Source organism: Brevibacillus migulae, from assembly GCF_004521915.1.
Classification (GTDB): domain Bacteria; phylum Bacillota; class Bacilli; order Brevibacillales; family Brevibacillaceae; genus Brevibacillus_F; species Brevibacillus_F migulae.
This window is the reverse complement of record NZ_SDKD01000010.1, coordinates 1-115,343: the sequence shown is the minus strand read 5'-3', so window position 1 is coordinate 115,343 and position 115,343 is coordinate 1. Positions and strand designations below refer to the sequence as shown.

The following is a 115,343-nucleotide window of genomic DNA, read 5'->3' as shown; positions in this document are numbered from 1 at the left end:
CATTGGATGAATTGTTTGCCGCAGCGGATCTCGCTATTGCGGAAGGCTACAGCTTGTTGATCCTGTCCGATCGTGACATGAGCGGACAGCAGGCAGCCATCCCAGCCTTGCTTGCCGTAAGCGGTCTCCATCATCATCTGGTGCGTGAGGGTACACGGACAAAAGCTAGTTTGCTGCTGGAATCGGGAGAACCGCGCGATGTGCACCAGTTCGCCATGCTGATTGGGTACGGAGCAGATGCTGTCAATCCGTATTTGGCGCTAGATACGATTCAAGCGTTAATCGAAGCGGAGCAAATCAAGGATACATCGCTGGAGGCTGCGACAGGAATCTACCTGCAAACAGCTGTGGAAGGTGTCGTCAAGGTCATGTCCAAAATGGGCATTTCGACCATCCAAAGCTACCGCGGCGCACAAATCTTCGAAGCGGTGGGCATTGATCAGTCTGTGATCGATCGTTACTTTACCCGTACCTCTTCGCAAATTGGCGGGATTACCCTCCAGGTCATTGCGGAGGAAACACTGATGCGCCATCAGAAAGCATTTGCAGCAGATCAGCAAGAGGAGAAGTTGGAGCCTGGAAGCGACTTCCAATTCAGAAGAGACGGCGAGTACCACCTGTTCAACCCGAAAACCGTTCATGCGCTGCAAAAAGCTGTCCGTGAAGGGGATTATGAACAATATAAGCAATATTCTCAGCTGGTGAATGAAGAGAAGTTCGTCTTCTTGCGTCACTTGCTCGATTTCAAATCTGACCGCAAACCGATCCCGTTGAGTGAGGTAGAATCGGTTGACTCGATCGTACACCGTTTTAAAACCGGTGCGATGTCATACGGTTCACTCAGTAAAGAAGCGCACGAGACACTGGCAATCGCGATGAATCGTCTGGGTGCGAAGAGCAACAGCGGTGAAGGCGGAGAAGATCCGCAGCGCTACCAGATAGATGAAAATGGCGATTCACGCCGCAGCGCGATCAAACAAGTCGCTTCTGGAAGATTCGGCGTATCCAGTCACTACTTGGTGAACGCGACAGAAATCCAAATCAAAATGGCGCAAGGCGCAAAACCGGGCGAAGGCGGACAGCTGCCAGGAAACAAAGTATATCCTTGGGTTGCCGAGGTTCGCGGTTCGACCCCTGGGGTAGGGCTGATTTCCCCTCCGCCGCATCATGACATTTACTCGATTGAAGATTTAGCTCAGTTGATCTTTGACTTGAAAAACGCCAATCCAAAGGCACGCATCAGCGTGAAGTTGGTATCGAAAGCCGGTGTTGGCACGATTGCAGCCGGAGTGGCGAAGGGCCTAGCCGATGTCATCGTCATCAGCGGACATGATGGCGGTACAGGGGCATCGCCAAAATCGAGCATCAAGCATGCCGGCATGCCTTGGGAGCTGGGGCTGGCTGAAACCCATCAGACATTGCTGTTGAATCAGCTGCGCGACCGCGTAGTTGTAGAAACAGACGGAAAAATGCTGACCGGGCGTGATGTAGTCGTGGCAGCTCTGCTGGGAGCAGAAGAGTTCGGGTTTGCTACCGCACCGTTGGTCTCCATCGGTTGTGTGATGGCTCGCGTATGTCACCTGGATACTTGCCCGGTCGGGGTTGCGACACAAAATCCGGATCTGCGCAAAAAGTTCAAAGGGGATCCGCAGCATACCGTGAATTTCATGCGCTTCGTAGCCCGGGAAGTTCGCGAGATCATGGCGGAGCTCGGTTTCCATACGATCGAGGAAATGATCGGTCAAAGCCAGGTGTTGACCATGAATCAAAAGGCGAAGGAGCATTGGAAAGCGAAGCATCTGGATCTTTCCGCACTCCTGTATCAACCAAAAGTGGCAGAGGATGTGGGGACATTCTATCAGCATCCGCAAGACCACAAGCTGGATGAGACGCTGGATCGGACCACCCTGTTGAAGCTTTGCAAACCGGCGATCGAGAAACAGATACCTGTAGAGGTTTCCCTGCCGATCAGCAATATTCATCGTGTAACAGGGACCATTCTGGGAAGCGAAGTGACCAAGCGCTACGGACAGCATGGACTTCCTGAAGATACGATTCGTCTGCAGCTGGCAGGATCTGCTGGCCAAAGCTTGGGGGCATTCGTACCGAGAGGAATCACGATTCAATTGAACGGCGACGCCAACGATTATGTCGGCAAAGGTTTGTCCGGCGGAAAAATCATCGTATCTCCAAAAGAAAATGCCACGTTTGCACCAGAGGACAACATTATTATTGGGAACGTTGCATTCTATGGAGCGACAGCAGGCGAAGCCTATATCAATGGGGTCGCAGGAGAGCGCTTCTGCGTACGCAACAGTGGTGTAACCGCTGTAGTGGAAGGTGTTGGCAACCACGGCTGTGAATACATGACTGGCGGACGTGTCGTGATCCTCGGTTCCGTTGGCAAAAACTTCGCGGCAGGGATGTCCGGCGGTACAGCGTATGTGCTGGTAGAGGATGAATCCCAATTTGAAAAACTGTGCAACAAAGAAATGGTGCTGATCGAGAAGTTGACGGAACAGCGCGACATCGCAGAGGTAAAAGCCCTGCTGCAAAACCACGTCGCTTATACCGGCAGTCCAAAAGCGCAAAGATTGCTTGAGCAATGGGAGCAGACGGTAAGCAAGTTCGTCAAAGTGATTCCAAAAGATTACAAGCAAATCGTATTGACGATCGAAGAACTGGAAAAATCGGGGATGAGACGTCAGGAAGCCATCTTGCTCGCCTTCGAACAAAGCCAGAAAAAAGGCAGTAAGAAGGAAGCGGTGAAGAAGACAGAACAAGAAAAAGTCACAGCCGCAAAGTAAACAGTGAGCAAAGGTGAAAAGAGGCCGTGCCATTCGCGAGCAATGCGGATTGGGCGGTCTCTTTTTGCAGAGAGCGACTGGATCATAGGTCTATTGCATGCTCGGAATTGACAAAATCTGTACAAGAAAATAAAATGAAAGCAAATAAAAATTAAATTGTGCACAATTTAAATGCAGGAACAAAGGAGAATATTCAGATGTCTATCTATGATTACACCGTCAAAACGATCCATAATGAAGAAAAGTCAATGGCAGACTACAAAGGAAAAACACTCGTCATTGTCAATACGGCCAGTAAATGCGGACTGACACCGCAATACAAAGGATTGCAGCATCTTTACGAGACATTCAAAGACGCGGGGGTAGAGGTGCTTGGTTTCCCTTGCAATCAGTTCATGAACCAGGAGCCGGGAACCAATGAAGAGATCCAGAGCTTTTGCGACTTGAATTACCAGGTGACTTTTCCGCTGTTTGCCAAAATCGATGTAAAAGGCGAGCATGCTCATCCGCTGTATACGTATTTGGTGAATCATGTGGCAGAACCGTACCGTACAGGTGAAATCGAGTGGAATTTCGTAAAATTCCTCGTCGATGGGAATGGCAACGTGCTGAAGCAATATCCTGCACGTACGGAGCCGGAGGTAATCGCAGAGGATTTGCACAAACTGTTGGCAGGTCAGTCCATTTCCTAGCCAGATTGGCCCCTAACCCTTTACTCCATACCAAGCCCCAAAAACCGTTTCTCGCTTGCTGTTGCAGCGAAAACGGTTTTTTGCATACAGGAGGGCATGCTGTCAAATAGTAGGTATATGGAAACGGAGGGAGAAACATGTGGAAGCAGGCAAAAAGCAAATGGATACTCATTGGATGCGGCTTCTTCGTGCTTGCAGGTGGCATTTTCGCCGGATTGTATCGATCAGGCTTTGAATACGTGTATACGCCTGCGAAAGCGAAATACGTGAACCCGCCCATGGCGGATGCGAGGATAGCATCACAAACGAGCGGAGTGACAGTAACGCAAGAGATGCTTGCACTCGGGGAAGAAACGTATATCGAGAAGACGTTCGGGAATGAACGCTTTTTTACAGATATCATGGGTGCCTTTGACGGTCCCTTGTCGATTCCGAATATCTTGAAAGCCGTTGCGAAGCTGAAAGGGCGTGGCACCACGAATTTGCAAGTGGAAGCAGCCAAGACGGCAACCATCGGAGGAAAAACCATTCATAAGGGGCAGATCATCGATACCGGCATTGATGTGCCCAAAGGAGTATATGCCCCACTCGGATTCAAAATAAAGTGGGAAGAAGGGCGGTTGAAGGCCGGTATATCCTGTATGGCTTGCCATGCTACCGTGGATCCGAGAAGCGGCAAGATCTTGCAAGGCCTGCCCAACCGGGATTTCAACATGGGTTACCTGCTGGCGCTAAGCACCAATACGACGTCCTATTTCACTCATACCAATATCACTTCCCTAAAAAAGTACATAACGGAACTCAGTGTGCCTGTGACGACTTCGGATGGCAGGCAAGCGCTGCTCCCTGACCCGCAAAAACTGGAAGATGAAGTCGACAGGCAGGTCATGTTTTGGCCAAAGGGAAGTGTGGATGTTACGCTGGATTCCGAAAATAATCCGGTACAAATACCGGATGCTTTGACGAAGGGGGACCATCCCTTTGGCTGGAACGGACAAGGCATGGTGGGACCGTTTAAAGGTGCAAGCGCGGGCATCAACAACGTTCATTCCCAAAATATGGACACCCTTTCGCAAACAGTCGTCAGTAAGCCGATGCTCGGTATCGACAAGGAAGTGTATCTCGGGACGGTATTGCAGCGAGCGGCCAACCCGAAGTATCGCTACAAAGGGGGAAAAGGGAAGGAAAGACCGACGGCATTCTTTGCCAAGGTGGATCCGACCCCAGGTGTAGCAGGCATCAATGAGCTGTATGTCACATCTACCTATCCCAAAGCCAATTATATATCCAGTGTCGGGCTGACCTATGGGACGCCTGGATATCATGCGTTAGAAGAAATTAATGCAATGTCTGCATGGATGGAAACATTAAAAGCACCAGCTTCTCCCTTTCAAACGGATGCCGTTACCTCCAGAAAGGGAAGACAAGTATTCGAACGGGCAGGGTGTATCCGGTGTCATGCGGGCGATTATTTGACAAGCAATGCCGTCATACCGATCGAACAAGTAAAAACGGAACCTTCCCGGGCAAAAGGATTCCATAAGGTGCAGCGAATTTTGGGACCTCCCCTCATGTACACGGAGGACACGCCGCTCCCGATCCCTCCCGATGCGAAAAAAGTGAAAATACCAATCACAGAACATCAGCGCCAGCAGTTGAAGATAGCCTGGGCCCAATCAGGCTCTCGCGGCGGTTATAAGACGATGAGCTTGCTCGGGTTAGCCTGGAGTGCTCCTTATCTCCATGATGGCGGAGTGGCAGTCGGGAAAGACCGTTCCCATGTTGGATTGCCGCAAACCGAGATGAAAGAATTGACGCCGGACCCGTACAACAGCTTGCTTGCCCTTGTTGACAAGGACTTGCGAGAGAAAGTGATTGCCTCTAATCGATCGGCAGCCTATCTCCGGGAAGCGCATGTCTCTGGGGAGGGACATGCTTTTTGGGTAGATCGTACAACCGGATTTACGAAAGAAGATCAAGATGCGTTAGTTCGATATTTGCTCAGCTTGCCTTAGTGGGTAGATGGATGGGAGGCCATGAAGAGCAATGAAAGCAGTGACGTTCCAAGGATTCCGCAGTGTGGAAGTGAGAGAGATTCCCGATGCACGCATCGAAAAAGAGGAAGACGCCGTTGTCAGGATAAGCCGCAGCTCCATTTGCGGATCGGATTTGCATTTATTCCACGGATTGATCCCAAGCTTGGAGAAAGGGTATGTCATCGGGCATGAGGCCGTAGGGATTGTAGAGGACGTCGGTCGTGGTGTTCATAAGCTGAAAAAAGGGGATCGGGTGGTCGTACCGTTCAATGTCGCGTGTGGAACCTGCTATTTCTGCCAGCACGAGCTGGAAAGCCAATGTGACCGGGCGAATGAGCATGGGGAAGCGGGAGCCTACTTTGGCTGCTCCCGACTCTTTGGGGATTTCTACGGGACGCAAGCAGAGGCTGTACGTGTGCCTTATGCGAACTTTACTTCGTTTGTCATTCCTGCTGAATGTGAGCTTCCCGACGATGTGCTTGTTTTCCTATCCGATGCTTTGCCCACGGCTTTTTGGGGGATCAACCATGCAGGTGTGAAACCGGGAGATACCGTCATCGTGCTGGGCTCAGGACCGATCGGCTTGCTTGTGCAGCGTCTTGCCTGGCTGAAAGGTGCAAATCGAGTGATCACGGTCGATTATGTCTCGCACCGCCTGGAGCACGCTCGTAAATACAACCAAGCAGAAGCATTCGATCTGTCGAAAGTAGAGGACTTGGGAAAGCATTTGAAGGAAATCACAAAAGGAGGAGCAGATGTCGTCATCGATTGCGTCGGAATGGGCGGGAAAATGAGCTTCCTGGAAAAAGTGGAGACGGCTCTGCGACTCCAAGGGGGAACGATGGCTGCCGTCGAAATGGCCAGTCAGGTCGTGCGAAAAGGCGGTACGATCCAGCTGGTCGGAGTCTATGGAACACGGTATAATGGGTTTCCGTTGGGCGATCTGTTTGCCCGCAATATCCAGTTGAAAATGGGGCAAGCACCTGTCATCCACTTGATCCCGCCAATGTATCGGATGCTGCAGGAGGGAAAATTGACTGTGACGGATCTGATCAGCCATACGTATTCATTATCGGATGCACCACAGGCGTACACAACCTTTGAGCAGAAAGAGGATAACTGCTTGAAAATCATGCTGCAGCCGTGATTTCCCTGCGATTGCTAGGACAAGAGAAGAGTATTGTGAAACAGCAAGGAGCTTTACACGACCATGATGATGATACAGAAAATCATGGTCTTTTTTGTCACTAATAGGAGGGGGACCCTATTGAAAGGAACGTTTGTTACCAGAAACGTAAATCAGCGCTGTCTTCTCATTTACCTTCCACCCGGTTACCCTCAGGACGGGTACCATTATCCGGTCGTTTACGTGCAGGATACAGGGGATGTATTTGATCCCGATCAGAGCGATTCCATCTTTCACGTGGAAGAGATGTTCGCTCACGGGGAGCTATCCCCTCTCATCCTAGTAGGTATTGAACCGTTCAATCGCCTCGATGAATACACCCCATGGCCAGCGCCGGCGCTCGACAATCGGTTCGCGGATTTCGGCGGGCAAGGAGCTGCGTATTTGGAGTTTGTCGTGGAGGTATGTAAACCGTTTATTGACAAACATTTTCAAACCGATCCAAGAGCGGAAATGACGGCAATCATCGGAAAATCATTAGGGGGTCTGATCTCCCTGTATGCGCTGTATCTCTATCCACATGTTTTTCGCAAAATTGCGTCGATCTCCGGCTCTTTCTGGTACCCGGGAGTTATCGAATATATGAAGGAGCAGCCCATTGACGGCCGGATGCATCGTTTGTATTTGGACGTGGGAAGTATGGAGGGCTGGGGGAAAGAAAACATCCAAAAAGAAATGGTGGCGCGGACCAAGGAAGCGTATGCGCTATTGGAAGAGAGCGGCAACTTCCAGCGAGGGCTGCATTTCACAGTGGAGGAAGGAGCCGAACACCAGCTTCCTTTTTTTGCAAAGCGTTTTCCGCACGCACTCAAATGGTTATATAGCGTTGAGAGAAAATGAATGGGGGAAGGGACTCCGCATGCAGCAAACAGAACTCCACGAGGATAGGCAAACGGTGCTGATTCAATATGGACAAGCATGTGCCTGGGGAATCGTTTATTGTTTCTTATATGCAATCAGCCTCTTGCTTGTTGGACCATTCATTGGCCTGTACACAGAAAAGATGGAACAGAGCGAATGGGGCGATGTCAGCCTGTGGATGGGACATCTGACGTATTTGTCGATCATGTGCCTGGCTTTCTTTTTTTCCGGTCAATGGCTGTCCAAACAAATCGCGAAAAAGTGGCCCATGCAAGCGATCGCTTCTTTTTCCGTTTCATTGGCAGCAGCGTTAATCTGGTTATTGACGTTTGATAGTACGGCAGGGGCAACTTCAGATTTGGACAGCCTCACATGGCTTCCGTTTCGACTTTTCCTATATTGGGCCGAGCCTGTTTTTGAAAGCTTGCCTCATTATGTGTCGGACAGTACAACGGTCAAGTATATTGCGCTGTTCACAGCGTTCATTCCCGGATGTGCGATCATGGCAGGGATGAAGCGTGGTACGCATGCGCCGATCATCAATGCCGAAAAAGCCGGAAAAGCGAGAAGAGCCGTATTCTTGCTACCTTGCAGCTGCTTGCTTTGCTTCATCGTCACTCTTCTGATTCCACGATCCTACCCTTTTTCACTCGAGACTTATCCGAAAGTGGATGGAGCTACGGCAGCGATTCCTTTCGGTGAAATCCTCGTGAACCGTTTAACGGGAGTAAGCAAACACAGCGCCGCATCATTCACTCATTTCAATACGACACATGAGGCCTATGTTAATCTGATAACCAAAAAAGCGGATATCATTTTTGTAGCGGGCCCTTCTGATGAAGAAGAAAAGCTTGCGGCCGATCATGGCGTCAGCCTGCAGCTCACTCCGATTGGAAAAGACGCGTTCGTATTTCTTGTTCACCAGGATAATCCGGTTCAACAACTTTCCGTTGCTCACGTGCAGGATATTTATTCAGGGAAAATCACCAATTGGGCAGAGGTTGGCGGAGCCGATAACCGGATCGTTGCCTTTCAACGGGAAGAAAACTCGGGGAGCCAGACGTTTATGGTGAAAAAGGTCATGAAGGGGATTCCGTTGGCCGACCCGCCCACTGTGAAAAAGGCAGGAGGCATGGGCGGACTGATCGATGCCGTGGCTGAATATCAAAATGCCGAAAATGCCATCGGATATTCCTTTTTTTACTATGCCAACGAAATGCATCAGCGCGAAGAGGTAAAGTTTCTCGCGATTGATGGATTTGAGCCGAGCAAAGACAGCATCATTAGCGACACCTATCCGTTTACGGCAGTGCTTTACGCGGTGACCCGAAAAGGAGAACCGGTGGACAGCCCCGCCAATCGATTGCTTGCCTGGATTCAAAGTGAAGAGGGAGCGAAAGCGATCGAAGAGGGGGGATATATTCCGATTGAAGCAAAAAAAGCTCAGAGCCCGTAGCAACGGGCTGTGAGCTTTTTTCTTCATTACGAATGCAGCTGCGCAGGTGCGCTTTCCTTTTGCAGCGCTGTTTTTCGGTGGTGCAAGAAATAATAGAGTACGGAAGTGAACGCTACGATTACACCCGAGATCAGATACATGTTGTGGTAGCTTGTTGATGCGGCGACAATACCGAGAATGTATGATCCCAGCCCATAGCCGGAATCAAACAGGACAAAATACGTGCTGGTCGCCAGTCCTCTGCGGTGGCTCGGGGAAGATTGGATCGCAATCGTTTGAAAGCTTGGCAAGAGCGCACCGTAGCCCAGCCCGATAATTCCGCCTGCGAGCAAAAAGATCAACGGAGTCGTGGCTTGGCTTAAGCTGATCAAACCGAACGTAAAGAGCACAATGCCGGAATAGACCAAAAGATTCGGGCCTTTCCGGTCGAATAATTTTCCCGTAAATGGACGGGGAAGGACGATAAAGGCCGCGAAAACGATGAAGAAGTAACTCGCAAAGCTAGTCAGTCCAATTTCTTTTGCGTATACGGATATAAATGTCGTGATCGCCCCGTAAGAAAAGGCCGCCAAGCTTGCAGCAATCGCAATCGGAATGGCTTTTGGCTCGATCAGGCCATTCCAGCTGAATTTGTTACTGCGAGGCGCTGTGGTTTGTGGACGCTCCGGTATCCGAATCGTCATACCTAAAAGGAGCGATAAAACGGATAAGATGCCGCAAATCGAAAACAAGAGTGTCGAGCTTGCATGTTCAATGATTGTCAGACCGACGAATGGTCCCAATACCATGGCTAAGCTCATAAAGAGCGTATAATAACCGATCCCTTCCCCTTTGCGATTTTCCGGGATCAGGTCAATGACAATCGCTCCTGTCGCTGTAGTCGCCATCCCAAAACCGATCCCGTTGAAAAAGCGCAGCGCAAACAATACGGCCATGCTTTCCACAGCCAAGTGGAGAGTGGTGCAGACAGCATAGATGATAAGGGAAATGAACAGCAGCTTTCGGCGATTCACCTCATCCAGCCATTTTCCGGTCAGTGGTCTGAATATAACGGCAGAAATAATGAATAAGGTCATGACCAAACCGATTTGGGTCTTCGCTCCGTGCAATTCGTCTGTTACAAAGACAGGCAGTGTGGTTGCCAACGCATAAAAGGGCAGAAAAAGAAAAAAGCTGCTAAAACAGATAGCAACAAAGTCGCGATTCCATAATTTTTGTTCCTTCAAGGGTTATCTCTCCGTTCCATCCAATACTTATCTGTCTAATGATTCAATCAAGCTGCTCGCTTTCTGTTCGATGCGTGTCAGCAAGGTTTTTACATGCCGCACATCCTCGTCAGACAGGTCAGCCAAAACTTGTCTGATCACCTCTTGTTCAATCGGGACCAGTACGTCATCCAAAGCTCGCCCTTCATCCGTCACGTAGGCAAGAAAGGAACGTCTGTCCTCTTGATTGGGCATACGCTTGGCCAATCCTTTCCGTTCCAATTGATCAAGAATCCGCGTGATATTGGTCTGATCTTTCCCGACGCGTTTTGCCAGTTCTTTCTGGCTGATCCCGTCCTGCTCGTTTAAACGGCGAAGGAGGGAAAACTGTTCGGTGGTGATTTCATGCGGCTGCAGATGCAAGTTCAGCAGCTGGGTTATTCTTCGCCCCGAATTATTGAGAATAAAGCCAAAAGAATCTTCGAGATTCAATCGCCTGAGCCTCCTTTGCAAATTATTTGCTATAGCAATTATATAAGTAGCAAACAAATTTGTCAAAAGGGTGAACACAAAAGAGGGGCAAATGCATTTGCTGTGTCCTCCTTAAATGGACACTTGTCTTTTTAATCAAACTCATTTAACCTATATTCAGATCATTTCAACAGAGTAAAGCAGTCACTGGAGGAGTCGGAGATGAAAGTAGCCAAGTTTGGGGGCACTTCCCTTGCAAGTGCGGAGCAGATAAAAAAAGTGTGTGCGATTATTCAAGCGGATGAATCTCGACGTGTGATCGTCGTTTCCGCTCCTGGGAAACGGTTCAAGGATGATACAAAAGTTACAGATCTATTGATCGCATATGCGCAGCTCGTTTTGGCTGGCAAAGATGCGGATGAAGCGAAGCAGCGGGTCGTTCAGCGGTTCACCGATATCGCAGAGGGTCTGTCACTCGATCAAGCCATTGCCGGACATATCACAGCTGAGCTGATCGTGATGCTCGACAGGAAACACATCAAGGATCCCGCCCGTTTTCTCGATCAAGTCAAGGCTGCTGGCGAGGATACATGCGCGAAGCTGGTCGCCCATTATTTGCGGAGTCTTGGCGTCAAGGCATCGTATGTCAATCCATTTGAAGCAGGACTGCTGGTTTCAGATGAAGCGGGGAATGCACAGGTACTGCCGGAAGCCTACGAAAAACTGCGCTCCTTGCGCGATAGACACGAAATCGTCATTTTCCCCGGCTTCTTCGGTTACAGTACCGATGGGGTGCTCGTCACTTTTTCGCGCGGCGGCTCGGATATCACGGGCTCCATCTTGGCTGCTGCTGTCCAGGCAGAGCTGTACGAAAACTTTACGGATGTGGATTCTGTCTATGCGGTCAATCCAACGCTGGTGGAGAATCCAAAGGAAATCCATGAAATCACGTATCGGGAAATGCGCGAGCTTTCATACTCAGGGTTTTCCGTGTTTCACGAAGAGGCGCTTTATCCCGCTTATCAGGCAGGCATCCCTGTATGCATCAAAAATACGAATAACCCCGCAGCTCCCGGCACAATGATCGTCTCACAGCGAGCGACAACCGAGACGCATGTGTCTGGCATCGCGAGCGATAAGGGCTTTTGCAGCATCTACGTCAGCAAGTATTTGATGAACAGAGAGGTCGGATTTGGCCGAAAATTATTGAAGATCCTGGAAGATGAGGGACTGTCCTATGAGCATACCCCCTCCGGCATTGACAACATTTCCGTGATTCTGCGAAAGAAGGATTTTACAGCGGACATCCAAAAACGAGTCGTCCAGCGGATTCAACAAGAGCTGCAGGCGGAAGATATCGTCGTGGAACAAGATCTAGCGCTGGTCATGATTGTCGGGGAAGGCATGAGACGCTCGGTCGGTACATCGGCAAGAGCTACATCTGCTCTTGCCCGCGCAAGCGTCAATCTGGAAATGATCAACCAAGGCTCTTCAGAGGTCAGCATGATGTTCGGCGTGAAGGAAGTCGATGCGGACCGTGCAGTGGTTGCTCTTTATGATGAATTTTTTGGCAATGAATAGGATTCAGGAAAAAGGTATCCGCGGGGGATGCCTTTTTCTTTTGGGGAACTTATTTTTTATCGAAAATGATCTTGATTGGTTTAGCGCTTTCCTTTATTGTTTGTTCATGACTGTTTTGAGCAAAAGAGAGAAGAGTGGAGGGGCAAAACATGAGTCACCCAGAGGTGGAAAAAAAGGAGCTTGGTGAGAAACTGACCTTGTTCTCATTGAGTTGGCCCATTCTGGTCGAATTTTTTCTGATGATGCTGATGGGGATGGCAGATACCTTTATGCTGGCCCATGTCTCGGATGATGCGGTGGCAGCGGTCGGGTTGTCCAATCAGATCATTTCGATGGCGATTGTCATGTTTAACTTTGTAGCGATTGGATCAGCGGTCGTGGTCGCTCAGTACCTTGGGGCAAAACGAGTGAATGAAGTCGGGCAAATTTCCGCTGCATCCATTACGTTGAATTTTCTCTGGGGATTGGTAATCAGTCTGGTCTTTATCCTATTTTCTACCCAATTGCTAAGCTTGATGGATGTTCCAACGCAGCTGTTGGGCGATGCCAGCCATTATTTAGCCATCGTAGGGTCGACCCTGTTTTTCCAAGCGATCCTCAGCACAGCTTCGGCGATCATCCGTGCGAATGGCTACACGCGGGACGCGATGCTCGTCTCGATTGGGATGAACGTGATCCACGTGGTCGGGAACTATTTGTTCATTTTCGGCGCATGGGGAGTACCGCAGCTAGGCGTCACAGGGGTGGCAATCTCCACCGTGATCAGTCGTGGTTTGGCAACGGTCGTCATGATGGTGCTGCTGTATCGGAGAGTTCCGGTGAAAATCGAATGGGTGGACTATATCAAATGGAAAGCCGCTCATCTTCGCAACATCCTGAAAATTGGCATCCCATCGGCGGGGGAGCATCTTTCCTACGAAAGCAGCCAAATCATGTGCACAGCTTTCATTGCCACATTGGGAGCGTCTGCATTAGCTACCAAAATCTACACGCAAAACATCATGTACTTTGTCTTGCTGTTCAGCCTGGCGATCGGACAGGGAACGGAAATTCTCGTCGGTCATTTGATCGGCGCCGGAAAGATCAAAGAAGCCTACAAGCAGCTGATCCGCAGCCTGCAAGTCAGCTTTACCGTGACGATCGTTGTCGTCTTGGCAGTCGCACTGCTCAGGGAGCCATTGATCGGGATCTTCACGGATAACTCGGCCATCATCCAGCTAGGCGGCATTTTGCTATTGAGCTGTATTGTTCTGGAGCCAGGCAGGACGTTTAATCTGGTCGTCATCAATTCGCTGCGTGCAGCCGGAGACGCACAGTTTCCGGTGGTGATGGGAATTCTCTCGATGTGGGGAATATCCGTGCCGGTGTCCTATCTGCTGGGGATTCACTTTGAGATGGGACTTTTGGGATTCTGGATCGCCTTTGCGATTGATGAGTGGGTGCGTGGCGTCATGATGTATATTCGCTGGAGGAGCAGAGCGTGGGAGAAAAAAGCGTTGGTGAAACCGGCGGTACATGTGGCCGATGTATAAAAAAGTTGGGAAAAGGCATGCCTGAATCGGCATGCTTTTTTTTGTTTATCAATGTCAGAATTTACTTATTATACAGTTAATTGCGTGTATAATGGAAGAAATGAGCCAAGGAGGAATGGTCATGGGTGGAATTCAGCGGGCACGCCGCCAGACTTTGGGCGATATCCTGGAGAAAAGCAGGGGACGATTTCCTGAAAAGCTGGCCTTGCGCTTTGAGGAGGAAAGTCTTACATACGAGCAATTGGACACCATCGTGAATCAGGCTGCACAGGCGATTGCAGCCAGAGGCTTGCAGAAAGGGGAGCGGGCAGCCGTGCTCTCGCGCAACTCCATGGACTTCGCCATTTTAACCTTTGCCCTGGCCAAGGCAGGACTGATCATGGTGCCGATCAATTACATGCTGAACGCGGAGGACATCGCCTACATTTTGCGGCATGCCGATGTAAGCGTTTGCTTTGTATCGCCGGAGTTTCTCTCCATTGCTGAGCAAGCAGTAGCTCTCTCCGGCGCACAGCCGCAATTGCGATCGATCATTTCCCATCCCTCGTTGCCTACGGGCGAATGGATGCCATTCCGGGAGTTGATCGCGACCTATCCCGCGACGGCACCGGATGTAGAGCTCGCGGACGATGATGTCGTGCAAATCCTGTATACGAGCGGAACGGAATCAAAGCCAAAAGGTGTCATGCTCACCCATAAAAATCTGATTTCCGAATATGTCAGTACGATCATTGCCGGGGATATGACCGAAGATGACGTAGCTGTCCATGCGCTGCCGCTCTTTCATTGCGCACAGCTGCATTGCTTCCTCGGCCCCTACATCTATCTTGGCGGCAGCGGGATTATTTTGGAGCAAGCAACTCCCACGCTCATGCTGGAGACTGTCGAGAAGTTCGGGGCAACGCAATTGTTTTGTCCTCCTACGGTCTGGATCGCCTTGCTTCGTTCCCCGGAATTTTCTGCCCGTGACCTGTCCTCGTTGAAAAAATGCTACTATGGCGCGGCCATTATGCCAGTCGAGATCTTGAAGGAAGTCAACAGCCGTCTCCCGCACGCCGATTTTTACAATTTTTACGGGCAAACCGAAGTCTCCCCGCTGGCAACCGTACTGAAGCCAAAAGACCAGCTGCGCAAGGCGGGATCGGCCGGAAAGCCTGCGCTCAATGTGGAGACCCGGATCGTGGATGATTATGGAAATGAAGTGCCGCGGGGGGAAGTAGGGGAAATCGTGCACCGGACGAGTCATGCCATGCTGGGCTACTTCCGTGATGAAGAGAAAACGGAGGCGGCTTTCGCGGATGGCTGGTTCCATAGCGGCGACTTGGGGGTGATGGATAAGGAAGGCTACATCACGATTGTGGATCGCAAAAAAGACATGATTAAATCCGGGGGAGAAAACGTCTCCAGCAGGGAAGTGGAAGAGACCATCTACGAGCACCCGAAAGTATCGGAGGTGGCCGTCATTGGAGTCCCCCATCCTTACTGGATCGAGGCGGTGACCGCCGTCGTCGTGCCAAAGGCCAATGAGCTCTTGACGCCGGATGAAATCCTTGCCTTTTGCAAAGATCGTCTGTCCTCCTACAAGGCACCGAAGCATGCGGTAGTCGTAGACCGTTTGCCCCGAAATCCGAGTGGCAAAATTCTCAAACGGGAGCTGCGGATTCAATATCAAGAGCTTAGCAAGCAGCCGGATTAACAGGTAAACGAAAAGGAGGCTGCAGCCAGTTTGGAAGCTTCGAAACAGATGAATCATATTCACCAGGAATATCTCTGGAGTAAAGAATTCAAGTCTTATAAACTGGGATGCCAGTCAACGAGGAGAGTCGAACAAACGGAGCTGCTACTTACCACCAATTTTCATGGAATGATATTTACACAAAGGATACCCCTGGTCGATTTGCTGAAAGTGGCCTATACTATGTCCAAATTGTTGCACATGGTGATCAGAAAGAAAAATATCCAATTAATATTCCGATTACTGTTGCGAATACTATTCTAAATGAAGAGTACGACATCCAGTACCTAATTGAACAATATAATAAAGAGATTCTTTCGAGTGACATTCGTAGAGTTCAAGAAGGCTTGACAGATATGGAATTTTACGAAGGACCAATTGATGGTAGGTACAATGAAGATTTTCTTCTGTCTGTAATTGCTTTTGAAGTAGTACTCAATCGAAGTGTTCATGTTGGCCTTAATACAAGCTGGAACGACACTGCGGAACCTCTTGGTGAAAAAGGAAAAATTACTCCTCAATTACTGCATTATGTAAATGTTAGTGTAGCGAATAACAGAGATAAGTAAGGTAAATTTGCAGCGTTTCTATTTAGAGGCGATGTAGTGATTTATGATAAAGCAACCGATAGAATAGCGCCTACTCGTATTTTCAAGAAAGGTGGTAAACTATTCAGGATAGCTGCGAAGACTTTGGATGACTTGTTTAATGATGATGATGAAACTCAAGTTGATCTTTATACTTTTGGAAACGCCTCGGGTCCAAGAGGAGCACGTCCTCTCCAAGACTCCAAAGTTCCTGATGTTGATAGTATTGTTGGGCCAGAGTTACCTCCCTTGCCTTTGGGGGCTTCTAATCTAGGTGATATCAGTAAATCATCTCTGACTGGACATTATTACATCCTTCCGAAAGGCACAGAGTTGCCCGACGGTTTAGCCGTGATAGCTGATGACTATGATGGTTTAAATCATTGGCCTGGAGATATGGAGGTAAAAAATGATAGAGGGAACATATGAGTTATTTTTGCGTGAAAAAGTTAACGAAATATCACCAAATGCATACAATAATATCTCAAACATTCGTAGTTTACCACTCAGTACAAGTTTAAAAATACTTACACTATTAGTGCAATTTGCGTGTGTAGGTCAAAATAGTGCACCTATCATGTTAGCAAGAAAACAGTTGAAAACAATCCCTTCTGATTGGTTAAACCAGCATCTCCCTTCTGTTACAGATAAGGCAATCACTCTTGAAGACGAATGGGAATACAGGCGCTTCCTTGAACTATTAGACGAGGCACAATTAACAAATTTACTAAATTTGTATATAAATGAGGGGATGAAATCGTCTAATGAAGAAGTTCGTGAAGCCGCAGAGGATTTCAGTAATATGAACTCTAATTGAGTAATATCTAATCAAATTGGTTGGTAACTAAGTTTCTTAAGGTTTCAGAAACATATACGTCGATAGGGGGATACTAAACTTCTACTAATTTAATTCACTTACGCACATCGTTATCTTAGTCAAACAGCGGCGATTCTAAGACTTTATTTTCAGGTCTTAGTTTCGCCGCTGTTTCAATTTATCTATATGAGATTTAACCAATGAGAATGCTAGTTCCTCACTCAATTGTGAGCTGTTAGATGGCGGTCTGACAGCTACCAAAAGTTACCTCTCAAGTGGGAGAGAAGACCAATTTCAGGGGGTACTGGTGAAACCCGTGCGAATTTGAGTCTCACCGCCCGCATTAATGGTCGGTTCCAACGGACAATGATGTAAGATGTGAAAGGGAACATTCGAAAGAGCGGTAGTCTAGGTCCTTTTAGTTCTCGTCCATGACTAACGCTTTTTTTATGACCGAACGCAAATTGACATCTCCATATATGAAGATGTCAACTGTAGATTCTATTTCTTCGCCTTGTCTATAGCTTTCATTAATTCAGTTTCAGTTATTTTTGGAATGGCGTCTGATTCGAGTACGTCCTTATACTCAGTGGAGTTGGATTGAGCTGAAAGGGATTTATTCGCATCTTCCACTTTAAATAGTTGGTTTGGTGTGTTCGGGCTTAGAATTTCTTTTTTGAGAGTTTCGGAGTACCCACCGTTTAGGAAAAACAGATAGTCTCCATTGTCAATCTTTTTAGCCTTATTACTAACGATCTTGGCTATGTCTTTCCCTGTATCATAGCCAATTAACCGATACATTTGAATTGTGTCGCCTTCTTTGATTTCTTTATCGAAATCATTGTTGTAAATCTTATTTACCTTAACATCGTAAACTTGATAAACAAGCTCTCCTACTTTTTCTTCTGAAAAGTCACTGGCTATCGTTCCATTTATGATTAACTTTGAATTTTCTACTGATTCGTCGATGGATTTGTAGGTCTTGGTTAAGGCATATCCATGAGAGTCTCGCTGGTTATATTCTTGATAGCCCCACGCGGTACCAATTCCAACAATTAATGCTGCTGTAATGATAAATCCATACTTTTTTTTCAATCCAATCCTCTCCTTTCAAAAGATTACTCATAAAGATCTTCCAGGTTATTCTCATCGTAACTGGTTGGACCATCAATGTCCCAATCAAAAACATCATCTTCATCCATAATTGAATCTGTCCTTGCTTTGGTTGTATGAGCAAGACCAAGAACATGTCCAAATTCGTGAGTGATGGCGTTGATTGTATCATCTTCATCAAGATCATCACACATATATCGCACAAGAATTACTTCTGCATGATCGTATGGGTCTTGGTCTAAATTCCCATCTTCATCATATGGTAGCCCCAGACCATACGTTCCGTTCCAGCCAAGTTGATTATCTGCGTCTCTTGAAAGATGCTTGACTTCAATTCGGACATCGTCGCCTGTGTCGGCAGGATAAATATTCATTTCGGAGGTAATACCATTCCATTTATCAACGGCTGTCCACAAAACATCTGAATACTTGCTGTCAAGATTCACATCCTCGTAATGAATAATTGAGTCATCCCATTTACCGTTAAGATATTCAGCATATGCATTAGTTGTTAAAAAGGAAAGAGTGGAAACTACTGAAAATAAACCGATTGCAAAAAATTTAGAGCGACTAAACATTCTAAATCCTCCTTTTCATAGTTTCAACATAATAATTGCATTAATGGGTAATATTGTAAATGAACTGAAAGTCATGGGAAATTTTGGTCATTAATATTTAGTATTACAGTTGCTGCATTAATAAAAGAATGGCTATGCAAATGATAGGGTTTATATGGCAAACAATGTGTTGATAAGGAGCAAAGTAAGCAGATGTTTGATCTTGGGAAACTGGAAAAGAAGGAAAACAGACCCTTCAACACGTGACCGAAACTGCAAATCGATTTAGCTAATACCACTCCAGGTTGTCATTTCGAATTAATGGACGTTGGGGTCCGCACAATTCATCGCGTCATTGAATATAACACAGCAATTCATCCGATGTTGGTTGAGGCACAACAGTTACCTGTCGAGCTAATCCAGAAGGTATGGGAGCAAGTAAGTGGGGAATTGAAGCGTGATCCCAAGCCGCAAATAAGTCGACATTGAAACCCTCAAAGGACCGTTTGGAAGGGGGAACCACCACACTTTGAAACTAATACGGGTACCTGGGATTCTGATACTACCACGATAATTATTATTCACGGTAAAGATTATCCTTCTAAACCCGAGGAAGCTTATGAATTCTACGTTAGATTTGCGAAGAAAGTAAACTTAAACAAATATGATGATACAAAAGCCTTCTTCTTGGTGAGTTACGATACCAAGATGACTGATGAAGCAGAGCGTAAGTTTGATTTATGGTATTATATAGCACCTGCACTCCCGTCAAACGCATTTACCAGTACAGGGATATTAAAGGATGCTCCCCTGATAGATGAAACATATGTATGGTATTCATCGTTGGATTCTAATCTATCGACGGCTTATTTTCCTGCAAATGGTCATACAGCAATGGGCCAAACAAGACCTCTAGAGCCGGTGCATGATGTTGAAGATATAGATGTAACAGAGTTGGTTGGACCTGTTCACAATGTAAAGGAAATCGGTAAAATGTACGGTATACGAATCAAGTGTGCGAGTTTTATATAGACTTGGAACCAGAGTGATCAATGGATCAGCCCACACGTCCTTTGCAGAGGATGTGTGGGTTCCTTTTTTGCCTGACTAAATTCATCGTGCTTATCCGCAAAATGGTATAAAATAGAGAAATCTGGAGGTGTCCCATGAAAATAACACTCAAGCAACCAGCACTGGATTACCTACATACTTTCATTTATCCCGAGGGACAAGCGATACGGATTGACGCTGTTCTATCAGGTGGATGCGGCTGTACATATGATGTCCGTCTGTCCCTGGATCGCATCAGCGAGACAGATCAGGTAATTGAACAAGACGGGATTCCATTCTGCATGAATGAACCGACGATCCTCTATATGGGGGATGAACTGACGTTGCAATATCAACCCGGCTCCGGTTTTACCTTGTATAGTCCAAGTGAAATATTGGGGACGAAGCTCTCACTCCAGCAATAACTGTGAACACATGTCCAGGTAACGAGGTGGTTGAATTGCAAGTAGGACTAGCGATTGCAGGCGGCGGTGTGCCGGGGTTTACGGCCATTGGCGTCATCGCAGCATTGGAAGAAGAAAATATCACAATCTCTCATATCGCCGGTACCAGTGCCGGCGGGATCGTGTCTACTTTGTACGCATACGGGTATCCCGTAGAAAAGCTGAAGCAGCTCGTCAAAAAAGTAGATTTCCGGATCCTGGATGTGGACTGGAAAGCCATTCTCGCCAAAGCGTTTTTTCTGCGGCCAACGATTGAGGGAGCGTTAAAAGGCGAAAAATTGCGGAAGATGATGGCGGAATTGACCAATGAGGATCCATTCGGCGCATTGAAAATACCGTGTGCCGTCGTCGCGAATGATCTGCGCCAAGGGGAAGCGATTGTTTTTTCCAACCGCCCATTGAACGCTTTCAAAACGGAAAGCGACATCTCCATCAGTGATGCGGTACGGGCGAGCAGCTCGGTTCCCGGATTATTTCGGCCAATCCGCTGGAAAGACTACGTCCTGGTAGACGGCGGGATCTTGATGAACTGCCCGGTTCGTGTGGCGAGGGACCTGGGAGCGGAGAAGGTGATTTCGATTGATCCCATTACAGTGCTCCGGCAAAATGGTGGCTCGTTTACTTCCGGCACTTCGATCATGTATGGGATCTTCAGTCTGATGATGAGAGAGCAAATGAAGCTCGAGCATCAGCATGCGGACCTCACTTTATTTCCGGAAATCGGTCCGATCGGTTCCTTTGATTTTAAAAAGATTGAGCATTGCATCCAAGTTGGTTATGAAGATACGAAAAATCGCATGGATGAAATCAAAAAGATGCTGGCCGGCACCGTTCAAGCCCATGCGTAATGGTTCAAGCAGCGGTGCCATAAGCTTGCATAGAAGATGGAAATGTGATGGGAAGGATGGATGAACCAATGTTGAAGCCGATGGAAGAAACGATGTTGGGAGCCTTGGGCATCGAAATAAAGGAATTGAGTGCGGAGCGTGCCATTGCAACGATGCCGGTTCACGCGGCAACTCACCAACCATTTGGGTTATTGCACGGAGGGGCATCGGTAGCGCTAGCTGAGACGGTCGCGAGCATTGGGACTTGGAATCTGATTGATCAAGAACATGAAATCTGTGTAGGGCTTGAGATCAATGCCAATCACTTGAAGTCGAAAAGCAGCGGGATGGTTACCGCGATTGGGACGCCCTTGCATAAAGGGCGCACGACGATGGTATGGGATATCAAAATCGTCGATGAGGAAGAGACATTGATCTGCATATCGCGTTGTACGGTAGCTATTTTACGAAAACAATGATTCTGGTAGTGAGGGTATGGTGGAGCAGTGAAACCGACGATTTATGATGTGGCCAGAGAAGCAGGAGTGTCCATTACGACGGTATCCAAGATTATAAATGGCAAGGGCCGGATCAGCATCGAAACGCAAAAGAAAGTGCTGCACATCATGGAGCAGCTCAATTATCAGCCCAGTCTCGTGGCGACGGCGCTCACCGGCAAAGGCACGCGGACGATCGGGCTGTTAATCCCCGATCTGGCCAACCCGTTTTTCGCGGAGCTGGCCAGAAGCGTAGAAGATCGTGGGCATGAGCACGGCTTCAGCGTGATTATCTGCAGCTCGGATAACAATGAAGAAAAAATGAAACGATACATCGCCATGTTGCAGCAAAAATGCGTAGACGGGATGATTATTGCCACAGGGATCGGGGAGCAGGTAGTCGAACAGCAGCTGCTCCCTTCGAACATGCCGATCGCTCTGATTGCCCGCGACATGCCAGGGATTTCGGCACAAACCGTATTGGTCGATGATTTCGCCGGCGGCTATCTGGCTGCAACCCATCTGATAGAACTCGGTCATACCCGTATCGGGATACTCACAGAACCGCTTCATCTCGTCAGCAGTCTGGAAAGGCTGCGTGGTTATCGGCAAGCATTGGCCGACCACCAGCTTTCTTTTTCGGCAGACTTTCACAAGCAAAGTGATTCACGGATTGAAAAAGGGAAAGAGAAGGCTTCCGAGTGGTTTCAACGGCCCGGATCTCCCACTGCTATTTTTGCCAGCAATGACTTGTTAGCTATCGGCGTGATGCAGGCAGCAAGAGATGCGGGCTTGCGCGTACCGGAAGATGTATCCGTGGTGGGCTTTGACAACACCATCCTTGCCGAAATCTCGGATCCGCCGCTCACCACGATAGCTCAGCCCATCGAGCACATGGGGCATCAAGTGATTGACTATCTGGTGCAAGTGATCGTGGAGGACGAGAAAGAGAAGCAGCGGGTCGTGATTCAACCGGAATTGGTTGTGCGAAAATCGACAGCAGCACCTTCAGGGAGAGAAGGATCGGGATGCATATGAGAATTGGCATTATTTCGGACACGCATCTGCCGAAAAAAGGGAAGCGACTGCCAGAAGCTGTGCTTCTGGGGTTAAAAGGTGCGGACTTGATCATACATGCAGGGGATTGGTCGAGTATGGAGGTCTTCGAAGAACTGTCCAGTCTCGCGCCGGTAAAAGGGGTTTACGGAAACATTGAGACTACCGCGATCCGGGAGTCCTTTCCGCAAAAGCTGCTCCTGGAGCTGGCGGGTTATCGGGTTGGGGTTGTCCACGGTGACAGCGGCAAAGGAAAGACCACGCCTGACCGCGCTATTTCCGCTTTTGCCGACGAGCAAGTCGACCTGATCATTTTTGGGCATTCGCACATCCCTTTTCATGAGACACGCAATGGTATCATTCTCTTTAATCCTGGCTCCCCTACGGATAAACGGAGGCAGCCGTTCTTTTCCTATGGCTGGCTGGAATTGGAGAAGGAGCTCTCGTTGCAGCATCATTTTTTTGCATGAAAAAAGCCAGGCAGACCATGCCGCCTAGCTCTTAAACGTAATATCGATCTGGATAATCTCAGAACGGCTCCCCAAGCGAAACGGTGGTCCCCACAGACCGAAACCGGAGGAAACAATCGCATGGAGCTGTTCTTTTTGTTTGTAGCCCCAGTCCAGTTCGAAAATGCGTCTGGTGATCAAATGATTGGGTGCCATTTGTCCGCGGTGGGTATGCCCGGAAAGCATCAGGTCAACGCCATGCTTGGCAGCGACATCGAGGTGATAGGGCTGATGATCCATCACGATCAACGGCAGGGAGGTGTCCACATCGTTCAACAGCTCTTCCAAGCTCATGCGTTCACGTGCGGCCCGGTCTTTGCGCCCGATTACGTAAAAGCTGTCAGCGATCTTGACGGTTTCATCCACGAGAACACGGATATCAATCGCTTCCATCTGCTTGAGGTACTCAGGGATTTTGCCACCGATGTATTCATGATTTCCGAGCACCGCGTAGACACCTAGGGGCGCTCGCAGATGCTTCATCACACTTCCCATGTTTTTACGGATAAACGGATCGATATCGTCGTCAATCACATCACCGGGCAGCAAGATGATATCCGGCTGGATGACATTCATCTCGGAAATGAGCCGATGCAAATGCGCATTGCCCACGATGCTGCCCAAATGAATATCGGAAGCCATGCCGATGCGCAGCTTCTCGTACGAACCCGCCCGCTTTGGAATCGTTATTTCATATTTGCGTACGATCGGATTCCACGCATTCCAATGTCCTCTCATGAAAATGCCAATGAAGAGGACAAGGACAACGAGACCTACCCAGAAAATCGAGGATTCCGCAGGGACTGCGAACAACCGCAATACCAAGACGGACAGATCGGCGATTGGGAACAAGATGGCAGCATACTGGACGATGGCAAACCAGTAAGAGCCGACTACTTTTAAAGGTGTCAACGTTACATGCAGTCTCCCAAGGATATACGAATAGCCGATCAGTGCGATCAGGATCGAATAGGGTACAACCTGATCAAGTTGGAAGACCGTAGACAGCCATACCCAGATATTCCAGCCAATAAAGAAAACAAGAAAACTATAGAACAGCAAAATGCCGCTTACAATCGCGAAAGCTCGTGGTTTCAAAGAAATGATGCCTCCTTACGTCGATATGGACAAGGTGTCGTTAGAAAAAGTGAACCAATTCACATTTTACACGAAATTCATGTTCGATGCGAAAGGGAAACATATAGAAATGTATTGAATTATGGTACAGTATTGGTAGAAAAATACGGATTAGGAGAGACAGCTCATGTATTGCACACAGTGCGGAGAGGTACAACAAACCGGAGCAAGCTACTGTCATGCATGCGGGAAGACACTGCATGATCCAACCGCCAATGCGGGGAACACTGCTGGGGTGCAAGAAATGGAGCATGCCGTGGAGTTAGGTGCGGAGGAAAAGCTCCGTTTGTTTGTCGGGAAAAATCATGAACATTATCTGAAAAAATGGAACAACGCGAAAGATCCTGCCAGACGTGCAGGGTGGAGCTGGGTCGGGTTCTTGTTCGGCTTTTTTTGGTTTGGTTATCGCAAAATGTACGCGTACGTAGCAGGGATGATCGGCGCTTTCTTTCTGATTGACATGATCGATATTCTGATTGGACGTGCAGATTCGAATTATATTACAACGGGGATCGCTGTGGTTTGCGGTCTTTATTGCAATGCGATGTATTATCAACATGCACAAAAGAAAATCGCAAAGCTCAGCCAACAGCACCACGATCCACAAGCACTGGCGCAAGCGTTGGTGAAAGAGGGAGGCGGAAGCTGGAAGGGTGTTGGCATTGCGTTTTTAGCCTTTATCGGGTATGCGTTTATCGCAGGGTTTCTTTTTTGGTAAAGAAAACACAAAAAGCCGGTCCAAACACAAAAAAGTGTTAAGATCGGCTTTTGTTTTTCCGTGGAATGTTCATTACGGCTTTACAACCAGGATGGCATCATCCCGCATAAAAATTCATCAGTGTATCAATATCTTCCTGTTTGATGGCTAAATCGCATTTTCGATTAGCCCTTTTATCTCGTGGCTCATGGTTTCCCCCGAATTTGTAGGAACTAGGATGGCCATTATCGCGATCCGGTTACTAACAGACAACGTTGTTGGTAATAAAAAAGACGCTTCGGCTAGGAGCGTCATCGTCGTCTTGGAACAAATGTTCGTTTTGTGAAACAATTGAATGAAACCTCTATATATTCGACCTTGATATTATTAGTATAAACGAATTGGAATTATAAGTCTATATCTTGACAGGATATTGTTCTATAGTTTATATACCCGGCCGGGAATCTTGTGGTGTTTGGAAAATGAGGAGAGAATAGATGCAAATTCGGTTATGGAATACCAACTTGAAAGTTCGGTTAATCGGTGAAGCGCTGTTTAACATGCTGTTTTGGATGTACTTTCCGTTTATCACCGTTTATTTTGGGGAGGCTTTGGGCAATCATATTGCCGGCATATTGATGACGGTTCCGCCCTTATTCAGCCTGGTTGGCAGTCTGCTGGGTGGAGCGCTAGCGGATCGGCTAGGCCGGCGTCCCGTGATGCTGCTGGGTGCTGTCATACAAGCGCTGATGTTTGCTTTGTTTGCCGTATCGCCATCACACTGGATCGATTATCTCGCTTTCATCGGTCTCGGGCTGGGGGGTGCCATCTATCGCCCTGCCAGCTCAGCGATGGTGGCGGATCTCGTTCCAGCAGAGCATCGACGCCAGATATTTGCCACGTTTATGACAGCGAACAACATAGGGGCCGTCCTTGGACCGGCACTTGGAGCGATTTTCTTCTTTCACTATCGGCAAGAGCTTTTATGGACCTGTGCCCTGATCTTGCTGCTTTATGTGATTGCGATCTTTATCCTGATTCATGAAACAAGACCACATGCAGCAAATGGCTCGGAAGGACCGACCTCGGTCGCGCAAATGTTCAAGGAGCAGTGGAAGGGGTATGGCATCATTTTTCGCGACAAGGTGTTCCTGATCTATACGTTGGCAGGCATCTTTGCACTTGTGCCGATCATGCAGCTGGATCTTTATTTGCCGGTATACGTGATCAATCATGTTCCCGCCCAGACGCTCTTCACATGGAAGGGCGAATCGCTGGTGCTGGGGGGTACGGAGATTTATGGATGGTTGGTAGGATTCAACGGTCTGTTGTTCGTCCTGTTTATCCTGCCTGTGACGAAATGGTTTCACAACTGGAAGGAGTGCAATGTGTTCATTTTGTCCTCGCTGTTGTCTGGAGTCGGGACTTTCCTCGTTGGAGTAAACAGCAACATATGGTTTTTGTTTGTGGTTACGATCCTTTTTACCTTTGGTGAAATGGTTCGCTCTCCGGTGACACAAAGCTTTATCAGCCGCTATGCCCCGGAGCATGCACGAGGACAATATATGGGTGCAGACAGCTTGCAAGCCACGATCGGAAGGTGTCTGGCGCCGCTGACCGTGTTCCTGTCCACCTGGATACCGCCAATGGGCATCTTCAGCATCATTTTGCTGTTTGCGTGCATCAGTATCGGGCTGTACATCCAGCTGTTTCGAATCTATGTCGAGCATCCTGAAGCGGGCGAATGATGGGACCATCCACACATTAGAAAAGGTTCGAGATCTCTCTCGAACCTTTTTCATCGCGATCAGTCGCTTTCGCGGATTGCTTTTTGCACTTCCTCATAAAATCTGCGCCAGACCTCGGGCAGCGCCGTGTTCCCGACAGCAGCGTCAGAGGTCTTGCCTGCGTTTTCTTGCTGCTCCGATTGTGTTTCTTCCAAGCTGCTTCACTTCCTATCCTTTTCCATCCAACCATTCGTGCCGGAGCATGAACAATTCATGCAGCTCGTTGGCGGACAATTCGGTAATCCAGTTTTCGCCCGTTCCGACAATCTTTTTGCTTAACAGATGCTTTCGTTCCATCATCTCGTCGATTCGCTCTTCAATCGTGCCAAGCGTGATGAACTTATATACATTGACATTGCGCTGCTGGCCGATGCGGTAGACGCGGTCGGTGGCTTGGCTTTCCACGGCGGGATTCCACCAGCGATCAATATGGAACACGTGGTTGGCCTCTGTCAGATTCAGACCGATGCCGCCTGCCCGCAGCGACAAGATAAAGATGCCTGCGCGCTCTTGCTCGGGGAGAGACGGGTCCTGAAAGCGCTGGATCATTTGATCGCGCATGTCCTTCGAAGTGCCGCCATGCAAGAAGAAAACAGGACCGTACCCCGCGGACTCCAGCACGCGCTGCATCAAATAGCCCATCTGCAAGTATTGCGTAAAGATGAGACAGCGTTCTCCTTTTTCGCGTATCTCTTCCACCAGCTCCAGCAGACGTTCCAGCTTTTGTGAGCGGGAAAGATCGATAGCGGCATTCCGCTCCCGATGGATCAGGGCAGGGTGGTCACATATTTGCTTCAGACGGGTGAGCGTGGTGAGAATGAGACCGCGCCGAGCCATCGCGGAAGCTCCTGAAAGCTTGTCGAACATATCCTGGATCGTCGATTCGTATAACGCCGCTTGTTCCGCTGTCAGCCGGACGTATTCCTTTTCCTCGATTTTCTCCGGCAGATCCAATTGAATCGCGGGGTCGGTTTTTTCACGCCGCAGCAAAAAGGGCTGAATCAATCGTTGAAGGCGGGAAATCAGCTCAGGCTTCTGCTCGCCCTCGATCGGCTCCACAAAGCTTCGGGAAAATTCATGCTGGCTCCCAAGATAGCCGGGATTGAGAAATTCAAAGATCGACCAGAGCTCCATCAGGCGGTTTTCGATGGGCGTGCCGGTTAACGCGATCCGGTAAGCTGCTTTCAGTCTGCGAATGGATTGAGCCTGCTTCGTATGCGCATTTTTGATGTGCTGGGCCTCATCCAGACAGATGGTATCCCATGTCAGAGAGGACAGCTCTTCTTCATCCAGATGGGAGAGGGCATAGGAAGTGATGACGAGATCCGCTTCCTGGATGGAAGAAAGGAATTCGTGTCCATGCTTGCGCGTGTTTCCATAATGAATATATACATGCAAGGAAGGGGCGAACCGTTCCAGCTCTTTTTGCCAGTTGCCGATGACGGAAGTAGGGCATATCAGCAAAGAGGGAGCTTGGCGATGTCGGTTTGCTCTTTCCTTTCCATGCAGCAGATACGTAATGAACTGGATGGTCTTTCCAAGGCCCATGTCATCTGCCAGACAGGCGCCGAGTCCGAGGCTGCGCAAAAACCACAGCCAAGAGCTGCCTTGGAGCTGGTAGCTACGCAGCGTTCCCTGAAAGCTTGCCGGCTGTTCGATTAAGGGAATGCTGGTGATTTCCTGCAGCTGTGAGATAAAATGCTGCAGGTGTTGATCCAGCTCGACCTCGACAGACAGTGACATCTCCTCATCCTGATCAAGATCTGCATGTTCTTCCTGCTCCATGGAAGGGAGCAAATACATATGCAATACATCCCGGAAAGACAGATGGCCGCTTCCTGCCGTTTGCTTTAACGTTTTTTGGATCTGGCTGACCAATTCCGGCGTGACTTGAATCCATTGTCCGTTGATTTGCATGAGTTTTTGCTGCTGGGATAGCAAAGAGCGAAATTCCTTTTCGCTTAGCTCCAATGTTCCAATCGCGAGCTTCCATTCGAAGTCCATGATGTGCAAGACATCGAAATAGGTGTGCGGGCTTCGGGTGTGCGAGCTCTTCATAACGGCTTTCAGCGTCGGTTTTGCTTTCCGGACCTGTTCCCACCATGCTGGTAAAAAGACATGGATGCCGGATTGCACCAGCCGTAAGCTGCCTTCTGTCAGAAAACGCCAAGCTTCCTCATTGCTCAACAGGGTGCGGATGTGGATACCGGCCGATCCATCCTCTGCGGCCAACCAGGGGATCAGCGAAACACACTTTTGCACATCCCGGTAGTAACGATCCTTGTATGAGCGCCAAGCAGACGGGAGAGGCAGCGAGTCCCAGGAATCTTGCGAGGTAATCTCCACTAACTGCTCGGGCTGCTGACGGTCTTGGAGAAAAATCTTCAAATGCCACTCCTGTGTATCATAGGTAGACTCTACGATCTGCAAGCATGTCCGGAAAGGAGTGGAATCAGGCAAGAGTCCAATGGATTGCAGCCAGTCCTGCTCATCAAGCAGAGGAGGGATTTCCTCCCCGATGGCATAGAGGGCCGGAAATTCTCTCTGTACATGGCTCCATGCCGAAGAGACTCCAAAATGAGTGGAGGTGAAGTGCTCCAGCACAGCAGTGAGCCAAAGATGCGCATTGGCAGGCAGCAAGTCCCCTTTTTCCCCTGTGAGTCGCCAGCCCGCCACGCCTTTTTTCCAAGCATCCAAATCGGGTAGGAATTGTCCAGATGCCAGTGCTTGCTTGATCGCAAACGCATGATTACGACAGGCTTCCATCTGTTCATCCAGCATGTACTCAATATGCGACAGGCTTTGCGGAGCCGTAAATAGACGGAAGGCTTCCATGGGAGTGAGCCGCAGTTCCTCATCTGTCATCTCCAAAAAGGAACCATAGAAAGATTCCTCATCCCAAGCGAAAAGCATACTGGCCAACTCATCCGGACGAATTGGGGAATCCCGTTCCGATGAGCGGCCGGTAAGGTGAAGGTGACCGTCCTCAAGCATTTGTCCTATAAGATGGATTTGTACGACAGCACTCATGAAAACAGGTTTCCTCTCCTTAGCTCTTCCTGGAAGGTGCGCAAACGTCTATGCTTTCCAGCAAGTTGCTCAATATACGCGTCCCAGCGTCTCTGCTGATCCAATTTCTGATAACAGCTGCGCACCTTTTTCAGCAGTTTCACCGCTTCCTGATAGCCAGTGCGTGAACGTGAAAGGATCAGTCGGTTGATTTCTCGTACGTACAGCGGAAGCAGCAAATGGGGATCGGTTTCTTCCAAGCGCTTGCTGTGCTCAGCCAATTCAAGATAAGGAGTTCCCATGGAGAAATGCACATCCAGCCATTGCTTCAACTGGTTATCCTCCAACAAATACGCGGCATATTCCGGAAAACTCCGCGGCAGCATTCCTTTGAGACAGGTAATCCAGTCCGCAGATCTGCCCGTCATATCCAAGGTATGGCGCCAAATCGCGGCTGCCAATCGATACTCTTGTCCATCCATTTGTTTGATGAACAGAGGGAGTCGGTCAAACCATAGAAACAAACGCTGCCATTCCTCTTGCCGGGCAATGACTTTCAAGTAAAACAGGAAAGAGAAGAGGGCGTGATGGTCCTGCTGCTCCCAGATGGATAACGCCAGCTCGTCTTTGCCCGCTCGAATGGCGAAGTGCGAATAGAGGAGCTCGAGCTTTGCCTTTTGCTGGGGGGAGAGACCAGCCTCAGCGAGCTTCTCCAGCAGATCCTTGGCGACTGCCGCTTCTTTTTCGGGGTCGTCCAGCAAATACCACCAAAGAACATGGGTGACTGCGACCCAATTCACCACGGAAGATTCGCTCCCGATTTCCGTACATAACTCCAGTGTATGATCGAGATCGGCGGAAGAAATGTTGGATTTCTCCAGATAAAACAGCGCCGTTTCCAGCTCTTCCATGAATCGATTCACGGTGCGCGTGAATTCTTGGGAAGCGGGTGAAGTCGGCACGATTTTCATTTGCTGTCCGTACTCATCCAACTTTTGCAGATGGTGCAGGATCGCATGAATACTGAACAGATGTGCCCGGTCTTTTGGCCACAGCCGGGAAGCCGACAATGCGCGCTCGTAATTGTTGCGCAGCTCCGTATACAGTCGGTGCTTTTCCATATCGGTGGACAGATTTCTCGTCCAGTTCCGTAAAAATTGCCACCAATCCTCGATAGTGCTCTGCTCCGTCAAGCTGCCGACAGAAGAGGGCAGGTGCTGATAGCGCGCCTGTGCGGGAGGTTTTCCCTGCGGATACAGGATGGAAGCAGAAAAGGCTTCCGTACGTGGCTGCTGTGCTTCCTGCAAAAAATGTTTCGGATTGGCGAACACGCTGTATATTTGAAAAAAAGTGGCCCCCATATGCTTGCAGTAAGATGGGTAGGGACATGTACAGGAGCTGTCGGGGAAAGATTCCATATGGATCTCCACCTGGTAGACCTGTGTCCCTTGCACCGCGCTGGTGATGATCCCGCCGGGTTTAACCTGTATATTGAATACCAAACCTTGGGAGAAATATTCATAACCTCGCTCGAGAACAGGACCCTCCATGGATCGAAGGATTTGTTCACCTAATTGCATGACTTGTTCTTGATTCAGCTCTTTCTGCAACATGGCGTCCGGTCCTCCACATGAAGTCTTATCCCTTCATTATAGCGAATTTCCCGCGAAGAAAGAAACGCATCCGTCATTTTTTCCTGTGGTATACTTATGATCATGCAAGAGAGAGAGTAGGAGTGAGCAATCCATATGGAAAAAGTGGTGATTATCGGAGCAGGTCCTTGTGGTCTGTCGGCAGCTGTGGAGCTAAAAAAGATGGGAATCGATCCGCTGATCATAGAAAAAGGGCCATTGGTTCATTCGATATACAAATACCCGACTTATATGATTTTTCATAGCACGCCTGAGCTTCTGGAGATCGGGGAGGTTCCGTTTACGACGCCGAATGAAAAACCGACTCGTCTGGAGGCCCTGCATTATTACCGCATGGTCGCTAATCGGCACGAGCTGCGCGTGCATAGCTACGAAACGGTGACGACCGTGGAACGACTGGCCGCCGGCTTCCGCATCCGGTCCATCGACCGATTTCAAGAGGAGCATACGTATGAAAGCGAGCGCATAGTCGTGGCGACCGGCTATTTCGATCAGCCCAACCGGTTGCGGATACCCGGAGAGGATTTGCCTAAGGTATCTTCGTTTTACCAGGAAGCACATCCGTACAGCGGGATGAAGGTGGCGATTATCGGTGGCAATAACTCCGCGGTGGATGCCGCGCTCGATTTGGAACGGGCAGGCGCCGAGGTGACGGTTGTCATCAGAGGAGCGGAGATTTCCAGCCGAGTCAAAGCGTGGACGAGGCCGATTTTTGAAAGCATGATGAATAAAGGGCGCATCCGTGTGCTGTTTTCCTCCGTCGTGACGGAAATCCATGAACGCTTTATCCGCGTGCAAACCCCTGATGACGTGATCGACTTTGAAAACGATTTTGTCCTGTCTTTGATCGGCTATCGGCCAGATCGGACGCTGCTGAACACGTTCGGTGTGACGACGGATCCCGAGACTGAGGTGCCTCATTATGATCCGGAAACCATGGAGACGGTTGTGCCGCATGTCTATATTGCAGGGGTCATTGCAGCAGGGAATCGCCATGCCAATTCGATTTTTATCGAAAACGGCCGGCACCATGGCAAATTGATTGCCAACCACATTGCACGAGAAGTACAAGAAGGCAGCGGAGAATGATGGATCGGATGAAACTGAGCGTACTGGATCTTTCCCCGATCTATGACGGGGTCAACGCGCAGGAAGCTCTCATGCAAACCGTCAGACTGGCACAGTCAGCAGAGCGCATGGGGTACACGCGTTTTTGGGTTGCGGAGCATCATGATATGCCGCATGTAGCGTCATCCTCTCCCGAAGTATTACTTGCCTATTTGGGAGCCCGGACGAAATCGATACGCATCGGTTCAGGGGCCGTACTGCTGCCATACTACAAGCCCTACAAGGTAGCAGAAGTGTTTCATCTATTGGCCACCATGTTTCCAGGGCGAATCGATCTCGGGATTGGCCGCGCTCCCGGCGGGTCCGCTCATGCTTCACTTGCGCTAAGCGGCGCGTATCTGGAAAAAGTGCGCCAGATGCCGGAATTGCTAAGTGAGTTGAACGCGCTGTTAGCCGATGATTATGAAGTGGAGGGCCAGCGTGTTAGCGCCCGGCCTGTACCGGATGAGCCGCCAGAGCTATGGCTTTTGGGAACCAATTTGAAAAGTGCGCAGTATGCAGCCCAGTTTGGCGCTGGATACGTTTTTGGCCATTTCATGAGCGATCAGGACGGGGAAGAAATTTTTGCGAGATATGTACAGGATTTTCAGCGTACTGTCCGATGTCCTGCTCCGAAAACAATCGCGGCGGTCGGTGTGATCTGCGCGGACACGTCAGAAGAAGCTGCCGAGCTTGCGGAAATGAGCATGCGATCGATTCATTTTTCCGATGAGGGGAAAGACGCGCTGAGCGATCAGAGAAAGAAAATGATTGTAGGCGACAGGAAACAGGTGAAAGAGCAGCTGCTGCAGCTTCAGCGGAAATACCGCATGGATGAATGCATGATCGTATCGAACATCCCGGACTATGAGAAAAGGCTGCACTCCTACGAATTGCTGGCTGATGCGATGCTCCTCAGCTGAAAAACAAATCAATGAGGTTTGTGAATGGGGATCCATTGCTTTTATAAAATTCCGTATATCCGCAGCGATCGCAGCTCACCGCAACAAAGCTATGGTTTTGCACATCCATCATGCGGGAAAGCAGACCGCCGGTGGTCGAGACGGCAGCAGTGGAAGCGGAGGTGCCTCCGCATTTAGGACAACCCTTTTGCCCGGAAGCATGCCGGACAGAATGAGATCGAGTGCAGCTGCATTTTAGCAGATGATCGAGTGTTTCCTTACAGATTGAGCAGGTTTGGTTCATTGTTTCACCTCTCAATGGATTCACGATAAATCGGAGAACAACAAATTTATGATATCCGAAAAAGAGACAATGTTGAAGGGGAAACGGTATCATCCAGCAGACAAAGAGTTATAAGAAGAAAGAGCACGTGCCAATATAGATAAGGAATTGCAAACGAAAGCGGCGATGATCAGTGAATGATTGGAAGTACGACATCATCGAGGAGTGGGACGAAGCACTCTGGGGGGAAGTGGAGAAGATCTATGAGGAAGCTTTTCCGCTAGAAGGAAAGAAAAGCCGCACGATTATACAGCGCATGTTTGAAAAACACATGTGCCAATTACATACCATCGCCAAAGGCTCAGAAATCATCGGAATGGCTTTGACCGGAATCGACAAGAAGGCAGGAGCCTTGATCATCGATTATCTGGCCGTGCGCAAAGAAGCACGCGGCAGCGGAAACGGCCGACGATTGCTGGATCATATCAAAGAATGGGCGCGTTTCCATACAGAATGCAAAGGGATCATCGTAGAAGTAGAAGCTGATCCTACAGAGGAAAATCGCAAGCGCATCCACTTTTGGGAAGCGAACGGCTTCCATCTCACCGACTATGTCCATTCATACATCTGGGTGCCCGAACCTTATCAAGCGATGTACTTTCATTTCGATGAACTGGATCCGTTGCCAGAAGAGGGGAAGATTTTGTTTCGCAGCATTACAAGATTTCATGAAAAGGCGTATCGGGGTACATAAACAATAAAAGCGACAGGGAATTAGCCCTTGTCGCTTTTTATCGTGTACTTCGAGATCACCTTTTTGGAGGCAAGTTCCTTCAACTGCTGCTTCAACTGATTGGGAGAAGGGTTCACGATCCCAAATTCTTTCTGTAAGAAGGCTAGTTCCTTTTCGTTGCTTTCTTCGTTGTTGCTGTTGTTGTTCATGCCCATCCACCTCAACTTGAACAATGACTAGGTCGCATTCATCACACTTCCTCATTCAGCCGGAGCTCTCAGTTTGGCCGAGGTCCATCTTCTTTACTATTCGCTTATTAGTTGCCATTTAATCCGGATTTGCCTAGTACCGTCCTTAATGTCGCCAGTTGGACAAAAAGTATGTGACCAATGTCACATTCGCGGTCCTTCGCTTCTGTTAAGCTGAACGACATAAGATAACATCAGCAAAACAGTGAATGGGGGATGGAACATGTTTTGTTACCAATGTGAACAAACGCCAACCGGTGGCTGCAAGGTTATCGGGGTATGCGGGAAAGATGAGACGATTGCAAGTCTGCAGGATACCATCATTTTTGCACTGAAGGGAATTGCCGCTTATGCGACCCACGCGAGACAGCTTGGCTACTCGGACCCTGAAGTAGACAAAATAACGCACGAAGCCCTTTATCTGACATTGACCAACTCCAATTTCAATCTCCAAGAGCACTTGGACATGGCGATGAAGGTCGGAAACGCCGCCGTACGGATCATGGACGTGCTTGATCGCGCGCATACGACACACTTCGGGATTCCGCAGCCGGTGACGGTTCCGCAGAATAAAATCGAGGGCAAATGCATCGTCGTGACGGGGCACAACCTGTATGCGCTCGAAGAACTGCTGAAGCAGACGGAGGGAAAAGGCATCAATATTTATACCCACTCCGAAATGCTGCCAGCCCATGGATATCCAAAGCTGAAGCAATATTCACACTTGAAAGGGAACATCGGGAAGGCCTGGTATGACCAACGCCGATTGTTTGAGGAGTTTCCAGGGGCCATTCTGGCTACGACGAACTGCGTGATGCCCATCAAGGGAACGTATGCCGATCGCTTCTTCTCCTACGAGGTGGCGGGGCTTGAGAATGTCACGAAAATCGACGGCGAGGATTTCTCCCCGCTGATCCAGCGCGCGCTCGAGCTGCCTGAGGCAAATATCGACTCCGAACAGGTGCTGACCACAGGCTACCATCACGAAACCGTCATTGGACTTGCGCCGGAAATCATTCAAGCAGTGAAAGATGAACTCATTAAGCGGTTCTTTGTCATTGCAGGCTGTGATGCCCCGGGTAAAGGCGGAGAGTATTATCGTGAACTCGCGACATCGCTGCCTAACGACACGGTCATCTTGACGACCTCCTGTGGGAAGTTCCGCTTCAATGATGTGGACTATGGTACAGTAGCGGGCACCAATATCCCACGATACATCGATCTGGGCCAGTGCAACAACTCTGGCTCCACAGTCAAAATAGCGCTGGCGCTCGCTGATGCTTTTGGCTGCAGTGTCAATGAACTTCCTGTAAGCATCGTGCTGTCGTGGTTCGAGCAAAAGGCTGTCGCGATTCTGCTCGGGTTGTTCAGCCTGGGTATTCAAGACATCCGGATCGGTCCAAAGGCACCGGAATTCATTAACGAAGGGGTCATGAACGTACTGGTTGAGAAATTTGGGCTGAAACTGATAGGCGATGCGCAAGAGGATATGGCTGCCATGCTGTCCTTAAACTAAACCATTGTGATTCAACAAACCCTCCTTTTCAGCCTTTTGCTAAAAAGGGGGGATTTTTTGATCTTTTCATCGTATTTTTCCGGTTACATGTATCGTAAGCGAATCATCTATGCTTGGTGTTGAAACAGGGTTAACATTCTGCTTGTAGAAGACAATCAACAGCTTGGCTGCACTTGGGTCTGGTTCAGCCATTTCACTTTGTGAAGACCATTTTCAAATAGAAGAATGATTACCCGCGTATGGATGAGCGAACACCGATGTTGGTTTGCAGCAAAAGGATTTTCTCCTATATAATGGATGGCGAAAGGTGGTCGATCGAATTGGCAATTCAATTTGCCGGAATGCGAACCAGCCCATGCAAAGCCTGATATTAGGGCGCTCATTTGTATGGGCAGCAGATTATCCTTCCGATTTCGCCCGAGACAGAATACTTTCGTTTCAGGGAGATGCATTGTAGCGGAGATGATTCGAGAAGTACTCGGAGTGTAACGAGGAATGATCCGATCGTATCATCAGGATGAGCGTTTTTTATGCTAGTCACATGGACGATCGTGTAAGTGAGATAGCATGGCCACTCTTCTGCAAAAAAGGAGTGCCCTAATTGATTCGAAAATTTCAAAAATAAGGAGGGGGAAAGATGACAATCACAGTCGACCAAAAGGGGGATTCTCGGGTAGCGATTATCGAGAGTCCTGACGTAATCATCCGTGACGTTCAAGACGCATTGGATTTGATCGCTACTGTTTCGTATAGCTATGAAAGTAACAAAATCATCATCGGCCAATCGAATCTAACGGAGGAGTTCTTCGAGTTAAAAACCAAATTGGCAGGTGACATCTTGCAGAAATTTGTGAACTACCAAATGAAAGTAGCGATTGTCGGCAAATTTGATAGCTACGACAGCAAAAGCCTGAAAGATTTTATCTATGAATGCAATAAAGGCAAGCAAGTTTTCTTTCTAGAGGATATACAGGAAGCGCTACATGCGCTGCATCGTTTGCAGTAAGGGTTCGCAAAAGCCGAGAAAATGACAAACGATCAAAAAGCGGTAGTCCAGAGGCTTCATTTCCATTTTTTGGCCGCGGCTGCGGCTTTTCATTTTTTTCGAAAATGCTTCCATTCTTTCGCAAGGTGTTTCTGAATTTCTTGATAAAGCTCATCGGCGGTTTTACACTTGACAACCTCGCCATCAACCCGCGCAAAAGGCTTCTTCTGGCATGCCCCGCACGCACCGAGACAATCCTTCCGTTTGATTTTGATCCCTTTCAAATGAGTTTGCAAGAACTTGTAAAGCGGTTTTGTGTAACCTGCATTTTTCCGGCAAAAGCTGATCTTTTCCATGATGTCGTGTCCTCAGATCGATTTGTTGATAATGATTATCACTTGATATAAAGATATCAAAAATGGGAGCCTCTGTCATGACCAATCTTTTCCTGAACTGCAGCGCTATAAAAAACAATGTCTCCCACAAGAACAAGGGAGACAAGAGGACAACTATTTGCCAATTTGCTGAGAAGGTGAGTCCAAGCTAAAATGCAGGGTACGCCAGACTTCCCACATCCAATGGTGCGTGACATGGTCCAACTGCTCGGTGCGGGAAAGAATCTTATACACCTTTTCCATGAGCAGGGCGTATTCTTCCTCGCTCATTTGCAAACGTTTCATGAAGTTGTCCTCCTTTCCGGGTCCGTGGGTGATTACTGTACATTCTTGCCAAGATTGTTCCGCTTCTAATCAGAGCGGGAGAAGAACATTCCGGAATGAAAGGAAGCGTAGAACAAGGAAAACATTGACACCAAAAATGAAAATCATTACACTAACAAATGATGTTGATAATCATTCCCAATGTAAAGGCGCTGCGAGGACAGCTGACACCATACCGTTTCGGTAGGGAAGAGGATTGTAAAGGAGGAGAGAACCGTGTCGAGACTATATACGGATCAATTAAAAATATCGTACGGGCAGCAGGATATTGTATCGAACCTGAATCTGCATATCCCGGATGGAAAAATTACGTGCATCATTGGTCCGAATGGCTGTGGGAAATCCACTGTTTTGAAGACCATGTCGCGGATCCTGCCCGCCAAATCAGGGGCCGTTTTTTTGGATGGAAAGGAAATCAGCAAAGAAGGCACCAAAAAAATCGCGCAAAAAATGGCGATTCTGCCTCAGTCTCCTGATGCGCCTGAGGGTCTAACGGTTGCAGAGCTTGTTTCGTACGGGAGATTTCCATACCAGAAAGGGCTGGGAAAGCTGACGGCCGATGATCGGGACGTGATCGAATGGGCACTGGAGGTAACAGGCATTTCCGCTTTCCGTGACAAAGCCGTCGACGCTCTTTCAGGAGGGCAGAGACAGCGGGTGTGGATCGCGATGGCTCTCGCTCAGGAAACGGAGTTCATACTGCTGGATGAGCCGACTACCTATCTGGATTTGTCTCATCAGTTGGAAGTGCTGGAGCTGTTGAAGGAACTGAATGTGGCTGAGCACCGTACGATCGTCATGGTCATCCATGATCTGAATCATGCTGCTCGTTTTGCTCACTACATCGTTGCGATGAAAGATGGCAAGATCGTCAAGGAAGGGACGCCTTACGAGGTTATGACCCCCGATGTGCTGCGGATGGTTTTTCACATCGACGTCGAGATTGGGATTGACCCTCGGACGAAAAAGCCGATTTGCCTTACCTATGATTTGGTACATAAGCAGTCCAGGGTAGAGGATGTAGCATTATAGGCGACGTGGAAGGTTTTCTTTTTTTAGTTATTGTTGAGAATGACTTTTATTATCAGCGAGAAGTGAGGATGGGAGATATGAATACACAGAGAAAATGGATCCAAATCGGGTTGATCGCCACGCTGCTTTTCGGTCTGCTGACAGGATGCGGCGGCGCGAACGGTGGAAATACAAATACACCACCTGAAAAACAATCGGATGCATCGGCCAACACAAGAATCTATCATTCGGAACATGGCGATATCGAATTGCCCGCGCATCCACAGCGCATCGCCATGATGGCTTCGTCTTACGCCGGCAATTTGCTCGCCCTGGGCATTACGCCGATTGCAGTCAACCAATGGCCGAAAATGAACAAATTTTATGAGGGCAAACTGGACCAGGTAGAGGTTGTGACGGAGGATTCCATCGAGAAGCTGTTGACGCTTGAACCCGACCTGATTATCACCTTTGCTCAAGACAAGAATGTCAAGAAATATGCAGAAATTGCACCTACAGTAGCGCTTTCGTACGAAAAATACGGCTATCTGGATCAGCATATCGAGATCGGAAAAATCGTGGGGAAAGAAAAAGAGGCACGGCAGTGGGTGGACCAATGGAAGGAAAAAGTGAAGGGCGAAAGCAAGAAGGTGAAAGAGACGATCGGTGATAATGCCACTGTGATGGTATTCGAAACGTTCGGAAAAGACATGTACGTGTACGGTGAAAACTGGGGACGCGGAACAGAGGTCATCTATCAGGCACTCGGTCTGAAGGCTCCCGAAAAAGTGAAGCAAGACGTTTTTGGCCCGGGTTATAAAGCCATCTCGGCGGAAGTCATTCCGCAATACGCGGGAGACTATTTGTTTGTCGGAGAGGGATCGTCCACGAACAACTCGTTTATGGAAACGGATATGTGGAAAAGGCTGCCCGCCGTCCAAAACAATCGAGTCATCCGCTTTGATTCCGACTCATTCAGCTTTAACGACCCGATTTCTCTGGAAAAAGAACTGGCGTTCATCGTGAACGAACTGACGAAAAAGCGTAATTGATGGGAAAGGTCAGAAAAGAAGGGTAGTAACGATGACAATGACCAAAACGAATCAAACAACAGAAATAAAAAGCTTTTCCAGGCCGGCAGTCGGTGCCATCAGCCTGTCGGTGGGCATCTTGGCGCTCATGGCCAGCATCGTGCTGGCGGTTTCCGCGGGGGCTGCCGACATTCAATTTCTCCATGTGTGGCGCTCCATTTTTTCCTATGATGCAGCCAGAGAAGCAGACCAAATCATCGTAGGGATCCGGTTGCCGAGAGAGTTGGGAGCTGCATTCGTCGGAGCGGCTTTTGCTGTCAGCGGGGCGATCATGCAAGGGATGACAAGAAACCCGCTTGCCGATCCGTCTTTGCTTGGGCTCAATGCGGGTGCAGTGCTGGCATTGGCATGTGTATACGCTTTTCTGCCAGACGCCGCTTATGTCACGATGGTGCTGATATCCTTTCTCGGTGCCGGCATCGGTGCTGGATTGGTATTTGGATTGGGGGCGATGAGCCGGGGAGGCATGTCACCTTTGCGGCTCACATTGGCCGGAGCAGCGGTATCCGCTTTGTTGGTTGCTCTTGGTCAAGGCATTGCGCTGTATTTTAACCTAGCACAAAATCTGGCTTTTTGGACTGCTGGAGGTGTCTCGGGAACCACTTGGCCGCAGCTTTCCGTTGTGATACCGGTAGTGGCGCTTGGCGTGATTGCAGCTTTTTGGCTTTCCAGATCTTTGACGATACTCAGCTTTGGAGAAGAGGTGGCGGTCGGACTGGGGCAGCGGACGTTTGCCATCAAAACGATCCTCATGATCATCGTATTGATCCTCGCGGGAACCGCCGTATCGCTGGTGGGCTCGATCGCGTTTATTGGATTGCTTGTCCCGCATATGGTCCGTTTTTTTGTGGGTACAGACTATCGCTGGATCATCCCATGCTCGGCGATCTTCGGAAGTGTATTGATGGTCCTGGCAGATACGGTTGCACGGTTGATCAATCCGCCGTTTGAAACTCCGACGGGAGCCATCTTTGCGATGCTGGGTGTGCCATTCTTTCTCTATTTTGCGAGAAAGGGAGGGGGAAAAATGAAATGATTCAGCTGGTACAACAACGCCGGGTGCAAGTGACGTTTGTAATCGCGCTGCTGGTTTTGCTAACCGCTTTTGTCATAAGCGTTGCAACGGGTCAAGCTTCTCTTTCGCTCACACAACTAGGGCGTGTGATACTCGGCCAAGGAACCGCCCGTGAACATTTGCTGCTCTTTGAGTTCAGACTTCCGCGGATACTCGTCGCCATGCTGGCTGGAATGGGATTAGCGATTTCCGGATCGATTCTGCAGAGCGTGACGAGAAATCCACTGGCAGACCCGGGGATCTTAGGAATCAATGCGGGCGCCGGCCTCATGGTTGTCGTCTATGTCATGTTTTTCACGAATGAATCATCGAGCTTTCTTTACATATTGCCTTTGTTTGCCTTGCTGGGAGGGATTCTTACTGGTGGTCTGATCTATCTCTTTTCCTATAAAAGAGGGGAAGGAGTTAATCCGACCAAGCTCGTTTTGGTCGGGATCGGATTGGCAGCTGCTATTTCGGGAGCCATCCTGACGCTGTCCACCAGTCTGGAGCGCGAGGAGTATGACTTTTTTGCCACATGGATGGCCGGAAAGATATGGGGAGATGACTGGGTGTTTGTGCTTGCTTTGCTCCCATGGATGCTGCTATTTCTCCCGATTGTCCTGCGAAAAGCGAATATCTTGAACATCCTGAATGTACACGAACATGTCTCGATCGGACTCGGGGTACACGTGACAAGGGAGCGGATCCTCTTGCTCTTCATCGCGGTTGCGCTGGCGGCGGTATGTGTATCGGTCAGCGGTGGAATTGCGTTCGTCGGACTGATCGCACCCCATCTCGCCAGAAGCCTTACCGGTCCGCGGCATCAGCATTTTGTGCCGCTGGCTGCCATGATCGGAGCGGTTTTGCTGTTGGTGGCCGATACGATCGGTCGAGTCCTGTTAGACCCCAGCGGTATACCTGCAGGCTTGATCGTGGCGGTGATCGGTGCCCCGTACTTCTTGTATTTGATGGTCAAAAAATAGTGTGTAAGAGGGAGAGAATGCGGATGAATCACGATGATTTATATGATGTCACGATTATCGGAGCGGGACCTGTGGGGTTGTTCACAACCTTTTACAGCGGTATGCGAGACCTGAAAACCAAGCTGATCGACAACAATACCGAGCTCGGCGGGAAAATCACCATGTTCTATCCAGAGAAAACGATACGGGACATTGGCGGGATCCCGGGCATCACGGGAGCAAATTTAGTGAAACAGCTCATTCAGCAAGCCATGACCTTTCAGCCAACCGTTGTAACTGGTCAGCTCATCACGGGGTTACAAAGGCTTGAGGACGGCACATTTCTGTTGACGAGTGCAACCGGTGAAACCCACCATACGAAAACGATTATCCTGACGGTCGGATCCGGTATCTTCAAACCCATCAAGCTGGATCTCGACGGCGCGGATATGTATGAAAAAACGAATCTGCATTATTCCGTAGATGAGCTTGCCCGATTTGCAGGAAAGCGTGTGGTCATCTCGGGAGGTGGCAATTCCGCTGTGGACTGGGCGAATGAGCTGCTTCCGATTGCGAAAAGCGTCACCGTGGTCCATCGCAGGGATGATTTTGCCGGTCATGAACGACATGTTGCTGAAATGAGGGAAAAGGCGCAGCTGTTTACGCCATACAGCATGGTTGAATTGCATGGGGACGGGAAGCGAATTTCCCGCATTTCCATTCAGCATCTGGAGACAAAGGAATGCCATTCTCTCGAGGCGGATGAAGTGGTTGTAAATCACGGCATTCGCGGCGATTTTGGCGGGATCAACGGGTGGGGTCTCGAAATCGAGGACGAACGCTTTGTCGTCAATGGCGCGATGGAAACGAATATTCCTGGTATTTTTGCAGCAGGAGATGCGACGACCCACCCCAACAAATTGAAACTCATCGCAGGAGGCTTTACAGAGGGCCCGATTGCGCTAAACAGTGCCAAACGGTATCTCGATCCCGATGCGCAGCCGATGGCGATGTATTCGACCCATCATGAAAAGCTTGTGGAGACTGGCAAGTAAGCGAACGAAAAGGGCCAGGTATCTGCTTACCTGGCCTCTGCGATTTGCTCCTTTTGGGCAACTGCGCTTTCCTGTGTTTTATGGAACTTCATGAGCAATGCGACGATCAGCAAAGCCACACCATTGATGATGAATACGACGCGGATGGGGATTTGGCTGCCAAGCAGACCGCCGATAACTGGCCCAAGCATCGTCGCAAGCTGGGTAGCAGACTGATTGAGACTGAATGCCCGACCACGGAAATCAGGGTCGGTGACTTTGACGATCATCGCATTGATCGATGGGTAGACCGCTGCAAAGAACAAGCCGTAGAAAAAGCGAAGAATGCCGAAGCCATACAGATTGGTAAAAAAGTACTGCAGAAGATTCCCGATTCCACCGCCCAACAGACCCAAGAACAGGATTTTCGAGTATCCGATTTTACCGCCAAGTTTCCCCCAGCGTGGAGCAGCGATCACAGTCGCGATTCCCACTGCGGAAAAAATGATCCCCGAGCTTAAGGAAGCGTCCTGTTGGGAAGCGCCCAATTGCAAGACATAGACGGTCAAGAGAGGTTCCAGCAGCATGACGGACATGGTGGCCAGCATAGCTAGAGACAAAAGCTGCATTAATTGCCGATTGGCAAAAGCGGTACGCAGGTCTGCACGCACACTGGATTTGCTTCCGGTTCGATTGGTATTCAGCTCTTTCACGAAAAAGGTAGCGATTAGCGCAGCGATCAGCACGACGCCGGAGGAAAAGAGAAAAGCCTCCCTGTTTCCCCACAAATGGCTAACCACGCCCCCAATCAACGGACCGACGATGCCACCCGTGGCACCCGCTGTCGCCATGATTCCCAGCGCATAGCCGACATGCTTTTCCGGCGTGTTGGTCGCAACCAAAGCAATGGAAGCAGGGACAAAACCGGCGAGCAACCCCTGAAAAATTCGGAGCACAATAAACAGATATGGGTCCGTCACCAAGTAATTCAGAAAGTACAAGGCCGCCAGACTATAACCAGAACGGATGAGCATCGGTTTTCGGCCATACTTGTCAGCGAGGGAACCCCAGTACGGCGAGATCAAAGCGCTAGCCAGAAAAGTGATTCCAAACGATACGCCCGACCATACTTCGAGATGATCCGTAATTCCGAGGGACGTATGCAGGAAAATCGGTAAAAAAGGTATCGACATGGAGTAGGCCGAGCTGCAAAAAAACACACCGATCCATACAATGAAGAGATTTCTTTTCCAGGAAAAAGCCAATGTATACACAACCTTTACATGAGAAGCCGATTATTTTATGTAACTTCGATTCTATCATTCCTCTTCTTAATTTTTCTAATTGATAAATTACATAAATTTAATGAAAAATTCACATAAGCAGATTGAAACAATTGAAATATGAAAAGCAACAGAGGCTGGCCGACCAGCTTCTGTTGCTTTTTTTTAGAGAAGAGCTTCTCAGGTACTGCCAAAGAATTGTCGAAGCCCGGTTCGCTTATCGATTGGTAGTGGCCCTCACGTTTACTTCGCGAGCTTGCTTCATGATGTAGGCAATATCTGCAGATACATTGCTTTGGGTTTTGGCGGATTTCAAATTCGATTTGACGCGATTGATCGCCTCCAGCGCCTTTGGATCGTTGACTGTTAAGACCCGCACATTTCCACCAAAAATGCGGTGAACCTCCTGTGCTGCCATCTGGACGGAAGAAAGGCCTGTTGCATTTTTGGCGTGCATCGCATCCGAGCCCTGCTTGGATTGGACCTGGTTCCAGCCACGTGAGGTAGATCCGGAAGTGCCGTTCGTGCCTGTAAAGCCCGTGGGATTCATGGGCTCCGTAGCGGAGGTGCCGGAATATCCGGTTAGCAACTTGCTTTGCATGGCATCGTAATGGCTTCCGTCACGATGGTGCTTGTCCGATTCGCCCATAATGACTGTGTCGTCCAAGACCAGGACGGAGACCCCGTCTGTTCCTCCGTTTTTTAATACGGATTCCAGATTGGAGGAAATCCCGGCTGTATGAATGCTGGAGCTGCCGATCGTGCTCAACGTATTTGCTCCCATGCCGCTGTAAGTGCTTCCGTATTGGTTCGTGGAGAGGACTTTGGGTCCGTGCGCGCTGGGAATGATTGCGGCATCATGGACATTTCGATGATGGATCGGAGGAGCAGCACCTTGGGTATTCGCGGTTTGATCATTTTGAGCTTGATTGTTACAAGCAGTCAATCCGAAGGCAAGGGAAAAGATCGGGACAAGGAGGATGGTATTTTTTCGCATACGTTCGATCCCTCACAGTCTATAATTTGATTTTCCCTATTTTTACCGACCGTTTCCCAAAATATAGATGCATTTTTTTGGAAATCATAAGTTTAAGCATGGATGATTATGTACAAACAGGGAAATAGAGGTGATTCCTTATGGCAGAGCAAGACAACCAAGAAAAAACCTATTCTCGCCGAAAATTTTTGCAAAACACAGGGTTCGCCCTAGGAGGACTGATCGTTGGCGGCATAGCGGGAAGCTTGTTGAAGCCAGAACCCGAACAAGCCGCGCCGCCTCCAGCCGCCGATCAGCAACGAGATTTCAATCAAGCCTTTATGTTTTTTACCCAGGAACAGTTTCGGATTGTGGAAGCCGCGACGGAAAGGATTTTTCCCGGTGATGATCTCGGTCCTGGCGCAAAAGCATTAGGGGTAGCTTACTTTATTGACCACCAGCTGGCGGGAGACTATGGCTTTAATGCACGTGATTACATGCAGGGGCCATTCTTTCCCGGAGAAAAAGTACAAGGATACCAAGGCCGGTTACGTCGCAGGGAAATCTATACGATTGCGCTTCGGGAAATGCAGAACTACAGCATGGCGACCTACCAAAAAAATTTCGCCGACCTGACGCCAGAACAACAAGACGAGGTCTTGCGGGCGTTTGAGGAGGACAAGGTCAAGATCACGACGGTTTCCCCAAGCGGCTTTTTCAAGATGCTGGTCACCAATACGCTCGAAGGGGTATACGCCGATCCGTTATATGGAGGAAACCGAAATATGGATGGGTGGCGCCTGAAAAACTTTCCTGGCAATCAAATGAGCTACGTCAATGTAATCGAACAAGACGCTTTCCAAAAAATCGAACCGGCAAGCTTAAAAGATCATCTTTCCCATTCGTGAGGTGAAGACATGGCCAGAAAATTACCGAAAGTAGATGTTGTCATCGTAGGAGTAGGCTGGGGAGGAGGCATCATCGCCTCTGAGTTAACCAAAGCAGGGCTCAATGTGGTCGGCCTGGAAAGAGGGAAGGAACGGGTCACAGAAGATTACTATATGGTTCATGACGAGCTGCGCTATGCATTGCGTTATGAGCTGATGCAAGACCTTTCCAAGGAAACCATTACATTCCGCAGCAATGAAAAAATTCGTGCTTTGCCGATGCGGACATACGGTTCCTTTCTGCTGGGAGATGGAATCGGCGGAGCGGGTGTCCACTGGAACGGCTGGACATTCCGGTTCATGCCCTATGATTTCCAGATTCGTTCGCAGACGATTGAACGGTATGGTGAAAAGAAAATTCCTCCGGGGATGACCATTCAAGACTGGGGCATTACCTATGATGAGCTGGAGCCATACTTTGACAAATTCGAGCAGATGGCGGGGATTTCGGGGGAAGACAATCCATTGGCCGAGCAAATGAAGGCGAAGCGGTCGAATAAGTACCCGACGCCGCCGATGAAGCATTCACCAGCCATGCGGTTATTTACGGAAGCAGCCCAAAAATTGAATCTGCATCCATACACGATCCCATCAGCGAATCTGTCTGCTCCATACACCAATCCGGATGGAATCGCGCGTGCCGCCTGTCAATATTGCGGATTTTGCGAGCGATTTGGTTGTGAATACGGAGCGAAAGCGGATCCGGTGGTAACGGTGATTCCTGTAGCGCTCAAAACAGGGAAATTCCAAATCCGTACATACTCCAATGTCCGTCGCATCCTGCATACGGGAGGAAGAGCAACCGGTGTCCTGTATGTGGACGTGACTACCGGCGAGGAAATTGAACAGCCCGCAGATATCGTGGTGTTGACCAGCTATGTATTCAACAATACGCGTCTGCTGCTTCTCTCCAAGCTCGGACGCCCCTATGATCCGAGGACGGGAAAAGGCGTAATCGGCAAGAACTATGCATATCAAGTGCAAAAAGGACAAGCGACCGGCTTCTTTGAGAACAAGGAGTTTAATGTGTTCGCAGGAGCCGGTTCGCTGGGGATGTATGTGGATGACTTCAATGGGGACAACTTCGATCACTCCGACGTCAACTTTCTCCACGGCGGTGGAATCAATATTCTCCAGCTGGGAAAACGGCCCATCCAAAACAACCCGGTTCCAAAAGGCACGCCGACTTGGGGAAAGGAATTCAAAGCAGCGTCAATCAAGTATTATACGCGTGCACTGACAGTAGGCACCCAAGGGGCAAGCCTGCCTTACCAGCACCATTATCTCGATCTCGATCCTACTTACAAGGATGCCTTTGGCGATCCGCTTATGCGGATTACCTTCGATTTTGAAGAACAGGATCGAGAGCTGTCCAGATATCTGGCGACAAAAAGCGAAGAGATCATGAAGGAAATGGGAGCTGACAAGGTAGAAGCGTCAAAAGAACTGGGTCCCTACGATATCACACCTTACCAGTCCACGCATAATACAGGCGGGGTGATAATGGGAGGAAGCCCGGATACCTCAGCCGTCAATAACTATTTGCAGATGTGGGATGCCGAAAATGTCTTTGTCGTGGGGGCCTCCGCCTTTGCGCACAACAGCGGGTACAATCCGACAGGTACCGTAGGAGCATTGGCTTATCGTGCAGCAGAAGGCATTTTGAAATACCATCAGGCAGGTGGAGGGTTGCTTGTCTAGATCAGGAACGGACAGCCGGACGAATATCCGGCTGTTTTTCATGTTTTCAGCTTGTCTGCGAGAATCCGCGTGATCGATGCAAGCAGAATAAGCAAGCATAACGAGTGAAAATAACTGAGCGGAGGATGGTGGGAAAGTTCCAGTAGAAACAAAATGAGCTCTAAAAAAGTAGAAAGGATCATCGACACAATAATGACAGCAATATAAAAGAAGGTTGGCGTAACAAACAGTTGATACAGAATCATAAAGATAACCGGGAGCAGGCCCAAATGGATGGGGAACGTAAAGAATGAAGAAAGCTTGCTGAGATTTCCCAGCAAGACCTGTTGTTCAAAGGATTGCAGAATCATCAGGATCAGTGCCCAGAGCAGGCCGTAATTAAAAATCTCATGGATGCGTTCTCGATCCATGACCTTAAAACCGAAAAACCATAGCAGGGAAAAAGCAAATGTTGACAGAAACCATTTCCATACATCAATACCCATGGTTCCCTCCAACCATTATTTTTTGAAGGGGAAGGACAGTTATCTTTCCAACACAAATATATGTCCCAACCTGTGAGCAATATTCACGATGTCATGGAGAAAGTACACGGTATGATGCGGGCGTTAGACAGGAGGATGCGCCAAGCCCTTGGCAGAGAGCAGCGCCATGATGAAAATGAAAGGTGGCATGTCCTCCTTTACCGAAAAAAGCAGGAAGCCTTCCTGCTGGCTTCCTGCTTCTTGGCAAACGATTTATTTGTTTGTTTCTTTGATTCTAGCAGCTGCTTTGTGCAAAGCTTTCTCGATATCGGGTAAGTCATACGGCTTCGTGATGATATCGACGAGCTTGATTTCGCTGCATAGCTTCTCAAGATCGGGATCAAGAGAGCCAGTAACAAATATGACAAATGGGTAATCTCCTTTTTCCTGCAATGACCGGATGGAGGAGACGCCGTCGGATTTATCCAGGTGGATATCTACGAGGATTAAATCAGGTCGATGAATGAGATATTCGGAGATCATCTGTTGGCCGGAAGAGACCGCAGAGACAACCGACCATTTGGCTCGGGTGCAAAAATCGACGAGCATTCTCCTTTGAATATCATGGTCTTCTGCGATTAATACCTTGTATGGCTGCTCCATAAGCTTCCTCGCTTTCTAGATGGTCATCCACTGATGAGGGGAGACTAGACCGGAATGGTCACTTGAAATTCGATTTGCTGTTCTTTGCTGATGTCGCAAGCCACCGTTCCTTTATACATGCCTGCCAAGCTTTGAATGATGGCCAGACCAAGACCGGAGTGCTTCCCATCTTCACTGGGTTTCGTGCTGTAGCCCGACTGGAAAAAGAGCTGTACTTCTTCTTGGGAAATGGCTTTTGCGCATACGTTAGAAACCGAAATATGCACTTCATCCTCGTTGGTATATCCCTTAAGCACGACCTTTCGTTCCTGTTCAGGCAGCTTCATGACCTCATGAAATGCATTATCGATCAGATTGCTGATGATCCTGACGATGTCCAATGTTTTCACACCGAGCGATCCATCTTTAAAACCAATCAGCTCGTGTTCAAAATGGATTTTGTTGCGCGAAGCTTCGACGATTTTTGCCGTGACAATCGCTGCTATGGCCGGGTTTCCAATACGTACGATGTCATTCACTTGCGAGACATGGCCGGTCAGGTCCTCGGTATATTGCAGCAATTCCTCTCTTGTGCCGTACGTCGCCAAATAATGAATGGTATTCACGTGGTTGATCAGGTCATGGCGCTGCCCCCGAATCATCGTAAACATATTATCCAAGTTATTCAGGTAGATTTCTTGCGCCGTCTGGACAGCGGCATCCTTCGATCGGGTAAACCACCGCTGCAGCACGAACAAGATGATGATGCTGGATAACGTGCCGACGAAAATGATCATGATCGTACGGACCAACTGCTGGTCGAGTGTTTCCTGAATCGCGCCGTAGTCCATGACAACGCTGATTACATAGGGATAGGTTTCGGATTTTACCGGAATAAAGCTTTTTAAAATATCCTTGTTGTTCACATGAATCCGCGTCGTCACGATTTTATCCGTTTCAAACGCCCGCCTCACATTTGCGTGGTCCTGACCATCCTTGTAAAAGTAGCTGCCAAAATAAATCGGGCGGTCCGGGAAAGGCGATACATCGTTGTTATTTTGCTTGATGACAACAGGTGCTTTGCCGAATGTTTTCGGATTAAATCCGGAAATCTCCAAGACATCCGGGATATTGGCAATCGTTTCTTGAATGAGCTTGTCATGGCCCATGATGGCTTGGAATTCGGTTAAAAAATAATCCCGAACGTATGGATTGATGATATAGTCGGTCGTATTGTCATGGTAATAGCCGAATTTATTCAATTTGGAAGGATCGGAGGAGGTTACATCCATGGGACCCGACCAAAAGTGTGTCAATTTATACCCCTGTGGGATGGTGACTTTTCCGTCCCTCAGCAATTGGTCAAAAGCAGTGTACCAATAATCGAACTCCAGGGAAGACAGGTTTCGCTCTTTTTCATTGGTTGAGCGCAAGCCTTTGATGTCTTCTTTCCGATTGGGCAGATCCTCACCGGATCGTTTGAACAACGTAATATGAGAGATTTCTAATTCATCCCTGATTTTCATCAATTGTTCATTTGTCACATTTTCGAGTTTCGGATCCAGCTGGAGCTTGGTCGCGATTGCTGCCAACCGCATTTGTCTCGCTAACAGCTGTTCGGCATACTGCGATTTCCGCTGCGAATCCTTGATGTAGCTTTCGATTTGGCTCGCAATCGTTTCTGTTTGATTGGTCAGATTATCAATCAATATATTTTTGGTAGAGATGTAGTAGGTCACGTTATTCAACAGCAGTACACATGCAACAACGATGACGGTGATGACAGAGGCTTTGGTACGAAACGACAACAAAAACATTCCTTTCTTATGAGGGCGAAACCGAAAATTCATAGATCGCTGCGTCAAGTTTTCGAATTCATGATAGCGGATGAGATGAAAAGACATTTCACTCTTCAGTTTACCTTATCTCCATGATTGCTGCAAAGTGAATGTCTTACAAAATCATGGAGATTCAGACAAGCGAATCTTTTTTTGTTAGACTAAAAGTAGTTACCTAATCGACAAGTATGAGAAAAGAATGCGGCAGAAGGTGAACAGCATGAGAAGCGTAAAAGAAGTGGACGGTGTCACGTATATTACGGTGGGAGAGATAGGTCGTCGGATCGAACGCACGGCATCCGTGATCAAGACATGGTACCAATGGGCGCATCTGTTTCCGGAAAAGGCTGCCGAGCGACCTGCGTTGCCGCAGACGTTTTCAGCTTTAGACGCCAAAGGAACCCTGTTTTTTCGGGAGGAAGATACTCCATTGCTGCTAGCTTTTCGTGATGCGATCCAATACGGCGATATGGCGATGATCAATCAAGCCAAGTGGGGAAAGCGTGGAGAAGCTGGCAAACAAGAAACAGAAGCAGCTGTTACGGTGGAATCACTGACGGCACATCCAACAGCAACATTGAGCTCCAAAGAAATTTTAAAACAGATCGTAGAGAACAGCATGCATATTTTTTACGGACAGGTAGCAAACGGGCGGGTACAAATTGAAAATGAAGCATCGATGCAGCTGCAGATCGGCTATATCATGCGAACACTGGGTGAGCTATATCAGTTTTCTCCGGAGCAAACCTTTACCATTCGCTTGGAAACCCGTTTTGACCATGATACCAACCTGACAAAGAGCAATTCCCGCCGAGCGAAAATCGACATCGTGCTGGAGCTTACCGACGCGGATGAGACCGAGTCGTGCGCCATCGAATTGAAATATTTCCAAAAGGCATATGGCGCAGAGCCGAATCATCGGTATTCGATTTTTGCAGATATCAGCAACCTAGAGCAATACATCCAATCGGGCAGGTTTTCTTTCGGTGTGTTCATCTGCGGCACGGATCATCTGCACTATGTGCAGCATGGAGCGTATTCCGCAAAGGCAAAAGACTTTGACGCACGTCACGGATCTGTCTATCACGCGGGTACAGAGCTTATTTACCACTCCGATGAAGGGGCGAAGACCACATTTCCGCCCATTACTCTTCAAAAGGATCACCGCTTTGCATGGACACAGACGGGAAATTTGTATTTCATGACCCATGTGATCGAGTAATTTGAATTTCGAATAAAAGCCATGCCTGCATCCAGCATGAACCGAGGTGAGGACTGCATGTTAAAAGAAGAGCTGCTCGCATATTTGGACCGAGAGACACAAGATTTTGACTGGGATCATCCTTCCGAAAATTTCACAGCATATCAGATTTCCGCAGTTTTCCAAGTGAAGCGGAACACGGTAAGCCATTATTTGAACCAGTTGGTGGAAGAGGGGAAGGTCATCAAGATCAATACGCGGCCAGTCTATTTTTTGAGCAGGCGGATCTTCGAACAGACCGCCTTTGCCGTTTCCTCTACCGTATTTAGCGGGCTGCAGCAGCTGCGGGAAAGCGAGCCGCAGAAGAGCGGACCAGAGGATCTCTTTTCCAAGCTGATCGGAGCAGACGGAAGCCTGCGGAAATCCATCGAACAGATCAAGACCTCCATCTATTATCCCGATGGCGGCTTACCGATGATGCTGCATGGCCCTACGGGGGTAGGGAAAAGCTATACCGCTTATCTGATTCATCTGTATTGCGTCGCTGTCGGGATCCTCCCGCAGCATGCGCCGTTTATCAGTTTCAATTGCGCCCAGTACGCCAATAATCCAGAGCTCTTGTCCAGCAATCTATTTGGTTATGTCAAAGGGGCTTTTACGGGAGCTGATACGACAAAGAAAGGGATGCTGGAGGCAGCAGACGGGGGCATTCTCTTCCTTGATGAAGTCCATCGGTTGAACCAAGAGGGACAAGAGAAGCTATTTACCTTCCTCGATCAGGGGGTCTTTCGGCGGATGGGGGAAAGCGAAGGCGGGCATAAAGCCAGTGTACGGCTTATTTTCGCCACCACGGAGGATTTGGAATCAACCTTTTTGGAAACGTTTTTACGGAGAATTCCCATCCGGGTCATGATCCCGGGTCTTGATGAACGCGGAGAAAAAGAGAAGAAGCAGTTTATCTATCAATTTTTGATGGATGAAGCGAAAAAGCTTGGCATACCTCTTCGTGTAACCAGCCGGGCGCTCGATTCCTTAACGAGATATTCGTATGCCGGCAATTTGGGGGAGCTTAAGAACACCATCAAGTACGTCGCAGCATCTGCTTATAGCAAGAACAAATCGGCCGGGGAAGTTACGGTCACCTTGCATGATTTGCCAGACGTTATCTTGGAGGAAACGAAGCACCAGCATGAGGGGAAATTCAGGCAGGAGGAAGACATTCTGATCAGCCCGCATACGACGCTGGAGGTATTGTACGAGTCCAGCATGTCCCGTCTGGCGATGATTAAAAAAGCCTATGAAAACATCCTGGGCATCTATCAAAACGCTCTGGCAAAGCGGTTTGACGGCGCAGCCCTGGAGCAATCCATCTTTAATGAGATACCCGCCTTAATCGACAAATTGATTTTTGATTCCTCGGACGAACACGCAGGGGTCATGATGGAAGTGACAACCGTCAGCGTGCAAGAAATCATACGGTACCTTGAAAACGCGAATAGTGTCAAGTTTAACGGAAACAGCGTTTTTGCGATGGCTCATTTCCTTTACCACAAAGGACAATCAGATATTCGCTGGACCACGGAACAGGAAACCGTCATGAAAAAGCTGGCCGGATACATTGAGCAGCACTGCAAATTGGAGCAAAGGCTCGTCCAGCAATTTGTGCGCTTGATCGAAAGCAAGCTGGATGCCAAGCTGTATCCCATGGATGAGATCTTTCTGGCCTTCTACCTGCGCAGCATGGCCATCGAGCGCACGAATCAGCAAGTCAAGGCGCTCATCGTCGCGCATGGATATGCGACCGCCAGCAGCATTGCCAATGTCGCCAATCGTTTGCTGAATAGCAATATATTCGAGGCGTTCGATATGCCCCTTGATGTCTCGATCGATGAAATCGTGACCAGGGTATTGAACTATATCGAAAACAATGACGTTTCCAAAGGTCTGGTGATTCTCGTTGATATGGGATCGCTGAAAGAAATCGATTCCCAGATCAACAAGTATTTGCGGGGGCCGGTTGCGATCATCAATAATGTATCGACACAGATGGCTCTGCTTGTCGGCGACATGTTAAGCAAAGATCTGTATGTGGAAGATATTGTAGAAAAGCTGCAAAAGGCGAATCATACTGAATACAAAATCATATATCCGGAAAAAGAAAAGGAACGCGTCATCCTGGCCACTTGTCTGAGTGGAATGGGCACAGCCAAGCAGATTCAAAGGCTGTTCGAATCCAGTATCCCAGAGGATTTGCATGTGAAAGTCATTGCTCATGATTATGACCGCTTGAAAAGGCAAGGAACGGAAGAAGCGGTGTTCCGCATGTACGACGTGATCGCGGTGATTGGCACTGCAGATCCGGGACTGGAGCAGATCCCTTACATATCGTTGGAAGGAGTCATTTCCGGCCAAGGCGAGGCGCAAATGCGCAAAGCGTTCCGCAAGATGATGACAGAAGACAGAATCGCTGAAATCAATAACAATCTCGTGCGCAATTTCTCCTTGGAGCGTGTGATCGAATCGATTACCATCCTCGATACGAATAAAATCTTGAGTCACGTTGAGGAATGCCTGACCAAGCTGGAAATGCTCATGAATAAACGATTGACCAACGATAAAAAGGTCGCCTTGTATGTACATGTCAGCTGTATGGTCGAGCGGCTCATCAGACAAGCGCCCATCGAAAATTATCCAAATCTCGACGAATTTGCACAGTGTCAAAAAGAAATGATTATTTTGATCCGGAAAGCCTTTAGTGTCATAGAAGAGATTTATAATGTCAAAATGAATGTAGCTGAAATTGGATACATTTATGATTATCTGGTTGCTCCGTCCAGTTATCATGCGGATTTCTGAAAAGTGAGAGGAAACAAAAAGAGCGCGCCACTAGTTTGGCACGCTCTTTGCAATTAAGCAGGTGTGTGAGAGAAAAAAGCGCTTTCACAATCCACCAGGAAGGGAGGGAGAACCTTTTTCATGAGACAATTTGTATTTGCATCACACGGTTTCTTTGCAGAGGGGATTCGACACGCATTGGAGCTGATCATTGGCAAACGTACGAACATTTCCACGATATGTGCGTATGTGGAACAAGGTGTCGAGCTTAAAAGTCAGATTCAAGAAGTGCTGGAACGAACGGTGCCGCATGAATTGATCGTGATTACCGACTTGTTTGGCGGAAGCGTGAATAATGAATTCATGAACTTGGTGGCAGAGAACCCTCGCATTCATCTCATTGCGGGATTGAATCTGCCGCTGCTGATCGATTTGGTGACGATGAGCGATACGCAAGAGAACACGGAGGCGCTGATTGAAGATGCACTGAAGAATGCCAAAGCATCCATGCAGTATTGCAACCTCACCATGCAAAAAACCAAAGCGGAAGATGAAGATTTTTAACCAGGAAAGGATGTCTTGCATGATCAAACTTCTACGCGTCGATCATCGTTTGCTGCACGGACAAGTTGCCTTTAGCTGGACGCAGTTTCTAGGCGCAGACTGTATACTGATCGCCAATGACGATGTAGCCGTGAATGAGTTGCGCAAAACGACGATCAAGCTGGCCAAACCACAAGGTGTCAAGCTGGTCATCAAGAATATTGCGGACTCGATCGAAGCGCTCAACAGCGGCGTAACCGATTCGTACAAACTGTTCATCGTGGTGGAATCCGTGGCCGACGCAGAAAAACTTGTAAGCGGATACAAAGAGATCAAGCAGGTGAATCTCGGCGGGATCAAGGCGAAAGAAGGAGCGCGGAATATCTCCAAGGCTGTCAATCTGCTGCCGAAGGAGGAAGTCCTCGTTCGAAAGATGGTGGATCAAGGGGTCGAAGTCGAGATCCGCATCGTACCGGGAGATAAAAAAATATACGCAAAAGATGTGCTGTGAAGACCAACTTTTCTTGGGGGTGTAAATCATGCTTACAGCGTTATTGTTAGGTTTGGTTGCATTCGTGGCCCAATCCGAATATGCGCTCGGCACAAGCCTGATATCCAGGCCGATCGTTACCGGTTTGCTGACCGGCTTGGTGCTGGGAGATGTCACGACAGGTGTCATCATGGGCGCAACGCTGGAATTGGCGTTCATCGGTTCGTTTTCAGTCGGGGCTGCCATTCCTCCCGATGTCGTCACAGGCGGCGTACTGGGTGTGGCCTTCGCGATTTCCTCGGGGGCAGGCCCCGAAACAGCCTTGCTGCTGGGATTGCCCATCGCTACGTTGACCTTGATCCTGAAAAATATTTACCTTGGCCTCTTTATCCCTTATTTGTCTCATCGAGCGGATCGCTATGCGGAAGATGCCAATACGCGGGGCATTGAAGCGATGCATCTGATCAGCGGTATCGGTCTTTCTCTCATGCTCGGACTGATCGTAGCCATTTCCTTCTACGTCGGAAGCGATACGATCAAAGGTTTGCTTGATGCCATTCCGGAGTTTATCAAAACAGGGCTGAAAGTGGCGACGGGCATCTTGCCTGCACTCGGGTTTGCGATGCTGGCTCGTCTTTTGTTCAACAAACAGGTAGCGCCATATTTCTTCCTGGGCTTTTTGATCGTGGCGTATATGGGCGTTTCCGTTACGGGAATCGCATTGCTCGGTGCCATTGTAGCGGTGATCATGGTCAACTTGTTACAGACCAAGCAGGCGCAAGCAACGACAGGACCAGAAGGAGTGGGTAGACATGACGATGACGAAGACTTCTAATCAAGGTTCAGCACCCCGAGACGAACAGGATACGTCCATTCATCAAAAGGATCTCAATCGAGTCTTCTGGCGTTCCTTTCAAATGGAATTTTCCTGGAATTACGAAAGGCAGATGAATTTAGCCTATACGTACGCCATGATTCCGATTCTCAAAAAGCTCTACAAACGCAAAGAAGATCTGTCGTCAGCCTTGAAACGCCATCTGGAATTTTTCAACACGACCCCGCATATCGCGACGCTGATGCTCGGGATATCCACAGCGATGGAAAAGCAAAATGCGGATGACCCGGAGTTTGATTCAGCTACGATCAACAACGTGAAAGCTTCGCTGATGGGCCCGCTGGCCGGTCTGGGCGATTCCTTTTATTGGGGCACCCTCCGCTTAATCGCCACGGGCATCGGGACCTCTCTCGCTTTGCAAGGAAATATCCTGGGGCCGATCCTGTTTTTGCTCGTCTTTAATGTGCCGCATATTTTTCTCCGCTATCTCTTTACGAAGTTTGGCTACAAGCTTGGGACGGGCTTCCTGTACCGATTGCAGCAAAATGGGATGATGGGCAATCTGACGCTGGGCGCCGCAATTTTGGGTTTGATGGTGATCGGCGGCATGAGCGCTTCCATGATCTCGATCAATGTACCGCTTACACTCGGCAGCGGGGAAGGAGCAACCAAGGTACAGGATATGCTGAACAATATCATGCCAGGCTTGCTGCCGCTCAGCGCATTCGGAATCATCTACTGGCTGCTGAAGCGGGAAGTCAAACCGACGACGATCCTGGTCGGGATTGCCGTCGTGGGGATTTTAGGGGCATGGATCGGTGTGTTCGAATAACCAGGGAAACAGCTTTCGTGCGGAATGGATAGTCAAGAAAGGGTGTGATCGGGATGAAGGAAACCATGATGACTTATGTCGCGGAAGAATACGAGGTGTGCAAGTCGATAGTCAGCCAAGCTGATCCTCTCTTACGCTCATTTACAGCATTCATGTCTGAGCATAAGCCCAAGCAGTGGCTGATTCTCGCTACAGGCTCAAGTGCCAATGCAGCGTTAAGTGTGAAGTATTACATGGAAAAGGTGGCTGGCATCTCGATAGAAATCCAAGAGCCGTTTAACTTTGTTCATTATGAAAAAGTGAAGCCTTCTGTTGATCTGGTCCTGGCGATCTCGCAAAGCGGACACAGTTTTTCGACGATCGAGGCCATTAAGAAAGTTCAAAAAGAGGGAAAGGTGCCTTCCATCGCCTTGACAGCCAATTTGGACAGCCCCATTACACAGCATGCAGATCAGGTCGTGGAAATCCAATGTGGAGTGGAAAAAGTTGGGTTTGTGACAAAAGGCTTTACGGCAACGGTATTGACCGCCATGTTGATGGGGGTAAAAGCGGGCATTGCTCTGGGCAACCTGGGGGAGGAAGAGGCGAAGCAAGAGATCACGAAGCTAGCCGCTTTGATCGAACAGATCCCGGGCATCATCGCGAAGACCGAGGCGTTTTATACAAAGCATGCTGCTGAATTGGTCGGGGGTGAGAGATTCGCCGCGATCGGATATGGTCCCACAGTCGGTACCGCGAAGGAATGCGAAACCAAATTCACAGAGACTGTTCGTGTGCCGACACATGGGTTTGAGCTGGAAGCTTATATGCACGGGCCATATCTGGAAGTTGATGACTCCCATATGCTCTTTTTCATTCAAACAGACAGTGTCTTGAAAGAACGCTCCGAGCGCCTGAAGCAATATATGCTGCCCTACACTTCGCACTGCTTTACGATCAGCCAATCTGCCGCTGCAGATGACAAGACGCTTGGATTGGATATCGCCATGGATGAATGGATGAGTCCGCTGGTGATGGTCATTCCGTTCCAAATCCTTTCCTACCGAATCGCTACGGGAAAAGGAATCGATTTGGGAGTTCGGATTTTCGATGATTTCGACAAGGTGTTGAAAAGCAAGGTCTAATCATAGAAAAACAGGGACCTTGTGCATTCATATATTGGAACCAGGAGGCTGTTATATATGTTGAAGTTTGATGAGAAGGTCTATCTCGAAAATGCACGGCTTACCTATGAAACAAGAGAAGAAACGGAGAAGATTGCTGACGAGATCACAAAAGAAGGCTTCTCCAACCTGTTTTTCATATCGGTTGGGGGTTCCATCGCCATCATGTCGCCGATTCAGGAAATGCTGAAGCAGATGACGGATATTCCGGTGTATCTCGAACAGGCTGGGGAAATTGTCGTAACCGGTCATAAGCAGCTCACAAAAGATTCGATCGTGATCATGGCCTCCAAATCGGGTGATACCAAGGAAACGGTGGCTGCCGCCAATTGGTGCAAGGAACAAGGGATCCGTGTGGTGTCTCTCGTTGGAAAGCCGGATACCCCTCTGGTAAAAGCGAGCAGATGGGTGATTCCCAACAAAGCATTGAATGGGGTGGAATTTGAGTACATCCAGTTATTCATGCTTGTTTTCAAGCTTGTCCACAATGTGGGTCAATTCCCTGCATATCCGCGCTTTGCCGATCAACTCGAAAAATTGCCAGCCAACCTCTTGAATGCGAAAAAGAAATTCGAGCCGAGAGCGGATGAAATTGCGCAAAAATACCACAACGAGCCATACAGCATTTGGGTCGGCGGGGGAGAAATGGCCGGTGAGGTCTACTTGTTCTCCATGTGCATTTTGGAGGAAATGCAATGGGTGCGTACCAAATTTGTCACTTCCTCCGAGTTTTTCCATGGTACGCTCGAATTGGTGGAGAAGGACGTGCCCGTTTTCTTGGTCAAAGGGGAGGGCAGCCGCCGGAAGCTTGATGAGCGTGTGGAAAAATTCTGCCAGCAATACACGGAGAAGCTGGTCGTGATCGATACGAAGAAGTTCGCCTTGGAAGGGATAGATGACGAGTTCCGCTGGATGCTGGCTCCGACCATTTCCTCGACCATTCTCGTCGACAGATTAGCCCGGTATTATGAAAAGTATACGGGCCATGATCTGAATACGCGTCGGTATTACCGACAATTCGAATATTAAAGGTTGGCCGGACAGGGGGACTACACGCCCCCTGTTTTTCATTTGCAAAAAAATCATTTCTCTTCCCATTCGCGTTCATCTGGTAAGATAAATCATGGGAAAGCAGAGCAAGGTTAGGAGTGGCAGATTTGGATATTCGGATACTGTTAAGCGGTTTTGGCACCGTAGGGAAAGCATTTTGCCAGCATATCGCAGAAAAAAGCGATTACATTTCGCAAACCTATGGATTTCGGCCGCTGGTGGTCGGAGTCATTGGCAGCCAGGGATGTCTGTATGACCCGAAAGGAATTCGAGTCAATGAGCTGGTAACTTGCGAAAAAGGCTCTGCTGGATTGGTTCGCTACGCGCATAGCTATGGAATGAAATTGGGGGAGCCGATTTTTGATGCGAATGTCTTGGTTGAATCCACGCCGACAGACCTGCAAGATGGCGGTCCTGCCTACACGTACATCCAAAAAGCGTTATCGAACGGCATGCATGTGGTGTCGATCTCAAAAGGAGCGCTGGTGACTCGCTTTTCCGAGATCATGAGCGCGGCGAAACGGCATCATGTTCAAGTCAAATACAGCGGGGCTACAGGTGCAGCCCTTCCTGCACTGGATATCGGGCTCGTCAGTTTGGCGGGATCGAGGCTCCTTTCCATCGAAGGCATTCTAAATGGCACGACCAATTTTATTTTGACCAGCATGCACGAAGCTGACATGTCTTATCGAGAGGCGCTGAAGCTTGCGCAGGAAAAAGGGATTGCCGAAACCAATCCCGTGTTGGATGTGAGCGGCATGGACAGCGCTTGCAAAATTCTCCTGTTGAGCAATTCATTGTTTGATACCGCTCACACGCTTCAGCAAGTAGAGATCACTGGTATTGAAACCGTTCACCAGGATGAAATCCGACGAGCAAAGGAAAGCGGCGAACAGATCAAGCTGCTGGCGCGAGCTTCGATGATGGATGGTCACTTCCAGGTATCCGTAGCACCGCAAGCGATCAGCACTGAGCATCCTTTGTATGGCGTGAAAGGCACGAATAAGGCGGTTCATTTTCAGACAGAAGAAATGGGGTCAATCGTCTGCTCCGGAGGGGCTTCCCATCCAAGGGGAGCTGCTGCCGCTGCGCTCAAAGACCTGATTGCTATTTTCCGTAGGTAACAGCGTTTTGTTCAACTATCATGTTCAGCATTTGTGCAGAGAATTTGCGACAAGAAGATGGCATCCGGATACTACACGGATGCCGTTTTCTCCATTAATGGGTACTTTTCACATCCCTCGAGCAAAGTAACGTCGATCAAATGCTGGCTCTACTGACCGAAGATGTCATGGTCGTCTCCGACGGGGGTGGAAAAGTACTCGCCTTTACCATGCATACAGCGCGAAAGCAGAGCTGCTACACAGAGGATGAAGATGGGGAGCAGCTGACCGTATCCAGGTGTGCGAACGGGGCCAGCTCGAGCATTCTTCTATACATAGGCTAAACGGTTTTATTCTTCTCCTGTAAAGCAAGAACTTCCCTTGCTGCTTCTATGAAAGATAACATGATTGGTGAAAGCCACTTGTCTTTATGCCACAACATCTGTGTATATACGTGCAAGTCCGGAATTTGCCATGGAAGGGCAACAAGTTCTCCGCGTTCAACTTCGGCTTCCGCTACAATTTCAGGAAGAAAGGCAATACCGATTCCCGAAATTGCACATTGTTTAATGGCTTCGGCACTTTGAAACTCTAAATACGTAATGCTATCAATGCCCTCTTTCTCAAATGACCGGTCAAACATAGTACGATAGGGACAACCCTTTTCATTCGTCAGGAACACTTCTCCGTGAAAATCTTCCAGCTGTAGCACAGGTAGTTTTGCGAGCGGGTGGTCTGTAGCAGCAAACAAGCGGAAAGTTTCTTCCCGCAACGGTTCCACGGCAAGTCCGCTCGAGCGAATAGGTTCGTCCAACATATAGACGACATCCGCGGTTCCCTCAAAGAGTGTTTGCTTGAGCTCTTGATTTGGAACGGAGCGGAAGATCAGACGAACTCCCGGATGCTGCGAACGAAACCGTTGAAAGACAGCTGGAAGTCGATAGGCGCAAATAACCTCATTGGCACTTATCGTTAGGGTGCCGCTTAGATTTTCATTGTCATGAACGTCGCTGCGAGCTTCGTCCAATTTGTCAAGAACGCCTTGGATATGAGTTAAAAAGCGTTTACCCGCAGTTGTGAGAACGAGCTGCTTGCCCAAACGATCAAAGAGACGAACACCAAGCTCATCCTCCAATGCTTTAATTTGCATAGTGACGTTGGAGGGGACGTAGTTCAGCACTTCCGCAGCCCGAGTGAAATTTAATGTTGATGCAACCGTGCGGAACGTATTCAGTTGACGCAACTCCATCATACGATCCCCCTTATACTTTCAATATTATTGAATGCTATTATGAATTCAATTCACTTTTATTGAGAGTATCACAGCTCTATACTAAGCACAAGAAATCACAGACTGAACGTGTGGTTTCATTTAGAAGGGAGCGACCGTACGATGGATTATGAGATTTTTAATTTGGGTGATGTAACCTTGCAATCAGGAGTGACGTTACCAAGCACTTTTCTTGCTTATAAGACTTATGGAAAATTAAATGAACAGAAAGATAATGTCATCATCTATCCAACTGCTTTTGGTGACCAGCATGTTCAGAATGAATGGCTGATTGGCAGCGGGATGGCACTGGATCCTGAGAAATATTTTATTATCGTTCCAAATCTGCTGGGCAACGGATTATCTTCGTCTCCCAGTAACACGTCTCCTCCATTCGATCGGGCTCATTTTCCGCAGGTAACCATCTATGACAACGTTAGATTACAGCATCGGCTGGTGACCGAAAAATTCAGCATTCAAAAGATTGCGCTCGTAGTTGGATGGTCCATGGGAGGCATTCAGGCATTTCAATGGGGTGCAAGTTATCCAGAGATGGTGGAGCGAATTGCACCTTTCGCGGGAATTGCCAAGCCTTGGCCCCATACATATGTGGTCCTGGACGGTATGAAAGCTGCGCTGCTGGCTGCAGTTAGCTTCGATTCAAGTAAACTGGACCAGTTGACTTCTGCAGACATGCGCGCCGTTGGCCGGGTCTATGCGGGATGGGGATTATCGCATGCGTTTTATAGAGAGGAGCTTTATCGTGAGCTGGGATTTGACTCCTTGGAAGATTTTGTGGCTGGCGTCTGGGAAGATAGCTTTATGAAAATGGATCCGCATAATGTCCTGGCCATGTTATGGACAGGCCAACATGCAGATATTAGTGCAAACCCCTCCTATAACGGAGATTTCGATAAGGCGCTTAAGAGCATTAAAGCTCTTGCCTGCATTATGCCGGGGAGCACGGATCTCTTCTGCACAGCTGGCGATAATGAATACGAAGCTAAGCTTATACCTAATGCTGTCTTTAACCCAATCCAGTCGATCTGGGGCCATTTTGCCGGTCGCGGAATCAACAGTGCCGATAATCAATTTATTGATGATAACCTAAAACACTTGTTGGCACTTAGCGCAAAAGGATAGATCTGATTGGCATTGGATGTTATGTCAGGCATAGCAAGACTCGCAATCATCAGCCCAGTTATTTCTCTCATGAATGAATAACCTAAACGATCGTAGTTGAGGTCACCAGAACTTACTGGTCAGGCCTCCTTTTTTTGTGGTCGTACTTGCTTTAACGAAGGTCGCAGTCTAATACTTAATTTTCTTTAGACACAAGGACGCTGGCTATGGGTTTGATGCAGTGCTAAAAGATGTGTTGACAGGACACCAAATGGTGTCTTATTATCAAATAGACACCATTTGGTGTCCGATTATAAATTCATCATTTGAAAAGTTTGGAACCTGAATAGGGAATACTTTGAAACCATGTAGGAGGAGGAAACAAATGAGTAAGACTATCGGTGCGGAAACAACCGCGAAAGTAGAAACCCTGCCCCAAGGAAAAAAGATTGCTTATTGGACAGTCACATTCCTACTCGCAGCGTCTGTTTTGTTAAGTGGTATCGGGCAACTGATGCAGTTTGGGGGAAACATTGAGTTAGTGACGAATCTTGGTTACCCATTATACGTCTTGACCATTCTCGGGGTTTGGAAAGTGCTTGGAGCTATCGCTCTCGTCGTGCCAGGTTTTCCCCGGCTTAAAGAATGGGTTCACGCAGGCATCTTCTTTTTAATGACTGGTGCGGCTTTGTCTCATGCGTTTGCTAACGATTATGGTGATAACGGGTTTCCAATCATCCTTCCGCTTTCATACGCTGCACTCAATTTTGCCTCGTGGGCGCTGCGTCCGAAGAGCCGCAAACTTTAGGGAGGAGGTAAAATTAACGGCTATCCCTTTGTGCTACCGACAGATTTCTACTACATAAAATCGTATTTAGGAGGGCACCACATCGGTTGTCCTATACTTGGGATAGTGGGGAATAGAAGCATACTGAACGATTGGGTACCAGCGTTCAATAAACGAAGCCAGTCTGACACTTTTTATCGTGTTTTGACTGGCATTTTATATGGCAGGATCGAATTGTCCCATACTCATCGTTCGAAAGTAACTGCTTTTCATACACAGATACTGCGTGAAAGCAGCGACATCAGTCTTCGAATTTATTTTCCATGAAAAAGCATTTTGGACGATCCATTTCTTTGTTGAAAAAATTTTCTTTCTGATGATGACGTCATGAAAATAATTTTCTATACTGAAGGAAAGAAATGTATTCGGACTAAAGCAGGTGTAGCCGTCATGTCTCAACAATCCTCGAACACCCCAAAAAGCGTACTCATCCAACTGCGCAGCATGTACCCGCAATTGAGCCTTAAGGAACAGCAGATCGCTGACTATATTCTCGAGCGTCCGGATGAAATCATCCATCAATCCATCACGGCGTTGGCAGATCGATGCGGGTGTGCAGAAGCGACCGTTTTTCGCTTGTGCCGACGTCTGCGTTTTCAAGGCTACCAAGCTTTCAAAATCGCCTTGGCCAGTGAAATCGTAAGTCCGCAGCAGCAAATCTATCAGGAAGTCCTCCCGGAGGATAATGCCCTCTCACTCGCGGAAAAAATTTTCATGGCCGACATTGAAACGCTGCAGGACACCTTGCAGATTACCAAAGATCAACACGAAACGTTGGCAGCGGTCATTGAGCGATTAGCTGCCGCAAAGCGCATCGAGTTTTACGGAACGGGAGGCTCAGCCGCAATCGCCCAGGACGCCTGCCATAAGTTTATGCGGACAGGAATTCCCGTTGCATGCCATGCTGACAGCCATTTTCAGCTGATGTCCGCAGCTTTGCTACAAGAAGGGGATGTCGTGATCGTGTTCTCTCATTCCGGCTCCAACAAGGATATTTTGGAAGCGGCGAAGCTAGCGAAGGCCGCTGGCGCCACGGTGATCGCGGTGACGGGATATCGGCGATCCCCCCTCGTCAGACAGGCGGATTTTGCGTTGTTTACCGCCTCCAGAGAGACGGCGTTTCGCACGGAGGCGCTGTCTTCCAGACTGGCGCAGCTTACCTTAATCGATGTGCTGTACGTAGCGGTCTCGTTCCGTCGCCAGGACGAGACGGTTGCCAACATCTCCAAGATTCGTCAAGCCATCTCATTGAAACGGCTCTAGCATTTTCGAAACAGAGTACGAGGAGTGAGCCCTTTGATCAATCAATCCTATGCCATCGGGGTAGATATCGGAACGACAAGTACAAAAGCGGTTGTATATACGCTGCGTGGAGAAGTACGGGGAATTGGCAATGCAGACTATCCGATCCTCGTGCCGGAAGCGGGCTGGGCTGAGCAGGAGCCTGACGCGATCTTTGCTGCGGTTTTGCATGCGTTGCATGAGGCTACGGTGCGGGCAGACATTCGCCCGCATGAGATCGCGTCAGTCGGACTGAGCTCGGCCATGCACAGTATCATTGCCACGGATGCGGAGGGAAACCCACTGACCAACAGCATCATCTGGGCGGACAATCGAAGTGTTGCGCATGCAGCCAGGCTGAGAGGTGAAGAGGGGTTGCACATCTATCACCGTACAGGAACGCCGATTCACCCGATGACACCCTTAACCAAGCTCATGTGGATCAAAGAATCACGTCCGGATGTGTTTTCGCGCGCGGCCAAGTTCATATCGATTAAAGAGTACGTGCTTCACAAGCTGTTCGGGGTGTATGTGGTTGATCATTCGATCGCATCTGCTACGGGCTTGTTCGACATCCGTAAGCTGGATTGGGATGAAGTAGCGCTGCAGACAGCCGGGATCACCCGCGATAAGCTAAGCGAACCGGTTGCTGTCACCCATGTATTGCGCGGGCTAAAAGGAGAGATCGCCTCAAAGGTTGGATTGCTGCCTGAAACACCTTTTGTTGTGGGAGCGAGTGACGGCGTTCTTGCCAATCTTGGAGTGGGGGCTGTGGAACCAGACCAGATCGCCGTCACGATTGGTACAAGCGGCGCCGTGCGCACGGTTGTCGAGCGACCTTTGACTGACCCGACTGGACGGACGTTTTGCTATTTGCTGACGGAAAACAAATGGGTAATCGGCGGTGCGACGAATAACGGCGGACTGGCGCTGCGCTGGTTTCGCGATCAGTTTGGCGCTGCTGAGGCGGAACAGGCTGTGAGTACAGGGGAGGATCCCTACGATCTGCTGCTGAAAAAAGCTTCGCAGGTAGAAGCAGGAGCGCAGGGGCTATTGTTTTTGCCTTATTTGACAGGGGAACGCGCGCCTCATTGGAATGCGGATGCGCGAGGCAGCTTTTTCGGTATTGCGCTCCATCATCAGCGAGAGCATTTCATACGGGCGGTGCTGGAGGGGATTCTATTTGCTGTCTATCAAGTATCGCATGTGCTTGGCGAGCTTGCTGGCGAGGCGCGAGAAATCAGAGCATCCGGAGGGTTTGCCCGTTCCGCAGTCTGGAGGCAGATGTTGGCCGATATGTTTGGCGTTCCCGTAGCTGTCCCGGACAATCACGAAAGCTCCAGCTTGGGGGCGGCGTTGCTAGCCTTTCACGCGGTGGGCGCCATCGATAGCCTAGCTGCATGCAAAAAGCTAATTGGCGTAGCAGACAAGACTGTACCCGATCCGGACAATCAGGCGAAGTATGCGCAGCTTTTTCCGGTGTATGAACGACTCTATGAAAATACCATGCGGGAAATGGCCGCATTAGCTGATTATCAGCGAAACCGATAATAAAAAATGGAGGGATACATATGCATATTGGTGTAATCGGATTAGGCAAAATGGGATTGAATTTGGCACGGAATCTGTTGAACCACGATATTGCGGTTACTGCGTTTGAGATCGACGCTGCTCGCCGTGAAGAAGCGGCCGGTTATGGGATCGAAGTATTTGAAAGCATGGAGTCATTCGCAAAGACCCTTCCAGCCCCTCGCGCCTTTTGGATGATGATTCCGGCAGGCACCGTCGTCGATGAAGTGCTCGAGTCGCTTCAACCCTATTTGCAAGCAGGAGATATTGTCCTAGATGGCGGAAATTCACACTACCAAGATTCGATTCGCAGAGCTTCTTCCCTAGCCGAGAGGGGAATCGACTTTTTGGATGCGGGGACAAGCGGCGGAACAAGCGGAGCATTGAACGGTCTGTGCCTGATGGTAGGCGGGCGGGAGGAAGCGTTCCGCAAAATAGAGAACATATGCAAGCTGATATCCGTTCCGGATGGCTATCTGTACGCTGGAGAATCCGGAAGCGGACATTTTCTGAAAATGGTGCACAACGGTATCGAATACGGGATGATGCAATCGATCGCAGAAGGCTTTGAAGTATTGGAAAAAGGCCCGTTTTCGTTTGATTATGAGAAAGTTGCCGGGGTGTGGAATCATGGATCGGTCATTCGCAGCTGGCTGATGGAGCTGGTACAGCAGGCATTCCGCAAAGATGCCCGATTGGACGGAATCCGCGGCGTCATGCATTCCTCCGGGGAAGGAAAATGGACCGTCGAGACCGCGCTTGACCACCAGATTGCTACACCTGTCATCGCATTGTCGCTGATGATGCGCTATCGCTCGCTGCAGGAGGATACCTTCTCAGGAAAAGTCGTGGCTGCCCTGCGCAATGAATTCGGCGGTCACGCTGTCGTTCGAAACGATCAGTAATCGGGACTAGGACCTATCTTTTTCGAGACGGAAAGGAGCGTCGCTGATGAAAATCACAAATTTGCACCTGTACAAAGTGCCACCTCGCTGGCTGTTTTTGAAAATCGAGACAGACGAAGGCATTTCGGGGTGGGGCGAACCCATCGTGGAGGGACGGGCAGATACCGTCGCCGCCTGCGTGAACGAATTGGCCAGCTATTTGCTAGGGAAAGATCCGCTGCCGATCGAGGACCATTGGCAGGTATTGTATCGCGGCGGCTTCTACCGCGGTGGCCCGATTTTAAGCAGCGCCCTTTCCGGAATCGAGCAGGCTCTCTGGGACATCAAGGGAAAATGGTACAACATGCCGGTTTACGAGATGCTTGGAGGGGCGGCGCGGGAAAAGATACGGATTTACTCATGGATCGGGGGAGATCGTCCTCATGATGTAGCGGAAGCCGCGAGAGAAAAAGCGGCGGCAGGGTTTACGGCAGTCAAGATGAATGCGACAGAGGAAATGGACTACATCGACTCCTTTTCGAAAGTAGAAGCTGCGGTCAGTCGAATCGCAGCTGTTCGCGAGGCGGTCGGAAAAGAGATAGGCATTGGGATGGATTTTCACGGCAGGGTACATAAATCGATGGCGAAAATACTGGTGAAAGAGCTGGACCCTTATCGCCCGATGTTTATCGAAGAGCCAGTTCTTCCAGAAAACAATGAGGCTTTGCGGGAGATCGCTCGTTATACCACCACGCCGATCGCAACCGGGGAACGGCAATATACACGGTGGGGATTTAAGCAGCTGCTAATCGACGGTTATGTCGATATCATCCAACCGGATTTATCGCATGCAGGCGGCATTTTGGAAGGGAAAAAAATCGCGGCGATGGCCGAGGCGTTTGACGTATCCGTCGCCCCGCATTGCCCGCTCGGACCGATTGCCCTCGCTTCTTGCTTACAGCTGGATGCGTGTACGCCCAATGCGATCATTCAGGAGCAAAGCTTGGGTATCCATTACAATCAAGGCAGCGATTTGCTCGATTACCTGGCAGACCCAGGCGTTTTCGCTTACAAGGACGGCTTTGTCTCGATTCCCCAGGGGACCGGACTTGGCATCGAGATCAACGAAGCACGGGTTAAGCAAGCAGCGGCGGAAGGACATGATTGGAAAAATCCTGTCTGGCGCCATGCGGATGGCTCGGTAGCCGAATGGTAGCGTTCTTTTGTCAGCCACTTACCAATGTTCAGGCTGTTCGCAAGACATTCCTGGTAACGAATGGTATGATGAGTTCATGATGGAACCTATTCATACGGAGGGATGTGCGGTGAAACCATTTCCTGAAACGCTTCTATTCGATTTGAAACAACTGACAGCAGACGATCGGGCCACCACGAGTGAATCAGTACTGGCTCTTCACAGCAAGGATGAGTCGCACCATACTCCTGTCATGCCGGATGTGGTCGTTTTCCCTGTATCGACGGAAGAAGTGTCTGCGATCCTGAAATACGCAAATGAACATAAAATACCTGTTGTGCCTTTTGGCGCTGGATCCAGCTTGGAAGGGCATTGTGTACCGCTTAAGGGTGGAATTTCCCTCGACTTTTCGCAGATGAATCAAATCCTTGAAGTCCGCGTAGAAGATTTCCTGGTCCGTGTACAGCCCGGTGTCACCCGAACCCAGCTCAATCAGGCGTTAAAGAAATACGGTTTGTTTTTCCCCGTCGATCCCGGTGCGGACGCTTCTCTAGGCGGGATGGCGGCTACAAATGCAAGCGGAACCATGAGCGTCCGCTATGGAATCATGCGGGATCAGGTGAGGGATCTCGAGGTTGTGCTTGCGGACGGTTCCGTCATCCATACAGGCGGACTGGCGGCCAAATCTTCCTCTGGCTATCATTTGACAAGCCTCTTTGTCGGTTCGGAAGGGACGCTTGGCGTGTTTACAGAAATCACGGTGAAGGTTTACGGCATACCCGAAACGATGGTAGCGGGGCGAGCTACGTTTCCAACGGTGAAAGAAGCGGTCGATGCGGCGATCGCCTTGCTTTCCGCAGGTATCTCCATCGGACGTGTGGAATTGGTCGACCCTGTCTCGATAAAGCAAGTCAACAAGCACAGCGAAACCAATTATCCCGAAAAGCCTACCTTGTTTCTCGAATTCCACGGAAATGAAGCGGGGTTAAAGCAAGATGTGGATTTTGCGACTGAGCTGCTCGAGGGACATGGAAGTGATCAGTTCACGTTCGAAAGCGAGTCGAAGGAAAGGGCGAAGCTGTGGGAGGCACGTCATAATCTGGCGTACGCCTTCAAACACGGGTATCCGGGAAAGGAAATGATGCTGACGGATGTGTGTCTGCCTCTTTCCGAATTGAGCGGTGCAATCGTCTATGCGCGTGAAGTGATCGATCAAAATGGGATTCCAGGGGGCGTTCTCGGCCATGTAGGCGATGGGAACTTTCATTCGATTCTGATGTTCGATAAGAGGGATCCCGAAGAAGAGCAAAAAGCTTTGGCGATCAACGAAAAGATTGTGACGTACGCCCTGCAAAAAGGGGGAACCTGCACAGGGGAGCATGGTATCGGCATTGGCAAGAAAAAGTATTTGAAAGTGGAACATGCCGACACATTGCCCCTGATGAAGATGATCAAGCAAAGCTTTGATCCCAATCATATTTTAAACCCTGGGAAAGTGATCGAAATGGGAAATGAGTAAATCCGATAGAAGCATCTGCCGCTGCCGTTGAAAGTGACGGCAGTTTTTTTGCTTGCATTTCACTGGAAAAACGTGTAATGATTAAATCTTGACTTGTAAAAGATAGAGTAGACATCTTTCCTTTGCTTGGAGGACGACAGAAGTGGAGCGCTATCCGTTTGCGTACGATCCTTCGCAATCCTTTATCCAACAGGTGAGCGATTGGATTGCGGATGTATTTTATGACATTTTGCCCGATGCCGGTTTTGAAGTTCGGGATGAACAGATCTATATGGCTTTCCAGCTGGAAAGAGCATTTCAAGAAAAGAAAACGATTTTCGCGGAAGCAGGGGTAGGAACAGGAAAAACATTGGTTTACCTGCTATATGCCATCTGCTATGCGCGCTATACGAGAAAGCCGGCGATCATTGCCTGTGCGAATGAATCCTTGATTGAACAGCTGGTCAAGCCGGAGGGTGACATCGCCAAGCTGGCAAAACATCTTGCTGTGCAAATCGATGCCCGATTGGCGAAATCACCGACCCAGTATGTATGCTTGAACAAGCTGGACGAATCGCGCGCCAATGCGGAAGATCCGGAAGTATTTGATAACATTTATGTGGAACTGCCCTCATTTGTTCATACGACAGAAGCGCTGCAATCCTTTTACCCGTATGGCGATCGAAGCGACTACCCACATATTAATGATGAGCAATGGGAGAAGATCGGCTGGGATTCCTTCCAAGATTGCCTCTCCTGTGACAAGCAGCATCGCTGTGGCTTGAGCCTTACCCGGGATTACTACCGGAAATCGGCGGACCTGATCATTTGTTCGCACGACTTTTACATGGAGCATGTCTGGACGGCTGAAGCACGGAAACGGGAAGGACAGCTTCCTTTATTACCTAGCCACAGTGCAGTTGTATTCGATGAAGGGCATCTGGTGGAACCAGCCGCCCAAAAGGCGTTGACCTACAAGTTTACCCATTCCGTGTTTGAAGAGATCATGACGAGACTGCTGCAGGGAGAAGTTCGTGAGTCATTTGCGATCCTGCTGGAAGAGGCGATCGTGCAAAGCGAGGCTCTCTTTGCGAGTCTGGACAAGCAGAGCCAGGCTGTACCGGGCTCCGATCGGAAGGAAATCATGTTTTCCGAATCCTTGCTTGGCGAGGTAAAACGACTCACGGACATCATCGCATTGATCGAAGACGAAATGGTGGTCGAAAGCGGTGTATACGCCCTCGACGACTACCAGCTTCGCATTGTCAACGAACACTTGGACATGATTCATTGGATGCTGAAGTTGTTCCAGCAAAAGGATCAGGTCATCTCCTGGCTGAGCGAGGAAGCAGCAGGGGCGACACTGGTCGTGATGCCAAGAATGGTGAAAGAAGTGCTGAGGGAGCGTGTGTTCTCCCAGAAGATGCCGATCGTTTTTTCTTCCGCTACCCTTTCCGTCGATGGGTCTTTTCATTATATGGCAGACAGCTTGGGAATCGAGGATTATTTATCCTTTACCGTCGCATCCCCGTATGATTACGAACAGCAAATGGAAATGTATGCGCCTGAAGTGAAAACCGAGAATTCCTTTGAGCTGAAAATGAAAGCGGCGAGCCGCTTGCTCGAGCGTACACGGGGCAGATCGCTGTTTCTCTTTCCCTCGAAGGAAGAAATGAAGCGATTCAGAGAGCATATGTCCGACAATGATTCGTTTGCAGGGATGAGCTTTCTGTTCGAGGGCGATCAAGAAATCAGCCATCTCATTTCCGCCTTTCAAAATGAGGAGGAAAGCAATCTGTGTGCGGTTTCCTTATGGGAAGGGCTGGATATTCCAGGACCCTCCCTGTCCAGTGTGATCATCTGGTCGCTACCATTTCCGCCGAATGATCCGGTGTATGCATCGAAAAGAAAAAGGAGCTCTGATCCGTTCGCAGAGGTAGATTTGCCTTATATGCTGCTGCGTCTGAGACAGGGCATCGGGCGATTGATACGGACCAGAGAGGATCGAGGCATTGTCACGATCTTGAGTGAGGAATTGCATCAGAACGAGGAAATCCGCCAGAAGGTGCAAGAGATATTGCCAAAGGGCGTAGAATGGAAAACCGAACTCCCATAGCGGGTGAAAGTTCTTCCAACCAGCGGCATGTGCATGTTATTTTTGCTAAGATATTAGATACAACGTTTCAAAGGAAGGACCGGTTCGCATGAGCTTTTCATTAACCAAACAGGATATTAAGAGATTGTGCGGCAGGACTTCCTATGAAAGAGGGGAAGCATTCTACCGTACACGCAAAGTGGAGATCACCCATATGGATTGGGAACATTCGCTCTGCGAAGCGACCGTAAAAGGAAGCTATCAGGTGAAGATTGAGATCGATCATGTCGGAAAGATCGTGGCTGCCTGCAGCTGCCCGACCCTCGATTCTTATGATCACCACTGTCAGCATATCGCTGCGGTGCTGCTCAACATCCAGGAGCTAGAACAGGTAAGCGGATGGCGCGAATCAGCGAAATATGACTCCCGTACCGCTGTTGCTCGAACCACCCCCGGAGACTCTTCGGGGGATCTGCAATTAACACAGGGGATCCTTCGCCTTTTTCGAAACCATCCGGAAAGACGAAATACGGCCAGACAGTTGTTTGACACGCGAGAAACGGTGGCGGTAGAATTCACTGTTTCACCGGTTTCCTATGGAATACGCAAGCATATGTTCGGCGTCGCATTGAAGGTGGGTCCGAAACGGCTCTACATGGTTCAGAAAATAAAGGAATTTCTCGAGTGCTTGGAACGTCGGGAGCCCTATGCATTCTCCAAGCATTTTACGTATGATCCGCAGCAGCACTTGTTCGACAACGAAGACAATGCAGTCATCCAGAAGTTGCTGGAAGTCTATCAATACGAAAAAATGATCCGTGAGAGCACCCAACCGCTATACATGCAGGGCAAGGGCGTAAGCACGGATAGGGTCCTGCTCATCCCGCCTGTTTTTTGGGAATCCCTTTTCTCGCTGCTGCAGGCTGCCAAACAGGTGCAGCTGGAGCAAGGGGGGCGCAGCTATGCGGGTATTGATGCTACCGAGGAACCTCTGCCGCTGCAATTTGCCTTTGATCAAGCCGAGCAAGACAGCTATGTGATGGATATGCAGGGGTTGGATCGGATCATCGTCATGGAATCCTATGGATTGGTGCTGACGGAAGGAAAGGTGGTGCAGCTTCCCGCTGATCAATGCAAGCGACTGGCGGAGATGAAGCGCATGGTGGATGCATATCGCAAACCGCAAATCACGATTGCGCCGGAGCAGATCGAGCCTTTTCTGGAACAGGTGATTCCCGGATTGAAAAAGCTGGGAAGCGTCCGTATCGCCAACGCCGTCTCGGAGCGGATTATCCAAGCACCGCTGCAAGCGAAGCTGTATTTGGACCGACTGAAGGATCGACTGCTCGTCGGGCTGGAATTTCAATATGGAGAGATTGTCATCAATCCGTTTGAAGAGGAAAGCCAAAAGCGGCGGACGGACCGTATCCATGTGCGTGACGGGGAAAAAGAACGCCAAATCGTGGAGCTAATCGAACAAAGCCCTTTCGTGAAGACAGAAGGCGGCTATGTCATGGAGGAAGAGGAAGCGGAGTACCATTTCCTCTACCATGTTGTACCACAGCTGGAGAAGCTGGCAAAAGTGTACGCCACGACTGCAGTCAAAGAAAGAGTGTTTACGGGATCTGCGCCTCCGCAAATCCGAGTGGATGCGGATGATCGGATCAACTGGTTGGAAGTCCAGTTTGACATGGAGGGGATCCCGGAGTCGCATATTCGGCGCGTACTCCAATCGTTGGAGGAGAAGCGCAAATACTACCGGCTTCCCAATGGGGCACTGCTGCCCTTGGAGGCAACCGAGTATCAGGTCATCAGCGACTTTCTGCATCAAATCGGTGCGGATAGCATGGAATTCAGCGGAGCGGGGGCCCGCCTTCCCCTTGTACGGGGCCTGCATTTGCTGGATCAAGAGCACGGTAAGACCGTAAAGATCGGAAAAACACTGCGGCGATTGCTGGAGCATATGCGGAATCCGGATCATTTGGATTTTCCCGTGCCGGAAAGTCTGGAGAACGTGCTTCGCGATTACCAGAAGTATGGCTACCAATGGATGAAGACGCTGGCCCACTACCAGTTTGGCGGGATCCTTGCCGACGACATGGGACTTGGAAAGACCTTGCAAAGCATTGCCTTTTTACTCTCTGTCCTCCCGGAAATCCGGGAAGAGAAGCAGCCGGCCTTGATCGTTGCCCCCTCCTCGCTGGTATATAACTGGCGCAATGAATTGCAAAAATTCGCACCGGACATCCGGATGGTAATCATCGATGGGGCGCAGGCGGAACGGAAGAGCAGCCTGGATGATTCCTCAGGGGCGGATGTTCTCATCACATCCTACCCGCTCCTGCGAAAAGACAGTCGGCTCTACGCGGAAAAAATGTTCCATACGCTCATCCTGGATGAAGCGCAAACGTTCAAAAACCATGCCACACAGACAGCGCAAGCCGTCAAAGCGATGCAGGCGCGCTACCGCTTTGCCCTTTCCGGAACACCCATCGAAAATCGTCTGGAGGAGCTCTGGTCCATCTTTGATGCCGTATTCCCCGGGTTATTCCCTGCAAGGAAAGGGTTCAATGACCTGTCGCGTGAGGCGGTCGCCAAGCGAGCCCGACCGTTTTTGCTGCGGCGTGTAAAGACGGACGTGCTGAAGGAATTGCCCGAGAAGATTGAGACGCTGCAGGCATCCGAGCTGCTTCCGGAGCAGAAGAAACTGTATCTCGCTCACTTGGCGCTGCTGCAAAAAGAAACAATGCGGCTGCTGAATGCGGACGATTTCCAAAGGAATCGGATCAAAATATTAGCGGGGCTGACCCGTCTTCGCCAATTATGCTGCCACCCGGCGCTGTTTGTGGACGAGTATGAGGGCAGTTCTGCCAAATTCGAGCAGCTGCTGGAGCTCTTGGCAGAATGCCGGAATGTGGGCAGGCGAGTCTTGGTTTATTCGCAATTCACCCAGATGCTTGATCTGATCGGACGTGAACTTGGCTATCAAGGTATTCCTTACTTTTACCTGGACGGGCAGACTCCGGCACGGGAACGGGTAGAGCTGTGCAATCGTTTCAACGAGGGAGAGCGGGATCTGTTTCTCCTTTCGTTAAAGGCTGGAGGGACCGGGTTGAATCTGACCGGAGCGGATACGGTCATCCTCTACGATTTGTGGTGGAACCCTGCGGTCGAGCAGCAGGCCGCTGACCGTGCGCATCGCATCGGGCAAAAGAAAGTCGTCCACGTCATCCGTCTCGTCACCCAGGGGACGGTAGAGGAGAAGATGTTTGCGCTTCAGCAGAAAAAGAAAAACCTGATCGAGGAAGTGATCCAGCCAGGGCAGGAAGCATTGTCCTCTTTGACTGAGCAGGAGATTCGTGAGATCCTGATGATCGATTAATCGAAACGGCTATGGAAAAATCCCATCCCCTGACGAAGCGGGATGGGATTTTTTTTCGGTGTACCGGACTTATTTCACGCCGATTTCAACATCGGAGGCTTTGACAAAACCAAAGCGATGATTGAAGGTAATCTGGTAGTATTCTTCGTCCCCGATGACCATTTTGTGATCATCATCATAAGGATCATGGGAGAAGGTGACCGCGTGATAGTAATTCCCTTTTGTCTTGTCTGTCACGACATACGCTTCTCCTTCATTGATTTCGTACAATACCTCCATTGTCCGCGGCGGTACATCAGATGGGTAGGCACTCGTCTCTGGGAATGCGGCGCCGTAAACGGGTACCTTATTCTTTTTGGGACGGACGATTAATCCTTTGCCGCTAACGGTATTTTTGTCATTCGGGTTGTAGAACCATGCTTTCTGTCCGCCAAACCAAATGGCATCCCAATCGCCGTCTTCATCCGCCAATACATAAGACTGGCCGGTAACAGCCTTGCTGCCTTCTTCATGAATGCTTGTGGAGCCTGAACCGGGCAGAAGGGTATCGTCAAGCAGGGGGGCATCAAAGCTGGGTTCTTGGTACAAGTAGACGAAGTTGGCCGGTTGGCGTTCCAAGCCATCGAGCTCAGGCTTGTTTGTTTTGAAATGCGGTTTGATGGTCACCACATCTTTCGGACCGCGTTCGTTTTTGATCGGTTCACCCAATAATTCAAAGTAATGCTCCCAATCCCAGAAAGCGCCCGGATCTTCGTGCATTGTTTTATAGCGTGCTTGCGTCAAACCGGGAATTTCTTCGTGGGCGATGATATGGGCGCGATCAAGCGGAATCTCATATTTTTCTGCCAAATATTTGACGAGCTTGGCGGAAGCGCGGTACATCCGTTCCGTATACCAGTCTGCGCCTTCCGTCATGATTCCTTCATGCTCAAGACCGATCGAATGCATATTGACATACCAGTTTCCGGCATGCCAGCCCACGTCTTTGTTATCGACCATTTGCGTAATCTGTCCATCGGAAGAACGAATGACGTAGTGAGCCGCGACAGAGGAGGCAGGATTTTGGAACCAGTTGATCGCGCTTTGGTAGCTTCCTTCCGTATCGTGAATCACAATATAGCGGATATCGGGTCCGGCTTTTGGCCGGTCAGCGATGTCGTAGTTTCCATAATTGCTTGGGTTGCTTCCTCGTTGTTCGTAAAGAGCAGGGATGAACTGACAATCCAACCCGTTTGGACAGTCGGCTTCTGTCGTATCGCTTTTTTGCAGGCGTAGCGATTCAATCGTAGCACGATTTGCTTTTGCCTTCGTGGCTTTCAGCCGTACTTTTTGACCATCCGTTGTCTCCCGATCAACACCATCGTTGATCGTTGCAAACACTTGATCCGCAAAATCAAGTGCGAGAGAGCGTTCCTTAGATCCGCTGTATTTGGCAACCGCGCCATACCAATCGTCCACATCTGTTGGCAGTTCTCCTGTCGTTTCACGTGCGTATTCCGCCAAGAGAGCCGCACCGCCGCGGATGTTTTGCACAGGGTCTTCGATCAGTTCCTCTGGATCGATTCCCAGCAAGTCGGCTGCTTCGCTTAAGGTGTGCATACTGGGGTCATCTTCAAAATCTTCCGTATCGCCTTTCTTTTTGCGTTCCAAGCCTTTGCCATGTGTCTCATCAATTTCGTCAAGCTCTGTGAGATGCATCAATCCATACCCGGCAGAAAAACTGGGCTTCCCATCATGGTGCTCCCACCGCGTCAGGTTGTACGAGACTGCCAGCAAAATGCTTTCGGGAACACCGAATTCCTCAGCGGCCTCCTCAAAGGCTTCCTGCAGCTTATCGGATTTGGCGGCATGAGCGACATTGGCAGACAAAAAGGAAGGGGTCGCCGCAGGGGCGAAGGCAGACAGGACGAGGCTAGCCATCGTGAGGGGAAGGATGGCTTTTTTCCATGGACGAGCCGACCATCTTTTCAAACGTAGTACCTCCTTTGAAATTTTGTTTCAAATTTTTATTTGAATAGTTAGAATATTTATTCCGCGGTGTGCATTTTCCTTCTATTTTCCTTCGTCAAAAGCTGGTTGTTTTTGCATAAACCTTACATCGATAGACAGAATGTGTCAGCGGTTTTTGAAGAAAAGGGAGAAAGTGTCGGACGAAAGAGGGAAGCGTAGGCAAGAGATGTTGCGTTTGGTATATTTAGGAAATGAAAAGGAAGGGGAGTTTTTTATGAACCAGATCATGAAAAAACAGTTTGAACTGACAAGGAGCTATTTTATTAAACGTGCAGAAGAATCGATCGCGATCGCACATATCCAACCGGACGGCTTCAACAATACGATTCATTGGCACATTGGGCATGTGTTGACGCTTTCGGAGCAGCTGCTCTTCGGCTTCCCGCAAAAAAGCGCGCATCTTCCCGCTGATTACATCCAATATTTTGCCAGCGGTACCAAACCGGCTGATTGGAACGATGATGTTCCTTCCGTTGAAACGCTGATTCAGCAGTTAAAGGATCAGCTGCCTCGTATCCTAGAGATTCACGCTGATCATTTGCAGCAGTCGTTAAGCAAACCGATATTGGATTTGAGCACCTACGAGGAATTAGCTTGTCTTGCTTTGCTGGACGAGGCGAACCATCTCGGACAAATACAAGCGATGAAGCGGGTGATTGAAAACGCTGAACGCAATCGACAATCCGTCTGATAGCGCTTTCAAGACCAGGGGCGTTATGTCAGCTCTCTGCCATTTTTTCCAAAATGTTCAGTAAGGTTTCCAGTTCCGTTTTATTGAGGCGAGATAGATACTGCCCCACAACCTTGTTGTAATTTTCCAGCTCCCTGCTTAGCACATGCTTGCCTTGGTCGGTTACCGTGACAAATACATTGCGGCGGTCGTCCTTGCTGTACTCGCGAATGACGAAACCGTCTTGTACGAACTTGTTAATCATGGTCGATATGGTGCTTGGATTCACCTCGAATTTTTTCGCCAAATCGGTGATTTTACAGGGCTCGTGCTCGGAAATGTAAGTGAGCAGGTGAAGCTGCGGTTGTTTCAGCTCAAAATGCGTCTGTGTTTGCAGGACGTTGTTAATCTCTCTTCGTGTTTTGTTCATTGCCTTTCGAATACGAATGGCATATCGTTGCAAATCTTCCATGCTTGAACCGCCCCCCTGAATATATATTGTAATTGGTCGGATACCCTTTGACCATTCAAAAAGTTGGCGAAGACGATAACCTTTGAAGCTCATCTTTTTCTCCTCATCGGAGTAGGATGAGTTTTTTTCTTTGCAGTGACATACATCACACCTGAATAAGAAACGGTTCGCTATATTGAGAGGATACAGAATCTGGGAACCGAGGAAGAGTGAGATGAACAAGAGAAAGCCAGAATTACTTGCAAATGCCAGAGATGTGGAAGAAGTAGACAAGCTTTTCGAAGCGGGAGCTGACGCTGTCTTGGTGGGAGATGAAACATATGCCCTGCGAATGCCGGGCAATTTTGACCTGCGGATGGTCCAAGAAGCGGTGAAGCTTGCTCATGGCCGGGGAAAACCACTCTATGTTTCGATGAACGCACTGTTCCATCACGAAAAAGCGGGTGGCCTTGAGGGATATATACGCATGTTGGACCAGGCTGGTGTGGACGCGATCGTTTTTGGGGATCCTGCAGTATTCATGGCTGCAAGGGAAGCGGCTCCAGGCATGAAGCTGCAATGGAATACCGAGACCACCTCTACCAATTATCAGACGGTCAATTTTTGGGCGAAAAAGGGAGTCAGCCGGGCAGTGTTAGCTCGTGAACTCTCGCTGGCCGAAGTGATCGCGGTCAAACAGAATTCGAAAATAGAAACGCAAATACAGGTACACGGAATGACCTGCATCTTTCATTCGAAACGTGAACTCGTCAGCAACTATCTCCGATTCCAGGGTTCAGCGCGTCAGGAAGATGGACATGAATCGCAGCTGTTTTTGAAGGAGACAACCCGAGACGCTCATCAGTATCCGATCTACGAAAATCGGCACGGGACACACATCATGAGTGCGGAGGATATCTGCATGCTCGAGCATCTCCCTGGCATCGTGACTGCACGGATCGACTCGCTATTCGTCGAGGGCATGTTCAAGTCAACGAAAAATCATCTACGTACGGTCGCTATATACCGGCAGGCGTTGGATTTGCTTCAGGAGCAACAGGATAAAGTTGTTCATGAAGCGTGGATACAAGAATTGCAGCAGATGCAGCCAGAAGGACGTCTGCTGGGAACCGGGTTTTATTTCAAAGAGCAAATTTATTAATAGGGGAGTACCTATCATGATGCATATGTCACAAAGCACGCAACCGCCAAACGCTCTCGCCTACCGTAAGCCAGAGCTACTTGCACCTGCGGGAAATCTGGAAAAATTGAAATTCGCCGTCTTATACGGAGCAGACGCTGTGTATATCGGCGGTCAAAAGTTTGGATTGCGGGCGAAGGCGGGGAACTTTTCGCTGGAAGATATGCAGGAAGGGGTCAGGTTTGCCCACGAACGAGGGGCAAAAGTATATGTGGCTGCCAATATCATCGCCCATAATGAAGATTTCCATGAGATGGAGGCGTATTTCCGCAGCCTTCAGGAAATTGGCATCGATGCGGTCATCGTCGCAGATCCGGCGATCATCGATATTTGCAAGCAAGCGGCGCCAGAACTGGAAATTCATTTAAGCACACAGGCTTCCGCGACAAACTGGCAGACCGTCAAGTTTTGGGCGCAGGAGGGTATCCCACGGGTTGTCTTGGCCCGTGAAGTGTCGCTGGATGAAATTCGCGAGATCAAAAAAAGAGTCAGCACCGAAATCGAAGTCTTCATTCATGGCTCCATGTGCATTTCGTACTCCGGAAGATGCGTCTTATCCAATCACATGACCGACCGGGACGCGAATCGCGGAGGCTGTGCGCAATCGTGCCGGTGGAAATATGAGCTGTATGAAGAAGATCTGGAAGATGCGCAGGATCAAGGTGGAGACATGCCTCGACCTCTTTTTGCGGAAGGGGACGAAGCATTTACGATGAGCTCCAAAGATTTATGCATGGTTGAGCATATACCCAGCTTAATCGAAGCGGGTGTGGAAAGCTTGAAGATTGAAGGAAGGATGAAGAGCGTCCACTACATCGCTACCGTGGTCAATACATACCGCCGCGTCATTGATGCTTTTTGCGAGGACCCCGAGGGCTTCACGTTTCAAGAGAAATGGAAGAAAGAAATAGAAAAAGCAGCCAACCGTCCCTTAACGACCGGCTTCTACTTCGGTACCCCTACGGAGGATGATCAGATCTTTGGAGCGCCTCCGAAAATGGCATCCTATGAATTTGCGGGGCTCGTTTTGGACTACGATCCCGGCACACAGATGGCGACAATTGAACAGCGCACCCATTTCCGCGTCGGGCAGGAAGTCGAGTTTATCGGCCCAAAGCGGGAGAACTTTACGCAAGTGGTGGAAAAGCTCTGGGATGAAGCCGGCAACGAAGTGGAAGAAGCCCGCCACGCGATGCAAAAATTGAAAATGAAGGTACAGAAACCGGTGAAGCCGTATGACATGATGCGGAAAGAAAAATAGCGCTTTCACCAATCTAGGCAAACGCACATATCCTAAAGCACGAAGGATAAGGTTCAATTTTCTTCGGTAAATCGCTTCAAAGGAGTGCTAGTATGCCAGGAAAGATTCTGAATTACTATGCGGGAGGAAACACGGCCCGCGGATTTCACAATCTGTTTTCGTCCAATCTGCAAGGGCTGCAAAGACTGTTCATTTTAAAAGGGGGACCTGGAACTGGCAAATCCACCTTGATGAAAGAGCTGGGCAAGCGATGGGCAGAGCTCGGCTATGACCTTGAATACATCCATTGCGGTTCCGATAACGGGTCGATCGATGGAGTGATTATCCCTGCGCTTCAGGTTGGCATTGTCGATGGCACAGCACCACATGTGATTGAACCGGAAGCACCGGGTGCAATCGAAGAATATGTGAATCTGGGGGAAGCCTGGGATCACAGCAAATTGGCGCCGCGCACAGCGGATATTCAGCGCATCTCGGCAAGCATCCGGGAATGCTACCAACAAGCGTATGAAACATTCGCAGCAGCTCTGCGGATTCATGATGAATGGGAAAAACCGTATATTGCAAACCTGGATTTTACGAAAGCAAATGTACTAACGGCAGAATTGATCGAGTCTCTTTTCGCCGGTAGAAAGGGAACGGGAGAAGGTCTTGCGAAGCATCGTTTTCTAGGGGCGGCCACACCCAAGGGACCCGTTGACTTCATCCAAAACCTGACGGAAGAACTGCCGCACCGTTACTTTCTCAAGGGGCGTCCCGGGTCCGGGAAGTCTACGCTGCTGAAGAAGCTGGCCGCTCATGCCGAACAAAATGGATTTGCCGTCGAAGTGTATCATTGCGGCTTTGATCCAAATAGCCTCGATATGGTAATCGTGAGGGAATTGGGCTGGGCCATTTTTGACAGCACCGCGCCTCATGAGCATTTTCCGGATAGAGACGGGGATCGAGTCATCGATATGTACGAGCGGATCATCACGCCTGGCACAGATGAAGTATATGCGGATGAGATCGCGGCCATCTCCAAACGCTATAAAGAGGCAATGAATGTGGCGACCGGTCATTTGGCTCAGGCAAAAGCCTTGCATGATGAGCTGGAGGCGATTTACATCGATTCGATGGACTATTCCATAGTGGATGATCTGCGTGAACGGATCCATGAACAGATCGCTTTGCGGGCAAAAGCGAAACAACCGGTACAAGAAGACTGACGTATGTGATAGAATAAACGTCCTGCTGAATCAGGTGGGACGTTTTTGTCATGCTAATCGTGAAAAATGGTCCATTCGAAGCATTTTGTTTAGATATGAATCAGAATTATCGAAATTGATTGACATCAATTTCCGCTGACGCTAGTATATTGGGTAAAGAATCAATCGATTTGAGAAACAAGATGCCGCACTTATAAAACCGGGTTTTACAATATAAAACCAATTCAGGTCTAAGCCTTTTCTTTATTTGATAACTTGAATGCGCTTACATGTATGTGTCTTTACCGATAGATGAGAAGAGGGGGGCGTAAATCTTGAAGCCAAAAGTATTTGTCACCAAACCGATCCCTGAACAAGTCGAGGCTTATTTGAACACTCATTGCGAACTGGACAAATGGGAAGGACCCGAAGAAATCCCCCGCCAACAGCTGTTGGACCGCATCGCGGATGTCGAAGGGCTTCTGACGACCGGCGGCAGCATCGATCAGGAATTGCTTGCTCATGCGCCACGGCTGAGAGTTGTCAGCAATATATCAGTCGGCTACAACAATTTTGACCTGCAGGCGATGAGAAAACGTGGCGTATGGGGAACGAATACGCCGCATGTATTGACGGAAACGGTCGCTGACTTAGCCTTTGCCTTGATCCTGGCGACAGCCCGCAGAGTTGCCGAGCTGGATAAGCTCGTGAAAGAAGGGAGATGGACCGACAGTACGGATGAAATGCTTTTCGGTACCGATGTCCATGGCAAAACGCTCGGCATTATCGGTATGGGAAGAATCGGTGCGGCCATCGCAAAGCGCGCCCGATACGGTTTTGACATGACGGTGTCTTATTACAATCGACATCCGCGACCCGACTTGGAAGAACAATGGGGAGTTACCTATCTCCCGCTCAACAACCTCCTACAAACCTCAGATTTTGTACTGACAATGATCCCCCTCACAGACGACACCATCCACTTCATAGGCAAAGAACAATTTGCACAAATGAAACCTACCGCCATTTTCATTAACGTATCCCGAGGAAAAATCGTAGACGAATTCGCATTAATCGAAGCGCTCAAGAAAAAGCAAATCTGGGGTGCCGGCCTCGATGTTTTTGAGGAAGAACCCGTTTCACCCGTCAATCCGCTCCTGCAAATGCCAAATGTAGTCACCCTGCCGCATATTGGTTCGGCGACCAAGCAAACAAGATTGGCGATGGCCATGCTGGCGGCGAAAAATCTGGTCGCGGCCCTGCAAGGGAATGAGCCGCCTGATCTCGTCCCGGAGCTGCGAATGGCAAGAAAAAGGGAATGATCGTCCTTTCTATGGCTACGTGGCAAAACTCAGTTTTATAATATAAAACAAATGGGGGTCGCATCATGAAGAAACGTGTTTCCATGCTTCTTGGCTTGTTTCTATCATCCGTGCTATTGCTCACTGCCTGTGCAGGTCAACAAACGACTGGCGGCAACGCGAACAGCCAACAGGGCGGTGCCGCCAGCGGAAAAGCAGTCACGCTAAAAGTAGCCAATTATTTTGCCACCGATCATCCACAGAATGTGGCTTTGCGTGAAAAATTCAAAAAGATCGTGGAGGAAAAGTCGGGCGGTTCGCTGCAGGTGCAAATCTATGACAACAGCAAGCTCGGCGCGGAAAAGGAATTCTACGACGGGGTGCGCAACGGAACGATCGAGATGGGGATTCCCGGGCTGATCATGCAGGCTGACATACCGAAAATGGCGGTCGGCGAATGGCCGTTCTTGTTCAAGGATTTCGCCCATGCAAAAAAAGTGTTCAATGGACCGCTCGGCAAAGAGATGACAGAGGAAATGGAAAGCAAGCACGGGGTACATGTGCTGGCGTGGAGCGCGAACGGCTTTCGCATGTTCTCTAGCAACAAGCCGATTAGCAAGCTCGAAGATTTCCAGGGGCTGCGGCTGCGCATGCCGAACATACCGAATTACATCAAGCTAGGACAGCTGCTGGGCGCCAATATCACACCGATGCCCATCTCCGAAGTGTTTACCGCACTCGAGCAAAAAGTCGTGGATGGTCAGGATAATCCGATTGCCACACTGAAGGCATCCGGCTGGTATGAAGTGCAGACGGATGTGCTGGAATCCAATCATATGTTCAGCCCAAATCTGTATATCATCAACGCAAAACTGTGGAGCCAGCTGACGGATGAGCAGAAGAACATCATCGAGGAAGCAGCGAAAACTTCTGCAGAATACGAGTGGGAGCTTTTGGAGAAGAGCTTCGAAGAGGATAAGAAATTCCTTCAGGAAAAGGGGATCACGTTTACCACACCTGACGATTCATTCCGCCAAGCGATGGAACAAGCTGCGCAGCCGCTTTATGAAGAGTTTTACAAAACGTATCCATGGGCCAAAGAAATGGTGGAGAAAATCAAAAAGGAGGCGGGGCAGTAGTGAGCAGGGCCCAATCTTTTCTCAGTCGTCTATTGAATGGTGCGATCGCATTTTCGCTGGCATTCATGGCCATTCTTGTTTTCGGCAATGTGGTATTGCGTTACGCCTTTAACTCGGGAATCACCTGGTCCGAAGAGATGTCCCGCTTTCTGTTTATCTGGCTGACCTTTTTAGGAGCAATTGGCGCTCTGAAAGAGAATCAGCATCTCGGTGTCGATATGTTCGTCAAGCGGTTATCCCCTGCATGGAAAACCGCAGCATTTGTGGTTATCAACGCTGCAATGCTGTATGTGCTGTGGCTGGTCTTGGACGGTAGCTGGAAGATGACCCTGATCAACATGGACAGTAAAGCCCCGGCTACAGGAATGCCGCTCGCCTATGTGTACGGCATAGGGATCGTCATGAGTCTTTGCATGGCTGTCATCATGCTGTGGAATGTATATCGCGTCCTTTTCGGGAAGCGTTCAGTTGAGGAGCTGATGAAGATACAGGAATCGGAAGAAGAGCTGCTGGTATCCGGACAGCAACAATACGTGCAGGGCGGTGGGAGGTAAATGACGTTAGCGGTATTTCTCGGATCTTTGGTCGGTGTCATGGCGCTTGGCATGCCGATCGCGTTCGCCCTGCTCTTCAGCGGCGTGGCGCTCATGATTTATCTCGATATCTTCGACAGCCAAATCATTGCCCAAAACCTGATTAACGGCGCTGACAACTTCCCGCTGATGGCGATTCCGTTTTTCATCCTGGCTGGGGAAATCATGAATGCGGGCGGCATTTCCAAGCGGATCATCCAGTTTGCCCTGGCGTTGGTCGGACATATTCGCGGCGGTTTGGGCTTTGTAGCGATACTTGCAAGCATCTTGTTCGCCGGTCTGTCCGGCTCAGCGGTGGCGGATACGGCAGCACTCGGTGCGATTTTGATCCCGATGATGGTGAAAGCGGGATATGACCGCAACCGTTCGACAGGCTTGCTCGCGGCGGGAGGCATTATCGCGCCCATCATCCCGCCGAGCATCCCGATGATTGTATTTGGGGTCACCAGCGGTCTTTCCATTACCAAATTGTTTATGGCAGGGATTGTGCCGGGTCTGCTGATCGGTGTCGGCTTGATGATCACCTGGTGGGTAATTGTTCGCAAAAATGATTATGAAGTGCTTCCGCGCCGCTCCGCAGCAGAAATATGGGGAGCCACCAAAGGAGCTGTCTGGGCATTGCTTTTGCCCGTGATCATCGTGGGAGGACTGCGTGGGGGCGTGTTTACACCCACCGAAGCGGCGGTAGTTGCCGCTTTCTATGCCTTGTTTGTAGGTGTGTTCATCTACAAGGAGCTGCGTATCGGGAAGCTCTATGAATTGCTTGTCAACTCTGCCAAGACGACAAGCGTGGTGATGTTCCTCGTGGCAGCAGCGATGGTATCTGCGTGGCTGATTACCGTAGCGAATATCCCGGATGCGTTGACGACATTATTAGGCCCGCTTGTAGAAAGCCCACTATTGTTATTGATCGTCATTAATGTGATCGTCCTGTTGGTGGGAACGGCGATGGATCTCACCCCAACCATCCTGATTTTGACGCCGGTATTGATGCCCATCATCGATCAAGCCGGCATCGATCCGATCTATTTCGGGGTGCTGTTCATCCTGAATAACTGTATCGGTCTCTTGACCCCGCCTGTCGGAACGGTGCTCAACGTAGCTTGCGGAGTCGGAAAGATCGGGATGGAGGACATCATGAAAGGGATCTGGCCCTTCTTATTGGTGGAGATCCTCATTCTGTTGCTGTTGATCCTGTTTCCAGCGATTGTTACTGTGCCATTGGATTGGTTTACGTAAGGGGGAAAACCGGTGAAAAAGTGGAAAGTCGTCGTGACCGATTGGGAATACGCGGATCTGCGGTATGAAGAAGAGATTTTTGATAAGGAGCCTATCGAATTGATCCCCATGCAATGCCGGACCGAGGAGGAAGTGATCGCCGCTTGTCGTGACGCCGACGGATTGATCAACCAGTATGCCCCGCTTAGCCGCAGAGTGATCGAGCAATTGGAGAATTGCAAGGTCATCACGCGCTATGGCGTAGGGGTCAATACCGTTGATTTGCTTGCGGCGACAGAAAAGGGAATATGTGTGGCGAATGTGCCGGATTACTGTCTGGATGAAGTAGCTGACCACGCCCTTGCGCTGCTTCTTTCTTGGACGCGAAAGATTACGGTAGCCAATCAGGCGGTAAAAAACGGCGTGTGGGATTTCAAAGTCACGCAGCCCATTCATCGGCTCCGGGGAAAGGTACTCGGCTTGGTCGGCTTCGGGAAAATCCCGCAATCCCTGCAGCTGAAAACGGCTCCGCTCGGCTTGCAAGCCATCGCCTACGATCCTTTTTTTCCGGAAGAACTGGCAGCGCAACGGGGAGTGGAGCTTGTCTCGCTCGAGGAGCTATGCAGAAGGGCCGACATCATCTCCGTCCATGCCCCTTTGACGGATGAGACAAAAGGTCTTCTGGGAGCTGAGCAATTTGAATGGATGAAAGACAGTGCGCTTATCATCAACACATCGCGTGGCCCTGTGATCGATGAGAATGCCTTACTCTCCGCATTGCAAACAGGGAGAATCGCTGGGGCAGCCCTCGATGTGGTGGAGTATGAACCGATTCAACCTGACAATCCGCTGCTCACGATGGAAAATGTGATCCTGACTCCGCATGTCGCCTGGTATTCCGAGCAAGCAGCGGCAGAGATGAGGGCGAAAGCGGCGCTGGGGGTGGTTGACGTCCTGATTCATGGCGAGTATCCGAAATATTTGGTCAATAAAGAGGTGGAAGCACGGATTCGCCTGCAGCAGTTCCAGACGGAGCAAGCGTATGGGGCTTTGGCAAGATGAAAGAGAAAATGAAAAATGAGGGGGAATCATGAATGAAACGTCGTTTGAAAAACGTACTCATCGGGCTGACTCTGCCTGCCATTTTGCTCATGGCCGGCTGCGGCAACCAAGCATCGTCCGGCACCTCAGGCACGTCAGCGGCTCCTGCCAGCGGCATCCAGGAACGGACGATCAAAGCGGGTATCGGTTTGAATGAAGATCACCCCGAGGGCCAAGGATTGAAGAAGTTTGCCGAGATCGTCGCCCAAAAAAGTGGAGGTAAGCTGAAGGTCCAGCCTTACTTCGCCGCACAGCTGGGTGATGATAAAAAAATGACCGAAGCATTGCAGGCGGGTACACAGGAAATCACCATCCCTTCCACCTCGCCACTTGTCGGAATGATCAAGGAATTCGGGATTTTCGACTTTCCGTTCGTGTTCAACAATGAAAAAGAAGCCGACGCAGTCCTCGATGGTCCGCTTGGCCAAAAGCTGCTGGAGAAGCTGCCTGAGCATAATCTGATCGGTCTGGGCTATTGGGAAAACGGCTTCCGCAACCTGACCAACAGCAAACACCCCGTGGCCAAACCGGAAGACTTCCAAGGGCTGAAGATCCGGACCATGCAAAATCAGGTCCATCTCGAAGCGTTCCAGGCACTGGGAGCAAACCCAACCCCGATGGCGTTCTCGGAAGTATTCACAGCGCTGGAAAGCAAAACCGTCGATGGACAGGAAAATCCATTGGCAACCATCAAATCGAGCAAATTCAATGAAGTGCAGGAGTATTTAAGCGTTACGAAGCACGTCTATACGCCTTTTGTATTTTTGGTAAGCAAAAAGTTCTGGGATAAGCTGTCGCCCGAAGAACAGACCATTCTGAAAGAAGCAGCCGCTGAAGCCGGCGCATTCCAACGCGAAGCCAATCGGGCGGAAAATCAAAAGGCGCTGGATGATCTGAAAGCGGCGGGCATGAAAGTGAACGAAGTGACTCCTGAAGAGATGGCCAACATGCAGGAAATCATCAAGCCGGTTACAGACAAATTTGCCAAAGAATTTGGGGAGGATCTCGTCAAGCAAATGTACGATCAGGTGAAGCAGGCGAGACAGTAAGGGGGAGCGTTCATGGGCGTCATCGAAGCTTTGCTTCACGACATCGCGATTCCGCACATGGTGAAGGTCAGACAGCATTTCCACGCTCCCGAAATCACGAATATACCTGAAGCGGTACGACAAGCGCTGAAAGAAGCGGAGGTACTCAAGCGCATTTTGCCAGGTGACCGTGTGGCGATTGCGGTGGGAAGCCGTGGGGTGGCGGAAATCCCGACAATCGCCCGTGAAGTGGTTAGAGCTGTCAAGGCAGCAGGGGCAAATCCGTTCATCGTACCCGCAATGGGCAGTCATGGGGGAGCCACAGCAGCAGGGCAAAAAGAAGTGTTGGAAGCCTTGGGTGTCACCGAAGCTTTTGTTGAGGCTCCGATCCACTCCAGCATGGAGGTGGTAGAGGTTGGACGATTGGAAAATGGTCTTCCCATTTACACGGATCAGATCGCTTTTCAAGCAGACAAAATCATCGTGATCAATCGGATCAAGCCGCATACCGCGTTTCGCGGTCCAGTGGAGAGCGGGCTGCTCAAAATGATCACGATCGGACTCGGAAAGCAAAAAGGGGCTGAGGCGGCGCATGCTTACGGATTTCAATACATGGCCGAACATGTGGTGGAAATGGCGAAGGCGGTGCTGCAGAAGGCGCCCATCATTTTCGGGCTCGCCACGATCGAAAATGCGTATGATCGACCAGCCCATATCGTAGCGATACCAGCCGAGCAGCTGATCGAGAGGGAACCATCACTATTGCAGGAAGCGAAGGCGCTGATGCCCCGCATCCTATTTTCTCCGCTCGATGTTCTGGTCGTAAATGAAATTGGCAAGGACATTTCCGGGGACGGAATGGATCCGAATATCACGGGCCGGTTTGCCACACCGTACGCGACTGGCGGCGTGGAAGCAGCCCGGACCGTGGTTCTTGGTCTGACTGAAAAAACGCATGGAAATGCCAATGGGATCGGCTTGGCTGACATCACGACAAGGAAAGTATACGAGGCGATTGACTGGGAAAAAGGGTATGCCAATGCGCTTACCAGCACGGTTGTCAATACCGTCAAACTGCCCATGTGGCTGGAAACAGGCGAGCTTGCTGTTAAAGCAGCTATCAAGACATGCAATGCCATCGATGCCACTGCCATCCGGATGGTGCGAATTGCCAACACACTCCACATCAGGGATATATGGATCTCGCAAAGCATGTTGGGGGAAGCACACGAACGAACCGATATCGAGGTTTTATCGGAACCGATGCCGATGAATTTTTCCTAACTTCGGATAGGAGCAAAAGAGGAGGTACGTATGACCAGACGATTTATGCCGATCAGCAATCCGTCGAACCCGTATCGGGACAATGTCCAGGGGAAAGCAAATGAACCGATTTGTGTCGCAGGCCTGCTAGACCGTTCCAAGATGGTCTTAGGCTCCTCTTATGAAGGAGATAAGCCTGACTGGACCTTGGAAGAAATCTATAATCGCTTGGAGGAAAACGCACCCCGCATAGCCATTATCGGGGGCTCATCAGACCATCCTGCCCACATCATGGATGACCAGACCAGTGCTCGTGCGGCCATCCGCATTTGGCAAAATGGCGGGGTTCCCTTCTATTTCTCTACTCCCGTCATGTGCGATGGCACGGCGCAGAGCAACCAGGGGATGAGCTATTCCTTGCAAAGCCGCAATGCGGTTGCGCAAATGGTGGTGAATCAGCTGGAGGCGCACAGCTATCACGGTGCTTTTGTCATACAAGGCTGTGACAAGCAGCCCTTGGGTGTTGTCAGCGGACTCGCCCATCTGGACCGGATTCGCCGGTACCGTGGGGAAGCGCCTTTTTTCGCAACCTTCGCGCCAGCGCATGTGCTGCAGGGTGGAACGATCCCCGCTGACTTGTATGCCGAACTGGAGGATGTCGCTGCACGAGCCGAGGAGCTGGGTGAGAACGATATTGCAGCCGACTTGCGCGATGCGATGGCCTATATCTTGCAATGCTCCTCCAATACGGCTTTCCAAGGGGTGCTGGAACGCGCGGTTGACAGGGGCTTGATCAGCAAGGCAGCGCATAAGGACTTTGAGAAGCGTTTGGCCGTAGCTACCTGTGACGGGAAGGGCGGAGTGTGCGCGTTCAATGGGACCGGAAACAGCTCCCGCCATCTCGTCGCGGGGTTCGGTCTGGTACATCCGGCAGTGGAGCTTCTGACAGCGCCGCCCACCCAAGCTCAGGTGAATCAGGCGATCGACAGCCTGGCCGAAATGATCAACAAACCCGAGTTTGGCGTAGCCAATCTGATCGCTGCCAATATCCAGAATGCGATCCGCATTTACAGTGCTTCGGGAGGCTCCACCAATCTGATGATGCATATCGTCGCGGCGATGATTTATGGCGGCTATCGCTTCCATTTGCAGGATCTGGACCGGATTCATCACGAAGTTCCTGTACCCGATCTGTTTGATTACAGCCTGACGCAGGGGCGGGATATATTCGCCCTGGCAACGCAGTGCTGCAGCGGAAACAGCAGGGGGATGGAAACGCTGTTTTACGAGCTGATGCAAAACGGTGTGCCCATGGATCTTGATGCACCTACAGTTACAGGCACAAGCTGGCGTCAGCGGCTTTCAGATCGAGAGCGTTTGTCTGCCCAGCATGTGAAGGAGAATCCGGTAATTCTCTCCACCCCGCGCCGGCCATTCAGCGGTGTCGATGTGCTGACCGGCAATTTCTTTGAGACAGCGGTCGTGAAGATCAGCGGCATGACGACCAGCCAGCTGGATGAATTCGACCGGAAAGCGGCGTTTGTCCTTTACTACGACAACGAGGAGGATGCCAACCGCAGTCTGCTGGATTCGCGCCTGCTGGAAAAGCTCAAACAAGGCAAAGCCTTCTCCCGCACGAATATGGAGGCTGTCGTGAAACATAATGCGCCTGATTACGAGGAAAGCTGGCTCACGCTTGATGATGAGGGATTGTTCGACCAGATGGTGGAGAACGGCTCGCTGAAACTGGCGGTTGTTATCTCTGGTCAAGGACCACAAGCTTTCGGCATGCCGGAAATGTTTACCCCCATGCAACACATCAATGCGAATCGCCAGTTAAAACGGCTCGCTACCTTGATCAGTGACGGGCGCTATTCCGGAGTCACCTATGGCGCAGCGATCGGTCACATGACACCGGAGGCAAGCCAGGACGGCGGAATCCTCTACCTGCAGACAGGGGATCTACTCTATCTACACCTGCGTCAGGGGAAAATACAGTTTCTGGATGTCGAAGCCTTTCACAACGGCAGTGTGGCATTTTCATTTGAAGGGATCAAGGAACAGAGAGCGGCATTGGCGCAAGAGCGGATGAAAACGATACGCCAGAGGCAAAGACAGGTAGCTGCCAGCAATCGGCTGAGCAATCATACAGATGCTGCGCATGGGGTCGTACCGATTCCTGTGTATGAAGAAGCCACGCTGGATTTTCGAACAGAAGCGAAATTTCTGACTGTGACGACTTCATAGAGAAAGGGTGGAGGGAAGATGAAAGCAACACGTGAAGCGATTCAAAGCCTGGGGTTCCCTGCCGATGATTGCCATGATTTGCCGAGTTCCACAAAGACGTTTCCCGATGGCGCACAGTACCGTGTAGAGATCCCTAGCGTAGAAGGGCCGGCTTCCTTTGAAGCGGTGCTTGAAGCTTGCGACACGTATGACGTCACCATTCACCGGGTATCCCAGGGAAGCGGCATCATGCTTTTGACGGATGAGGAACTGAAGCAGATGGCGCAAATCGGGCACAGGGAAAAGCTGGAAGTAAGCCTGTTTGTCGGACCGCGTGGCACTTGGGATATTACGCCAATGTCTTGGGCCAGTGCGGGAAAGATTGCCGGTCTGCGTGTGCAAGGAATGGATCAGCTGGTCTATTCCATCGAGGATATCAAGCGGGCGTGCGAGGCAGGAATTCGCAGCATTTTAGTGGCCGATGAGGGTTTGCTGTGGCTGGTTGACGCCTTGAAGAAAAGAGGAGAGCTGCCCCATGATTTGTTGGTGAAGATATCCGTGCAGATGGCACAAGCGAATCCGGTATCAATCCGGCTTATGCAAGAAATCGGAGCAGGTACGTACAATGTGCCTACGGATTTAACGCTCGCTCGGCTGGCAGCCATTCGCCAGGCGGTCGATATTCCGCTTGATATTTACGTGGAAGCGCCCGACGATATCGGCGGTTTTATCCGCCATTATGAAATTCCGGAAATCATTCGTGTGGCAGCACCTGTCTATATCAAATTTGGCCTGCGCAATTCCCCGAATATTTACCCGTCCGGTACGCATCTGGAGGAGACCTCCATTCGCTTGTGCAAAGAGCGGGTGCGCCGCGCTCGTATCGGTCTGGACATGATCCAGCGCTATGCACCGGCACTCAAAACGTCAGTGAAAGGCGCGGCAGGATTGGCAGTCCCGGCAACCACGCCTGTTTCGATTACGGATCAAACGGTGTAAAATGATGCATAGGACCCAATTTTATACAGCCTATGCGCCGAAAAAATCCCGTAATCACAAGGGAAAAGGATGGATACGATGCCGATTATTCAAGCAGTCGAACGCGCCCTGAAAATTCTAGATCTTTTTGATGAAACGGAAACCGAACTGAAAATTACCGATATAAGCGAACGGATGCAGCTCCATAAAAGTACCGTTCATTCGCTGCTGAAAACACTGCAATTGCATGGTTATATCGATCAGAATCCGGAAAACGGGAGATACCGCTTAGGCATGAAGTTGTTTGAGCGAGGAAATTTCGTCATTCACGGTTTGGATATTCGCAAAGTAGCGAAGCGCTATCTCGTCGATTTGTCTTTGCAAACGGGACAGACGACTCATCTCGTCATTCTCGATGATAAAGAGGGCGTATACATTGATAAGGTAGAGGGGCAGCTGGCCACGATCCTCTACTCCCGCATTGGCAGGAGAGTTCCTTTGCATTCCAGCGGGGCTGGGAAAGTCTTGATGGCCTTTTTAAAGGAAGAAGAGCAGCAAAAAATTTTAACAGGCTATCGATATGTGGTACACACACCGAACACGATCACGAATGAGGCTGATTTTCGGAAGGAGCTCGCAAAGGTGCGCCAAGCGGGGTACTCAGTCGATAATCAGGAAAACGAGCCGGGCGTCCGGTGCATCGCGGTACCGATCCTGAACCACAAAGGGCAGGTAATCGCCGCGATTAGCATATCGACTTTGGTTTCGCGCGTGGATGACGAACAATTGCAGCAATTTCTGGTGTTGCTCCAGCAGGCTGCAGCGGAAATCTCGGAGCAAATGGGGTATGGTATCGCTCACCAGTCTTCATGAGGGGAAGGCTGGGAGAGCTGAACTGATTTTATGTATGAAAACACGATTCTATCATATAAAACAAATTAAGGAGGCATCTGATGCGAATTATTCGATTCGAGGAATCTTCCGGCTTTGTTTTGGCTGCGGTGACCGACGAACAGCAAGTGTTCCCGCTTCCGCACTCGGATTTTATGGAGCTGGTCAGGGAATCAGAGCAACAACAGACCACTCCCCTCCGGCTTGTGCAGGAAATGATGACGAGCGTCCAACCGCTGGAAAAAAAACTGGAGGATCTGACGCTTTTGGTGCCGCTAGAGGCCGCTGAAGTATGGGCATGCGGGGTAACCTACGAGCGGAGCAGAGAAGCGAGGAACTATGAAGCGACCGGTGGAAAGATGGATAGCGCTACCTTTTATGACAAAGTCTACGATGCAAAGCGGCCAGAGATCTTTTTCAAATCGACAGCAGCCCGCACGGTTGGCCCCAATCAGGATGTGTATTTGCGCAGCGATTCCAATTGGCAAATCCCCGAACCCGAGCTCGGTCTGGTATTAACCAGAGAGGGAAAAATAGTAGGCTACACGGCCGGCAATGACATGAGCTGCCGGGATATTGAGGGAGAAAATCCGCTTTATTTGCCGCAGGCCAAGATGTGGAGGGGGTCTTGCTCGATCGGTCCATCGATCCGTCTGGCCGAAACGGTTTCCGATCCGTATGCCTTCGAGATCATCTGCCGCATCTATCGTGATGGGGAAAAGGTGGTGGACGGCAGCGCGAATACCAGTCAATTGAAAAGAAAGTACGAAGAATTGGTCGAATATTTGGTGAGGGACAATTCCCTTTTTGACGGCACGGTGCTGCTTACCGGCACGTGCATCGTTCCCCCCGATGATTTTACCTTGGCGGATGGGGATCGAATCGAGATTGAAATATCCGGAATCGGGATCTTGACGAATCCGGTGAAAAGCCAAGCGACGAAAAATATCTCCATCTAAATCTGTGCATCGCATTCAGAACATTTAGGCTATTGGAAATCCATCTGTTCATCATTCGTGGAGGGTGTCGACCCATGGACCAATACAAGACCGTCATGATGAAACCGCAAGACAGTGTGGCCGTGGCGCTGACGGATATACCTGCCCAAGCGTCCGTCACCGTCACTTGCCAGGATCGAAGGTTTGAGATTGCGTTAAAAGACACGATTGAATTCGGCCATAAATTTGCCGTGGTTCGCATTCAAAAGGGCGAGGACATATTGAAATACGGGGAAGTCATTGGCATCGCGACAAGGGATATCGAGCAGGGCGAGCATGTCCATGTCCACAATCTGGAAGGAAAACGGGGAAGAGGGGATCGGCTTGGCGACGCTAGCTAATGGGCAGTTTTGGGGATATCGACGTCCGGATGGGCGGGTAGGTGTGCGCAATCATGTGCTGATCCTGCCCACCATCACATGCGCGACCCAAGCTGCGAAGCAAATAACCGAATTGGTGCAGGGGACTGTTTCCTTTATCCATCAGCACGGTTGCGCGCAGGTGGGAAGCGACTATGAGCAGACATTCCGCACTTACGTAGGCATGGGGAGCAATCCGAATGTCTATGGCGTCATCGTGCTTGGACTCGGCTGTGAAACGCATCAGGCGAGAAGCGTAGCAGGTGAAATCGCCAAGACAGGAAAGCCCGTGGAGGTCGTGTCCATTCAGGATCACGGCGGAACACTCGGAACGATCGCGCAAGGGGCAAAGCTAGCGGCCAAAATGGTCAAAGATGCCTCCCGTCAAATGCGGGAAGCTTGTGATTTCCGCGAGCTCATGATCGGGACCGAGTGCGGAGGCTCAGATGCATGCTCGGGGCTATCCGCAAATCCGGCCGTTGGCTTTGTCAGCGATTGGATCGTGGATCACGGGGGGACGGCGATTTTGGCTGAAACGACAGAGCTGATCGGAGCGGAGCATTTGCTGGCGAACCGAGCCGTTGATGAAAAAGTGGCGAAACGTGTATATGAAGTGATCGATGCGATGGAGAAACGCGCCTACCTCATGGGCGTAGATATTCGCACAGGGAATCCAAGTCCCGGAAACATAAAAGGCGGACTGAGCTCACTCGAGGAAAAATCACTGGGAGCCGCCAATAAAGCAGGGAGCAGACCGCTGCAGGAGCTGATCGACTACGCCCAGCAACCAAGCAAAAAGGGACTCGTGTGGATGGATACGCCCGGACACGATATCGAGCAGCTGACAGGCATGGTCGCGGGTGGTGCACAAATCGTGCTGTTTACGACAGGCAGAGGCACACCTACAGGTTCACCGATCGCACCCGTGATCAAAATTGCGACGAACTCGGCCATTTTTGAAAAGATGGCGGACAACATCGATGTCAATGCCGGGACAATTATCGAGGGTACCGAGACCATCGAACAGGTTGGCCAGCGCATCGTGGAGGAAGTGGCCCATGTCGCTTCTGGTAAACTCACATTGGCCGAAATCCTGAAGCAGCACGATTTCGGCATCTGGCGTATCGGCCCGACATTTTGAGGACAAAAGGGAGGAGTGGATTTACATGACAGTGACTACGGAAACAAAAACCTATCTGAATTTTGTAAACGGAGAATGGACGCAGGCAACGACCCAGCAGGTAGAGCCCAGTATCAATCCTGCCAAAAAATCAGAAATCGTCGGATACGTGCAAAAATCCGGAAAAGCCGATCTTGATGCGGCAGTGGCTGCGGCAAAGGCAGCCCAGCGCATGTGGCGCAAGCTTTCTGCCCCTGCACGCGGCGACTATTTGCATAAAGCGGCAAACGCGCTCGAAAAACGTCTGGAGGAAATCGCAGAGACCATGACCAGGGAAATGGGGAAAACCTTTGCCGAAGCGAAAGGCGAGACGGCGCGAGGGGTTGCGATTCTCCGGTATTACGCAGGGGAAGGCATGCGCAAGGTAGGCGACGTGATCCCGTCGACGGACAGCGAAGCGCTGATGTTTACCTCGCGTGTACCCCTTGGGGTTGTCGGCGTCATCACGCCATGGAACTTTCCAGTGGCCATTCCGATCTGGAAAATGGCGCCCGCGCTTGTCTATGGCAATACGGTCGTGTTGAAGCCAGCCCAGGAGACGGCTGTGACTGCGGCGAAAGTCATGGAGTGCTTTGCGGAAGCGGGTTTCCCAGCCGGGGTCGTCAACATGGTGACGGGCCCCGGATCTGTGATCGGACAGGGAATCATTGACCATCCGGATATTCAGGGGATTACGTTTACCGGCTCCAATGAGGTTGGAAAACGAGTAGGCATGGGAGCACTCGCTCGAGGTGCCAAATACCAGCTGGAGATGGGCGGAAAAAATCCGGTGATCGTCGCAGCCGATGCCGATCTGGATCTGGCTGTGGATGCAACCATCAGCGGAGGGCTTCGCTCTACGGGTCAAAAATGCACGGCAACGAGCCGCGTCATCGTCCATAAGGATGTATACGAGCCATTCAAAGAGAAATTATTGGCGAAGGTCAGCCAGCTTACCGTAGGCAACGGATTGCAGGACCATACATGGATGGGTCCATGCGCAAGCGAAAATCAGCTCCAAACGGTGTTGTCCTACATTGAAAAGGGGATTGCGGAAGGCGCTTCGCTGTTATGCGGCGGAAGGCAGTTGACAGAGGATGGTCTGGAAGAAGGCTTTTATGTAGCGCCCACCGTATTTGAAGGTGTTACATCTGACATGACCATTGCGCAGGAGGAAATTTTTGGCCCGGTACTGGCTTTGATCAAGGTGAATTCGATCGAAGAGGCGATCGAAATCGCAAACGATGTCCGTTTCGGGCTAAGCGCTTCCATTTTCACGCAGAATCTTGCCAATATGCTTGCTTTTATCAACGACATTGATGCGGGGCTAGTGCGCGTGAATGCAGAATCGGCAGGAGTAGAGCTGCAAGCGCCATTTGGCGGCATGAAGCAATCGAGCTCCCATTCCCGTGAGCAGGGGCAAGCGGCGATTGAGTTTTTTACTTCGATAAAAACGGTCTTTGTCAAACCTTAACAGAGATGATGATTCTTCACAAAAACATTACGTTCCCACGATAAGTGACAAGGTAAACTAGGCATGAGTCGAGACGGATGGAATACGGTTTAGAAACTGCCCATTTCCGCTTTCTGCTTATGCCTTTTTCCGTGTTCATATGGGAGGTGTCATACCGAGTTGTCGATCTGAATGTTTTGTCGGTTGCGTTGAAAGATCCGTAAAAAATAGGGAGGGACACGTCTATGACGTCGATTCAAAAGCGCTTTTGCCTGACTTTGGCGTTGGTAGTATCCACAGCTTCATTGACAAGTGCAGCATTTCCTTCTTTCGCTGCCGCTGAAGACCAAGCCCTACAATCTGTGAAAAATGACGAACCAACAGCAGAACGAATCGGACAGTACATCGATACGGCTATGCACTTCTATTGGCATGGCGGCGACTTGAAAAAAGCGGAACAGGAAATCTTCAAAGGGATTACCTTGAAAGGCAAATATGATGTTGTTGAAAATGCCTTTAAAGAAGCGACGATTTTGGATCCGTACAATCTGGATTTAAAATTTTCGCTTGCGTCTGCACAAATTACACAGAAAAAAGTATCGGAAGCGTTGCATACCTATCAGCAAATCCTCAATCTGCAACCCGAACATTTTAACGCAACGCTTCTTTACGCTGTCTATTCGAAAGTAAACGGGGATGAGGCTACTTACAAGCGGATGATGGCCAAGCTAGATCAGATCGACGCGGCAAAAGCAGCGCAATTCCGTGAAAAGCTCAGTACAACAGAAGCGTTTTTCAAGCTGCCCTTGCTGTTGGAGGCACCTGACGATCTGCCGAAAGAAAAGCATGCCATCGTCATCCTGGGGTACGCGCTGGCTGACGACGGATCCATGCAACCCACGCTGGTAGAACGTCTGAAAACCGGTCTTTCCGTCGCCAAGAAATATCCGCAAGCGAAAATCATCGTTACGGGCGGAGTGCCCAAAAATGGAGTGACGGAAGCGGATGCGATGACAAAATGGCTGCTTGAGCAGGGAATCGAAAAAGAACGGATTTTACCGGAAAACAAGGCGACTGACACAGTTGAAAATGCACTGTTCTCCACTGCGATTTTGGAGCAGCACGGGATCCGGCATGTCACGTTAGTCTCAAGCGCGAGCCATATCCGCAGAGGCATGACGATCTTCACCGAAATCAGTGATTATTACGCAAAGATGAGCGGAACTGGTCAACCTCGCACTTTTACAAACGTCGTGTATCTGGACTATCCAACGCTAGAAGAAGCGCAAACGGTCACAAAGGATGAAAAGTTAGTTGTGTACCGCGACCTGTTTCGTGCTGCAGGCATCTGGCAATTCCCGGGGGTTCAGCGATAGTTACTGACTGACCTTCATATATTGATTGTATATATGTTACAATGGGAGAAATGTCTATTAGCGCAAGCGAGGTGGAAGGTCTATACATGATGACAGAGAAATATCCTGAAATCGATGAGGTGATCTCATATATTCAGCAGCATCTCTATGAGCCGCTTCCGCTTTCACGGTTAGCCAGCTATGTTTCCTATAGTCCCTATCATTTTACACGCATTTTTAAAGAACGAACCGGGCTGACTCCCTTGTACTATGTTTCCGCCATGCGCTTGCAAAAGGCGAAAGATTTGTTATTGCACACCAATTTAACCGTTCGAGATATTGGGATGGAGATCGGGCAGCAGAGCCTTGGGACGTTTACTACCCGATTTACGGAGCGGGTCGGAGTGACGCCCGCCCATTTCCGCAATTCGGTGCTGCAAGCGGAAGAACAATTTCAACATTTGCAAGAGCTCAGTCGTTGGCGCAAGTCTTCAGATATTGCTCAACAGATGGGGATCGTTGAAGGAACCATTCGTGCTGAGGTGCCATTTGATGGGGTTGTGCTTATCGGCTTGTTTGCAAAACCAATCCCAGAAGGTATTCCTCTTTACGGAACATTGCTGTCTTCTCTGGGTCATTTCTGTTTTACTGGCGTGAAGCCGGGAACTTATTATCTGATGGCGACATCCGTGGCTTGGGGTTCCCAAGCGAAGGACTTTTTGCTGCCGTACTCCACACTGCGCACCCGATCGAGGGATCCAATCATCGTAACGCCTTATGCTAGAGTTCCCCATCAGGATGTCATGCTCCATGTCCCTCGCGTAGACGATCCCCCCATTTTGATTTCCCTGCATTTGTTGATGAATAACTTTCTTAAGAAACAAGCTTTCCAAAATAGCATGCGATAGTAAACAACAAAAACAGCCCGTCCAAAAAATTTGCGGACAGGGCTGTTTTGTTTGCTATTGCTGACCTTCCGTATAGATGTGAAAGGTAACTCCAAACTTGTCGGTCACCATCCCATAAGCGGGGCTAAAAGATGTTTCTTGCAGCGGCATGCTCACTTTGCCATCCTGCTGCAGTGCATCAAAGATTTGCTGGGATCTATCCTTGTCTTTCGTGGTAATGCAGATTGTTACCTGATTTCCCTGTACAACCGGGTGACCTGGAAACGTATCTGAAAACATCAAATCCGAGTCCCCGATTTTTACCATGGCATGAGCTACAAGTCCCTTTGCTTCCTCAGGCATGGGAAATTCCGGGTTTTCCGGCATTTCTTCGTACGTTGAGAGAAACATAGGTTTCGCATCCAATGCTTTTTCGTAAAATTGGATCGCTTCCTTTGCATTTCCGTCCATGATTAAGTACGGGGTTACTTGTAAAGACATGTTCAATCAGCTCCTTTGCTCCATACAATACCTTCCATTATCGCCCGAGTAACCGGGATATATATCATGTTAGCACAGAAAAAAGGGACAGATTTCTTATAGATTGCGAATCTGTCATTGAATAATGGACGGGTATAACGGAAAAAATCAAACGTGTCTCCAAAAAACTCCATCCTGATCGGGAATTGAGTTTTTGAGCAAGGCTCCACTGGAAAAATATTATCAACCGATGAGTAAAGAGGATGTTTTTGGAAAAGACTACAAACAAACCTACTAAGGAGGTAAAGAACATGTTCAACAATTTTCAGAGCAATGCGTTTACAGGCGCAGCACAATCAGTTTTTCAACCGGGCTTTGCAGGAACAGATGCGCAGCAAGTGCGTAATCAAATCGCACGTGACGGCGGCTTTGGCTATGGGCAAGCTTACCAAACTACATATGCTACGCCTCAATTCAGCAATGTTCCAGTTGGCCTGCAAAGCGGGGCACAAGCGATTTTCCAGCCTGGTTTTGCGGGAACAGACCCACAGCAAGTGCGCAACCAAATTGCACGTGATCTGAATCCTGGCGTACAGTCTTACCAAAATACGTTTACTTCCCAACAATTTGGCGGTGTGCCTGTAGGGCTTCAAAGCGGCGCGGCACAAGCGATTTTCCAACCTGGTTTTGCGGGAACAGACCCGCAGCAAGTACGCAGCCAGATTGCTCGCGAGTTGAATTATGGCTATGCAAATCAAGCTCTCCCAACCTCTTATCAAGGAACAGCAGCTTATCAATCCAATGTGCCAGTAGGCGTGCCAGCAGCCGTTTCCGGTGGTGTACAAGCAGTCTTCCAACCAGGCTTCGCTGGAACAGAAGTGCAGCAAGTACGTAACCAAATCGCTCGTGACGGTGGCTTTGGCTATGGCGCCACAGCTTATCAGTCCAACCAATCCTTGGGCGCTGTAGGTGTGCCAGCTGCTTATCAGACTACCCAAACACTTGGTGCAGTAGGCGTCCCAGCAGCAGTGTCCGGTGGTGTGCAAGCGATCTTCCAACCAGGCTTTGCGGGAACAGATGTACAGCAAGTGCGCAACCAAATTGCTCGTGATGGAGGATACGGCTACGGCTACGCTACCAATGCGTTTCAGCCAAACCAAGGATTGGGCACAGTAGGTGTACCAGCAGCAGTATCCGGTGGTGTGCAAGCAGTCTTCCAACCAGGCTTTGCGGGAACAGACGTCCAACAAGTGCAAAACCAAATTGCCCGCGATGGCGGTTTTGGCTATGGCGCTGCAACCACTCAAGTTCCATATCCGGTAGGTGTAGGTCTGCTGTAATAACTGGAAGGATATGCAAAAATACTCCCTTACGAAATCGTAGGGGAGTATTTTTATTACCAGCTCGCTTTTCTTACACCGGGGATTTGCCCGAGGTATGCCAATTCACGGAAGCAGATGCGGCAGAGCTTAAATTTTCTCAAAACGGAGTGTGGACGTCCGCAACGTTCACAGCGGGTATACTGTTGAACTTTATATTTGCTCGGACGCTTTGACTTGATGATCATTGATTTTCGTGCCATAAAAGCCTCCTGAGATCTTGTTTATGTTTCCAGCATGGTTTCATGCAAGTATTCCATCATAACAAGATCACTCGGAAACATCTAGCGGGAACTAATGGCAGAGGGTGATCTTCATTCGGGGAAGTAGCTTTCCGAAGAACCGATCAATCCCTCTAATTGAGCAACCGCCGATTTCAGTTCCGGACGTACGGCTTCATTGGCATCTGCCAGCCTTTTCAGCTCATCTTGCACACCCGCCAATTGGATGAGAGGGGCTTTGGCGTCAACCGTTTGTTCGGATGCTGGCTGTGTCACCACGCCGTCTGTTCGCTGCAAAAACCCTTCTTCGGACATCGTTTGCAGATTGTTTTTGACCTCACTAAGCAAGCCGCGCAATTGCGGGGTCATGAGATCACTGTGTTTTTCCAGATTTTCGATAATGGCGGATACGTAGTCTTTTCTGCTCATCGCTTGCATCGTCCTTTCTTCGTGATAACCAAGCTTACTATTTCCTTTCTGGGAAAAAGACATTCCGATCCTTGGAATTTGGGTGCCATTCGGATTAGAAAAAACTTGGCTTCGCCAAGTCTATGGCGGAGCTTAGTTGCTCTTATATCGATGAGAAATTTATAAATTTTCATCGATTAAAAAAACCCACTTCGCCGTGAAAGGATCAGGCGAGTGGGTTCCGTGGGTTCCTATCGTTCCATTTGATACAATCGATAATCCTGTGCAGCAAGATATTGGCGAATGGCATCCGAAGAAGGGGAGGAAGACGGCTTCCATCCGCTTTCATGATTGGCGATCGAGATGTACAAATAGCCATTTGGATATATGTCGGACTGGTTGCCCGCGTTCATAGCATCGGCATGGTTATCCTGCAAATCGACTTGTTTGTTCGCGACGAGGTAAGGTGCCGTTTGCTGCGGCAGTTTAGCCCGAACGATGGTAAAGTCGGGATCGCTGCTGAAAAGCTCCCATTTCAACGAAGCATCCGCTAAAGAAGTAACTTTGCTGTTTTGCTTAAACTCTTCATGATTCAGAATCGGAATGAGGATATCGTTTTCCGATTTCGCAATTTCATCTCCACGTTCATTGAGCACCTTCACAGAAAGGGTAAGTTCCTTTTCTTTCAGGAAGGATGCGGGCAACGAAATGCTCACATGCTCTTGGTCAAGATAGGTAGTCGGCAGCATGGTATCATTGACACTGACCTGTGCTGTGCCTTCAAAATGCTTCCCTTGTATCGTGACGGGCAGCTCTTGATCCTCCTCAACTGTCTCTGGGTCAACCACGATGGCCAATGGATCAGCTTTTTCGAGAACCATATCCTCACTGCCCAGACCGTAATCAGGATTGACAGAAGGTTTCTTTCCGAGCTGATACGCATATTGATCGCCAAACAGAATGTCGTACCAGATCAGCTCATAATCTTTTTTCCACAGCTTATCCTTCGCAGCTGTCTGTGCGTTGGCAGGACTGAATTTTTCCGAGAGAAAGCGAATTTTTTTGTCATATGCCTGCATCAATAAATGGGTCGTGGCATTTCCGTCCAATCCGAGCCGATCAACCAGAAAGGCCCCCAAGAATGGAAGCTGCATATGCACATCTTCTTTTTTCAGCCCGATATTGTCCCAAACGACCAGCGGAGTCTGGTGCATTTTTTTAAAGTCATCCTGCTTGTATATATCGGTGATAAACGAAGACTCGCGATAGACCTGATAATCACTGCCAAGCATCGGAAAGTGGTCGCCATACATCACGATCACAGTCGGTTCCTTGCGTGCTTTGAATTCGTCAATCAAGGTCTTGAGCATGCGATCCGTATCCTCAAGGTGGGTGGCATATGTTCCTAAAATCTTCTTGCCACTCTCACTGAGCGAACCGGAAACATGATTCGAGATTTCCAGATTTTGATCATCGTAAGGCCCGTGAGATTGCATCGTCACGGCAAAGACAAAGTCCTGTCCATCTGTTTTTTGCGTTTCTGCCAGGATCCGTTTGGCTACTTCGCTGTCTCTGATGAAAGGCCCTTTCGTTTCCGGAGCCGTCATAAACTCCATCGGGATGAAACGGTCAAAGCCCAGATTCTGATAGACATGGGTCCGGTTGTAGTACCAGTGATAAAACGGATGGATCGCCGTCGTATGGTATCCGTTTCTTTTCATGATCGAGGGGAGACCATCGATCGGACGGTAGACATATTGACTGTAAGCCATGGAACCTACCGGCAAATTTTCCACGGCTAATCCGGTTAAAGCCTCAAACTCGCTGTTGGCAGTCCCACCGCCAAAGACAGAAACACTCACGTTTCCGACATTGTGGGTTTTGGCCAACTGATGGACGGTAGGCAACGGATCACGTTCGAATTGCACATTTGGCAGGATCGTCGGATCGAAAAACGCTTCGGACATAATCATGATGACATTGGGTTTTACTTTCGGCTTCGTACTTTTGTCAGCAGATGTTTTGTCGATGATCGTTTGAATTTCGTCCTGATTGTACGTAAATGGTTGATCCACTTGGAGATCCATATAATTATTGAGAAAACTGTACGAAAATCCATTGGTTTTTACATTTTCAACCTGGTTCCACGGGATCAAGCGTATGCCGAGTCGATCCCGAATGGAATACAGGGCGTCAGACGTCAGGGAGCTTACAATAACCACCGAGCAAATCCCCAGCAGCACGCGTGATTTCCAACCGTATTTCGGATATTTCTGGAAGATCAGGTACAGCATAGCAAGGATGCTCACACACAAAAATAAAATCGAGAAGAGGTTGGTCGATACGGCTCCGCTTATTCCCTCTGCTTCGTTGAACAAGTACAGATCGGCAGGTAGAAAAGGCTCACCCCGCAACGATAGTTTGACTTGATGAACATAAGAAAAAAGAAAGCACGCGAGCGAAAACAAAGCGACCGTAAAGAAGTACAGCATTTTCGGCAATACAAACAACAACAGGTACACGCTCAAGATCAGCAAATAGTTCACGAGAAACATCAACGGGTGCATCGCCATCCACTGGAGTGTTTCCCATATTGAATTTCTTTGGATGGACTCAGAAAGTACGACCAGCAGCAACGGGATTAGGAACAGAGTAACAGGATGGGTGACTTTTTGATTCCGCTTCCCTGACAGCATGGATCGAACAGCTTGTAAAATGTTTGTAAAATTTTTCATATTTCCACCTTGATTGTCTTCGTAAGATAAAGATCCTCCACGAATGAGCAGCGGAGGCTAACACTTGATAGTGACTCGATTGGTTTCATAGATACACTCCTATCTCTAACGGGAAACATCCTGATACATTATACACCAATTGATTAACTTTTAGTTTACAATAACTCGTTATGTTCGATATACGGTAAAAGTTCCATTTTTCAGATAAACAAAAGTCTCATTTTTTTGAGTCTTTTGATCGTTGTTTCCCAATTCATGGGTATTCTATGATGAGAATTGGAAGATTTAAGAATATTGGAGGAGGGACTTATGAGGAACTTTGGGGTTTGGAAGCATTTGAAGAAAACCGTACCCGTTTTCGCTTTAACGGCTGTCACGGCAGCAACGCCGGTATTTGCTGCGGATGCGTCAGGACAGGGAAATCCAGCCAATAACGGCCAATCTCAAAACCGCTACATATCAGTACAGCTTTTAGGTATTAATGACTTGCACGGTCAACTGAACGTGACGCGCAAAGTGAACGATAAAAATGTAGGCCGTGCAGACTATCTCGCCGCTTATTTGAAGCAGCGTGAAGCGGAAAATAAAAATACGCTGCTGGTCCATGCGGGGGATGCAGTCGGCGCGAGCGCTCCGGTATCTGCTTTGCTGCAGGACGAGCCTACAATCGAATTTTTAAACAAGCTCGGTTTCGATGTGGGTACCGTGGGCAATCATGAATTCGATGAGGGTGTCGAAGAAATGCTGCGACTGATCGATGGTGGAAAGCACCCCAGCACCGGTGATTTTGCGGGAGCAAGCTTCCCTTATGTGGCCGCCAATCTGGTCTATAAGGACACCGGGAAGAATGTGCTGCCATCCTACGTGGTCCAAAAGGTGAACGGCATGCCGATCGGTTTTATCGGCGTTGTGCTGTCGGACACACCAACCATCGTCGTTCCAAGCGGAGTGGCCAAGGTGAACTTCACGGAAGAAGCTGAAGCGATCAATAAAGCGGTCGCGGAGCTGAAGCAGCAAGGGGTAAAAGCGATTGTGGTGCTCGCTCATAATCCGGCTTCCTCCAAAGCAGATGGCACGGATGCAAATGGCGAGCTGGTGGATATCGCCAACAAAGTCGATGATGAAGTCGATGTGATTTTCGGTGGTCACAACCACGCCCTCCTGAATGCAACGGTTGATGGCAAACTGTTGGTGCAATCGTATTCGTACGGTACGGCATTCTCCGATGTCGATTTGGAGATTGACCCTCGCACCAAAGACATTGTGTCCAAAAAAGCGGAAATCGTGACGACCTTTCAGGATGGTGTAAAACCCGATCCGGAAATCGAGCAGCTGATCAAGAAATACGAAGACAAAATCGCACCGATCGTCAATGAAGTGATCGGCACGGCTTCCGATAAGATAACTGCCACGCAAAATGAAAGCGGAGAATCGGCGCTGGGAAATCTCATTGCTGACGCACAGAGAGCCCAAATGAATACCGACATCGCCTTGATGAATCCAGGCGGCATCCGGGCAGATATTGAAGCCGGCGAAGTAACCTGGGGAGAACTGTATACGGTTCAACCGTTTAATAATGATTTGGTGAAAATGACCCTAACCGGGGAACAAATCCGTCAAGCGTTGAACCAGCAATGGGGCGCAGATAAAACACGCTTTTTGCAGATTTCCGGCTTGAAATACAAGTGGGATTCCGCTAAACCGGTTGGCAGTCGTGTGGATGAAATCACCTTGGCCGACGGCTCTCCAATCGATCCGAAAGCGAGCTACACCGTGACCGTGAATATTTTCCTGGCAGATGGTGGAGATAACTTTACGGTATTTAAGGAAGGAACTGATCGTGAAGTCGGTCCTGTCGATCTCGATGCGCTGGTAAACTATGTGAAAAAGAGTGAGCAACCTTTCACAGCGAAGATTGAAGGACGAATCACGAAGCGTTAAGCAAAGATGGAAAAAGGAGATCTGTGCTTCGGTGCAGATCTCTTTTTTTGTTATAATGGAAAATCGGACATATAAATAGGGAAAAACTGTAAAAGGGAGTGGGGGACGTGTATCAAACGATTCAAAACGTCCGGGTCTGGGGAACGCCATTGGAAAATGCGGTATCACAGGCCGTTACTTGTGCAAAGCATGGAAACGTCGTGCAAGTGCTGCTGATGGCCGATCATCATAAGGGGTATTCTCAGCCTGTGGGAGGAGTCGTCGTATATGATGGGCAAATATCACCCTCTGGCGTTGGCTATGACATTGCCTGCGGGAATAAAGCCGTCCGTACGAATCTCCTGTACGATGACATCAAGGACAAGATCGGTAGCATTATGGATGAAGTCGCAAAACGCATCTCATTTGGAGTAGGCAGGGTGAATAACGAAAAAGTCGAGCATGAGCTTTTCGATGACGAGGATTGGTATGTCTACAAACAGATTGGCAACAACGAACACGATTCCTTGCAAGCATTGGCACGTAAACAGCTGGGTACCGTCGGAAGCGGCAATCATTTTGTCGATATTTTTGTCGAGGAGAGCACGGGCGCTGTCTGGATTGCCAACCATTTTGGAAGTCGTGGGTTTGGGCATAAAACAGCAAGCGTTTTTTTAAATCTGGCACAAGGCAAGAAGTTCAGTGACAAGGCAGCAGGAGAGAGCATGGATCAAGCCCCAACGCTCCTTGATCTGGACAGTGAGCTGGGAGACATGTATTTTCGCGCCATGACGCTTGCGGGTAAGTACGCCTATGCCGGGCGGGATTACGTCATTTCGCAAGTGCTGTCGATTGTAGGTGCGGAATCGACGTTTGAAGTGCATAATCATCATAATTTTGCGTGGAAAGAAATACATGGTGGAAAAGAGTATGTCGTCGTGCGAAAAGGCGCGACTCCTTCACAGCCAGGACAATGGGGCTTTATCGGGGGAAGCATGGGAGATATCTCCGTCATTGTGCGAGGAAAGGATTCGCCCGAGAACCGCGATGCGTTTTACAGTACCGTCCATGGCGCGGGGCGAATCATGAGCCGCACCGAAGCGGCGGGGAAAATGAACTGGAAAACACGTACGCGCAGCGGCGGGAAAATCACAACGGCACAAATGCGGGAAGCGATCCAGGCATTCGGTGTGGAATTGCGCGGAGCGGGTACGGATGAAAGCCCGTTTGTCTACAAGCGATTGCAGGAAGTGTTGGAAGCACATCAAGAGACGCTGGAGATCATGCATGTGTTGAAGCCAATCGGAGTGTGTATGGCGGGTGCGGATGAGTTTGACCCTTATAAAGATTGAGCCAAGCAGAAGAAGCAATACGAAAAAGCCGTTTCCTTCCCATTTGGAGGAGCGGCCTGTTCGAACGAAAAAATTCACGATGATCTCCGTTTTTATCTGGGAGTATTTGGGTATTCTTATATACAAATACGGTAAGCGAGGTGTGAATCAAAAGTACGATCAGCTCATAGGAAAAAGTTGCAAAGCTACTTTTTTAGCCAACCTTGTGAGAAAGAAGCGTAGAGAACGTGCCTGTACCCTATGGAAAAAGATTGAGAGCATTGCGTCAAAAACATGGTTTCTCGATTAGCCAAGTGGCAGAAAGAATCGGTATTTCGAAATCTAGTTACGCGGGTTACGAGACCAATTATCGGCATCCTCCCATGGACAAAATGCTTCTTTTAAGTGAACTGTTTCACGTCTCAATCGACTACATCTTATGCAAGACGGATGACCCTACTGGTCCGATCTATACGCAAAATGCGAAGGAGCTTTTGAAGCAGAAAAATCTTCATTGGGACGGGGTGCCGCTGTCAGAATCCGACTTGCAGGAAATCTACTGCATGCTGGAAACCATCGCACAAGAGCATGCTAGCAAACGTTGGAGCGAATCAACCATTTCCTCACTCTAGCACCACCTTTCACGCAAAGGTGGTTTTTTTGTATGCATTCCGCGTACGGAGCACATAGTAAGAATGCGCTTAAAGCATACGAGCAAAAGAGGAGGAGAAAGATGTTTGGCTTCAGAAAGAAAAGAAGCGGACGAATCTTGAAAGGAAATGGCGATTCAAAAGTCAGGGACGAGGATTCATCGCGAGGGCAAGTGTTCAGCAGTCAACTGAAAGAGAATCTCGCGCTGCTCGCTGCACGTTTTCAAGGGGCACAAGATTTCACCATCCGCGAGTTTGATTGCTTTGGAAAATTTCCGGCATGTGTCTTGTATTTGTCCAGCCTCGTGGATAAAGAGATGATCGCCAGCCATGTGGTCAAACCTTTGATGTACGCGCCGAATCACATGCCTATGCAGCAAGATTCGTTTCAACAAGCGAAGCCTCTTATCCGACAGGTGCTATTTGATGCGGATGGAAAAGCAGAGAATCAAGTGTCGATTGCATTGGATTTGTTGCTGCGTGGCAGTGCCGTTATATTGCTCGATGGAATGACCGAAGCGATCATCGTCAACGTACAGAAAGTAGAAAAGCGAGGAATCGAACAACCAAAGAGTGAACAGGTCATCCGTGGCCCGCGGGACGGCTTTATTGAACATTTGCAGACCAATCTCGCTCTGCTGCGCGTACGTATACCCTCTGTCGACTTAAAAATAAAGGTCATGCAGATTGGGACCATCACAAAATCCCAAGTGGCGATTGTCTATATGGATGGGATCACAGAACCAACCCTCATTCAAGATATTGAAGAACGGTTGAACGCGATCCAGATTGACCGTATTTTAGATGCAGGTTACATCGAGCAATTTATCCAGGATAATCCGTGGTCGCCCTTTCCGCAAATTCGCAGCACCGAACGTCCGGATGTAGCGGTAGGGAATTTACTGGAGGGCAGGGTTGCGCTCCTAGTGGATGGATCTCCGTACGCACTGATTTGTCCGACGACGTTTGCCATGTTTTATCAGACTGCCGAGGATTACACGGAACGAACATTAATTATGAGCTTAACCCGTATGGTACGGGTGATTGCTCTTTTGTTCTCACTGATTACCCCATCGCTGTACATTGCTGTGCTGTCGTTTCATCCTGAGCTCATTCCAACCAAATTTGCGATCGCGGTGGCGAGTGGCAGAGCGGGAGTGCCGTTTCCTACTTTTTTGGAAGTCTTCATGATGGAAGCAGCCGTCGAAATTCTTCGGGAAGCGACGGTACGAATGCCGCAGCAAATCGGTGGTGCGCTATCGATCGTCGGGGTGTTGGTCATCGGTCAAGCGGCAGTGATGGCGGGTTTTGTGAGTCCGATCACTGTAGTCGTCATCGCACTGACGACGATCAGCTCCTTTGCTACCCCAGCCTATAATGCCGCAATGGCGTTTCGCATGCTTCGTTTTCCAATCATGTTGGCAACGGGCGCTTTTGGTTTCTTTGGACTGATTGGCGCTCTCTTCTTGGTCAATAATCATATCATTTCGTTAAAATCATTTGGTGTCCCGTTTTTCACCCCCTTTTCGCCTATGAATTTTGGCGAGCTTAAGGATACGATCATTCGTGCACCGCTGAGGCACTTGCTTGACCGCCCAGAGGAACTGCATCCGCTAAATCAAAGACGATTGAAATCATATGGCAAAGACTTGCCGAACAATCCGTTGGATCCGCCAATGAAAGCGGGAGAGCGCCCATGATCACAAGAGAAAGGCAAATCACGGCCTTACAAGTAGCAGCCGTACTGGTAAGCAGCCTGATCGGCGTCAGTATTTTAGCTCTGCCGCGAATCGTGGCGGAGAAAGTGAATTACGGTGCACCACTGGCTACCTTGATTGGCATTATTTTGGGAGCAATCGGGCTTGGCGCCTTCACGTATCTGGGAATGCGGTTTCCGAAGGATTTTTTGATTGAATACAGTGAGAAAGTGATTGGAAAGTGGCCAGGCAAATTCATGGGCTTTTTATTCATCAGTTATTTCGCGGTAGTTTTAGGCCTGGTCGTTCGTGAATTCGCAGAGATCATGAATACGATGGTGCTCGCAAAAACACCAACATTCGCGCCTGTCCTGGTTATTTTATTGCTTGTTGTGATTACTGCTCGCAACGACATTGTTACGTTTGCCTATATCCAGTTTTACTATGCTCCGCTCATGATTGTGCCCATGCTGCTCCTGATCTTGATTGCGATTGGCGACATGAAGCTGGAAAATATCATGCCTTTTTGGGGAAATGAAACCAGCTTGCCTGATTTCCTGTGGGCAGGCGCCTCTGTAGCCAGTCTTCCTTTTCTTCAAATCGGCATGACTGTGATCACGGTACTTATTCCTTTCATGCAACAGCCAGCGAAAGCAATAAAGGGGATGTGGTGGGGAGTCTCCATTTCGTCGATCTTTATCTTACTCACGGTTTTATTGACGATCGCAGTGATGAGCGCTGAGGAAGTTGTCAATGACTTTTGGCCAACGATGGCGATGACCCGATTAATCCAGCTCCCCGCACAAATTTTGGAACGGGTTGATTTGCTTTATTTCATGGTGTGGGTAGCTTCGGCGTTAACCACCATCTCATCCGGCTATATCATGATTGCCATGCTTGGACATCGGTTGTTCCGATCTCGCAGTCACCGTAGCTTATCCATCCTGTTGACACCGGTCATCTTGATCATCGCGCTGCTGCCGGATAATACATTGCAAACGTATGGATGGCTTGAGAAGGTAGGCATGTGGGGACTCTGTCTCACCATTATATATCCAGTGTTTTTGGTACTGGTCGCGAAAATCAGGAGAAAAGGTGTTTCCTCATGAAATGGACAATGTTTCTAGCCTTGATACTGCCTGTTTTTCTCACGGGATGCTGGGATCGAGTAGAGCTTGAAGAGCGCGGCACGGTCCTTGCCCTTGCCATCGACCTGGCGAAAGAAAACGAGATGGAGGAAGAACCGCGGGTAAGTCATCCAGATGGCATGGTTCCCAAATCATCTAGCAAACGAAAGTTCAAAATAACCGCCCAGCTTGCTGTCCCCGGTCAAATTCCCCTAGGTCCTGAGAGTGGCGGGGGCGGTGCGAAGGGCTCGCAAGAAAAGGTATGGGTCGTATCTGCAGTCGGGCATACGATAGATGATGCACTGCAAAACCTGCAGCAGCATATCGCCAACGACTTGTTTTTCGGACATTTGCAGGTTGTCATTTTGAATGAGGACGTAGCCCAGCAAGGGATCGATCATATCAATGAGTACTTGCGGCGATTGCCCGAAATTCGGCGGTCGGTATGGCTTGTGGTGAATCATCATGATGCCGCAAGAACAATGAGCATTTCTCCAAAGCTTGAACGGGTTCCCGCTCTCTATTTTGCCCAGACATTCCGACAGGCGGTTCATATGGGCAAGATGCCCAAAGCCTTGGTTGGAGATTTTTGGATTAACCGTTCCAAGCAGGGAAGGGAAGGCTTCTTGCCTTATATCAGTGTTGTCGGAAAGGATAACATTGAGGTCACCGGCATCGCCTTCTTCAAGGACGATCAAATGCAAGGCACACTAAAGGCTTATGAGGTAGCTTTTTTCAACGGACTTACCGCGCAAAATCCAGGTGGTGGTACTGCCTATATCCCTGTCTCCAATCCGTCGGGGGAGATGGTGATGTTTCAATCGATCAAGCGGAAGTCTCGTTACGAATTATCTTTTCGCGATGGCAACCCTCACTTTGATGTCTACGTGGAGATAACGGGAATGATCAAGGAAAAATCAAGTGTAGACACGGATATCAAATCCCCTCAGGACATCGCAGCGATTGAAAAAGGTGCGGTGAACATGTTTAAAAAAGCGTTCGAAGATCTGATCAAAAAGACACAAGCCAAGCATTCCGATATATTTGGGTTTGGCGATCGGATTCGTGCGTATGCTTCCTGGTATTGGGACGCGAACATTCGCGATGCAAAGACGTGGCAGGAACAATACAAAGATCTGTCGGTAGCGGTTCATCCAACCGTTCGGATTATTCGCGAAGGCATGACGCCCGATTAAAACTGGGAGCTGATTCTTTTGGAAGAGATCAGCTCTCTTTTCGTGTCTGGCATAGATGACTTCGCGTATAAGGTTGCCCAGTCGGATGGGAACGTTTTTCCCAATTCTCAGGAACGGCTTCCTCTGTTTTTATAGAAAAAAGCCGCATAATGTGAAAGTTAGTTGCTTTTACCGCAGGGCGGGCTTTAAAGGGAAGCAGGGGGAGTTGGAGAAGTGAGCACGCAATTGAAGGACATTGCAATTGCAGGGGTGGGATGATGAGTACGGATCAGATTGTCGAGATGAAAGAGTTCCTAGTAAGGAGGATAGCACGATGACAACTCACCGTTAGACACCATCTCTGATGGACTGACAGTGGCAGAATCAGGCCGCCATCAGTTTCATTGGGCATTTACGCTGCCAAAAAATATCTATTGCCACGTATTTTTCGGCTATGATATATTGATTTTCCGCCAATGAATAGCAGATTACAAAAAGTTGTGGCGGCGTACCAGTGATTCCCTATTGAAAGAATGATAGGAATCATGCTATATTAAAAATCCTCCCACTTGCGAAAGGGAGGAACGTAGAAAAAACTAGTTTCACTATACTGTATGGGCCTATAGCTCAGTTGGTTAGAGCGCACGCCTGATAAGCGTGAGGTCGGCTGTTCGAGTCAGCCTAGGCCCACCATTTCCCATTGATTTTGGATATCAAGATTTGATAAGATAAAAGTCCAAGTGGTTATGGGGCTGTAGCTCAGTTGGGAGAGCGCCTGCCTTGCAAGCAGGAGGTCATCGGTTCGATCCCGTTCAGCTCCACCTTGCTAGTATTCCTCNCCTGATAAGCGTGAGGTCGGCTGTTCGAGTCAGCCTAGGCCCACCATTTCCCATTGATTTTGGATATCAAGATTTGATAAGATAAAAGTCCAAGTGGTTATGGGGCTGTAGCTCAGTTGGGAGAGCGCCTGCCTTGCAAGCAGGAGGTCATCGGTTCGATCCCGTTCAGCTCCACCTTGCTAGTATTCCTCGGTAGCTCAGTTGGTAGAGCAATCGGCTGTTAACCGATCGGTCGGAGGTTCGAGTCCCTCCCGAGGAGCCATGCTCCTGTAGCTCAGTCGGTAGAGCGTTTCCATGGTAAGGAAGAGGTCGCAGGTTCGATTCCTGTCGGGAGCACCATATGGATGGATGTCCGAGTGGCCGAAGGAGCACGATTGGAAATCGTGTAGGCGGTGTCGAACCGTCTCGTGGGTTCAAATCCCACTCCATCCGCCATTAAAAGTTCTGGCCCGTTGGTGAAGCGGTTTAACACAGCAGCCTTTCACGCTGTCATACAGGGGTTCGAATCCCCTACGGGTCACCATTTATTGTCTGGGGCACCCACAAAGTATTCGGAATAAGCGACGAAGCATTTGCTTCACTTTGTGGGGTTAAATTTGGAGGCTTAGCTCAGCTGGGAGAGCATCTGCCTTACAAG

General features: G+C 49.4%; 101 protein-coding genes and 7 tRNA genes (1 of these 108 running past the window's edge). 84 read left to right on the top strand and 24 right to left on the bottom strand.

What is annotated here, in order from left to right:
• The 6 genes from gltB to EIZ37_RS13320 form a co-directional block, all read left to right on the top strand.
• Positions 1-2,807 carry the 3' portion of a glutamate synthase large subunit gene (gene gltB / locus EIZ37_RS13345; RefSeq protein WP_134685102.1) on the top strand. 1,804 nt of this gene lie to the left of the window's left edge, so the window shows 2,807 of its 4,611 coding nt (coding positions 1,805-4,611); its start codon lies off the left edge, out of view; the stop codon is at positions 2,805-2,807.
• Positions 2,808-3,004: 197 nt separating this feature from the next.
• On the top strand, positions 3,005-3,499 hold the full coding sequence (locus tag EIZ37_RS13340) for a glutathione peroxidase (protein ID WP_134685101.1): 495 nt from the start codon (positions 3,005-3,007) through the stop codon (positions 3,497-3,499).
• A 137-nt stretch (positions 3,500-3,636) separates the two neighbouring features.
• Positions 3,637-5,514: an electron transport protein gene (locus EIZ37_RS13335; protein ID WP_235828010.1), complete on the top strand. Its 1,878-nt coding sequence runs from the start codon at positions 3,637-3,639 to the stop codon at positions 5,512-5,514.
• Between the two features lie 31 nt (positions 5,515-5,545).
• Positions 5,546-6,682, top strand: coding sequence for an alcohol dehydrogenase catalytic domain-containing protein (locus EIZ37_RS13330; RefSeq protein ID WP_134685100.1), 1,137 nt, complete (start codon positions 5,546-5,548; stop codon positions 6,680-6,682).
• Between the two features lie 120 nt (positions 6,683-6,802).
• On the top strand, positions 6,803-7,561 hold the full coding sequence (locus EIZ37_RS13325; protein ID WP_134685099.1) for an alpha/beta hydrolase: 759 nt from the start codon (positions 6,803-6,805) through the stop codon (positions 7,559-7,561).
• Positions 7,562-7,580: 19 nt separating this feature from the next.
• Complete coding sequence (locus EIZ37_RS13320; protein WP_134685098.1) at positions 7,581-9,038, top strand: PstS family phosphate ABC transporter substrate-binding protein; 1,458 nt, start codon at positions 7,581-7,583, stop codon at positions 9,036-9,038.
• 26 nt (positions 9,039-9,064) lie between these two features.
• On the opposite strand, the gene EIZ37_RS13315 is transcribed toward EIZ37_RS13320, so the two are convergent.
• Complete coding sequence (locus tag EIZ37_RS13315) at positions 9,065-10,264, bottom strand: MFS transporter (protein WP_134685097.1); 1,200 nt, start codon at positions 10,262-10,264, stop codon at positions 9,065-9,067.
• Between the two features lie 27 nt (positions 10,265-10,291).
• Positions 10,292-10,735 (bottom strand): MarR family winged helix-turn-helix transcriptional regulator, encoded by a 444-nt coding sequence (locus tag EIZ37_RS13310; protein WP_167568847.1) that lies wholly within the window; start codon positions 10,733-10,735, stop codon positions 10,292-10,294.
• A gap of 201 nt (positions 10,736-10,936) precedes the next feature.
• On the opposite strand from EIZ37_RS13310, the gene EIZ37_RS13305 reads away from it, so the two are divergent.
• The 6 genes from EIZ37_RS13305 to EIZ37_RS13280 all read left to right on the top strand — a co-directional run bounded on the left by EIZ37_RS13305 (position 10,937) and on the right by EIZ37_RS13280 (position 16,966).
• Positions 10,937-12,295, top strand: coding sequence for an aspartate kinase (locus EIZ37_RS13305; protein ID WP_134685095.1), 1,359 nt, complete (start codon positions 10,937-10,939; stop codon positions 12,293-12,295).
• Between the two features lie 149 nt (positions 12,296-12,444).
• Positions 12,445-13,827: an MATE family efflux transporter gene (locus tag EIZ37_RS13300; protein ID WP_134685094.1), complete on the top strand. Its 1,383-nt coding sequence runs from the start codon at positions 12,445-12,447 to the stop codon at positions 13,825-13,827.
• A gap of 121 nt (positions 13,828-13,948) precedes the next feature.
• Positions 13,949-15,523 (top strand): acyl-CoA synthetase, encoded by a 1,575-nt coding sequence (locus EIZ37_RS13295; RefSeq protein ID WP_134685093.1) that lies wholly within the window; start codon positions 13,949-13,951, stop codon positions 15,521-15,523.
• A 107-nt stretch (positions 15,524-15,630) separates the two neighbouring features.
• A complete protein-coding gene (locus tag EIZ37_RS13290; RefSeq protein ID WP_134685092.1) occupies positions 15,631-16,131 on the top strand; it encodes a hypothetical protein in 501 nt (166 codons plus the stop codon).
• Between the two features lie 36 nt (positions 16,132-16,167).
• Positions 16,168-16,578 carry a hypothetical protein gene (locus tag EIZ37_RS13285; protein ID WP_134685091.1) on the top strand — a complete coding sequence of 137 codons (411 nt, stop codon included), beginning with the start codon at positions 16,168-16,170 and terminating at the stop codon, positions 16,576-16,578.
• Positions 16,559-16,966, top strand: coding sequence for a hypothetical protein (locus EIZ37_RS13280; protein WP_134685090.1), 408 nt, complete (start codon positions 16,559-16,561; stop codon positions 16,964-16,966). Before EIZ37_RS13285 ends, EIZ37_RS13280 begins: the two co-directional genes overlap by 20 nt.
• Positions 16,967-17,467: 501 nt before the next feature.
• Here EIZ37_RS13280 and EIZ37_RS13275 read toward each other — a convergent pair.
• Both EIZ37_RS13275 and EIZ37_RS13270 read right to left on the bottom strand, forming a co-directional pair.
• A complete protein-coding gene (locus tag EIZ37_RS13275) occupies positions 17,468-18,061 on the bottom strand; it encodes a hypothetical protein (RefSeq protein ID WP_134685089.1) in 594 nt (197 codons plus the stop codon).
• 23 nt (positions 18,062-18,084) lie between these two features.
• Positions 18,085-18,657, bottom strand: coding sequence for a zinc metalloprotease (locus EIZ37_RS13270; RefSeq protein WP_134685088.1), 573 nt, complete (start codon positions 18,655-18,657; stop codon positions 18,085-18,087).
• A gap of 687 nt (positions 18,658-19,344) precedes the next feature.
• On the opposite strand from EIZ37_RS13270, the gene EIZ37_RS13265 reads away from it, so the two are divergent.
• The 6 genes from EIZ37_RS13265 to EIZ37_RS13240 all read left to right on the top strand — a co-directional run bounded on the left by EIZ37_RS13265 (position 19,345) and on the right by EIZ37_RS13240 (position 23,000).
• Positions 19,345-19,668: a hypothetical protein gene (locus EIZ37_RS13265; RefSeq protein WP_134685087.1), complete on the top strand. Its 324-nt coding sequence runs from the start codon at positions 19,345-19,347 to the stop codon at positions 19,666-19,668.
• A gap of 134 nt (positions 19,669-19,802) precedes the next feature.
• Positions 19,803-20,111, top strand: a complete 309-nt coding sequence (locus EIZ37_RS13260; protein WP_134685086.1) for an iron-sulfur cluster biosynthesis family protein — start codon at positions 19,803-19,805, stop codon at positions 20,109-20,111.
• A 35-nt stretch (positions 20,112-20,146) separates the two neighbouring features.
• Positions 20,147-20,998, top strand: a complete 852-nt coding sequence (locus EIZ37_RS13255; RefSeq protein WP_167568845.1) for a patatin-like phospholipase family protein — start codon at positions 20,147-20,149, stop codon at positions 20,996-20,998.
• Positions 20,999-21,066: 68 nt separating this feature from the next.
• Positions 21,067-21,456 (top strand): hotdog fold thioesterase, encoded by a 390-nt coding sequence (locus EIZ37_RS13250; RefSeq protein ID WP_407921142.1) that lies wholly within the window; start codon positions 21,067-21,069, stop codon positions 21,454-21,456.
• 27 nt (positions 21,457-21,483) lie between these two features.
• Positions 21,484-22,512: a LacI family DNA-binding transcriptional regulator gene (locus EIZ37_RS13245; RefSeq protein WP_134685084.1), complete on the top strand. Its 1,029-nt coding sequence runs from the start codon at positions 21,484-21,486 to the stop codon at positions 22,510-22,512.
• Positions 22,503-23,000 carry a metallophosphoesterase family protein gene (locus tag EIZ37_RS13240; RefSeq protein WP_328591362.1) on the top strand — a complete coding sequence of 166 codons (498 nt, stop codon included), beginning with the start codon at positions 22,503-22,505 and terminating at the stop codon, positions 22,998-23,000. Before EIZ37_RS13245 ends, EIZ37_RS13240 begins: the two co-directional genes overlap by 10 nt.
• 24 nt (positions 23,001-23,024) lie before the next feature.
• Here EIZ37_RS13240 and EIZ37_RS13235 read toward each other — a convergent pair whose 3' ends face one another.
• Complete coding sequence (locus EIZ37_RS13235) at positions 23,025-24,137, bottom strand: metallophosphoesterase (RefSeq protein ID WP_134685083.1); 1,113 nt, start codon at positions 24,135-24,137, stop codon at positions 23,025-23,027.
• A 166-nt stretch (positions 24,138-24,303) separates the two neighbouring features.
• Here EIZ37_RS13235 and EIZ37_RS13230 point away from each other — a divergent pair, with 166 nt between their 5' ends.
• Positions 24,304-24,894, top strand: a complete 591-nt coding sequence (locus tag EIZ37_RS13230) for a DUF2628 domain-containing protein (protein WP_134685082.1) — start codon at positions 24,304-24,306, stop codon at positions 24,892-24,894.
• 476 nt (positions 24,895-25,370) lie between these two features.
• Positions 25,371-26,621, top strand: coding sequence for an MDR family MFS transporter (locus tag EIZ37_RS13220; RefSeq protein ID WP_134685081.1), 1,251 nt, complete (start codon positions 25,371-25,373; stop codon positions 26,619-26,621).
• Positions 26,622-26,680: 59 nt separating this feature from the next.
• On the opposite strand, the gene EIZ37_RS26555 is transcribed toward EIZ37_RS13220, so the two are convergent.
• From EIZ37_RS26555 to EIZ37_RS13210, 3 genes are read right to left on the bottom strand one after another with little or no spacing between them, the layout of a single operon-like run.
• Positions 26,681-26,815, bottom strand: a complete 135-nt coding sequence (locus EIZ37_RS26555; RefSeq protein ID WP_268898748.1) for a hypothetical protein — start codon at positions 26,813-26,815, stop codon at positions 26,681-26,683.
• Positions 26,816-26,828: 13 nt separating this feature from the next.
• The gene (locus EIZ37_RS13215) at positions 26,829-29,690 is read right to left on the bottom strand and encodes a DEAD/DEAH box helicase (RefSeq protein WP_134685080.1); all 2,862 of its coding nucleotides are present in this window, start codon (positions 29,688-29,690) and stop codon (positions 26,829-26,831) included.
• A complete protein-coding gene (locus EIZ37_RS13210; RefSeq protein ID WP_134685079.1) occupies positions 29,687-31,282 on the bottom strand; it encodes an SWIM zinc finger family protein in 1,596 nt (531 codons plus the stop codon). The genes EIZ37_RS13215 and EIZ37_RS13210 overlap by 4 nt, the downstream gene beginning before the upstream one ends.
• Positions 31,283-31,417: 135 nt before the next feature.
• On the opposite strand from EIZ37_RS13210, the gene EIZ37_RS13205 reads away from it, so the two are divergent.
• Both EIZ37_RS13205 and EIZ37_RS13200 read left to right on the top strand, forming a co-directional pair.
• Entirely contained in the window at positions 31,418-32,410 is a 993-nt protein-coding gene (locus EIZ37_RS13205; RefSeq protein ID WP_134685078.1) for a YpdA family putative bacillithiol disulfide reductase, read from the top strand.
• Positions 32,407-33,351, top strand: a complete 945-nt coding sequence (locus tag EIZ37_RS13200; protein ID WP_328591361.1) for an LLM class flavin-dependent oxidoreductase — start codon at positions 32,407-32,409, stop codon at positions 33,349-33,351. The genes EIZ37_RS13205 and EIZ37_RS13200 overlap by 4 nt, the downstream gene beginning before the upstream one ends.
• Here EIZ37_RS13200 and EIZ37_RS13195 read toward each other — a convergent pair.
• A complete protein-coding gene (locus EIZ37_RS13195) occupies positions 33,344-33,634 on the bottom strand; it encodes a zinc ribbon domain-containing protein (protein ID WP_134685077.1) in 291 nt (96 codons plus the stop codon). The genes EIZ37_RS13200 and EIZ37_RS13195 overlap by 8 nt on opposite strands.
• Positions 33,635-33,806: 172 nt before the next feature.
• Between EIZ37_RS13195 and EIZ37_RS13190 the strand changes: the two genes are divergently transcribed.
• Positions 33,807-34,367: a GNAT family N-acetyltransferase gene (locus EIZ37_RS13190; protein WP_134685076.1), complete on the top strand. Its 561-nt coding sequence runs from the start codon at positions 33,807-33,809 to the stop codon at positions 34,365-34,367.
• Between the two features lie 20 nt (positions 34,368-34,387).
• Here the strand turns inward: EIZ37_RS13190 and EIZ37_RS25945 are convergent, their stop codons facing one another.
• On the bottom strand, positions 34,388-34,555 hold the full coding sequence (locus tag EIZ37_RS25945) for a hypothetical protein (protein WP_167568843.1): 168 nt from the start codon (positions 34,553-34,555) through the stop codon (positions 34,388-34,390).
• A gap of 262 nt (positions 34,556-34,817) precedes the next feature.
• Here EIZ37_RS25945 and hcp point away from each other — a divergent pair, with 262 nt between their 5' ends.
• On the top strand, positions 34,818-36,110 hold the full coding sequence (hcp, locus tag EIZ37_RS13185) for a hydroxylamine reductase (protein WP_134685075.1): 1,293 nt from the start codon (positions 34,818-34,820) through the stop codon (positions 36,108-36,110).
• 637 nt (positions 36,111-36,747) lie between these two features.
• Entirely contained in the window at positions 36,748-37,116 is a 369-nt protein-coding gene (locus tag EIZ37_RS13180; RefSeq protein WP_134685074.1) for a DUF4180 domain-containing protein, read from the top strand.
• An 89-nt stretch (positions 37,117-37,205) separates the two neighbouring features.
• Here the strand turns inward: EIZ37_RS13180 and EIZ37_RS13175 are convergent, their stop codons facing one another.
• A complete protein-coding gene (locus EIZ37_RS13175) occupies positions 37,206-37,451 on the bottom strand; it encodes a DUF1450 domain-containing protein (RefSeq protein ID WP_134685073.1) in 246 nt (81 codons plus the stop codon).
• A gap of 153 nt (positions 37,452-37,604) precedes the next feature.
• On the bottom strand, positions 37,605-37,775 hold the full coding sequence (locus tag EIZ37_RS25940) for a hypothetical protein (RefSeq protein ID WP_167568841.1): 171 nt from the start codon (positions 37,773-37,775) through the stop codon (positions 37,605-37,607).
• Positions 37,776-38,030: 255 nt separating this feature from the next.
• On the opposite strand from EIZ37_RS25940, the gene EIZ37_RS13170 reads away from it, so the two are divergent.
• The 5 genes from EIZ37_RS13170 to EIZ37_RS13150 all read left to right on the top strand — a co-directional run bounded on the left by EIZ37_RS13170 (position 38,031) and on the right by EIZ37_RS13150 (position 42,990).
• Entirely contained in the window at positions 38,031-38,846 is an 816-nt protein-coding gene (locus EIZ37_RS13170; protein WP_134685072.1) for an ABC transporter ATP-binding protein, read from the top strand.
• Between the two features lie 77 nt (positions 38,847-38,923).
• Positions 38,924-39,877 carry an iron-hydroxamate ABC transporter substrate-binding protein gene (locus EIZ37_RS13165; RefSeq protein WP_134685071.1) on the top strand — a complete coding sequence of 318 codons (954 nt, stop codon included), beginning with the start codon at positions 38,924-38,926 and terminating at the stop codon, positions 39,875-39,877.
• Positions 39,878-39,908: 31 nt separating this feature from the next.
• A complete protein-coding gene (locus EIZ37_RS13160; protein WP_407921141.1) occupies positions 39,909-40,952 on the top strand; it encodes a FecCD family ABC transporter permease in 1,044 nt (347 codons plus the stop codon).
• Positions 40,949-41,956, top strand: coding sequence for a FecCD family ABC transporter permease (locus EIZ37_RS13155; protein ID WP_134685070.1), 1,008 nt, complete (start codon positions 40,949-40,951; stop codon positions 41,954-41,956). Before EIZ37_RS13160 ends, EIZ37_RS13155 begins: the two co-directional genes overlap by 4 nt.
• 23 nt (positions 41,957-41,979) lie before the next feature.
• Positions 41,980-42,990: an NAD(P)/FAD-dependent oxidoreductase gene (locus EIZ37_RS13150; RefSeq protein WP_134685069.1), complete on the top strand. Its 1,011-nt coding sequence runs from the start codon at positions 41,980-41,982 to the stop codon at positions 42,988-42,990.
• A gap of 26 nt (positions 42,991-43,016) precedes the next feature.
• On the opposite strand, the gene EIZ37_RS13145 is transcribed toward EIZ37_RS13150, so the two are convergent.
• Positions 43,017-44,234, bottom strand: a complete 1,218-nt coding sequence (locus tag EIZ37_RS13145) for an MFS transporter (protein ID WP_134685068.1) — start codon at positions 44,232-44,234, stop codon at positions 43,017-43,019.
• Between the two features lie 235 nt (positions 44,235-44,469).
• The gene (locus EIZ37_RS13140; protein WP_134685067.1) at positions 44,470-45,249 is read right to left on the bottom strand and encodes a hypothetical protein; all 780 of its coding nucleotides are present in this window, start codon (positions 45,247-45,249) and stop codon (positions 44,470-44,472) included.
• 140 nt (positions 45,250-45,389) lie between these two features.
• Here EIZ37_RS13140 and EIZ37_RS13135 point away from each other — a divergent pair, with 140 nt between their 5' ends.
• Together EIZ37_RS13135 and EIZ37_RS13130 are read left to right on the top strand one after the other, a co-directional pair.
• Positions 45,390-46,136, top strand: a complete 747-nt coding sequence (locus tag EIZ37_RS13135) for a gluconate 2-dehydrogenase subunit 3 family protein (protein ID WP_134685066.1) — start codon at positions 45,390-45,392, stop codon at positions 46,134-46,136.
• Between the two features lie 9 nt (positions 46,137-46,145).
• Positions 46,146-47,876 carry a GMC family oxidoreductase gene (locus EIZ37_RS13130; RefSeq protein ID WP_134685065.1) on the top strand — a complete coding sequence of 577 codons (1,731 nt, stop codon included), beginning with the start codon at positions 46,146-46,148 and terminating at the stop codon, positions 47,874-47,876.
• Between the two features lie 38 nt (positions 47,877-47,914).
• Here EIZ37_RS13130 and EIZ37_RS13125 read toward each other — a convergent pair whose 3' ends face one another.
• The 3 genes from EIZ37_RS13125 to EIZ37_RS13115 all read right to left on the bottom strand — a co-directional run bounded on the left by EIZ37_RS13125 (position 47,915) and on the right by EIZ37_RS13115 (position 50,790).
• Positions 47,915-48,361 (bottom strand): hypothetical protein, encoded by a 447-nt coding sequence (locus EIZ37_RS13125; RefSeq protein WP_134685064.1) that lies wholly within the window; start codon positions 48,359-48,361, stop codon positions 47,915-47,917.
• Between the two features lie 252 nt (positions 48,362-48,613).
• Complete coding sequence (locus EIZ37_RS13120) at positions 48,614-49,003, bottom strand: response regulator (RefSeq protein ID WP_134685063.1); 390 nt, start codon at positions 49,001-49,003, stop codon at positions 48,614-48,616.
• Positions 49,004-49,047: 44 nt separating this feature from the next.
• A complete protein-coding gene (locus tag EIZ37_RS13115) occupies positions 49,048-50,790 on the bottom strand; it encodes a sensor histidine kinase (RefSeq protein WP_167568839.1) in 1,743 nt (580 codons plus the stop codon).
• Between the two features lie 250 nt (positions 50,791-51,040).
• On the opposite strand from EIZ37_RS13115, the gene EIZ37_RS13110 reads away from it, so the two are divergent.
• The 9 genes from EIZ37_RS13110 (at position 51,041) to EIZ37_RS13070 (ending at position 60,893) form a co-directional block, all read left to right on the top strand.
• Positions 51,041-52,042 (top strand): hypothetical protein, encoded by a 1,002-nt coding sequence (locus EIZ37_RS13110; RefSeq protein ID WP_134685061.1) that lies wholly within the window; start codon positions 51,041-51,043, stop codon positions 52,040-52,042.
• A 57-nt stretch (positions 52,043-52,099) separates the two neighbouring features.
• Positions 52,100-54,877 (top strand): sigma 54-interacting transcriptional regulator, encoded by a 2,778-nt coding sequence (locus tag EIZ37_RS13105; protein WP_134685060.1) that lies wholly within the window; start codon positions 52,100-52,102, stop codon positions 54,875-54,877.
• Between the two features lie 120 nt (positions 54,878-54,997).
• Positions 54,998-55,420: a PTS sugar transporter subunit IIA gene (locus tag EIZ37_RS13100; RefSeq protein WP_134685059.1), complete on the top strand. Its 423-nt coding sequence runs from the start codon at positions 54,998-55,000 to the stop codon at positions 55,418-55,420.
• Between the two features lie 19 nt (positions 55,421-55,439).
• Positions 55,440-55,910, top strand: a complete 471-nt coding sequence (locus EIZ37_RS13095; RefSeq protein ID WP_134685058.1) for a PTS sugar transporter subunit IIB — start codon at positions 55,440-55,442, stop codon at positions 55,908-55,910.
• Between the two features lie 28 nt (positions 55,911-55,938).
• Positions 55,939-56,724, top strand: a complete 786-nt coding sequence (locus EIZ37_RS13090) for a PTS mannose/fructose/sorbose/N-acetylgalactosamine transporter subunit IIC (protein ID WP_134685057.1) — start codon at positions 55,939-55,941, stop codon at positions 56,722-56,724.
• The gene (locus EIZ37_RS13085; protein WP_134685172.1) at positions 56,708-57,556 is read left to right on the top strand and encodes a PTS system mannose/fructose/sorbose family transporter subunit IID; all 849 of its coding nucleotides are present in this window, start codon (positions 56,708-56,710) and stop codon (positions 57,554-57,556) included. Before EIZ37_RS13090 ends, EIZ37_RS13085 begins: the two co-directional genes overlap by 17 nt.
• Positions 57,557-57,609: 53 nt before the next feature.
• A complete protein-coding gene (locus tag EIZ37_RS13080) occupies positions 57,610-58,680 on the top strand; it encodes an SIS domain-containing protein (RefSeq protein ID WP_134685056.1) in 1,071 nt (356 codons plus the stop codon).
• A 57-nt stretch (positions 58,681-58,737) separates the two neighbouring features.
• A complete protein-coding gene (locus EIZ37_RS13075) occupies positions 58,738-59,748 on the top strand; it encodes an SIS domain-containing protein (protein WP_134685055.1) in 1,011 nt (336 codons plus the stop codon).
• A gap of 128 nt (positions 59,749-59,876) precedes the next feature.
• Complete coding sequence (locus tag EIZ37_RS13070; RefSeq protein WP_134685054.1) at positions 59,877-60,893, top strand: homoserine dehydrogenase; 1,017 nt, start codon at positions 59,877-59,879, stop codon at positions 60,891-60,893.
• 319 nt (positions 60,894-61,212) lie between these two features.
• Here the strand turns inward: EIZ37_RS13070 and EIZ37_RS13065 are convergent, their stop codons facing one another.
• Positions 61,213-62,121, bottom strand: a complete 909-nt coding sequence (locus tag EIZ37_RS13065) for a LysR family transcriptional regulator (protein ID WP_134685171.1) — start codon at positions 62,119-62,121, stop codon at positions 61,213-61,215.
• 144 nt (positions 62,122-62,265) lie between these two features.
• Between EIZ37_RS13065 and EIZ37_RS13060 the strand changes: the two genes are divergently transcribed.
• From EIZ37_RS13060 to EIZ37_RS13020, 9 genes are all read left to right on the top strand, one after another.
• The gene (locus tag EIZ37_RS13060; RefSeq protein ID WP_134685053.1) at positions 62,266-63,285 is read left to right on the top strand and encodes an alpha/beta fold hydrolase; all 1,020 of its coding nucleotides are present in this window, start codon (positions 62,266-62,268) and stop codon (positions 63,283-63,285) included.
• Between the two features lie 364 nt (positions 63,286-63,649).
• On the top strand, positions 63,650-64,072 hold the full coding sequence (locus EIZ37_RS13055) for a DoxX family protein (RefSeq protein ID WP_134685052.1): 423 nt from the start codon (positions 63,650-63,652) through the stop codon (positions 64,070-64,072).
• A 429-nt stretch (positions 64,073-64,501) separates the two neighbouring features.
• On the top strand, positions 64,502-65,374 hold the full coding sequence (locus EIZ37_RS13050) for a MurR/RpiR family transcriptional regulator (protein WP_134685051.1): 873 nt from the start codon (positions 64,502-64,504) through the stop codon (positions 65,372-65,374).
• Positions 65,375-65,410: 36 nt separating this feature from the next.
• Entirely contained in the window at positions 65,411-66,943 is a 1,533-nt protein-coding gene (locus EIZ37_RS13045; protein WP_134685170.1) for a gluconokinase, read from the top strand.
• Between the two features lie 20 nt (positions 66,944-66,963).
• The gene (gnd, locus tag EIZ37_RS13040) at positions 66,964-67,866 is read left to right on the top strand and encodes a phosphogluconate dehydrogenase (NAD(+)-dependent, decarboxylating) (protein ID WP_134685050.1); all 903 of its coding nucleotides are present in this window, start codon (positions 66,964-66,966) and stop codon (positions 67,864-67,866) included.
• A 46-nt stretch (positions 67,867-67,912) separates the two neighbouring features.
• Positions 67,913-69,061: a galactonate dehydratase gene (dgoD, locus tag EIZ37_RS13035; RefSeq protein ID WP_134685049.1), complete on the top strand. Its 1,149-nt coding sequence runs from the start codon at positions 67,913-67,915 to the stop codon at positions 69,059-69,061.
• 109 nt (positions 69,062-69,170) lie between these two features.
• Complete coding sequence (locus EIZ37_RS13030) at positions 69,171-70,559, top strand: FAD-binding oxidoreductase (RefSeq protein WP_134685048.1); 1,389 nt, start codon at positions 69,171-69,173, stop codon at positions 70,557-70,559.
• A gap of 142 nt (positions 70,560-70,701) precedes the next feature.
• On the top strand, positions 70,702-72,654 hold the full coding sequence (locus EIZ37_RS13025) for an ATP-dependent DNA helicase (RefSeq protein ID WP_134685047.1): 1,953 nt from the start codon (positions 70,702-70,704) through the stop codon (positions 72,652-72,654).
• Positions 72,655-72,742: 88 nt separating this feature from the next.
• A complete protein-coding gene (locus tag EIZ37_RS13020) occupies positions 72,743-76,015 on the top strand; it encodes a DEAD/DEAH box helicase (protein ID WP_134685046.1) in 3,273 nt (1,090 codons plus the stop codon).
• A gap of 69 nt (positions 76,016-76,084) precedes the next feature.
• Here the strand turns inward: EIZ37_RS13020 and EIZ37_RS13015 are convergent, their stop codons facing one another.
• Complete coding sequence (locus EIZ37_RS13015; protein WP_235828008.1) at positions 76,085-77,986, bottom strand: N-acetylmuramoyl-L-alanine amidase; 1,902 nt, start codon at positions 77,984-77,986, stop codon at positions 76,085-76,087.
• Positions 77,987-78,239: 253 nt separating this feature from the next.
• Here EIZ37_RS13015 and EIZ37_RS13010 point away from each other — a divergent pair, with 253 nt between their 5' ends.
• A complete protein-coding gene (locus EIZ37_RS13010) occupies positions 78,240-78,716 on the top strand; it encodes a DinB family protein (protein WP_134685045.1) in 477 nt (158 codons plus the stop codon).
• A gap of 28 nt (positions 78,717-78,744) precedes the next feature.
• Here the strand turns inward: EIZ37_RS13010 and EIZ37_RS13005 are convergent, their stop codons facing one another.
• Complete coding sequence (locus EIZ37_RS13005) at positions 78,745-79,167, bottom strand: MarR family winged helix-turn-helix transcriptional regulator (protein ID WP_167568837.1); 423 nt, start codon at positions 79,165-79,167, stop codon at positions 78,745-78,747.
• 214 nt (positions 79,168-79,381) lie between these two features.
• Here EIZ37_RS13005 and EIZ37_RS13000 point away from each other — a divergent pair, with 214 nt between their 5' ends.
• From EIZ37_RS13000 to EIZ37_RS12910, 19 genes are all read left to right on the top strand, one after another.
• Positions 79,382-80,308 (top strand): peptidase U32 family protein, encoded by a 927-nt coding sequence (locus tag EIZ37_RS13000; protein ID WP_134685043.1) that lies wholly within the window; start codon positions 79,382-79,384, stop codon positions 80,306-80,308.
• A gap of 16 nt (positions 80,309-80,324) precedes the next feature.
• A complete protein-coding gene (locus EIZ37_RS12995; protein WP_134685042.1) occupies positions 80,325-81,608 on the top strand; it encodes a peptidase U32 family protein in 1,284 nt (427 codons plus the stop codon).
• 92 nt (positions 81,609-81,700) lie between these two features.
• Positions 81,701-82,816, top strand: a complete 1,116-nt coding sequence (locus EIZ37_RS12990) for a PRK06851 family protein (protein WP_134685041.1) — start codon at positions 81,701-81,703, stop codon at positions 82,814-82,816.
• Between the two features lie 314 nt (positions 82,817-83,130).
• Entirely contained in the window at positions 83,131-84,117 is a 987-nt protein-coding gene (locus EIZ37_RS12985; protein WP_134685040.1) for a 2-hydroxyacid dehydrogenase, read from the top strand.
• A 65-nt stretch (positions 84,118-84,182) separates the two neighbouring features.
• Positions 84,183-85,235 carry a TRAP transporter substrate-binding protein gene (locus tag EIZ37_RS12980; RefSeq protein ID WP_134685039.1) on the top strand — a complete coding sequence of 351 codons (1,053 nt, stop codon included), beginning with the start codon at positions 84,183-84,185 and terminating at the stop codon, positions 85,233-85,235.
• Positions 85,235-85,789 carry a TRAP transporter small permease gene (locus tag EIZ37_RS12975; RefSeq protein ID WP_235828006.1) on the top strand — a complete coding sequence of 185 codons (555 nt, stop codon included), beginning with the start codon at positions 85,235-85,237 and terminating at the stop codon, positions 85,787-85,789. Before EIZ37_RS12980 ends, EIZ37_RS12975 begins: the two co-directional genes overlap by 1 nt.
• Positions 85,790-87,067, top strand: coding sequence for a TRAP transporter large permease (locus EIZ37_RS12970; RefSeq protein ID WP_134685037.1), 1,278 nt, complete (start codon positions 85,790-85,792; stop codon positions 87,065-87,067).
• Between the two features lie 12 nt (positions 87,068-87,079).
• Complete coding sequence (locus EIZ37_RS12965) at positions 87,080-88,108, top strand: C-terminal binding protein (RefSeq protein ID WP_134685036.1); 1,029 nt, start codon at positions 87,080-87,082, stop codon at positions 88,106-88,108.
• A 32-nt stretch (positions 88,109-88,140) separates the two neighbouring features.
• Positions 88,141-89,196, top strand: a complete 1,056-nt coding sequence (locus EIZ37_RS12960) for a TRAP transporter substrate-binding protein (RefSeq protein ID WP_134685035.1) — start codon at positions 88,141-88,143, stop codon at positions 89,194-89,196.
• A gap of 12 nt (positions 89,197-89,208) precedes the next feature.
• Positions 89,209-90,459, top strand: coding sequence for a nickel pincer cofactor-dependent isomerase, group 22 (locus EIZ37_RS12955; protein WP_134685034.1), 1,251 nt, complete (start codon positions 89,209-89,211; stop codon positions 90,457-90,459).
• 30 nt (positions 90,460-90,489) lie between these two features.
• On the top strand, positions 90,490-92,685 hold the full coding sequence (locus EIZ37_RS12950) for a dihydroxy-acid dehydratase domain-containing protein (protein ID WP_134685033.1): 2,196 nt from the start codon (positions 90,490-90,492) through the stop codon (positions 92,683-92,685).
• Positions 92,686-92,703: 18 nt separating this feature from the next.
• Positions 92,704-93,663, top strand: a complete 960-nt coding sequence (locus EIZ37_RS12945; RefSeq protein WP_134685032.1) for a U32 family peptidase — start codon at positions 92,704-92,706, stop codon at positions 93,661-93,663.
• A 78-nt stretch (positions 93,664-93,741) separates the two neighbouring features.
• Positions 93,742-94,515, top strand: a complete 774-nt coding sequence (locus tag EIZ37_RS12940; RefSeq protein ID WP_134685031.1) for an IclR family transcriptional regulator — start codon at positions 93,742-93,744, stop codon at positions 94,513-94,515.
• 80 nt (positions 94,516-94,595) lie between these two features.
• Complete coding sequence (locus tag EIZ37_RS12935; protein WP_134685030.1) at positions 94,596-95,492, top strand: fumarylacetoacetate hydrolase family protein; 897 nt, start codon at positions 94,596-94,598, stop codon at positions 95,490-95,492.
• Positions 95,493-95,566: 74 nt separating this feature from the next.
• Entirely contained in the window at positions 95,567-95,872 is a 306-nt protein-coding gene (locus EIZ37_RS12930) for a UxaA family hydrolase (protein WP_134685029.1), read from the top strand.
• Positions 95,814-97,031, top strand: coding sequence for a UxaA family hydrolase (locus EIZ37_RS12925; protein WP_134685028.1), 1,218 nt, complete (start codon positions 95,814-95,816; stop codon positions 97,029-97,031). Before EIZ37_RS12930 ends, EIZ37_RS12925 begins: the two co-directional genes overlap by 59 nt.
• A gap of 25 nt (positions 97,032-97,056) precedes the next feature.
• Positions 97,057-98,523, top strand: coding sequence for an alpha-ketoglutaric semialdehyde dehydrogenase GucD (gene gucD / locus EIZ37_RS12920; protein WP_134685027.1), 1,467 nt, complete (start codon positions 97,057-97,059; stop codon positions 98,521-98,523).
• A 224-nt stretch (positions 98,524-98,747) separates the two neighbouring features.
• Positions 98,748-99,878 (top strand): YdcF family protein, encoded by a 1,131-nt coding sequence (locus EIZ37_RS12915; RefSeq protein ID WP_134685026.1) that lies wholly within the window; start codon positions 98,748-98,750, stop codon positions 99,876-99,878.
• An 86-nt stretch (positions 99,879-99,964) separates the two neighbouring features.
• Positions 99,965-100,765 carry a helix-turn-helix domain-containing protein gene (locus tag EIZ37_RS12910; protein WP_235828004.1) on the top strand — a complete coding sequence of 267 codons (801 nt, stop codon included), beginning with the start codon at positions 99,965-99,967 and terminating at the stop codon, positions 100,763-100,765.
• Positions 100,766-100,819: 54 nt separating this feature from the next.
• Here the strand turns inward: EIZ37_RS12910 and EIZ37_RS12905 are convergent, their stop codons facing one another.
• A complete protein-coding gene (locus EIZ37_RS12905) occupies positions 100,820-101,245 on the bottom strand; it encodes a VOC family protein (protein WP_134685025.1) in 426 nt (141 codons plus the stop codon).
• A 290-nt stretch (positions 101,246-101,535) separates the two neighbouring features.
• Between EIZ37_RS12905 and EIZ37_RS12900 the strand changes: the two genes are divergently transcribed.
• A complete protein-coding gene (locus EIZ37_RS12900) occupies positions 101,536-102,564 on the top strand; it encodes a hypothetical protein (protein WP_134685024.1) in 1,029 nt (342 codons plus the stop codon).
• 56 nt (positions 102,565-102,620) lie between these two features.
• Here the strand turns inward: EIZ37_RS12900 and EIZ37_RS12895 are convergent, their stop codons facing one another.
• The 3 genes from EIZ37_RS12895 to EIZ37_RS12885 form a co-directional block, all read right to left on the bottom strand.
• Positions 102,621-102,806 carry a type Z 30S ribosomal protein S14 gene (locus EIZ37_RS12895; protein WP_134685023.1) on the bottom strand — a complete coding sequence of 62 codons (186 nt, stop codon included), beginning with the start codon at positions 102,804-102,806 and terminating at the stop codon, positions 102,621-102,623.
• 111 nt (positions 102,807-102,917) lie between these two features.
• Positions 102,918-103,253, bottom strand: a complete 336-nt coding sequence (locus tag EIZ37_RS12890; RefSeq protein ID WP_134685022.1) for a hypothetical protein — start codon at positions 103,251-103,253, stop codon at positions 102,918-102,920.
• A gap of 230 nt (positions 103,254-103,483) precedes the next feature.
• Positions 103,484-105,967 carry an LTA synthase family protein gene (locus tag EIZ37_RS12885; RefSeq protein WP_134685021.1) on the bottom strand — a complete coding sequence of 828 codons (2,484 nt, stop codon included), beginning with the start codon at positions 105,965-105,967 and terminating at the stop codon, positions 103,484-103,486.
• A gap of 309 nt (positions 105,968-106,276) precedes the next feature.
• Here EIZ37_RS12885 and EIZ37_RS12880 point away from each other — a divergent pair, with 309 nt between their 5' ends.
• From EIZ37_RS12880 to EIZ37_RS12820, 13 genes are all read left to right on the top strand, one after another.
• Complete coding sequence (locus EIZ37_RS12880; RefSeq protein WP_134685020.1) at positions 106,277-107,908, top strand: bifunctional metallophosphatase/5'-nucleotidase; 1,632 nt, start codon at positions 106,277-106,279, stop codon at positions 107,906-107,908.
• Positions 107,909-108,015: 107 nt separating this feature from the next.
• On the top strand, positions 108,016-109,239 hold the full coding sequence (locus EIZ37_RS12875) for an RtcB family protein (RefSeq protein ID WP_134685019.1): 1,224 nt from the start codon (positions 108,016-108,018) through the stop codon (positions 109,237-109,239).
• Between the two features lie 227 nt (positions 109,240-109,466).
• Positions 109,467-109,850: a helix-turn-helix domain-containing protein gene (locus tag EIZ37_RS12870; protein ID WP_134685018.1), complete on the top strand. Its 384-nt coding sequence runs from the start codon at positions 109,467-109,469 to the stop codon at positions 109,848-109,850.
• Between the two features lie 101 nt (positions 109,851-109,951).
• On the top strand, positions 109,952-111,568 hold the full coding sequence (locus tag EIZ37_RS12865) for a spore germination protein (RefSeq protein WP_134685017.1): 1,617 nt from the start codon (positions 109,952-109,954) through the stop codon (positions 111,566-111,568).
• Complete coding sequence (locus tag EIZ37_RS12860) at positions 111,565-112,674, top strand: GerAB/ArcD/ProY family transporter (protein ID WP_134685016.1); 1,110 nt, start codon at positions 111,565-111,567, stop codon at positions 112,672-112,674. The genes EIZ37_RS12865 and EIZ37_RS12860 overlap by 4 nt, the downstream gene beginning before the upstream one ends.
• Positions 112,671-113,888 (top strand): Ger(x)C family spore germination protein, encoded by a 1,218-nt coding sequence (locus EIZ37_RS12855; protein WP_134685015.1) that lies wholly within the window; start codon positions 112,671-112,673, stop codon positions 113,886-113,888. Before EIZ37_RS12860 ends, EIZ37_RS12855 begins: the two co-directional genes overlap by 4 nt.
• Positions 113,889-114,483: 595 nt before the next feature.
• A tRNA-Ile gene (locus tag EIZ37_RS12850) sits at positions 114,484-114,560 on the top strand.
• A 55-nt stretch (positions 114,561-114,615) separates the two neighbouring features.
• A tRNA-Ala gene (locus EIZ37_RS12845) sits at positions 114,616-114,688 on the top strand.
• A 119-nt stretch (positions 114,689-114,807) separates the two neighbouring features.
• Positions 114,808-114,880, top strand: a tRNA-Ala gene (locus tag EIZ37_RS12840).
• A 12-nt stretch (positions 114,881-114,892) separates the two neighbouring features.
• Positions 114,893-114,968: transfer RNA gene (locus tag EIZ37_RS12835), tRNA-Asn, on the top strand.
• Between the two features lies 1 nt (position 114,969).
• Positions 114,970-115,045: transfer RNA gene (locus tag EIZ37_RS12830), tRNA-Thr, on the top strand.
• Positions 115,046-115,048: 3 nt separating this feature from the next.
• A tRNA-Ser gene (locus EIZ37_RS12825) sits at positions 115,049-115,141 on the top strand.
• Positions 115,142-115,152: 11 nt separating this feature from the next.
• Positions 115,153-115,229 (top strand) — tRNA-Glu (locus EIZ37_RS12820).
• Positions 115,230-115,343 lie beyond the last annotated feature (114 nt).

Excerpts from the sequence above, each read along its gene's own strand:
- EIZ37_RS13160 (WP_407921141.1), top strand. The coding sequence starts at position 39,909 with ATGACAATGACCAAAACGAATCAAACAACAGAAATAAAAAGCTTTTCC.
- EIZ37_RS13050 (WP_134685051.1), top strand. The coding sequence starts at position 64,502 with ATGTCTCAACAATCCTCGAACACCCCAAAAAGCGTACTCATCCAACTG.
- EIZ37_RS13290 (WP_134685092.1), top strand. The coding sequence starts at position 15,631 with ATGCCAGTCAACGAGGAGAGTCGAACAAACGGAGCTGCTACTTACCAC.
- dgoD (WP_134685049.1), top strand. The coding sequence starts at position 67,913 with ATGAAAATCACAAATTTGCACCTGTACAAAGTGCCACCTCGCTGGCTG.
- EIZ37_RS13155 (WP_134685070.1), top strand. The coding sequence starts at position 40,949 with ATGATTCAGCTGGTACAACAACGCCGGGTGCAAGTGACGTTTGTAATC.
- EIZ37_RS12945 (WP_134685032.1), top strand. The coding sequence starts at position 92,704 with ATGAAAGCAACACGTGAAGCGATTCAAAGCCTGGGGTTCCCTGCCGAT.
- EIZ37_RS13135 (WP_134685066.1), top strand. The coding sequence starts at position 45,390 with ATGGCAGAGCAAGACAACCAAGAAAAAACCTATTCTCGCCGAAAATTT.
- EIZ37_RS12885 (WP_134685021.1), bottom strand. The coding sequence starts at position 105,967 with ATGAAAAATTTTACAAACATTTTACAAGCTGTTCGATCCATGCTGTCA.
- EIZ37_RS13020 (WP_134685046.1), top strand. The coding sequence starts at position 72,743 with ATGAGCTTTTCATTAACCAAACAGGATATTAAGAGATTGTGCGGCAGG.
- EIZ37_RS13120 (WP_134685063.1), bottom strand. The coding sequence starts at position 49,003 with ATGGAGCAGCCATACAAGGTATTAATCGCAGAAGACCATGATATTCAA.
- EIZ37_RS13320 (WP_134685098.1), top strand. The coding sequence starts at position 7,581 with ATGCAGCAAACAGAACTCCACGAGGATAGGCAAACGGTGCTGATTCAA.
- EIZ37_RS13095 (WP_134685058.1), top strand. The coding sequence starts at position 55,440 with ATGATCAAACTTCTACGCGTCGATCATCGTTTGCTGCACGGACAAGTT.
- EIZ37_RS13110 (WP_134685061.1), top strand. The coding sequence starts at position 51,041 with ATGAGAAGCGTAAAAGAAGTGGACGGTGTCACGTATATTACGGTGGGA.
- EIZ37_RS13080 (WP_134685056.1), top strand. The coding sequence starts at position 57,610 with ATGAAGGAAACCATGATGACTTATGTCGCGGAAGAATACGAGGTGTGC.
- EIZ37_RS12955 (WP_134685034.1), top strand. The coding sequence starts at position 89,209 with ATGGGCGTCATCGAAGCTTTGCTTCACGACATCGCGATTCCGCACATG.
- EIZ37_RS13130 (WP_134685065.1), top strand. The coding sequence starts at position 46,146 with ATGGCCAGAAAATTACCGAAAGTAGATGTTGTCATCGTAGGAGTAGGC.
- EIZ37_RS12855 (WP_134685015.1), top strand. The coding sequence starts at position 112,671 with ATGAAATGGACAATGTTTCTAGCCTTGATACTGCCTGTTTTTCTCACG.
- EIZ37_RS13060 (WP_134685053.1), top strand. The coding sequence starts at position 62,266 with ATGGATTATGAGATTTTTAATTTGGGTGATGTAACCTTGCAATCAGGA.
- EIZ37_RS13075 (WP_134685055.1), top strand. The coding sequence starts at position 58,738 with ATGTTGAAGTTTGATGAGAAGGTCTATCTCGAAAATGCACGGCTTACC.
- EIZ37_RS25945 (WP_167568843.1), bottom strand. The coding sequence starts at position 34,555 with ATGAACAACAACAGCAACAACGAAGAAAGCAACGAAAAGGAACTAGCC.
- EIZ37_RS12910 (WP_235828004.1), top strand. The coding sequence starts at position 99,965 with ATGATGACAGAGAAATATCCTGAAATCGATGAGGTGATCTCATATATT.
- EIZ37_RS12950 (WP_134685033.1), top strand. The coding sequence starts at position 90,490 with ATGACCAGACGATTTATGCCGATCAGCAATCCGTCGAACCCGTATCGG.
- EIZ37_RS13295 (WP_134685093.1), top strand. The coding sequence starts at position 13,949 with ATGGGTGGAATTCAGCGGGCACGCCGCCAGACTTTGGGCGATATCCTG.
- EIZ37_RS12880 (WP_134685020.1), top strand. The coding sequence starts at position 106,277 with ATGAGGAACTTTGGGGTTTGGAAGCATTTGAAGAAAACCGTACCCGTT.
- EIZ37_RS13220 (WP_134685081.1), top strand. The coding sequence starts at position 25,371 with ATGCAAATTCGGTTATGGAATACCAACTTGAAAGTTCGGTTAATCGGT.
- EIZ37_RS13210 (WP_134685079.1), bottom strand. The coding sequence starts at position 31,282 with ATGTTGCAGAAAGAGCTGAATCAAGAACAAGTCATGCAATTAGGTGAA.
- EIZ37_RS12890 (WP_134685022.1), bottom strand. The coding sequence starts at position 103,253 with ATGAGCAGAAAAGACTACGTATCCGCCATTATCGAAAATCTGGAAAAA.
- EIZ37_RS13140 (WP_134685067.1), bottom strand. The coding sequence starts at position 45,249 with ATGCGAAAAAATACCATCCTCCTTGTCCCGATCTTTTCCCTTGCCTTC.
- EIZ37_RS12905 (WP_134685025.1), bottom strand. The coding sequence starts at position 101,245 with ATGTCTTTACAAGTAACCCCGTACTTAATCATGGACGGAAATGCAAAG.
- EIZ37_RS12860 (WP_134685016.1), top strand. The coding sequence starts at position 111,565 with ATGATCACAAGAGAAAGGCAAATCACGGCCTTACAAGTAGCAGCCGTA.
- EIZ37_RS13250 (WP_407921142.1), top strand. The coding sequence starts at position 21,067 with ATGTTGAAGCCGATGGAAGAAACGATGTTGGGAGCCTTGGGCATCGAA.
- EIZ37_RS13195 (WP_134685077.1), bottom strand. The coding sequence starts at position 33,634 with ATGAACCAAACCTGCTCAATCTGTAAGGAAACACTCGATCATCTGCTA.
- EIZ37_RS12990 (WP_134685041.1), top strand. The coding sequence starts at position 81,701 with ATGCCAGGAAAGATTCTGAATTACTATGCGGGAGGAAACACGGCCCGC.
- EIZ37_RS13065 (WP_134685171.1), bottom strand. The coding sequence starts at position 62,121 with ATGGAGTTGCGTCAACTGAATACGTTCCGCACGGTTGCATCAACATTA.
- EIZ37_RS12960 (WP_134685035.1), top strand. The coding sequence starts at position 88,141 with ATGAAACGTCGTTTGAAAAACGTACTCATCGGGCTGACTCTGCCTGCC.
- EIZ37_RS12865 (WP_134685017.1), top strand. The coding sequence starts at position 109,952 with ATGTTTGGCTTCAGAAAGAAAAGAAGCGGACGAATCTTGAAAGGAAAT.
- EIZ37_RS12915 (WP_134685026.1), top strand. The coding sequence starts at position 98,748 with ATGACGTCGATTCAAAAGCGCTTTTGCCTGACTTTGGCGTTGGTAGTA.
- EIZ37_RS12970 (WP_134685037.1), top strand. The coding sequence starts at position 85,790 with ATGACGTTAGCGGTATTTCTCGGATCTTTGGTCGGTGTCATGGCGCTT.
- EIZ37_RS13180 (WP_134685074.1), top strand. The coding sequence starts at position 36,748 with ATGACAATCACAGTCGACCAAAAGGGGGATTCTCGGGTAGCGATTATC.
- EIZ37_RS13000 (WP_134685043.1), top strand. The coding sequence starts at position 79,382 with ATGAACAAGAGAAAGCCAGAATTACTTGCAAATGCCAGAGATGTGGAA.
- EIZ37_RS13260 (WP_134685086.1), top strand. The coding sequence starts at position 19,803 with ATGAAAATAACACTCAAGCAACCAGCACTGGATTACCTACATACTTTC.
- EIZ37_RS13270 (WP_134685088.1), bottom strand. The coding sequence starts at position 18,657 with ATGTTTAGTCGCTCTAAATTTTTTGCAATCGGTTTATTTTCAGTAGTT.
- EIZ37_RS13165 (WP_134685071.1), top strand. The coding sequence starts at position 38,924 with ATGAATACACAGAGAAAATGGATCCAAATCGGGTTGATCGCCACGCTG.
- EIZ37_RS12980 (WP_134685039.1), top strand. The coding sequence starts at position 84,183 with ATGAAGAAACGTGTTTCCATGCTTCTTGGCTTGTTTCTATCATCCGTG.
- EIZ37_RS13175 (WP_134685073.1), bottom strand. The coding sequence starts at position 37,451 with ATGGAAAAGATCAGCTTTTGCCGGAAAAATGCAGGTTACACAAAACCG.
- EIZ37_RS13125 (WP_134685064.1), bottom strand. The coding sequence starts at position 48,361 with ATGGGTATTGATGTATGGAAATGGTTTCTGTCAACATTTGCTTTTTCC.
- gucD (WP_134685027.1), top strand. The coding sequence starts at position 97,057 with ATGACAGTGACTACGGAAACAAAAACCTATCTGAATTTTGTAAACGGA.
- EIZ37_RS13200 (WP_328591361.1), top strand. The coding sequence starts at position 32,407 with ATGATGGATCGGATGAAACTGAGCGTACTGGATCTTTCCCCGATCTAT.
- EIZ37_RS12940 (WP_134685031.1), top strand. The coding sequence starts at position 93,742 with ATGCCGATTATTCAAGCAGTCGAACGCGCCCTGAAAATTCTAGATCTT.
- EIZ37_RS25940 (WP_167568841.1), bottom strand. The coding sequence starts at position 37,775 with ATGAAACGTTTGCAAATGAGCGAGGAAGAATACGCCCTGCTCATGGAA.
- EIZ37_RS13240 (WP_328591362.1), top strand. The coding sequence starts at position 22,503 with ATGCATATGAGAATTGGCATTATTTCGGACACGCATCTGCCGAAAAAA.
- EIZ37_RS13230 (WP_134685082.1), top strand. The coding sequence starts at position 24,304 with ATGTATTGCACACAGTGCGGAGAGGTACAACAAACCGGAGCAAGCTAC.
- EIZ37_RS13150 (WP_134685069.1), top strand. The coding sequence starts at position 41,980 with ATGAATCACGATGATTTATATGATGTCACGATTATCGGAGCGGGACCT.
- EIZ37_RS13215 (WP_134685080.1), bottom strand. The coding sequence starts at position 29,690 with ATGAGTGCTGTCGTACAAATCCATCTTATAGGACAAATGCTTGAGGAC.
- EIZ37_RS13205 (WP_134685078.1), top strand. The coding sequence starts at position 31,418 with ATGGAAAAAGTGGTGATTATCGGAGCAGGTCCTTGTGGTCTGTCGGCA.
- gnd (WP_134685050.1), top strand. The coding sequence starts at position 66,964 with ATGCATATTGGTGTAATCGGATTAGGCAAAATGGGATTGAATTTGGCA.
- EIZ37_RS12900 (WP_134685024.1), top strand. The coding sequence starts at position 101,536 with ATGTTCAACAATTTTCAGAGCAATGCGTTTACAGGCGCAGCACAATCA.
- EIZ37_RS12895 (WP_134685023.1), bottom strand. The coding sequence starts at position 102,806 with ATGGCACGAAAATCAATGATCATCAAGTCAAAGCGTCCGAGCAAATAT.
- EIZ37_RS13330 (WP_134685100.1), top strand. The coding sequence starts at position 5,546 with ATGAAAGCAGTGACGTTCCAAGGATTCCGCAGTGTGGAAGTGAGAGAG.
- EIZ37_RS13305 (WP_134685095.1), top strand. The coding sequence starts at position 10,937 with ATGAAAGTAGCCAAGTTTGGGGGCACTTCCCTTGCAAGTGCGGAGCAG.
- EIZ37_RS13100 (WP_134685059.1), top strand. The coding sequence starts at position 54,998 with ATGAGACAATTTGTATTTGCATCACACGGTTTCTTTGCAGAGGGGATT.
- EIZ37_RS13010 (WP_134685045.1), top strand. The coding sequence starts at position 78,240 with ATGAACCAGATCATGAAAAAACAGTTTGAACTGACAAGGAGCTATTTT.
- EIZ37_RS12925 (WP_134685028.1), top strand. The coding sequence starts at position 95,814 with ATGTCCACAATCTGGAAGGAAAACGGGGAAGAGGGGATCGGCTTGGCG.
- EIZ37_RS13300 (WP_134685094.1), top strand. The coding sequence starts at position 12,445 with ATGAGTCACCCAGAGGTGGAAAAAAAGGAGCTTGGTGAGAAACTGACC.
- EIZ37_RS13335 (WP_235828010.1), top strand. The coding sequence starts at position 3,637 with ATGTGGAAGCAGGCAAAAAGCAAATGGATACTCATTGGATGCGGCTTC.
- EIZ37_RS13085 (WP_134685172.1), top strand. The coding sequence starts at position 56,708 with ATGACGAAGACTTCTAATCAAGGTTCAGCACCCCGAGACGAACAGGAT.
- EIZ37_RS12995 (WP_134685042.1), top strand. The coding sequence starts at position 80,325 with ATGATGCATATGTCACAAAGCACGCAACCGCCAAACGCTCTCGCCTAC.
- EIZ37_RS13340 (WP_134685101.1), top strand. The coding sequence starts at position 3,005 with ATGTCTATCTATGATTACACCGTCAAAACGATCCATAATGAAGAAAAG.
- EIZ37_RS13005 (WP_167568837.1), bottom strand. The coding sequence starts at position 79,167 with ATGGAAGATTTGCAACGATATGCCATTCGTATTCGAAAGGCAATGAAC.
- EIZ37_RS13265 (WP_134685087.1), top strand. The coding sequence starts at position 19,345 with ATGACTGATGAAGCAGAGCGTAAGTTTGATTTATGGTATTATATAGCA.
- EIZ37_RS13105 (WP_134685060.1), top strand. The coding sequence starts at position 52,100 with ATGTTAAAAGAAGAGCTGCTCGCATATTTGGACCGAGAGACACAAGAT.
- EIZ37_RS13055 (WP_134685052.1), top strand. The coding sequence starts at position 63,650 with ATGAGTAAGACTATCGGTGCGGAAACAACCGCGAAAGTAGAAACCCTG.
- EIZ37_RS13280 (WP_134685090.1), top strand. The coding sequence starts at position 16,559 with ATGATAGAGGGAACATATGAGTTATTTTTGCGTGAAAAAGTTAACGAA.
- EIZ37_RS12935 (WP_134685030.1), top strand. The coding sequence starts at position 94,596 with ATGCGAATTATTCGATTCGAGGAATCTTCCGGCTTTGTTTTGGCTGCG.
- EIZ37_RS12930 (WP_134685029.1), top strand. The coding sequence starts at position 95,567 with ATGGACCAATACAAGACCGTCATGATGAAACCGCAAGACAGTGTGGCC.
- hcp (WP_134685075.1), top strand. The coding sequence starts at position 34,818 with ATGTTTTGTTACCAATGTGAACAAACGCCAACCGGTGGCTGCAAGGTT.
- EIZ37_RS13090 (WP_134685057.1), top strand. The coding sequence starts at position 55,939 with ATGCTTACAGCGTTATTGTTAGGTTTGGTTGCATTCGTGGCCCAATCC.